Origin of the sequence: Streptomyces sp. NPDC006326, from assembly GCF_040612915.1 — a bacterium.
In the GTDB taxonomy this organism is placed as follows: Bacteria; Actinomycetota; Actinomycetes; order Streptomycetales; family Streptomycetaceae; genus Streptomyces.
In genome coordinates, this window is sequence record NZ_JBEXRC010000006.1 from 55,107 (window position 1) to 170,449 (window position 115,343).

Below are 115,343 nucleotides of genomic sequence, written 5' to 3' on the forward strand. Positions count from 1 at the left end.
CCCAAGAGCGCGCAGCGGATCGCCTTCCACGTCCTGCAGGCGGAGCCCGCCGACGTCCGGCGGCTGGCGCACGCCCTGCTGGAGGTCAAGGACAAGGTCCGGTTCTGTGCCGTGTGCGGGAACGTCGCGCAGGAGGAGCGGTGCGGCATCTGCCGCGACCCGCGCCGCGATCACGCCGTCATCTGCGTCGTCGAGGAGCCGAAGGACGTCGTCGCGATCGAGCGGACCCGCGAGTTCCGCGGCAGGTACCACGTCCTGGGCGGTGCGATCAGCCCGATCGAGGGCGTCGGCCCGGACGACCTGCGCATCCGAGAGCTGCTGGCGCGGCTCGCCGACGGTGAGGTGACCGAGCTGATCCTCGCCACCGACCCGAACCTGGAGGGGGAGGCGACCGCCACGTACCTCGCCCGCATGATCAAGCCCATGGGCCTGAAGGTCACCCGCCTGGCCAGCGGGCTCCCCGTCGGGGGAGATCTGGAGTACGCGGACGAGGTCACGCTCGGGCGGGCCTTTGAAGGAAGGCGACTTCTCGATGTCTGACGCAACGCTGCACGCCCTGAGCCAGGATCCCGACGATTTCGCCGTCCAGATCTCGGACCAGATCGAGTCCTTCATCGTCGCGGTCACCGAGGTGGCCAAGGGCGAGGACCCGGACAGCGCGGTGCCCTTCCTCCTCCTGGAGGTCTCCCAGCTCCTGCTGGCGGGCGGGCGGCTGGGCGCGTACCAGGACGTCCTGCCCGACGAGCGCTACGAGCCCGACCTCGGCCCTGAGCCGGACGTGGACGAGCTGCGCGAGCGGTTCGCGTACATGCTGGACCCGGTCGACGTGTATTCCGAGGTCTTCGACCCCTACGAGCCGCGCAAGACGCCGGTCGCGCACCGGATCTCCGACGACCTCGCCGACGTGGTGGCGGACCTGCGGCACGGCCTGGCGCACTACCGGGCCGGCCGGACCACCGAGGCGCTGTGGTGGTGGCAGTTCTCGTACTTCACCAACTGGGGGCCCACCGCTTCGGCCACCCTGCGCGCCCTCCAGTCCCTGGTCGCCCACGTCCGGCTGGACCAGCCGCTGGAGGCCCTGGACGGCCTGGACACCGACGAGGACCTGGCCGAGGAGGACCTCGCCGAGCAGGCCGGACGGGTGATGGCCGAGGAAATCGGCGCACGGCTGGGTCTGCCGGGGAAATAGGGAACTCCGGCGCTGATCCGAACGTCTCATCATGCGGTACGGAACGGTCGGATCGCGGCCGCTCGTTAGACTGCACCAGCAATGAGACGGACTGAGCGAGGAGCGCACGTGGGCCTTGTCGTGCAGAAGTACGGAGGCTCCTCCGTAGCCGATGCCGAAGGCATCAAGCGCGTCGCCAAGCGGATCGTGGACGCCAAGAAGAACGGCCACCAGGTGGTCGTCGTGGTTTCCGCGATGGGCGACACGACGGACGAGCTGATCGATCTCGCCGAGCAGGTATCCCCGATGCCTGCCGGGCGCGAATTCGACATGCTGCTGACCGCCGGAGAGCGTATCTCCATGGCCCTGCTGGCCATGGCGATCAAAAACCTGGGCCACGAGGCCCAGTCGTTCACCGGCAGCCAGGCAGGCGTCATCACCGACTCGGTCCACAACAAAGCGCGCATCATCGATGTCACGCCGGGCCGGATCCGTACCGCACTGGACGAGGGCAACATCGCCATCGTCGCCGGCTTCCAGGGCGTGTCCGCGGACAGCAAGGACATCACCACCCTCGGGCGCGGTGGTTCCGACACGACGGCCGTGGCGCTGGCCGCCGCGCTCGACGCCGAGGTGTGCGAGATCTACACCGACGTGGACGGCGTCTTCACCGCGGACCCCCGCGTCGTGAAGAAGGCGCGGAAGATCGACTGGATCTCCTCGGAGGACATGCTCGAACTCGCCGCCTCCGGCTCCAAGGTGCTGCTGCACCGCTGCGTCGAATACGCGCGCCGATACAACATCCCGATCCACGTCCGCTCGTCCTTCTCGGGACTGCCGGGCACCTGGGTCAGCAACGAAAAGCCCGAGTCGCAAGGGGACGAGCAGGTGGAGCACGCCATCATCTCCGGAGTCGCCCACGACGTCTCCGAAGCCAAGATCACGGTCGTCGGCGTCCCGGACAAGCCGGGCGAGGCCGCGGCGATCTTCCGCGCCATCGCGGATGCCGAGATCAACATCGACATGATCGTGCAGAACGTGTCCGCGGCCTCCACCGGGCTCACGGACATCTCCTTCACGCTCCCCAAGGCCGAGGGCCACAAGGCCATCGACGCCCTGGAGAAGGCGAAGGGCGCCATCGGCTTCGACTCCCTGCGCTACGACGACCAGATCGGCAAGATCTCCCTGGTCGGCGCCGGCATGAAGACGAACCCGGGCGTCACCGCCTCCTTCTTCCAGGCGCTGTCCGACGCGGGCGTCAACATCGAGCTGATCTCGACCTCCGAGATCCGCATCTCGGTGGTGACCCGCCAGGACGACGTCAACGAGGCCGTCCGCGCCGTGCACACGGCCTTCGGACTGGACTCCGACAGCGACGAAGCCGTCGTCTACGGAGGCACCGGACGATGACCGCGACCCGGTCGACCCCGGCTCCGGCGCTCGCCGTGGTCGGGGCGACCGGAGCAGTCGGTTCGATCCTGCTCCAGATGCTGTCCCAGCGCGCGGACGTCTGGGGCGGCATACGCCTGATCGCCTCCGCGCGCTCGGCCGGCCGCAGGCTGTCGGTGCGCGGCGAAGAGGTCGAGGTGCTCGCCCTCACCGAGGACGCCTTCGACGGCCTCGGCGGCGGCGACGTGGCGCTCTTCCTGACCCCGGCCGAGGTGTCGGCGCGGTGGGCCCCCGCCGTGACGGCCCGCGGGGCCGTCGTCGTCGACCGGTCCGAGGCCTTCCGGGAGGACCCCGAGGTGCCGCTGGTGGTGCCCGAGGTCAACGGGAAGGCGGCCCGGGTGCGGCCGCGCGGCATCGTCGCCGGCCCCGACTGCGTGACCGCCGCGATGATCGCGGCCCTGGGCGCGCTGCACGCCGCGTACGCGCTGGTCGACCTGACCGTCTCCTCGTACGAGGCCGCCAGCGCCGGCGGCCGCTCGGGAACGGAGGCCCTGCGCCGCCAGCTCGCGCTGGTCGCGGGCACCGCGCTGGGAGAGCACACCGGGGACGTGCGGCGGGCCGTGGGCGAGGACACCGGCCCCTTCGCGGCCCCGCTCGCCCTGAACGTGGTGCCGTGGTCCGGGGAGCTGCGCGAGGACGGCTGGTCCTCGCAGGAGCTGGCCGTACGGTCCCAGACGCGCCGGATCCTGGAGCTGGAGGCGCTTTCGGTGGCGGTGACCTGCGTACGGGTGCCGGTGCTGACCGGGCATTCGCTGACCGTACGGGCCCGCTTCGAGTCCGAGGTGGACGCCGGCCGCGCGCGGGAGATCCTGGAGGCCGCGCCCGGCGTGGTCCTCGCGGACGACCCGGCGGCGGGCGAGTTCCCCACCCCCGTGGACGCGGCGGACACGGATCCGGCCTGGGTCGGGCGGATGCGGGCCTCGCTGGACGATCCGCACTCCCTGGAGTTCTTCGTGTGCGCCGACAACCTGCGGCACGGGGCCGCTCTGAACGCCCTCCAGACCGCGGAACTGATCGCTGGTGAATTCGCGTATGTCACTTTGTAGGATCAGTGCTGATCCCTTGATCAAGGTGATGGCCTGACTGCCGCCTGGACGGGCGGGGCAATCAGGAGAAGCGGGTACGCATGAGGGCAAGAGGGATTCTGCTGGTGGGGCTGCCTCGCGCGTACAACCCTGGTGGGGGGACGCGTGTCCAACTGGCGTGGCAGAGGCACTTCTCGACTTCGCCGTCGTACCGGCCCGCAGCACGCCCGCTGCGCCGCGTCGGCGTATCCCGGTGTCCGGCGGCCGCCCGGTGATCGTTCCCCTTCCGCCGGTGGTGCCGCCCGTGCAGCCGGCCGTACCGACCGCCCTGCCGACCCGGGGCGGCCGCGTGCCCGCGCAGCGTGACGGCGCGGAGCCGGAGGCCGCCGCCGCGGCGTCCGCGCCGGCCGTGGTCGCCGGCACCACGGTCGACCACCTCACCGAGACCTACCAGGCCCACTACCGCTCGCTGCTCGGCCTGGCCGCGCTGCTCCTCGACGACACCGCCTCCTGCGAGGACGTGGTCCAGGAGGCGTTCATCCGGGTGCACTCGGCCCGCAACCGGGTCCGCGACCGCGAGAAGACCCTGGCGTACCTGCGCCAGACCGTCGTCAACCTCTCGCGCTCGGCCCTGCGCCGGCGCATCCTCGGCCTCAAGCTGCTGTCGAAGCCGATGCCGGACATGGCCAGCGCCGAGGAAGGCGCCTACGACCAGCTGGAACGGGACGATCTCATCAAGGCGATGCGCGGACTGCAGCGGCGCCAGCGCGAGGTGCTGGTGCTGCGGTACTTCGCGGACATGACCGAGGCCCAGGTCGCCGAGACGCTCGGCGTCTCGCTCGGCTCGGTGAAGGCGTACGGATCGCGGGGCATTGCCGCGCTGCGGGTGGCGATGGAGGCTGCGCAGTCATGACGGACGAAAACATCCCGCCGGGCGGGGACGGCGAGGAGCAGGCGCTGCGCAGCCTGCTGCGCGGGGCCGTCGAGGGCCTGGAGCCCGCCGAGGGCGCGCTGGAGCGGCTGCGGTACGCCGTGCCCGTGCGCAGGACCCGCAAGCGGCGGGCCCTGGTCGGCGCGGCCGTGGGCGTCCTGCTGGCCGGGGCGGCGGTCCCGGCGGCCCTGCACCTGCACCCGGCGGGCGCCGAGGGCGACCCCGGCGAGCACTCGGCGATGGCCGGCCACGAGGAGCCCGGCGCGGCCGTGGGCGGCTCCGGCTCCCACCCGCACCAGAACGGCGCGGGCGCACCGCCGCAGGCCGGCGGCCCGAGCGCCGGGAGCGGCCCGGCCGGCGGCGGCGCCGGCGACCGGCCGGACTCCCGCACGGGCGGACCCCCGGTGGACGGGGCGTCGGCCGCTCCCTCGGCCGGTGCCTCCGCGGGCCTGGGCACCGGCACGCTGCCCCCGGTGGCGGTGCCGGTCGTGCCGGGATGCAGCGGGGAGCAGCTCGGGGTACAGGGCAGCGCGGGCGCACCGGAGCCCGACGGCACGGTGTACGGCAGCTTCAAGGTCACCAACGTCTCCACGCGGGGCTGCGCGGTCCTCGGCCCGGACACCGTGACCGCGGCTTCGGTGACGGCCTCGGCGCCCGGGAAGACCTCCGGGGTCACGGTGGTCGGCCACACCGCGGGGGACCCGGCGGCGGGGCTCCCCGACCCGTCGGCGGAGACGCCGCAGCTGCTCCTCCAGCCGTACACGGCCTACGAGGTCCGCTTCGCCTGGGTGCCCTCGGGGCAGTCCTGCCCGGCGGCCACCCCGTCCCCGTCGGGTGAGCCCCCGTCGGGGGGTTCCTCGCAGGTTTCCGGCCGGGCAGCCGGCCAAGCGGCCACCGGGTCGGGTGAGCCGCAGGGCGGCACGGCCCCGGAGCCCACCGGCGTTGCGGTGTCCCACACCCCGAGCACGGCGCTGCCCGGTGCGCCGGTCACGCAGACCACCATCCCGGCGGCCTGCGGGGGCACGGTCTACCGGACGGGCGTCATTGCGCTGGAGGGGCCGAAGCCGGCGCCGTAGGCGGCTGCGCGGGCTGCGGCCGCGGCCCGGGCAGCAGCCCGGCCTCGGCGTCGCGCAAGGTCTCCAGCTCCCGGCGGTACAGCCGGAACCACATGAACAGCAGGAAGCCGACGAAGACGAACCACTCGCCGGTGTAGCCGAGGTTCTGGAAGGCCTTCAGGTCGAGCCCGGTGTTGCCGGGCGCCTGGGCGGGCACGGGCGTCAGTCCGTCCGCCGGGCTCTGCACCGTCAGCCAGGCGTCGTACAGCCCGTACGGCACCAGGTTGACCAGCGAGGCCGCCCCGATGACCCCGAGCTGCCCGGCCGGCAGGCCGCCCTCGGCGTGCACCCCCTTGGTGGTGGCGCTCTCCGAGGCCTGGAGGGCGCCGGCGACCTCGACCCGTCCCGTCGGCGCGGCGGGCGCCTTCGCCGGGTCCGCCCGGCCCGGCAGCCAGCCCCGGACCACCGGGACGGCCTTGCCGGAGTCGGTCTTCAGCAGGGTCAGGACGTAGAAGCCGGACTTCCCCCCGAGCTGCCGGTCCGGTACCAGGAACTGTTCGGCGTACTCGCCGGAGGCGGAGGCGAGCCGCCCGGAGGTCGTCTTGTCCACCGGGAGCAGCGAATCCAGCGGCTCGGCCGCCCGGTCGGGACGCTCCGAGGCCGCCTCCCGGTGGGTGGCGACGCGGTCCTCGAAGCGGCCGAGCTGCCAGGTGCCCATGAAGAGGCAGACGGGAACGGCGAGCGCGACGAAGACGTTGATCCCCCACCAGCGCGGGGTCAGGAGAAACCGGTGCACCCCACCACGGTACGGGGGGTGCACCGGATCACCGGGGCCGGGGCGGGCGGGAGGCGTTCCCGATCGGGGGGAAGCCTCCCCGGTCAGGCGGGGAGGCGTTGCGGGAGGTGCTTGCGGACGAACTCCAGCTCCATCCGGACCTGCTTGATCCGCTCCTCGACGACGAGCGAGCCGTGCCCCGCGTCGTAGCGGTACACCTCGTGCACCGCGCCGCGGGCCGCCAGCCGCCGGACGTAGTTGTCGATCTGCCGTATGGGGCAGCGCGGGTCGTTGACGCCCGCCGCGATGTGCACGGGAGCCTTCACCGCGTCCACGTAGGTGAGCGGCGAGGACGCCTCGAAGCGCTCCGGGACCTCCTCCGGGGTGCCGCCGAAGAGGGTGCGGTCCAGGGACTTCAGCGCCTCCATCTCGTCGTGGTACGCGGTCACGTAGTCGGCGACCGGTACGGCGGCCAGGCCCACGGCCCAGGCGTCCGGCTGGGTGCCGAGGCCCAGCAGCGCCAGGTAGCCGCCCCAGGAGCCGCCCGAGAGCACCAGCCGGGCCGGGTCGGCGAGCCCGGAGGCCACGGCCCACTCCCGGACCGCCGCGATGTCCTCCAGCTCGATCAGCCCGACGCGGTGCTTGAGGGCGTCCGTCCACTCCCGGCCGTATCCGGTCGAGCCGCGGTAGTTGACCCGGACGACCGCGAAACCGTGGTCGAGCCAGGCCGCCGGAGTCGCGGCGAAGGCGTCGCTGTCGTGCCAGGTGGGCCCGCCGTGGATCTCGAAGATCGTCGGGAAGGGGCCCTCGCCGTGGCCCGCGGGCCGCTGCGCGAGCGCGTGGATCCGCCCGCCGGGGCCCTCCACCCAGACGTCCTCCACCGGCACCGAGCCGGGCGGCCGCAAGCCCGGGGGTTCGAGGACGACCCCGCCCGCGGTCGACCGTACGGCCGAGGGCTCGGCCGCCGAGGACCACTGGTACTCCACGGTCCCGTCGGGCCGGGCCGTCGCACCCGACACCGTCCCGGGCGGCGTGTCCACGCGTACGAGCTCCTGCGCGGCGAGGTCGTAGCGCCAGAGCTCGCTGCGCGCCTCGAAGCTGTGCTCGATGAGCAGCGCGGAGCCGTCCGGGTACCACTCGGCGCCCACGTCGCCGGGCAGGTCGATCGCCAGGTCCTCCTGGGCGCCGGTGGCCACGTCCCACACCATGGGCTCCCAGCGGCCGCGCCGCTGGTGGCCGATCAGCAGCCGGGTGTCCCCGGCGACCGGCGCGAAACCGAGCACCTCCAGGCCCAGCTCCTCGGTGCCGCCGCGGGAGTCGTCCAGCTCGGCGACGGTGCTGCCGTCGAGGGTGAGCACGCGCAGGGCCGCGTGCATGGCGTCGCCGTGCTCGGTGTGCTCGACGGCGATCAGCGTTCCGTCGCGGGAGAGGTCGCCGACGCCCGCCGATTCGCGGTGCCGGTAGACGACCGAGGGCAGCGAGCCGTCCGGGCGCACGACGTGGATGGTCGTGCCCTCCTCGTCGGTGGACCGGCCGACGACGGCCGTGCCGTCCCGGCCGAGGGCCAGGCCCGCCGGATAGGAGGGGTCCAGGCCGGGGGTGGCCGGCTCGTCGGGGCCGCCCGCGAACGGCTGGCGCACCCACACGCCGAACTCGTCGCCGTCGGTGTCGGAGAACCACCAGATCCACTCGCCGTCGGGGGAGAGGGTGCCGTCGGTGGTGCCGTTGGGACGGTCGGTGGCCTGCCGCTGCGTGCCGGTGGCGCGGTCCCAGGCGTAGAGCTCGTACGTCCCCGTCGCGTTCGAGACGAAGAGGCAGCGGTCCGGGGCGTCCTCGGCCCAGTCGGGCAGCCCGACGCGCGGGGCGCGGAAGCGCATTTCCCAGTCGGGCACGGCCGTGTTGTCAGTCATACCCCCATGTAACCCGATTGGCGCTGTCGGATGGTCCTGCGCAGCGGGAGGGGGCAGCGTGGGCCGGGACCCAGCCTGCTGTTTTCCCGTGAGGAGTGATCATGGCGAAGAAGCGCAAGGAGCCGACGCAGGAGAGCCGCGGCTCTGCGGAGTCCCGGACCCCGCAGAAGCCGGCACAGCTGGTCGAGGACGTCCGCGAGGCCCAGATGATGGCCCTCAAGGAAGACAAGATGCGCGAGCAGCGCATGAAGGGCGGGCGCGGCTGACGCGTCCCGGGCTGACGCGTCCCCGGCGGGGGCGGCGCCCCCGTGGGGGCGCCGCCCCCGCGCGCGTCGGCGCCCGGCCGGGGCGACCGCTCCGGCTGTCCGCTCCGGACCGGCTCCGGACCCGCTGCGGACCGCCCCCCGTTCCGGATGCCGTGTCCGGTGAACGGGGGGACAGTGGAGGACGTACGCCCTCCGGAGCGCCCCGAGGAGGCTCGATCATGGCCAAGAAGGCTCGCAGCGGTACGTCCCAGGCCGCCGAGCGTGAGCACGAGCGCGCGAAGAACACGGCGGCCGAGGCCCGCGCCAAGGCCGCGGCCCGGGACGCGCAGACGCTCTCCGCGAAGACGCGGGGCATGCAGCAGAAGGCTCAGGCCAAGCGCGGCTGAGTCGCCCGCCCACCCTGCGGTCCCGGCCGTAGGGTGGCCGGCATGCGGATGATCGTCCGGGGCGCCCGGCTGCTGCACACCGACGGAACCCACGGCATCGACGGAACCCACGGCACCGGTGGAACCCACGGCACCGGTGGGGCCGGCGGGGCCGGAGGCCTCTTCGACGTCGAGGTCGCCGAAGACGGCCGGATCGCGCGGGTGGTCCCGTACGACGACCAGAAGGAACCGCCGGCGACCGGCACGCTCATCGAGGCGCACGGCGGGCTCCTCACCCCTCCATTCGTCGAGCCCCACATCCACCTGGACACGGCCCTGACGGCGGGCGAGCCGCGTCCGAACGCCTCCGGGACGCTCTGGGAGGGCATCGCCTGCTGGAGCGAGCGCAAGCGGACCCTGACGCGCGAGGACGTGATCGCGCGGGCGACGGAGGTGCTGCGCTGGCAGGCGGCGCAGGGCGTGCTGCACGTGCGGACGCACTGCGACGTCACCGACCCCGCGCTCACCGCGCTGGACGCGCTGCTGGAGGTGCGCGACCGCGTGCGCGACTTCATGCACCTGCAGATCGTGGCCTTCCCGCAGGAGGGCATCGTGTCCTTCCCCGGCGGAGAGGTGCTGCTGCGCGAGGCGGTCGCCCGCGGCGCCGACGTGGTGGGCGCGATCCCGCACTTCGAGGACACCCGGGAGGACGGAGTCGCCTCGCTGGGCATCGCCTTCGCGGTGGCCGAGGAGCACGGGCTGCGGGTGGACGCGCACTGCGACGAGATCGACGACGAGCAGTCCCGGTTCGTGGAGGTGCTCGCCACGCTCGCCCTGCGCTCGGGCCTGCGGGAGCGGGCCACCGCCTCGCACACGACGGCGATGGGCTCCTACGGCGGTGCGTACAGCTTCAAACTCCAGCGCCTGCTGGCACGGTCTGGAATCAGCCTGGTCTCCAACCCGTTCGCCAACCTCAACCTCCAGGGCCGCTTCGACGCCTATCCGCGGCGGCGCGGCCTCACCCAGGTCAAGGAGATGCTGGCCGCGGGGGTCAACGTCGCCTTCGGACACGACGACGTGATGGACCCGTGGAACGCCCTGGGCACCGCCAACCCGCTGCAGACCGCGCTCGTCGGTCTGTACGCCGCCCAGCTCACCGGGGCGGACGAGATCCCGGTGGCCTTCTCGATGGTGACCGACCGGGCGGCGCGGGTGCTCGGCCTGTCGGAGGCGGAGTACGGCATCACGCCGGGCGCGCCCGCCTCCTTCGTCCTGCTGCCCGCGAGCTCGCCGCAGGAGGCGATCCGCCGCCAGGTCCGCCCCCGGTACGTCGTCTCGCACGGCACCGTCCTCGCCGAGACCCCGCCGGCCCCGACCCGGCTGTCCTGGCCGGGGGAGGCTCCCCGTGAGGTGGACTTCAACCGCCCGTAGGCTGCGGTGCCATGACGACACGTGGGAACTGGACGCAGGACACGGCGGCGGGCCGGGCGGCCCTGGAGATCGCCTCGGAGTACGCGGACGAGGCGCTGCTGAACCACTCGGTGCGCTCGTACGCCTTCGCCGCCGAGTACGCGGACCGGCAGGGGCTCGCCCATGACGAGGAGCTGTTGTACGTCAGCGCGCTGCTGCACGACCTGGGCCTGACGGCGCCGTTCGACAGCCACACGCTGCCCTTCGAGGAGGCGGGCGGCCACGTGGCCCGCGTGCTCACGGCGGGGCTGGGCTGGCCGGCGCACCGGCGGGCCCGGGCCGAGGAGGTGATCGTGCTGCACATGCGGGACGACGTCACGGCGGCCGACGACGTCGAGAGCCACCTCCTCCAGGTCGGCACCAGCGCGGACGTGTCCGGCCTGCGGGTGGCCGAGTTCGACCCGGCCTTCACCGCCGCCCTGCTGGAGGCGCACCCCCGGCTCGGCTTCGGCGCGGCCTTCCTCGCCCTGGTCGAGGACCAGGCGGCCCGCAAGCCCGACTGCGCGGCGGCCTCGTACGTGGCGGGCGGCGCCGCGACCCGCATCGCGGCGAACCCCCTGGACCACCGCGACGCCGTCCGGCTCCAGCCCGGGCCGTCAAAGGCCCCTCTCGCCGGGCGGCGGAGATAGCCTGCCCGTATGCCGTGGCACTGGGACTGGGACGAGGCCGGCGCACCGCATCCGCTGGCCCGGCGCCGTGCCGGGCGCAGCGAGCAGGAGCCGGACCGGCTGCCCGAGGTGCGGGAGCTGGAGGTGCTCGGCTGGGAGCCCGCGCCCGAGGACCTGCTCTGGGTGTTCCTCCCGTACGTCTGGCCCCCCGAGCACCGCACCTGGGTCCCGGACCGCTCGACCCGCTGGGCGGTGGAGACCCGCCTCGACGGCCACGGCCACGTCACCGGAGTGGAGTGCGCCCCCCTCCCGGAGCCGGACGTCCACCAGCTCGACCGGGAGCCCGAGGAGGTGCTCGCCGCCCTCGGGCTCCCGCCCCGGCCGCCGGGCCGGCTCTGGCTGCTGCGCCCGGTCGGCCCCTTCCCGACGGTCGGGGCGGTGCTCGACCACCTGCGGACGCTGGCGGCCGACCGCGGGGTGCAGGCCGGCGCCGGCAGCGCAGCCTTCCTCGCCCTGGCCGGAGCCGAACTCGCCGCCCTGGCCCGGGACATGGGCTGATCCTCCGGCGGCTTAGGGTGCGTGCATGCATGTGCGTCTGCAGCAGATCGTCGTCGACTGCCGGGAGCCTCGGACCCTGGTGCGGTTCTGGGCCGCCCTGGTGGGCGGTGAGCCCGTCGACCGGGCCCGCGGCTGGTCGCACGTCGACCTGCCGGGACCGGCCCGGCTCGCCTTCCAGCCGGTGCCCGAGGGCCGGGCGGGGAAGAACCGGCTCCACCTGGACCTCGCCGTCGACGACCTCGCGGCGGCCACCGACAAGGCGGTGCCCCTGGGCGCCACCCGGGTCGGCCCCCCGGTCACCGACGACCAGGGCTCCTTCCAGACCATGCGCGACCCGGAGGGCAACGAGTTCTGCCTCGTCACCCCCTGACGAGGCCCACCCCCGTAGGTGTGCGGAGGACAGGCCGGGCGGGGGAGGGGATGCGACGCTGGAGTGAGGGGCCCGCCGGGAGCAAGACCGCGCGGCCGACCCGGAAGGCAGGTGCGTCCCATGCGCACGTCGACCCGTATCGCCGGTGCCCTCACCGGCCTGAGCCTCACCCTCGGTGGTGTGGTCCTCGCCGCTCCCGCGGCCCGGGCGGACATTCCCGCCTGCACACAGATGGCCGAACTGGCCGGTGCCACCGATTCCGGCGCCGTCACAGCGGCCTGCGGCCGTGGCGTGGTCGGGGACCTGCAGGGTTGTGTGACCGGGCTGACCGGGGCCGGAGTGGCGGGCGGCGCCGCGACCGGTGCCTGCCGGGCGGCGGCCCACGAACCGCGTTAGGGGACCGCGGCGCCCGGCCGCGCCTCGCGGGCCCCATGCGGAGCGCCCATGCTGAGAAAAAGGGCGCCGTCGTCTTGAGACCAGTCCTTCCCGAAGGCCGAACGAAGGCGCCTGAGAGGAGGAGGAAGTCATGCGCCTGCGAAGAATCCTGGGCCTCGCCCTGGCCGCGGCAACCCTGGCCGGCATGAGCGCCGTGGGCGCCGTCAGCGCAGGGGCCGCCTCGTCTCCGAACATCTCCAGAGACGACTGCACGGCCGCCGGCGGACAGATCGTTGCACGCCCCTACGCCGGCTACGTCTGCGCGCTGCCTGACGGAACCACGCCGGCGATCACCTGACCGGTCGGTGCACGGCCGGGCAACCAGACCGTCTCGGCCTCGCCCGCCGGCACGCGGCCCACACCCCTCTCCGGGGACCTACGAGACGGCGCCGTGACAGCGGCGCCGTAACCGCACGACCAAGGAGCCGACCGGCTCGGTTCACCCGCCGGTCGGCTCCGCCGTGCTCCTCGACGACCCCGGGACGACTCCGTCGTTCGGCCCATCAAGGGCACCGGCTCCCACGCCGAAAAGGACCAAGCGGAGTCCCCCCACCACGCGTTCCAGTAGCCTCCGCGCCCCAGGCCGCCCCGATGACGGCGGTCCCCTACGCCGGCCGACAGGCCCGGAGGAGATCCCGCATGCGCGTCCGCCTGCCCCTGACCGCCGTCGCCACCGCCGCGCTCCTGCTCGTCACGGTCACCGGCGCGACTCCCGCCGCAGCAGACGGGAACCCCGACGGCACACCACTGGTCAAGGTGTCCCACGGCGACCCGTACGCGAAGTGCACCATCGGAGCGCGGTCCCCCGCCAGCATCGTCTACCCGGGCACCGAGGTCGAGCCGTACGTGTCCGTCGATCCGCGCGACCCCAAGCGCGTGGTCACCGTGTTCCAGCAGGACCGCTGGAACGACGGCGGCGCCCGTGGCCTGGCGGCCGGCTGGACCACCGACGGCCACACCTTCCACCGGAGCACGCTGCCGTTCAGCCTGTGCGCCCCCGGTGGCGCGGACTACGAACGGGCCTCCGACCCCTGGGTGAGCACCGGACCGGACGGCACGGTCTACGCCGGCGGGGAGGGCGTCGACTTCACGAAGAGCACGCGCAGCGCCCTCCTGGCCGTCACGTCCCGCGACGGCGGCCGCACTTGGCAGAACCTCACCACCACGCACGTCGACGAGCAGCCGTTCTTCAACGACAAGCCCTCACTCACCGCCGACCCGATCCGCACGGGCACCGCCTACCAGGTCTGGAACCGCCTCGACAACGACCCGCCCGGCCCCAGCTCCCTCGACGGTCCCGGCTACATCTCCCTCACCCGCGACGGCGGCCGCACCTGGAGCAAGGCCCGGCCGTTCGTCGACACCAGCACCGTGCCCAACACCCAGACCATCGGCCATCTGATCGTCGCCGACCGGGAGACCGGCATCCTGTACGACTTCTTCGACCGGATCACCTACGCCGACGACCTGAGCACCGTCGTCGAAGCCCGCTACGAGGTGGTCACCTCGACCGACGCCGGAGAGACCTGGAGCGCCCCGGTCACCGTGGCCCGTGACACCTCCGTACCGGAGGTCGACCCGAACGACCCCGCCAAACTGCTGCGCGCCGCAGCCACCCTGCCGAGCCCGGCCATTGACCCCGAGACGGGCACGCTGTACATGGCCTACGAGGGCTCGGACTTCTCCGGCGGAAAGTTCGACTCCGTCCAGCTCGTGCGGTCCACCGACGGCGGACGCACCTGGGGGCCCCCGGAGCTGATCAGCCCCGAGGGCGTTCCGGCCTTCTCACCTTCGATCGCGGTCACCGAGCGGGGCACGGTCGCGCTCACCTACTACGACCTGCGCTTCCTCCAGCCTGGCAACACCACCACCCTGCCTACCGCCTACCAACTGGTCACGCTGCAGCACGGAAACCCGAAGCTCCGGACCGAACGACGGATCTCGCGGGTCTTCGACTGGCTGCAGGCGCCGTTCGCCGGGGGCTACTTCCTCGGCGACTACCAAGGCCTGGTGGCAGACGGCAAGGGAGTACGGGCGGTCCTCACCGAGACCCACTCCGGCGAACCGCAGAACCGTACGGACGTGTACACCGGCAGCTTCCGCATCCGCTGACCGAAGCGGACGTAACCCACCCTGTCCAACAGGTCGCGGGAGCGCCCCGCGGCGCGTGGCTGCGAGGCGCCTTGGGGGTTCAGTCGATCTGCTGCCCGTCGTACGTACCGCCCTTGCAGTAGTTGCCCGCGTCATTGATCGCGGGCGTTCCGCCGCCCTGCTTGCACTGAGAAGGAGTGACGTAGGAGGGGGCACTCTGTGCGGTGGCGGCAGTGGCGGTGGCGACGCCTGTGAGGCCGAGTCCGGAGAGGGCTGCCGTGGCGATGACGGCGGCGAGTATTCTTCGCATGCGCATTTGGTTCCCCTTTCACGCATTGCCTCGGTTGGGGACACTAGCCAGTGTGATCTTCACCCATGTGGGTGGCAACTTATGCTGCGCCGTTCGGTGACGGCTCTGTCGGGTACGGCTCGATGACGCGACGCGTCGGACAGCAGGGTGGCCTACCTTGACCTGCGGAGACGCACGCTCGGCAGCGGAGGCCGGCCCGAACGCTGCGGGGTCTGGCGGACCCACACGTTCCGTTTGGCGTCCACAGGAAAAGTGCAGGTCAGAGCGGGCAAGCGATCTCCGGCGGACGTTGCGGACGCTATTTTCCCTCAACTTTCAAGTCTGTGCCCGGGACGGCTTTTAAGGACACCCGGCTCATGGGCCGTAGTTCGCCGCGGCCCCAGGGGCGGCCCGCGCCTCGCGCGGGCACGAGTGCAACTCATACCGCCCTGCCGGGCTCAGAGGGTGAAGAAAAGCCAAGAAGTCCCGCCGGACGATCGCCCTGCCGGCCAGGTGCGTGATCGCCCTCTGGCGGCAGTTCGAAGATCAGGGCTGGGAGACCGGCTCGCCGCCATCGTCCGGCGCGAGGTCACCCAGACACAGAGAGAGCCGGTGCAGATTGCTCTGCACCGGCTCTCACCTGGTCTTACTCTGTCGGGGTGGCGGGATTTGAACCCACGACCTCTTCGTCCCGAACGAAGCGCGCTGCCAAGCTGCGCTACACCCCGATCGCCGCCTTGCAGCGGTTGCTGTCCTGGCGACATCGATTACTTTAGCGGACCCTCGGCCGGAGACGAAATCCGGTTTTCGCGGGGGCGGGGCCCGGGCCGCGCCGGGGGGCTACGGCTTCGGGGTGAGGGTGAGGAGCGTGGCCTCCGGGGGGCAGGCGAAGCGGACCGGGGTGTAGCGGTTCGTACCGCAGCCGGCCGAGACGTGGAGGTAGGAGCGGTGGCCGGCGGCCTCGTGCGTCGAGAGGCCCTTCACCCGCTTCGTGTCCAGGTCGCAGTTGGTGACGAGCGCCCCGTAGAAGGGGATGCACAGCTGGCCGCCGTGGGTGTGCCCGGCCAGGATCAGCGGGTAGCGGTCAGCCGTGAAGGCCTCCAGGACCCGCAGGTACGGGGCGTGCACCACGGCGATCGAGAAGTCGGCGTCCGCCTCCGGTCCGCCGGCCACCCGCTCGTAGCGGTCGCGCTTGATGTGCGGGTCGTCCAGGCCGGTGAAGGCCAGCTCCATGCCGTCGAGCTTCAGCCGCCCCCGCGTGTTGGTGAGGTTGACCCAGCCGGCCGCGTCGAAGGCGTCCCGCATGTCCTCCCACGGGTTGTGCACGGCGCCGACGACCGGCTTGTTGCCGTTCAGCCCGTGCCGGCCCTGGACCTTCTCCACCAGGTAGCGCCCGGGGTTGCGCAGCCGCGGTCCGTAGTAGTCGTTCGAGCCGAAGACGTACACGCCCGGGAAGGACATCAGCGGGCCGAGGGCGTCGAGCACCTCCGGCACCCCCTCCGTGTCGGAGAGGTTGTCGCCGGTGTTCACGACGAAGTCCGGGCGCAGGCCCGCGAGGGACTGCAGCCAGGCGCGCTTCTTGCGCTGGCCGCCGACCATGTGGATGTCGGAGACCTGCAGTATGCGCAGCGGGCGCATCCCGGCGGGCAGCACCGGCACCGTGATCCTGCGCAGCCGGAACGACCGCGCCTCGAAACCGGCGGCATAGGCCACACCAGCGGCCCCCACCGCCGCGATTCCGGCGGTGACCTTCAGGGGTACTCCGTAACGCGCACGCATGGCCCCATCGTCTCAGACCCGGAAAACCAGCGGGCGCCGCCGCCCCCGCACCTGGCAGACTCAGGTCCATGACCACGCTCAAGGCCAAGCTCCAGGAAGACCTCACCACCGCCATCAAGGCGCGCGACGAGCTGCACTCGTCCACGCTGCGACTGACCCTTGCCGCCATCACCAAGGAGGAGGTCGCGGGCAAGGAAGCGCGCACGCTCTCCGACGAGGAAGTCCTCAAGGTGATCGCCAAGGAGGCGAAGAAGCGCCGTGAGGCCGCGGAGGCCTTCGCGCAGGGCGGCCGTGCCGAGCAGGCCGCGCGCGAGACGGCGGAGGGCGAGTTCCTGGACACCTACCTGCCCAAGCAGCTCACCGACGAGGAGCTCGACGCGATCGTCGGACAGGCCGTCGAGGAGGCCAGGGCGGCGGGTGCCGAGGGGCCGCGGGCCATGGGCGCCGTCATGAAGATCGTGAACCCGAAGGTGGCGGGGCTCGCGGAGGGCGGCCGGGTGGCCGCCGCCGTGAAGAAGCGCCTCTCCTAGACCTGGAACCAGGACCGCAGAAGAAGGGGGAGGGCCCGGCCTGACGGCCGGGCCCTCCCCTTTCCTCTTCTTCTACGGAGTCTCGTTCTTCTACGGAGTCTCGGGGCCGCCGATCACGCCCGGCTCCAGGGTGATCCCCGGGAACGGGTTGATGCCGCCCGTGGCGCCGCCCGTGGCTCCGCCGACCGTCTGGCCGCCGGGCTTGCCGTCACGGCCGGGCTTTCCCGGCTTGGTCGGCCGGTTCGGGTTCGGGTTGGGGTTCGGCGGGGTGGGGCGGCCGCCTCCGGCCGGTACCCCTGCGTCCGGGATGCCGACCGTGGCGAAGTTGGGCGCCTCCCGGCCCGCGAGCGCGCCCGTGACCGCCTGCTTCCAGATCGGGCCGGGCAGCCCGCCGCCGTAGACCTTGTCGTAGAACTGGCCGCCGATGGTGATGTTCTCCATCGCCACCTGCTTGGCGCCGCCGGAGCCGACCCAGGTCGCGCCCGCCATGTTCGGGGTGTACCCGACGAACCAGGCGTTGTAGCGGTTGTCGGTGGTGCCGGTCTTGCCCGCGTTCTGCCGGTCGGTCAGGCCCGCGGCGGTACCCGTACCGGAGTCGACCACGCCGAGCAGCAGCGTGTTGACGGTGTCGGCCGTCTTCTCCGACATCACCCGGTCGCACTGGGTCTTCGGCACCCCGAGGGCCTTGCCGTGCGTGTCGGTGATCGACTCGATGGCGATCGGCGTGCAGTAGACACCGCGGTTGGCGAAGGCCGCGTACGCGTTGGCCATGGTCAGCGGGGACATGCCCTCGGTGCCGAGCGCGATGGCCGGGACCTCGGGCAGCTTGGTGCCGTCGGCCGGGATCACCCCGAGCTTGGTGGTCATCTCCGTCACGGGGCAGACACCGGTCTCCGCGATCATCTCCACGAAGTACGTGTTGACCGACTTGGCCATCGCGTCCTTCATGCCGTACGGGCCGATCTCGGACTCCGACTCGTTCTCCACCCGCTCCTTGGCGGTGTTGACCCACGGCTTGTCACCGCAGGTCCGCACCGGGCTCGGGTACTCCATGTCGTGCGGCGACGGGTACGTCTTGGTCGGCGAGACGCCGCGCTCGATGGCCGCGGCGGCGACGAACGGCTTGAAGGTCGAGCCCGTCGGGAAGCCGAAGTTCGAGCCGCCCATCCGCTTGTCCACGGAGAAGTTGATCTGGGTCTCGTTCTTGCCGAAGCCGTACGGCTTGGACTGGCCCATGCCGAGCACCCGGCCGGTGCCGGGCTGCACCAGCGTCACGGCCGTCGCGACCTTGTCGTCCTGGTCGACGTGGTCCTTGATCGACTCGTTGACCGCGTCCTGCGACTGCGGGTCCAGCGTCGTACGGATGGTCAGGCCGCCCTGGTTCCAGACCTTGGCCCGCTCCTCGCGCGTCTTGCCGAACACCGGGTCGGTCAGGAAGGTGTTGCGCACGTAGTCGCAGAAGAAGCCCGCGCCCTTGACCGAGGTGATGCAGCCGTTCCTGGGCCGGGTCACCTTCAGCTGGACGGGCTTCTTCTTCGCCTCGTCCGCCTCCGCCTGCGAGATGTCCTTGATGTCGGCCATCCGCTGGAGGACGACGTTGCGGCGCTTCATCGCCTCCTGGGTGTCGTTCACCGGGTCGAACCGGGTGGGCGACTGCACCACGCCCGCCAGCAGCGCCGACTCCTCCAGGGTCAGGTCCTTGGCCGGCTTGCTGAAGTAGCGCTGGGAGGCGGATTCGATGCCGTACGCCTGCTGGCCGAAGTACGTGATGTTGAGGTAGTTCTCCAGGATCTTCTTCTTCCCGAGCTCCTCCTCGACCTGGATCGAGTACTTCAGCTCGCGGATCTTGCGCCCGAGGCTCTTCTCCTGGGCCTCGCGCACCTTCGTCTCGTCGTCGCCGGCCTCCTCGACGAAGACGTTCTTCACGTACTGCTGGGTGAGCGTCGAGGCGCCCTGGGCCGCGCCGCCCTCCTGGGCATTGCGGTTGACCGCGCGCAGGATGCCCTTGAGGTCGACCGCCCCGTGCTCGTAGAAACGCGAGTCCTCGATCGCGACGATCGCCTTCTGCATGTACGGGGAGATGGCCGTGAGCGGGACCACCTGCCGGTCACGTGAATAGACCGTGGCGATCAAGCCACCCTCGGCGTCCAGAATCGTCGTGCGCTGGCTCAGCGGCGGTGTCTTCAGGTTGGCCGGGATCTCGTCGAATCCCTCGACCGTCCCCTTTGCGGCGAGCCCCAGGGCACCTGCGCCCGGGATCGCGATGCCGGCCAGCACGACTCCGGCGAGAACGGACACCCCGAGGAACTTGGCGGCCTGCTGCGGCCCCGTGAGCCCGGCGCCCGAGCGCTTCTTTCCCATGGAGGGCAGCCTACGTTCTCATTCACCGGACACACGCGAATGCCTTGGCCTAAGCTGTCCCCAACTGTCACAGCAGTGCGGTGCGACATCAACCCCTCGGCTTGTTTTTCACCCTTCCCGAATGGGGTGGACACATGTCCGAATCTCGCCCTTCACTCTGATGGCCCATCGTCCGCACTCTGCCGATTCCACCCGAATCGCCGGAATGGTCGGGCATGTCGCCGGATCACTCCGTCGGGTGATCTGCCGCTTACCCATAGTCCGTTCGGACCATTCAAGATTGGGCCCGTCGGGGGTGTTGCACTGTGCTCGCCTTCCGTAACGTCCTCAACTGGCAGCGGTGAATATGCCGCTTGCCGCCGTGGGGGAGCCTCGATTCGGGAGAGGACGGCGCCGTGATGGGCTGGGTTACCGACTGGAGTGCGCAGGCAGCCTGCCGCACTACCGATCCGGATGAACTGTTCGTTCAAGGAGCGGCACAGAACAGGGCCAAGGCGGTGTGCACCGGATGTCCGGTGCGGACCGAGTGCCTGGCCGACGCGCTCGACAATCGTGTCGAGTTCGGAGTATGGGGCGGAATGACCGAGCGGGAGCGTCGCGCACTGCTGCGCCGGCGTCCCACCGTCACCTCGTGGCGACGGCTGCTCGAAACCGCGCGCACAGAGTACGAGCGCAGTACGGGCATCCTCACCGTGGATGTCGATGCGGAGATCGACGTTCCGTACGAGACGTACGCGGCAGCCGGGTAGACCCACCCGCGGTCCGCGTACGGACACCTCCGCGAGCCGGTCCAACCGGGCGGCCGAGCGGAGGTCCGCGTACGAACGCCTACGCTCCGGCCGGAACCCCGGCCGCGAGTCGCTCTCCGATGGCCCGCAGCCCGGCGAGGTCGTGCACATCGCCGGGCAGGGCGGCCACCTCGGCCACCGCCACCTCGGGGTGCAGCGAGGTGAAGCGGTCACGCGTGCGCCGTTCGCGCGCGATCACCTGCATCCGCTCGGCGTGCAGACGCAGCAGCCCCGCCGTGATCTCGTCCACGTCGGCATCCGTTCCCGGGCCTTCGGCGCTGGGGGAGCCGTCCTGGGAAGTCTGCGCGGCCTCGGCGGCCGGGTCACGAAGTCCAGCTTTCCCGGACTCCTGATCGACAATGCCGCCTTCTTCAAGATTCTCTGCGGCCGCCAACGCCCGCTCGGCGGACAGCTGGTCGGCACCACTGCCGTGGACCCGGTTCAGTACGAGCCCGGCCAGCGGCATCCGCTCCGCGGCCAGCCGCTCCACGAAGTACGCCGCCTCGCGCAGCGCGTCCGGCTCGGGCGCCGCGACCACGAGGAACGCCGTACCCGGAGCCTGCAGCAGCCGGAACGTCGCGTCCGCGCGGGTGCGGAACCCGCCGAACATCGTGTCCATCGCCGCCACGAACGTCTGCACGTCCTTCAGCAGCGAAGCCCCCATCAGCTTGCTCAGCGTGCCGGTCATCAGCGACATGCCGACGTTCAGGAACTTCATCCCCGCCCGGCCGCCCACCTTCGCCGGAGCCATCAGCACCCGGATGAACTTCCCGTCCAGGAAGGACCCCAGCCGCTTCGGCGCATCGAGGAAGTCCAGCGCGGACCGGCTCGGCGGGGTGTCCACGACGATGAGGTCCCAGTCGTCGCGGGCCCGCAGCTGGCCCAGCTTCTCCATCGCCATGTACTCCTGCGTGCCGGCGAAGCCGGCCGACAGCGACTGGTAGAAGGGGTTGGCCAGGATCGCCTGGGCCCGCTCCCCTTCGGCGTGCCCCTCGACGATCTCGTCGAAGGTCCGCTTCATGTCCAGCATCATCGCGTGCAGTTCACCCTCGCCGGACACCCCCGCGACCTTGCGCGGGGTGTTGTCCAGCGAGTCGATCCCCATCGACTGGGCGAGCCGGCGGGCCGGGTCGATGGTGAGCACGACCGCCTTCCGCCCGCGCTCGGCCGCCCGTACGCCCAGTGCCGCGGCCGTGGTGGTCTTGCCGACCCCGCCCGCGCCGCAGCAGACGATGATCCGGGTCGCGGGATCGTCCAGCAGCCGGTCCACGGCCAACAGGGGCGGGGCGTCCATGCCGGTGCCGGTGCCGGTGTCGGTGCCCGGTCCGGTGCCCCGTCCGGTGCCCGGTCCGGTGCCCCGTCCGGTGTCCGGTCCGGCGCCCGGTCCGGTGTCGTTGCCGGTGGCCTCGCTCATACCTCGTCCGCCTGCTTCCGCAGCTCCGCGGCCAGCTCGTACAGGCCGGCCAGATCCATCCCCGCGCCGAGCAGGGGGAGTTCGTACGTCGGCACGTCCATCTCCCGCAGGACGGTGCGCTGCGCGCGCTCCAGCTCCACCCGGCTCGCGTGCTCGGCGGCCTGCGCGAGCAGCGGGTCCACCAGCCGCTCCGCCGGCCCGCCGCGGCGCGCGCCGCCGAGTCCGGCCCGGGACAGGGCCTTGGCGACCTCGGTGCGGTGCTCTCCGGCCGCGGCCCGCAGGGCCTCCTCGTCCAGGTGGTGCGGCCGGACCATGTTCACGACCACCCGCCCCACGGGCAGTTCCGCGGCGCGCAGCTCCTCGATGCCGTCGGCGGTCTCCTGGACGGGCATCTCCTCCAGCAGCGTCACCAGGTGGACGGCGGTCTGCGGGGACTTCAGCACCTTCATGACGGCCTGCGCCTGGTGGTGGATCGGCCCGAACCGGGCGAGGCCCGCCACCTCGTCGTTGACGTTCAGGAAGCGGGTGATCCGGCCGGTCGGCGGCGCGTCCATGACCACGTGGTCGTAGACGGGGCGGCCGGCCTTGTCCGTGCGCCGCACCGCCTCGCACGCCTTGCCGGTCAGCAGCACGTCCCGCAGGCCGGGCGCGATGGTCGTCGCGAAGTCGATCGCGCCGAGCTTCTTGAGGGCGCGGCCGGCCGAGCCGAGCTTGTAGAACATCTGGAGGTAGTCCAGCAGCGCCCGTTCGGCGTCGATGGCGAGGGCGAAGACCTCCCCGCCGCCCGAGGCGACGGCGATCTTCCGCTCCTCGTACGGGAGCGCCTCCGTCCCGAAGAGCTGGGCGATCCCCTGCCTGCCCTCGACCTCCACCAGAAGCGTCCGTCTGCCCTCGCGCGCGAGGGCGAGCGCGAGTGCCGCGGCGACCGTGGTCTTCCCGGTACCGCCCTTGCCGCTGACCACCTGGAGCCTGCTCACAGCGTCTGAGCCTAACCACTCGCCTTCCGGGCCGCGCAGTGCCCCTGCGCGGCAGGCGATACGCTCGCCCCCATGACCAAGAAGTTCGAATATGCGACGGTCCCGCTGCTGGTCCACGCCACCAAGCAGATCCTGGACACCTGGGGCGAGGACGGCTGGGAGCTCGTCCAGGTCGTGCCCGGCCCGAACAACCCCGAGCAGCTCGTGGCCTACCTCAAGCGGGAGAAGGCATGAGCGGCGTCGTCGAGGCGAAGCTCGCCGAGCTCGGCCTGACCCTGCCCGAGGTCGTCCCGCCGCTGGCCGCGTACCAGCCGGCCGTGCGCTCGGGCGCGTACGTGTTCACCGCGGGCCAGCTCCCGATGGTCAAGGGCAGCCTGCCGGTCACCGGCAAGGTCGGCGCGGAGGTCTCGGCGGAGCAGGCCAAGGAGCTGGCCGCCACCTGTGCGCTGAACGCGCTGGCCGCCGTCAAGTCGGTCACCGGTGACCTCGACCGGATCGCGCGCGTCGTGAAGGTCGTCGGCTTCGTGGCCTCGGCCTCCGACTTCACCGGGCAGCCGGGCGTCCTCAACGGCGCCAGCGAGCTGCTGGGCGCGGTCCTGGGCGACAAGGGCGTCCACGCCCGCAGCGCGGTGGGCGTGGCGGTGCTCCCGCTGGACGCCCCGGTCGAGGTCGAAATCCAGGTCGAGCTGACCCCGGACGCCTGACCCCGTACGCCGAGCCGCTCCGCGCGGCCCCGCCCCGTCCGTCCCCGCCCGGTCGCCGCCTTGTGCGGCGGCCGCCGCAGGGGAGCGGGCGGGGCGTTCCCACACGCTCACGGCGGCGGCGCGGGGGCCGGCCAGGGCCAGGGGCTCTCGAACTCCCGGGCGGATGGTCGTAGCATCCCCGCATGCCCAACGGTGAGCAGGGACAGCAGCAGTCGCACGGAGCAACCCCGGCCGGGGGCCAGTGGTACCCGCCCGAATGGCCCGCCCGGATCCGCGCGCTCGCGGAGGGCTCCCTGACCCCGGTGGAACCCCGGCGCGCCGCCACCGTGATGCTGCTGCGCGACACGCCCGACGGCCCGGCCGTGCACATGCTGCGCCGCCGCACCTCGATGGCCTTCGCCGGGGGCGCGTACGCCTACCCCGGCGGCGGCGTCGACCCGCGCGACGAGGACCACCTCGTCGGCTGGGCGGGCCCTGACCAGGAGGCCTGGGCGGCCCGCCTCGGCACCGACCCCCGTACCGCCCAGGCCATCGTCTGCAGCGCCGTACGCGAGACCTTCGAGGAGGCCGGCGTCCTCCTCGCGGGCGAGACCGCCGACACCGTCGTCGGGGACACCACCGGGGACGACTGGGAGGCCGACCGCCTGGCCCTGGTGGCCCGCGAGCTGTCCTTCGCCGAGTTCCTCGACCGCCGCGGCCTGCGGCTCCGCTCCGACCTGCTCGGCGCCTGGGCCCGCTGGATCACTCCGGAGTTCGAGCCCCGCCGCTACGACACCTGGTTCTTCGTCGCGGCCCTCCCGGAGGGGCAGCGCACCCGCAACGCCTCCACCGAGGCGGACCGGACGGTGTGGATCCGCCCGGCGGAGGCGGCCGACGGCTACGACAAGGGCGAGTTGCTGATGATGCCGCCCACCATCTCCACCCTGCGCTCGCTGGAGCCGTACGGGAGGGCCGCCGAGGCCCTCGCCGCGGCCCCGGCGCAGGACCTGACGCCCGTACTCGCCCAGGCGGCGCTGGAGGACGGCGAGCTGGTGCTCAGCTGGCCGGGCCACGACGAGTTCACCAAGCGCGTCCGCCTCGGACTCGGAGGTTCCGCATGACCGACGCCGCCGCACTGCCCGGCCAGCCCCGCGGAATCGTCACTTCCGGGCGCGCCACCGCGCGTGCGTTCAATATCCTCGCCCCCAACCCGTCGGCCATGACCCTGGACGGGACCAACACCTGGCTCCTCTCCGAGCCCGACTCCGAACTCGCCGTCGTCGTCGACCCCGGCCCGCTGGACGAGGCCCACCTGCGCGCCGTGATCGCCACCGCCGAGAAGACGGGCAAGCGGATCGCGCTGACCCTGCTCACGCACGGCCACCCCGACCACGCCGCCGGGGCCGGCCGGTTCGCCGAGCTCACCGGCACCAAGGTCCGCGCCCTGGACCCCGCCCTGCGCCTGGGCGACGAGGGGCTGGCCGCCGGGAACGTGATCCGCACCGGCGGCCTGGAACTGCACGTGGTGGCGACGCCCGGGCACACCGCCGACTCGCTCTCCTTCCACCTGCCGGCCGACCGGGCCGTGCTGACCGGCGACACGATCCTCGGCCGCGGCACCACCGTCGTCGCCCACCCCGACGGGCGTCTCGGCGACTACCTGGACTCCCTGCGGCGGCTGCGCTCGCTGACGGTGGACGACGGCGTGCACACGGTCCTGCCGGGACACGGGCCGGTGCTCGACGACGCGCAGGGTGCGGTGGAGTTCTACCTCGCCCACCGCGCGCACCGCCTCGCCCAGGTCGAGACCGCCGTCGAGGACGGGCACGTCACCCCCGCGGAGGTCGTCGCCCACGTCTATGCGGACGTGGACCGCTCGCTGTGGCCGGCCGCGGAATGGTCCGTACGGGCGCAGCTGGAGTACCTTCAAGATCACGGACTGATCCCGGGGGGCCCCGAATGACCATGCTGTACCTGCTGCTCGCACTGATCGCGACGGCCTCCTGGATCACCTCGACGGTGACCATGCGGGTGAAGGCCCTGGAACGGCGTGCGGAGCGGCTGGAGCGGCGCCTGGGGCTGGTCCTCGACCACTTCGGCATCGAGGAGCCCGAGCCGGCCGGCCTGGACGAGGTCCGGGCGCTCGTGCGCGACGGCCGTCAGGTGGAGGCCATCCGCGTCTACCGCCGGACGACGGGGGCGGACCTGCGCGAGGCGAAGGCGGCGGTCGACGCCCTCTCGGCGTAGGCCTGCCGGATCCTGCCGGATCCTGCCGGCCCGGGTTCAGGTGCGGGGCGGCTTCGTGCCGTGTCTGGCCGTGTACTCGGCGGCGAGCCAGGGGCCGAGGTCCTCGGTGTAGGCGTGCAGCACGGCCGGGTCGGAGACCGGGTCCAGGGCCACGGCGGCCGCGGCCCGCATCTGGGCGGCGCGCTCGGGGTAGTACCGCCCGAAGATCTCCGCGGACTCGGCGAGATCGCTGGTCCAGCCGCCCCAGCGGGGCATCACGAGGGTGAAACCGGTACGGACGAGGTGCCGGGAGAGGTGGCGGCTCAGCTTCCGGTACTCGGCCGGGGTGGCAGCGGCCCGTACGCGCTCGCGCCACCGGGGGAGCAGGACGGCCAGGTCGCCGTTGGTCTCGCGGGCGAGCCGGCTGTCGGGGCGGTAGCGGGGCAGGTGCTCGGCCAGGTCGGCGCCGAGCAGCGGCGTGCAGAGGCAGGCGAGGAACCAGCCCGTGTCGTACCGCTCCTGCTCGCTGAGCAGGGTGCCCCGGCCGTACAGCAGGATGCCGACGCCGTCGATCACGGCGAAGTCCTCGTCGAGCCCGCGGGCCAGCACCTCGGCGGTGTCGCGGTCCTCGTGGGCGGGCGCGTGGTGCAGGGCGAGCAGGAGGTCGAGGTCGGAGCGGCCGGGGCGGGCCGTGCCGCGGGGTACGGAGCCGTAGAGGTACGCACTGTGCAGCCGGGCCCCGTACGCCTCTGCGACCCGCTCCCGGGCGGCGGCCACGACCGCGGCGAACTCCGGCTGGACCGAGCCCAGGGAGCCTTCGCGCTCCAGGTGGCCGGTGGGGTCGAGGAGGGCGGGCCGGAGGGGCCGGGCGGGCCGGAGGGGCCGGGCGGGCCGAAGGGGCCGGGCGGGCTGCATGGGCCCACTCTGCCGTGCCCCCGGCCGGGGCCCAACGGGAATTCCCGGCGGAGCCCCGCGTTCCAGGGCGACCGCTCGTCCTCGGCCCACCACCGGGACGTCCGCACCCGCCCGCCGGGTGACGGCGAACCGCACCGACGGGCGTACGTGTGCGCGGGGCGGGGTCAGCGGGAGCGCTTGGCCAGGCGTTCGACGTCGAGCAGGATCACGGCGCGGGCCTCCAGCCGGAGCCAGCCGCGGCCCGCGAAGTCGGCCAGGGCCTTGTTCACGGTCTCGCGCGAGGCGCCGACCAGCTGGGCCAGCTCCTCCTGCGTGAGGTCGTGGACGACGTGGATGCCCTCCTCCGACTGCACGCCGAACCGGCGCGACAGGTCGAGGAGCGCGCGGGCCACGCGGCCCGGCACGTCGGAGAAGACCAGGTCGGACATCTGGTCGTTGGTCTTGCGCAGGCGGCGGGCCACGGCGCGCAGCAGCGCGGTGGCGACCTCGGGCCGGGCGTTGAGCCACGGCTGCAGGTCGCCGTGGCCGAGACCGAGCAGCTTGACCTCGGTCAGGGCCGTGGCGGTGGCCGTGCGCGGGCCGGGGTCGAAGAGCGACAGCTCACCGATCAGCTCGCCGGGGCCGAGGACGGCCAGCATGTTCTCGCGGCCGTCGGGGGAGGTGCGGTGCAGCTTCACCTTGCCCTCGGTCACGACATACAGCCGGTCGCCGGGGTCGCCCTCGTGGAACAGGGCGTCGCCGCGTGCGAGGGTCACCTCGCCCATGGAGGCGCGGAGCTCCGCGGCCTGCTCGTCATCGAGCGCCGCGAAGAGCGGGGCGCGCCGCAGAACGTCGTCCACGAGTCTCTCTCCTATGTCGACCAGCTCAGGGGACCGTGCTCCCCATTTTGCCGGACGGCTCAAACAGTGCGATCAATCACAAGGATGCCGGACGGACGGCCGTGCTGTGCGGTGTGGGACCAATCGGAGTGGTGTTACCGGAGGTCCGGACGGGTGTCGGCGCCCGGCCTTAGGCTGGCCGGGTGTCCAACAAGCCGGTGAGAGCACAGGCCAAGGGGTCCGCACGAGTGACGGACGCCCCGAATTCAGCTGTGGGCGAACAAGCCCCCCAGAAGGCCCCGCCGAGCCCCCAGGGCAAAGCTTCGGCCAAGAAAACGGAATCCCGTCTGGGCATGGTGCGCCGGGCCCGACGGATCAATCGGGAACTGGCCGAGCTCTATCCGTACGCCCATCCCGAGCTGGACTTCCGGAATCCCTTCGAGCTGCTGGTCGCCACCGTCCTGTCGGCCCAGACCACCGACCTGCGCGTGAACCAGACGACCCCCGCCCTGTTCGCCGCGTACCCCACGCCGGAGGACATGGCCGCGGCCGCGCCCGAGGAGCTGGAGGAGCTCATCCGGCCGACCGGGTTCTTCCGGGCCAAGGCGAAGGCCCTCCTCGGCCTCTCCCAGGCCCTGAGGGACGACTTCGGCGGTGAGGTGCCGGGACGGCTCGCCGATCTGGTGAAGCTGCCCGGAGTGGGCCGCAAGACGGCGAACGTGGTGCTCGGCAATGCGTTCGGTGTCCCGGGGATCACCGTCGACACGCATTTCGCCCGTCTGGTCCGCCGCTGGAAGTGGACCGGGCAGACGGAGCCGGAGAAGATCGAGGCGGAGATCTGCGCGATCTTCCCGAAGAGCGAGTGGACGATGCTCTCGCACCGGGTGATCTTCCACGGCCGCCGCATCTGCCATGCCCGCAAGCCCGCCTGCGGCGCCTGCCCCATCGCCCCGCTCTGCCCGGCGTACGGGGAGGGCGAGACGGACCCGGAGAAGGCGAAGAAGCTGCTCAAGTACGAGAAGGGCGGCCGGCCCGGCCAGCGGCTGAGCCCGCCGCCGGACTACCCGGGCCTGCCGGCCCCGCCGCTGGGCGCGGGGGATCCGGAGGCGACCTGAGCGGGAAGGCGCGCACAGGACCGGGGCCGCGCGCAGGACGCGGGAGCCGCGTGCGCGGGGCCGACGGACGCAAGAGGACGCAGAGGAACGAATCCGGCCCGGGGCGGCGTTGTCCCGGGGTAGGAGCGGTGGCGGAGCACAGGGCCGGACCGGAACCGGGGACGACAGGGAGCAGGGGTGCCTATGACGCGCGGAGCGCGGGACGAGAGCAGCGTGGCCCAGGCGGCCGCCCCGCCGACGCAGGGCGCCGCGCAGCGCTCCGGCCCGCAGGGCGCCGCGCCGCGCACCGGCCGGCCCGCCGCGGACCGCGGCCTTCCCGGGGGCCCCTACGCAGCCGGGGCCGGGGAGCCGCGCGCCCAGGGCGGCGCCGGGCTCGTCCTCGGTACGCAGGGCCTCCCGGGGTGGCTCGACCCGGTCGTCGAAGCCGTCCGTACGGTCCGGCCCACCCAGCTCAGCCGCTTCCTGCCGCCCGAGGACGGCCGGGGCCGCCAGTCGGCCGTGCTCATCCTGTTCGGGGAGGGCCCCCGCGGCCCCGAGCTGCTGCTCATGGAGCGCGCCGGGAGCCTGCGCTCGCATCCGGGGCAGCCCTCCTTCCCCGGCGGCGCGCTCGACCCGGAGGACGGCGATCCGCACACCACGGGGCCGCTGCGCGCCGCCCTGCGGGAGGCCGAGGAGGAGACCGGCCTCGATCCCGCCGGGGTGCAGCTCTTCGGCGTCCTGCCGCGCCTCTACATCCCGGTCAGCGAGTTCGTCGTGACGCCGGTCCTGGGCTGGTGGCGCGAGCCCAGCCCGGTGGGCGCGGTGGATCCGGCCGAGACCGCCCGCGTCTTCACGGTCCCCGTGGCCGATCTCACGGACCCGGCGCACCGCGTGATGGCCGTCCACCCGAGCGGCCACCTGGGCCCCGCATTCACCGTGGAATCGGCCCTGGTCTGGGGTTTTACCGCCGGAGTGATCGACCGGCTGCTGCACTTCGCCGGCTGGGAGCTGCCCTGGGACCGGTCCCGGCAGGTCCCGCTCGACTGGCGCGCATGAGACGGTGGCCCATGTGAACGTGCTGGACATCCTGTTGCTGGTCGCTGCCGTGTGGTTCGCGATCGTCGGTTACCGCCAGGGGTTCGTCGTCGGCATCCTGTCGGTGATCGGCTTCCTCGGCGGTGGCCTCGTCGCCGTGTCGCTGCTCCCGCTGGTCTGGGACCGGGTGACGGACAACGGCACCCAGGTGTCCACCACGCTCGTCGTGATCGCCGTCGTCGTGATCATCGTCTTCGCCTCGATCGGGCAGGCCTTCACCACCCACCTCGGCAACCGCCTCCGGCGCCAGATCACGTGGTCCCCGGCGCGCGCGCTCGACGCGACCGGCGGCGCCCTGGTCAACGTCGTCGCGATGCTTCTGGTGGCGTGGCTGATCGGTTCGGCACTCGCCGGGACGTCGCTGCCCACGCTGGGCAAGGAGGTCCGCAACTCCAAGGTGCTGCTGGGCGTGTCGCGGGTGCTGCCCGCCCAGGCCGACACCTGGTTCTCGGACTTCAGCTCCACCCTCGCGCGCAACGGCTTCCCGCAGGTCTTCAGCCCGTTCTCCAACGAGCCCATCACGGAGGTGCGGGCGCCCGACCCGGCGCTCACCCGCAGCCCCGTCGCCGAGGCGGCCAAGCGCTCGATCGTGAAGGTCGTCGGTACCGCGCCGAGTTGCAGCAAGGTGCTGGAAGGCACCGGTTTCGTGTTCGCGCCCGGCAAGGTGATGACCAACGCCCATGTGGTCGGCGGCGTGGGCGAGCCCACCGTGCAGATCGGCGGCGAGGGCAAGCTCTACGACGGCAAGGTCGTGCTCTACGACTGGGAGCGGGACATCGCGGTCCTGGACGTGCCCAAGCTGAAGGCGCCCGCGCTGGAGTTCACCGACAAGGACGCGGCGAGCAGCAGCGACGCGATCGTCGCCGGCTTCCCGGAGAACGGCGCGTACGACGTCCGCGCGGCGCGCGTGCGCGGCCGGATCAACGCCAACGGCCCTGACATCTACCACCGCGGCACCGTCCGGCGCGACGTCTACTCGCTGTACGCGACGGTCCGCCAGGGCAACTCCGGCGGCCCGCTGCTGACGCCCGACGGCAAGGTGTACGGGGTCGTCTTCGCGAAGTCGCTCGACGACCCCAACACCGGTTACGCGCTGACGGCGGACGAGGTCCGCGACGACGTCCGGATCGGGAAGCTCTCCGACCGGCGGGTGGACAGCCAGGGCTGCGCCCTCTGAACCGCAGTGCCCGTGTATGCCCTACGGCCGCGGCTCCCGCACCGCGTGGACGGCTCTAACTGCGTGGATGGCGCAGCCGTGCCGACACCCAGCGGGCCCTGCGGCGCAGGATGCGAGGAATCCCGAGTCGGGGGTCGTGGCCGTCCCGGCCCGTCCTCCCGTGCGTGCCCGGCGTCGCTGCCGGGCGGCGTTCGCGTGCGGTGTCACCGTAGTCGTGCGTCCAGCCCATACAACGAGCTCTGCCCGGACCCCAAGGTCCGTAACCCCGTCGCGGGCCGCCAATTGGCCTATGCGCCGGGCAATTGAACGACCGTAAGCCTGTCGTACGAAAGACCGTCAGATGGTCAGCGGTCCGGCTCGGGGTCCTTGAGCCAGCTGATCAGCTCGGTCGAGAAGGCCACGGGGTCCTCCTCGTGCGGGAAGTGCCCGAGCCCGTCGAACAGCCGCCAGCGGTACGGGGCTTCGACGTACTCACCCGAACCGGCCGCGCTGCGCGTGCGCATCACGGGGTCGAGCGAGCCGTGCAGATGCAGCGTCGGCACCCGAACCGGCCGCTTCATACGGCGGTTGAACTGGAGCCCGTCCGGCCGTGCCATCGACCGCATCATCCAGCGGTACGGCTCGATCGAGCAGTGCGCGGTGGACGGGATGCACATCGCCCGCCGGTAGACCGCGAGGGCGTCCTGCTCCCCCTCCTCCTGCGGCCGCGGTCCCGACCACTCGCGGATCAGTTCGGCCACGAGCGCCCCGTCGTCGGCGACGAGCTGCCGCTCGGGGATGAACGGCCGCTGGAAACCCCAGATGTGGGAACTCGCCCGGGTCTGCCCGAAGTCCGACAGCATCGCCGAGCGCCAGCGCCGCGGGTGCGGCATCGAGGAGACCACCAGCCGGCGCACCAGCTTCGGCCGCATCACCGCCGCCGTCCAGGCGAGGTACCCGCCCAGGTCGTGTCCCACGAGGGCGGCGTCCGGCTCGCCGAGGGACCGTACGACCCCCGTGATGTCGAGCGCCAGGTTGGCGGGGTCGTAACCGCGCGGGGTGCGGTCGCTGCCGCCCACGCCGCGCAGGTCCATGGCGACGGCCCGGTACCCGGCGTCGGCGAGCGCGACGAGCTGGTGGCGCCACGTCCACCAGAACTGCGGGAAACCGTGCAGCAGGAGCACCAGCGGCCCGTCGCCCAGTTCGGCGACGTGGAACCTGGCTCCGTTGGCCGCGACGTCGCGGTGCACCACCGCCCTCCCGCCGGGCACGTCGATCCTGACCGCCGAGGCGGCGGTGGGCGGAGTGCTGGAATCCGGTGAGGGCGCTGTCATGAGGACGAGCGTGCCACACCCACCGCCTGGTCACTGACCGATCGCGGGTGCGGCTTGACGGTGCCGACGACCGCGGCGGTCCGCTTGACGGAGGCGATGGACTTCTCCGGCGGCTTGACCTTCTTGAACTTCGAGACGGCCAGCAGGCTGAAGATGCCGGCGAGCAGCAGGAACGCTCCGCCCACGATGAGGAAGGACCAGGCGAGGCCGAGCCCGAGGTTGTGGATCCCGTAGGCCGCGGCGAAGCTCAGCACCGGCAGGGAGAAGAGGACGAACACGCCGGCGACGGAGATCGCCGCGCCGCCCATGCCCGCCCGCTTGACGTCCTGGCGGATCTCCGCCTTGGCGAGGGCGATCTCGTCGTGCACCAGGGCGGACATCTCGGCGGTGGCCGAGGCGACCAGCTGGCCGAGTGTGCGCTCGGCTCCCTGCACCCCTTGGTCCACTGCGGTCATCGCTCTCTCCCTCTGTCGTCCGTCGGCGGTATGGTCGCCGACCGTCCCCCGTCGGTCACTGCTTCACTCAGATCATGCCGGACGGTCGGCCCCGTTGCTGGACCCGGCCGCCGATTCGGCCGTCGATTCGAGCACCGCTGCAGCCGCCGCCTCGGCCCGGCGGCGGTGCTCCGCCGCCTTCTCCTCGTAGATCTTCGCCATCCGCAGGTGGTATTCGGGGTTGTCCTGCTCGTAGATGTCGGGGATGCCGTCGCGGTCCTCGTCGCGCTCCTCGGCCTCCGTCAGCGCCCGGTAGGTGCGGTTGCGGAGCTTGAGCATGACGCCCGAGACGACGGCGGCGATGAGCGAGCCCATGAGGACGGCCGCCTTGACCTCGTCGGTGAGGACCGCGTCGCCCGTGAACGCGAGCTCGCCGATCAGCAGCGACACGGTGAAGCCGATGCCGGCGAGCGAGGCGACGGCGAGTACGTCCGGCCAGGCCAGGTCCTCGCTCAGCTCGGCCCGGGTGAAGCGGGCGGCCAGCCAGGTGCCGCCGAAGATGCCCACCGTCTTGCCGACGACCAGGCCGAGGACGACGCCGAGGGTCTCGGGCCGGGTGAAGACCTGTGCGAGGGCTTCGTCGGAGAGGGAGACCCCGGCGGAGAACAGCGCGAAGAGCGGGACGGCCAGACCGGCCGAGAGGGGCCGGACCAGGTGTTCGATGTGCTCGCCGGGGGAGTGCTGCTCGTCCTCCCTGCGGGTGCAGCGCAGCATCAGGCCCATGGCGACGCCGGCGATGGTGGCGTGGACGCCGCTGTTGTACATCAGGCCCCAGATCACCAGGGCGAGCGGCACGTGGACGTACCAGCCGCGCACGCCGCGGCGCAGCAGGAACCAGAACAGGACCAGCCCGACGGCCGCCCCGCCGAGCGCCAGGAAGTCGATCTCGTGCGTGAAGAAGATCGCGATGATCATGATCGCGAAGAGGTCGTCGACGACGGCGAGGGTCAGCAGGAAGGCGCGCAGGGCGGACGGCAGCGAGGTGCCGATCACCGCGAGGACGGCGAGTGCGAAGGCGATGTCGGTGGCGGTCGGGACGGCCCAGCCGCCCAGGGAGCCGCCTGCCGTGCTGTTGACCAGGACGTAGACCAGCGCAGGCACGGCCATGCCGCAGACGGCGGCGATCACGGGCAGGGCGGCCGCCTTGGCGTCGCGCAGATCGCCCGCGACGAGCTCGCGTTTGAGTTCGATACCGGCGACGAAGAAGAAGACGGCGAGCAGGCCGTCGGCCGCCCAGTGCTGGACCGAGAGGTCCAGGCCGAGGGAGGCGGGGCCCAGGTGGAAGGAGCGGATGCGCGCGTAGCTGTCGCTCAGCGCGGGGATGTTCGCCCACAGGAGCGCCGCGATGGCGGCCGCGAGGAGCAGGACGCCGCCGACCGTCTCGGCGCGCAGGGCGTCGGCCACGAACCGGCGCTCGGGCAGGGAGAGCCTGCCGAGGAGCTTGCGGGCCGTGTTGTCGGTGCGGTGGGGCGCGGCCACGAGAGGACACCTCCGGGTGGTTGGACGGCATGGCGAAGCAGTTGCCGACCAGACTTCCCGGCGCACCCTGGGTCACGTTTTTACGATTCTCATACCTTACAGCGGCCCCGGATGGGCGCGGGACGTATCCGGTGATCGTCACTTTAGGCGCGAAAGGGGCATCCGGCGCGGCTCGCGTCGGATGCCCCTTGTGCCCGGTGCTGCTGCTCTCAGTCCTCGCTGGGGGCGGCCGGGAGCTTGCTCTGGATCAGGTCCATGACCGAGGAGTCGGCGAGCGTGGTGACGTCGCCCACCGCGCGGTCCTCCGCCACGTCACGCAGCAGACGCCGCATGATCTTGCCCGAGCGGGTCTTCGGCAGCTCCTGGACGGGCACGATCCGCTTCGGCTTGGCGATCGGGCCGAGCGTGGCGCCCACGTGGTCGCGCAGCTCGGCGACCAGGCCTTCGCTCTCCGATGCGCTCCCGCGCAGGATGACGAAGGCCACGATGGCCTGTCCGGTGGTCTCGTCCTTGGCGCCGACGACGGCCGCCTCGGCGACGGAGGGGTGCGAGACGAGGGCCGACTCGACCTCGGTGGTCGAGATGTTGTGGCCCGACACGAGCATCACGTCGTCGACCCGGCCCAGCAGCCAGATGTCGCCGTCCTCGTCCTTCTTGGCGCCGTCGCCCGCGAAGTACTTGCCCTCGAAGCGCGACCAGTAGGTGTCCACGAAGCGCTGGTCGTCACCCCAGATGGTGCGCAGCATCGCCGGCCACGGCTCGGTGAGGACGAGGTAGCCGCCCCCGCCGTCGGGGACCTCGCGGCCCTCGTCGTCGACGACCGTCGCGCCGATCCCGGGCAGCGCCCGCTGCGCCGAGCCCGGCTTGGCCTCGGTGACGCCGGGCAGCGGCGAGATCATCATCGCGCCGGTCTCGGTCTGCCACCAGGTGTCCACGATCGGGCAGCGGTCGCCGCCGATGTGCTTGCGGTACCAGATCCAGGCCTCGGGGTTGATCGGCTCGCCGACCGAGCCCAGGACGCGCAGGCTCGACAGGTCGAACTTGGCGGGGATGTCGTCGCCCCACTTCATGAACGTGCGGATGGCCGTGGGCGCCGTGTAGAGGATGGTGACGCCGTACTTCTGCACGATCTCCCAGAACCGGCCCTGGTGCGGGGTGTCCGGGGTGCCCTCGTACATCACCTGCGTGGCGCCGTTGGAGAGCGGTCCGTAGACGATGTAGGAGTGTCCGGTCACCCAGCCGATGTCGGCGGTGCACCAGTAGACGTCGCTCTCCGGCTTGAGGTCGAAGACGGCGTGGTGGGTGTACGAGGCCTGCGTGAGGTAGCCGCCGGAGGTGTGCAGGATGCCCTTGGGCTTACCCGTGGTCCCCGAGGTGTAGAGGATGAACAGCGGGTGCTCGGCGTCGAAGGCCTGCGGGGTGTGCTCGGCCGGCTGGCGGTCCACCACCTCGTGCCACCAGACGTCGCGGCCCTCGGTGAAGGCGGTCTCCTGGCCGGTGCGGCGCACCACGAGGACGTGCTCGACCTGCGGGCACTTGGCCACGGCCTCGTCGATGGCGGGCTTGAGGGCCGAGGGCTTGCCGCGGCGGTAGCCGCCGTCGGCGGTGATCACCAGCTTGGCGTCGGCGTCCTGGATGCGCGAGGCCACGGCGTCGGCGGAGAAGCCGCCGAAGACCACGGAGTGCGCGGCGCCCACGCGGGCGCAGGCGAGCATCGCGACGACCGCCTCGGGGATCATCGGCAGGTAGACCGCGACCCGGTCGCCGGCCTGCACACCGAGCTCGGTCAGAGCATTGGCGGCCTTGGAGACCTCGTCCTTGAGCTCGGCGTAGGTGATCGCGCGGCTGTCGCCGGGCTCGCCCTCGAAGTGGAGGGCGACTCGGTCGCCGTTCCCGGCCTCCACGTGCCGGTCCACGCAGTTGTAGGCGACGTTCAGCTTGCCGTCCGCGAACCACTTCGCGAAGGGCGGGTTGGTCCAGTCGAGCGTCTCGGTCGGCTCGGTGGCCCAGGTCAGGCGCCGGGCCTGGGTGGCCCAGAAGCCAAGCCGGTCCGCCTCGGCCTCGCTGTACGCCGCCTGCGTCACATTGGCGGCGGCGGCCAGATCGGCAGGCGGTGCGAACCGCCGCTCCTCCTTGAGCAGATTGGCCAGGCTTTCATTGCTCACGACATCTCCCTTTCCCAGGGTGTCCGTTGTGTCCCCGGGCATAGCTCATCAGTCCAGGGCCCGGGTGACAAGGGTTGGCCGAGAATTGGTTTAGACCTGTAGTGCACCCGGGGCCCACGCGTGAGTGGCCCCCTCCCGCTGCAGGGTGCGGGAAGGGGCCAACCGATTGCACGGATACGGGAGGGTATCGGTTCAGGCGGGCGCCACTCAGGCGTGCCCGCCGACACTGTCAAAAACGCGGCAGTCGAAGAAGTCCTCTCCTGCGGACAGCAGGTACGCCTGCGCCTCGCCCACGTGGAAGTACATCCCGTGCAGTTCGAGGGTGCCCTCGGCGAGCCGGCGGGCCACCGACTCGTGGGCGCGCAGGTGCTCCAGCTGCTGCACCACATTGGTCAGGCACAGCTGCTCCACCGCGTCCGCCGGGAGGCGGCCTGCGATCCGCGCCCAGGCGTGGTGGGGACTGGACATCCGCTCCAGGCTCGGCAGACCGTGCCGCAGCCACCGGCGCAGGGGGGTCATGGGTGCGCCGGGAGCGGAGTTGAGCAGCGCCTGCATGGCACCGCATCCGGAGTGCCCGCACACCGTGATGCTGTCCACCTGGAGCACGTCCACGGCGTACTCGATGGCCGCCGCGACCGAGTCGTCGGAGGCCTCGGCTCCGGGCAGCGGGACCAGATTGCCGACATTGCGGACGGTGAACAGGTCGCCGGGTCCGCTGGCCGTGATCATGCTGGTGACCAGGCGGGAGTCCGCGCAGGTCAGGAACAGCTGCGAGGGCCGCTGCCCCTCGCGGGCGAGCCGCGCGAGCTCGTCCCGCACGTGCGGCGCCGTGTCCCGCTGGAAGGCGCTGATCCCACTGGCCAGTTGGCCGGCGCCGCGGCGGCGGGGCGCGGGCGTCTGCGCCCCGGCGTCGGGGGCCGCGGCCGAGGCCGCGGCCGTACGGTCTTCCGCGCTGCCGGGGTCCCCGGCGGCGGACCGGTGGTCGCAGTGGTTCTTCCACGGGGTCCAGGGGCGGCAGCAGTGGTGGTCCGCGCGCTGGGCCCCGGACCCGTCGAGCCGCTGCGGCCCTAGCCCGGCCCGGTCGGCGGAGCGGCCGGTGATCTCCAGCCGGCCGCCGTGCGCCAGGTGGGAGTCCCGCCAGTCGTGGAGCGTCTCGTACGCCGCGTGGTCCATGAACGAGCCGTCCAGCTCGACCACCACGCGCGCGTCGTGCGGGATGTGGCTGAGTACACGGCTCAGCCGGGGGACCGCGAGGAAGGTCAACTGGCCGCGGGCCCGCACCCGGTGGACTCCGTCCTGCTCCTCCACCGTGATCCTGGTCCGGGCGAGCCGGTGCAGCGCGACCCCCACGGCGACCGCGATGCCGACGGCCACTCCCTCCAGCACACCGCCGAGCACCACCGCCGCGATCGTCGTCGCGTAGACCAGGATCTCGCGGTGCCGGGTGACGGTGCGCAGGTGCGTGGCGCTCACCATCCGCACCCCCACCGCCATCACCAACGCGGCCAGCGCCGCCAGCGGGACCAGTTCCAGGGCCGGGGCGAGCAGCACGGCCGCGAGCAGGATCCAGAGCCCGTGCAGCATGACCGACCGCCGGCCCACGGCCCCGGCCTTGACGTTCGCCACGCTGCGCATGGCCCCGCCCGCGACGGGCAGTCCGCCCAGCGCCCCCGAGATGATGTTCGCCGCCCCCTGGCCGCGCAGCTCCCGGTCCAGGTCGGCGCGGCGCGGGCGGTTGCCCGTACGCCGCTCGGAGGCGATCAGCTTGTCCGTGGCGACCGCCGAAAGCAGGGATTCCACGCTGCCGACCAGGGTGACGGTCAGCACGGCGGCCAGGAGGCCCAGCACCGGCCCCTCGGGCAGCCCGGGCAGGGCGTGGCTGCGCCAGGACGGCAGGTGCACCCGGGGCAGACTGAGCCCGGCCACCGCGGCGAAGGCCGTGGCCACGGCGACGGCGGCGAGCGCGGCCGGCACCTTCCTCAGGGCGGCGCCCACCCGTCCGGGCAGCCGCGGCCAGCCGAGCAGGACCGCCAGCGTCAGCGCACTGACGCCGAGCGCCGCCGGATGCAGCACGGCCAACTGGGCCGGGAGCCCCAGGACATTGGCGACGGCCGAGCTCTGCGGGGTGCCGCCGAGCACGATGTGCAGCTGGGCCAGCGCGATCGTCACGCCGACCCCCGCGAGCATGCCGTGCACGATGGCGGGGCTCACCATGAGCGCGGACCGGGCGGTGCGAAGCGCGGCGAGCCCGACCTGGCAGCAGCCGGCGAGCACGGTGATCGCGCAGGTGGTGCGCCATCCGTAGCGCTGGACCAACTCGGCGGTGACGACGGTGAGTCCGGCGGCGGGGCCGCTCACCTGGAGCGGGGCCCCGCCCAGCCGCCCGGCCACGATCCCGCCGACGGCCGCCGCGACCAGGCCCGCCTGGAGGGGGGCGCCGGTGGCCAGGGCGATGCCGAGGGAGAACGGCAGGGCGATCAGGAAGACGGTCAGGGAGGCGGAGAGGTCCGCCGACAGGCCGTCGGACGCCTGGGGGGACCGCGGGGTTCTGGGGCCTCTCAGGGCGGTGAGGGCCCTGGTGGCAGTGAGGGTCGTGGGGCTGGTGGGGGTGGAACAGGTCGGGGAGGTGGCTGTCATAAGGTCCCGTCTCCTCTGCGGAGGGATGAAGCGGCGGGAGTCTCAACACTCGGTAAATGAAAGGTAATGGCAGGTAAAGGGCTGCGAAAGGAAATGCGGGCAAACGGCTGAGAAATTACCCCTGACGGGTGATTAAGCATTTTGTACGGCTTGTCACACCATCCTCACGGTGGAGCGCATGGGACGTTGCGCGCGGAAGAGCGGAAGGCCCGCGAGGGAGAAGACCCGCGAGGGAACTGCGAGGAGAGGTGGACGGATGATCGCCGCCACGAAGAAGATCGCCGGTGGTCTGGTCGCCACGGCGCTGGTGATGGGCGTCGCCGGGTGCAGTACTTCCGAGCCCGCCGAGCCCCTCCCCGGGGCCCCGGGAGCCAGGAAGGGCGCCAACGCCCCCGGGGCGCCGGCCCCCGACAGGCCCAGCCGGCCCATCGGCGACGGCTCGACCGCGTACACCGGTCCGCAGCCGAACGTACAGACGCCGCAGAGGCTGGAGCCCGGCGAAAAGCCGCCGCAGTTCGTCGTGTTCTCGTGGGACGGGGCCGGCGAGGACAGCCAGAAGCTCTTCTCGCACTTCCGCGAGGTGGGCAAGAAGCACAACGCCCGGATGACCTACTTCCTCAGCGGCGTCTACCTGCTGCCGGAGGAGAAGCGTTCCCTCTATACCGCGCCGCAGCACGAGCCGGGCCGCTCCGACATCGGCTTCGGCGACCTCCAGGGCATCAAGGACACCGCCACCCAGGTCCGCGCCGCCTGGCTGGAGGGCAACGAGATCGGCACCCACTTCAACGGCCACTTCTGCGGCCCCGACGGCGGCGTCGGCACCTGGTCCGTCGAGGAGTGGAAGAGCGAGATCAACCAGGCCAAGTCCTTCGTGAAGAACTGGAAGACGAACGCGGGCCTGAAGGACATGGAGCCGCTCCCCTTCGACTACGACAAGGAGCTCATCGGCGCCCGCACCCCGTGCCTCGAAGGCCAGAAGAACTTCATGCTCGCGGCCAAGGACATGGGCTTCCGCTACGACTCCAGCGGCATCAGCAAGCAGATCTGGCCGAAGAAGACCGACGGACTCTGGGACCTGCCGCTCCAGCTGGTCCCCATGCCGGGCCGCGCCTTCGACACCCTGAGCATGGACTACAACTACATGGTCAACCAGTCCGGGACCACCACCCAGGGCGACCCCTCGCAGCACGAGTACTGGGGCGAGCAGATGCGCGACGGCCTCCTGCAGGCCTTCGACCGGGCCTACAACGGCAACCGCGCGCCGCTGATCATCGGCAACCACTTCGAGTCCTGGAACGGCGGCACCTACATGCGTGCCGTCGAGGAGGTCATCGAGAAGGTCTGCACCAAGAAGGAAGTCCGGTGCGTGCCGTTCCGCGAGCTGGCGGACTGGCTGGACGCCCAGGACCCGAAGGCCCTGGAGTGGCTGCGCACCCTCGATGTCGGCGAGGTGCCGAAGGAGGGCTGGCACAAGCTGCTGACGGCGGGGCCGCCGGCCGCGCCGGCCGCCCCCGCCGAGGTCACGCAGGCTGAGGAGACGGCTGAAGCCGGTTCGGACGAGGACTGACGGAGCCCTCGTGCAGGGGGCTCTCGCGCAACACGAAATCGGGGTCGACCTGGGCAGCCAGGTCGACCCCCGTCTTGGCATTGCCCCAGCTCTCCGCGTTGCGCAGGTGGAAGTGCACCATCTGCTCGGTGTACCGCCGCCAGTCGCGGTACGCGTACGACTCGTCGGCGGCGCTGCGGAGGGACTCCAGGCCGAGCCGGTTGCTCGCCTCCAGCAGCTCGAAGGCCGCCGGCCGGCCCTTCTCCATCGCCCGCACCCAGTCGGAGTGCCCGAAGGTGACGAGCAGGTCCTCGCCGACCTCGTCCTGGAGGAACTCGATGTCGTCGGTGCTCTGCACCTTGTTGCCGACGACCTTCAGCGTGACCCCGAAGTCCCGCGCGTACTCCTTGTACTGGCGGTAGACGGAGACCCCCTTGCGGGTCGGCTCGGCCACCAGGAACGTCACGTCGAAGCGGGTGAACAGGCCCGAGGCGAAGGAGTCCGAGCCCGCGGTCATGTCGACGACGACGTACTCGTCCGGGCCGTCGACGAGGTGGTTCAGGCAGAGTTCCACCGCCCCGACCTTGGAGTGGTAGCAGGCCACGCCGAGGTCCGCCTCGGTGAACGGCCCGGTGGCCATGAGCCGTACGGGCCGCCCGTCGAGCAGCACGGTGCGCGCGCAGGCCTCGTACACGGGGTTGTCCTCGTCCACCCGCAGCAGGCGGGAGCCGGCGCCGGGCGGGGTCGTCTTGATCATCGTGTCGGCGGAGGCGATGCGCGGGTTGGAGCCCCGCAGGTACTCCTTGATCAGGGGCAGGTGGGCGCCGAGGGCGGGCAGGGCGGCCGCCTCCTCCTCGGCGAGTCCGAGCGCGGCGCCCAGATGCTGGTTGATGTCGGCGTCCACCGCGACGACAGGGGCGTCATGGGCGGCGAGGTGACGGATGAAGAGGGAGGACAGGGTCGTCTTGCCGCTGCCGCCCTTTCCCACGAAAGCGATCTTCATGTTCACCAAGCGTAGTCGATCGGTTGCGCTGCGTGCTCCAGGTGAGTGAAGAAGACCACTCCAAGGAGGGGGCGGTGCTATGGCGCCGCAGTGCGTAGGCTCCTTACTTATGAGTAGCGCTTCTGACCCGCTGGCCGCCCTGGGATCGCTCCCGGGTGTCGCCGAGTCCGTGGATTCCGTACGCAAGGCCGTGGACCGCGTCTACGGGCACCGGGTGATGCGCCGGCGCAGCGGGGAGATCACCTCGGAGGCGGCGCTGCGCGGAGCGCGTGCGAGCGCCGCCCTGTCCGGCGCGGACTGGGCACTGGAGGAGGTGCGCCGGCGCACCGACTTCGGCGCGGAGGCGGAGGCGCGCACGGTGGGCGCCGCCCTCCGGCTGACGGCGGAGGCGGGCCAACTGCTGAGCATCTGGCGCCAGTCGCCGCTGCGGGTGCTGGCGCGCCTGCACCTGGTGGCAGCGGGCTCGACCGCCGAGGGCGATGTGGTGGGACGGCCGAGGCTGGCCGGTGAACCGGTGGACGAACCGCTGGTCGACCTGCCGCTGCCGAGTGCGGACGAGGTCGCGGGGCGGCTGGACGGGCTCTCCCGTCTGATCATCTCGGGCGGCTCGGCCCCGGCGCTCGTCACGGCGGCCGTGGTGCACGGCGAGCTGCTGGCGCTTCGGCCCTTCGCCTCGTACAACGGCCTGGTCGCGCGGGTGGCCGAGCGGATCGTGCTGATCAACAGCGGTCTGGACCCGAAGGCGATCTGCCCGGCGGAGGTGGGGCACGCGGAGCAGGGGGCGGAGGCCTACCTGGCGGCCTTCGAGGGCTATGTCTCCGGAACCGGGGACGGGATGGCGGCCTGGATCGCGCACTGCGGGCGGGCGATCGAGCTCGGCGCCCGCGAGTCGACGGCGGTCTGCGAGGCGCTGCAGCGCGGCGCGGCCTGAGTCGTCCGGGCGAGCGTAACCGCCCGTACACAGGGTTGCGGCGACACCGTCTTGCTGTGGTGTCGCCGCTGGCATTCACGCCCAGTTACCAAGCGTCCTCGATGTTGCCCATCAGGTCGGGAACTTTGCCCGTCACCTGGTGCGGCTGGCCCGTAATCGACGGGTCGACGTCGCGTGGGTGCTAAGCGTTCCTGCTTCGGTCCGTGGGCCTTACTGCGTTTTAAAGATGATCCTCTCGGATGTTCTTTGGTCTCGCGGGCCGTGACTCCTTTCTACTCCGCTTGGGGGCGAAGCGGAACCCCTGGCCACTTTTTTTACTTTCCAGCCCAGTTCGGGACGCACCGGACACCTGATATCGCCGCAGGCCGGCCCCGGGATCGCGGAATCCGCGGGGCGGTGGCGGCGGGCCGGGCGGGCCGAATGGGTGGGGTGGGCGGGTCGTGCGGGGCCGGTGTGACGCTGGCCGGCGTAGGGCCCGTGTGGAGGTCAGGCCGTGGCTGCGGCGGCCAGGGCGCTGGCCCGGCGGCGGCTGGCGTACCAGACCAGCCCGGCGGTGGCGGCGGCCGCGCCCACCGCGGCCGCTGCGACCAGCGCCGGCCGCGCCGGCATGGACAGCCCGGGCAGCCGCTGCTTCAGGCGGACCGGCCGGTTGAACACCAGTACGGGCCACTCCCGGGCCACGGCCTCCCGCCGCAGGGCCCGGTCCGGGTTGACCGCGTGGGGATTGCCCACCGCCTCCAGCATGGGGATGTCGGTGACCGAGTCGCTGTAGGCGTAGCAGCGCGAGAGGTCGTACCCCTCGGACTCGGCAAGCTCCCGCACGGCCTCGGCCTTGGTGGGCCCGTACGCGTAGTACTCGACCTCACCCGTGAAGCAGCCGTCCTCGCCGATGACCATGCGCGTGGCGACGACCCGGTCCGCGCCGAGCATCTCCCCGATGGGCTCGACCACTTCCGCCCCGGAGGTGGACACGATCACCACGTCCCGGCCCGCCGTGTGGTGGGCCTCGATGAGGGAGGCCGCCTCGTCGTAGATGAGGGGGTCGATCAGGTCGTGCAGGGTCTCGGCGACGATCTCGCGCACCTGCTGGACGTTCCATCCCTTGCAGAGGGCGGACAGGTACTCCCGCATCCGCTCCATCTGGTCGTGGTCGGCTCCGCCGACCAGGTAGATGAACTGGGTATAGGCGGTGCGCAGCACGGCGCGGCGGTTGATCAGACCGCCCTGGTAGAAGGACTTGCTGAACGTCAGAGTGCTTGACTTCGCAATGACCGTCTTGTCCAGGTCGAAGAAGGCTGCGGTGCGGGGCGACGAGTGCGGCAAGGGCTGGATTTCCACGCCCCGAGCATATGCGCCCACCATTCGGCGTAAGGTGTGGCGCGTGGGTTTGCCTGAGGAGGCTCTCGGGTACACCATGGAAGTCACGGATCGTTCGCGACCGTGCTAACCCGGTCTGGCTCCTCCCCCCCCGAGTCGGACCGTGGGGACGACCCCCGCTCTCCCCCCCGGCGGGGGTCGTCGCATGTCCGGACGCGGTTCGCGTCCCTGCCTTCGGCCCCAAGTGACCATCCCTGCAGCCCTCCTTCTCCGGTGGGCCTGCGTGGCGAAGGCCCTCACCCCTTCAGACTCGTCACGGTGCGTAGTGGTTCCGGTGCGCTATGGAACTCACCTGCCGGGGTGACGGAGTTATTCACAACGCTCCCGTTGTCCACAGTTTTCGAGCAAGATCCACTTCTTTTTCCGGATCGCTGCACGGTGATTCCGGCCGCGAAGTCCGCGGCGCCGGGATTTGCAGTGAGAAGGGGGCGGAGATCGTGGCTGGATCGAAGTCGTGTGAAGCATCGGACCTCGTCACGGCGGGCGCAATCAGGCCAGCGAGCCGTGTGCGGGCCGAGGGCGGCGCGGCCGTCGGCGGCGGCGCGGGGGCCGGGAGCGGTGCGGGCGCCACGGGCGGTCGACCGCTGATCATCACCGAGGATCCGCTGCTGCTCGACGATCTGCTGCGGCTGTGCGCCGCCGCGGGCGCGGAGCCGCATGTGGAGCATGCGGTCCCCGAGCCCGGCGCGGTCGGGAGTGGCGGAGGCGGTGGCGGTGGCGGCGATGGACGGGGCGGATGGGGTGAGGGCGGTGCCGCGGGCGCGGAGCGGGAGCGCGGGGGCATCGGGTGGGAGAGCGCCCCGCTCGTCCTGGTGGGTGACGATGCCGCCCGCCGGGTGCGCGGGGCCCCGCGCCGCGACGGGGTGTTCCTCGTCGGCCGGGACCTCGACGACCCCCTCGTATGGCAGCGGGCGGTGGAGATCGGGGCCGAGGAGGTGCTGCGGCTCCCCGATGCCGAGAGCCGGCTCGTCGACCGGATCGCCGATGTGGTGGAGGGAGCGGGAAGGCCGGCCCTGGCCGTCGGGGTGATCGGCGGCAGCGGCGGGGCCGGGGCCTCCACCCTGGCCTGCGCTCTCGCCCTGCGGGCCGCCCGGGCGGGCGAGCGGACCATCCTCATCGACGGGGATCCGCTCGGCGGCGGCATGGACGTGCTGCTCGGGGGCGAGAGCGCCGAAGGGCTGCGCTGGCCCGACTTCGCCGGCTCGCGGGGCCGGGTCGGCGCCGGGGCGCTGGAGGAATCGCTGCCCGAACTCCATGCGCTGCGGGTGCTCAGCTGGGACCGCGGTGAGCGCGTGGTGGTGCCGCCCGCTGCGATGCGCTCGGTGGTGGCCGCCGCGCGGCGCCGGGGCGGGGTCGTCGTGGTGGACCTGCCGCGGCGGGTGGACGAAGCCGTGGCCGAGGCGCTGGCCCAGCTGGACCTGGTGCTGCTGGTGGTGCCGGGCGAGCTGCGTGCGGTGGCTGCGGCGGGCCGGGTCGCGGCGGGTGTACGGATGGTGGCCCGGGACGTGCGCGTCGTCGTACGGGGGCGCTGCCCGGGCGGGCTCGACGCCGAGGCGGTGGCCGGGCTGCTGGGGGTTCCGCTGGCCGGTGAGGTGCCGGTCGAGGTGGGGCTCCCGGGGCGGGTCGCCGAGGGGGAACCGCCGGGTGCGCAGGGGCGGGGTGCGCTGGCCCGGTTCTGCGACGGCTTCTGGCGGCGGGCGCTCGGTCCCGCCCCGGGGGTGGCGGCATGAGCGCGGTGCTGCTGGACGCGGTGCGCCGGCGGCTGGCCGAGAGCGGGGCGGAACCGACCCCGGCCCGGGTGGCGGCGGCCCTGCGCGCTCAGGGCCGACTGCTGGGCGATGCGGAAGTGCTGGGCGCGGCCGCCGAGTTGCGGTCCGAACTGGTCGGTGCCGGCCCGCTGGAACCGCTCCTCGCCGACCAGGAGGTCACCGATGTGCTGGTGGCCGCCCCGGACCGGGTGTGGGTGGACCGCGGTGGCGGGCTGGAGCTGACCGGCGTGACCTTCGCCGATGCCGGGGCCGTGCGGCGGCTCGCCCAGCGGCTGGCCGCCGTCGCGGGCCGGCGGCTGGATGACGCCCGGCCCTGGGTGGACGCCCGGATGCCGGACGGCACCCGGCTGCATGCCGTGCTGCCGCCCGTCGCCGTCGGCTCGGCCTGCCTCTCGCTCCGGGTGGTGCGGCCGAGGGCGTTCACGCTGGAGGAGCTGGTCGAGGCGGGGACGCTGCCGCCGGGCGGGCAGCGGCTGCTCCGGGAGATGGTCGAGGCCCGGTTGTCCTTCCTCGTCTCCGGAGGGACCGGCACCGGCAAGACCACCCTGCTCAGCGCCCTGCTCGGCCTGGTCGGTCCCGGGGAGCGGATCGTCCTGGCCGAGGACTCGGCCGAGCTGCGGCCGGACCATCCCCACGTGGTGCGGCTGGAGACCCGTCCCGCCAATCAGGAGGGGGCCGGCCTGGTCACCCTTGCGGACCTGGTGCGGCAGGCGCTGCGGATGCGCCCGGACCGGCTCGTCGTGGGTGAGGTCCGGGGCGCGGAGGTGGCGGATCTGCTGGCCGCCCTCAACACCGGCCACGAGGGGGGCTGCGGCACGGTCCATGCGAATGCCGCCGCTCATGTGCCGGCCCGGCTGGAGGCGCTCGGGACGGTGGCCGGGCTCGATCGGGCCGCCCTGCACAGCCAGGTGGCGGCCGCCCTGACCCTGGTGATCCACCTGGTCCGGGACCGGGCCGGGCGGCGCCGGGTGGCGGAGCTCCATGTGCTGGAGCGGGATGCCGCCGGGCTGGTGGTGACCGTACCGGCGCTGCGGTGGGCGGCCCGGGGGTTCGTCCGGGAGCAGGGCTGGGAGCGGCTGCGGCCGCTGCTGGGAGGTGCCCGATGAGCGGCGTGCCGGTGATGCCGGTGTCCCTGTTCGCCGGTGTGCTCTGTGCCGGTACGGCGGCCTGGGTCCTGGCCGGGGGCGACCGGGTGTCGCGGCGGGCCCGGGTGGTGCTGGCCGGGGGTGGTGCCGTGGTGCCGCGCGGGCCGGTGCGCCGGGAGCGGCTGGTGATCGCGGTGCGGGTGCGGGCCGCCCGGTGGCGGGAGTGGGGCTGCCTCGGGGTCGGGCTCGCAGTGGGCCTGCTCGGGCGGTCGTTGATCCCGCTGGTGGTGGGGGCCGCGGCGGTGCCCCTGGTGCGGCGGTGGCTGCGGGTCCGCGGCCGGGAGCAGGAGCGTGCGGCGCGGGCCGCACAGGTGATCGCCTTGTGCGGGGCGGCGGTGGGTGAGCTGCGGGCGGGCGCGCAGCCCGGGCAGGCGCTGACCGCGGCGATACGGCGCACGGTGGCAGGCCCCGGCGGACCGGGGGCGGCGGAAGCGGCGGTGCTGGCCGCGGCGGCGTTCGGCGGGGACGTGCCGGAGGCGCTGCGGACGGCGTCGGCCGAGCCGGGCGCGGAGGGGCTGGCCGGCATGGCCGCCTGCTGGCGGATCTCGGTGGACGGCGGCGCGGGGCTCGCGGCCGGGCTGGACCGGCTGGAAGGGGCCTTGCGGGCCGAGCGGGACCGCCAGGAGTCGCTGCGGGCCCAGTTGGCGGGCGCGAGGTCGACGACGGTGGTGCTCGCCCTGCTGCCGCTGGTCGGGCTGCTGATCGGCACCGGGCTGGGAGCGGATCCGCTGCGGGTGCTGCTGCACAGCCCGGTCGGGTGGGCCTGCCTGGTGGCGGGCGGGGTGCTGGAGGCGCTGGGGCTGCTGTGGTGCCGGCGGATCGTCCGGGCGGGGGAGCGGTGATGGAGGAGATGGTGATCCACAGGCTGGGGACAGTGTTGTGCCTCGCGGTGGCGGGCCTGTGCGCGGCCCGGGCGGTGGCGGCGCGGATCCGGCGCCGGGCGGCCCGGCGCAGGTTCGCCGGGCTGCTGGCCGCCGAACCGGCACGGCGCGGGCCGGCGTTCGGGCCGGGAGTCCGGCGGGTGGTGACGGCATGGGCGGCGCCGCTGGGGTCCCTGGCGGCGGCCTGGGTGCTGGTCGGAGGGCTCCCCGGGGTGCTGGCCGGCGGTGCAGTGGCCTTCGGCGTGTGGCGGTGGCTGCGCCGCGAGCGCCCGCCGGCTGCGGTGGACCCGCGTGAGGCGGAGCGTCAGCTGCCGTTCGCCGCCGATCTGTTGGCGGCCTGTCTGGCGGCGGGAGCGGCGCCCGGGGAGGCCGCCGAGGTGGTGGGCGAGTCGCTGGGCGGGCCGGTGGGCGAGCGGCTGGCGCTGGCCGGGGCGGAGCTGCGGCTCGGCGGCGAACCGGGGGCGGCGTGGGGGAGGTTGGCCGGGATACCGGGGGCGCGGCCGCTCGCCGAATGCCTGGAGCGGGCCGCCCGGACCGGGGCTCCGGCCGCGGAGCCGGTCTCCCGCCTGGCGACCGCCCTGCGGGAGGACCGGTCCCGGCAGGCGGGCGCCCGGGCGCAGCGGGCGGCGGTCCTCGTCACCGCGCCGGTGGGGCTGTGTTTCCTGCCCGCATTCCTGGCGGTGGGAGTGGCTCCCGTGGTGATCGGAATGGCCTCCGGCCTTCTCTCCGGCACCTGAGCGGGCCTTGGAGCACCGCTGAACTCACATCCATGAATCACAACTGAGATCACGTCAAAAAAAAGATCAACGGGAGGTCGTCATGAGGATCATCTGGTTTCGGCTGCGGTCGGCGCTGAGCGGCCGGACGCGCGATGCGGGGATGTCCACTTCGGAATACGCCATGGGCACGATCGCGGCCTGTGCATTCGCTGCCGTTCTGTACAAGGTGGTGACGAGTGAAGTGGTCTCCACGGCCCTTCAGTCGACCATCGGGAAGGCGCTCGATGTGCCGTTCTGAGGGAAATGGGAGGGCCGGGGGCGACCGTGGATATGTGACGGCGGAAGCCGCTCTGGTGATTCCCGCACTGGTGCTGTTCGCGACGCTGCTGGTGTGGGCGCTGATGGCGGCGGCCGCGCAGATCCGGTGTGTGGACGCGGCGCGGGCGGGCGCCCGGGCGGCGGCCCGCTCGGAGACGGCGGAGGGGGCGGTGGCGGCGGCCCGCGCCGCCGCCCCGCCGGGGGCCCGGGTGGGGCTGGAGCGGGAGGGCGACCTGTGGCGGGTGCGGGTGACGGCGCCCGCGCCCGGCCCGGGCGCGCTGCCCGTACGGCTCGGCGCGCAGGCGGTGGCGCTGGCCGAGGACAGCGTGGGGCCGCCGCCATGAGCCGGGACCGGGGCTCGGCCACCGTGTGGGCTGCGTTGGTGGCGACGGTCCTGGGCGCGGTGTTCGGCGGCGTGCTGCTGCTCGGCCAGGCCGTGGTGGCCCGCCACCGTGCGGCGGCGGGGGCCGACCTGGCGGCCCTCGCGGCGGCGGCCACCTGGGCCCACGGCCCGGAGCAGGCCTGTGCCGCGGCCCGGAGAGTGGCCGGAGCCCAGGGCGCGGCCCTGGCGGCCTGCACCCTCCACGGCGAGGTGGCCGCGGTGTCGGCCCGCCCCGCCACCGGCCCCTTCCACCCGACGATCACCGCCCGGGCAGGCCCACCCCTCCGGCCGGCCCCCGCGGCGAAGCACCCGCCGCCCGAGCCGGAGCCGGCCCCGCCGCCCGGGCCGGAGCCACCCGCGGCCCCGGCCCCGGCGCCCCGCACCGAGTGGTCGGGCCGTTAGGCCGGCCCGACGCCCGGATGGCACCGCCGGGGGTGTTGTCACCCGTTCGGAGTAACGGGGTCGGTCCAATCCTCGGGCGGTGGTGGAGCGGCCCGGTCGGGGAGGGCGGGGTGGGGTCACGAGGCGTCTGGTGCGGGTCCCTGGGGCGGGGGTGGGGCCTCGGAGAGGAGGCGGGTGAGGAGGCGGATGGCGCCGCGCTTGTGGAGGGGGTCGTTGCCGTTGCCGCACTTGGGGGACTGGATGCAGGAGGGGCAGCCGGCCTCGCACTCGCAGGAGGCGATGGCATCGCGGGTGGCCGTCAGCCAGGCGTGGGCGGTGTGGAAGGCGCGCTCCGCGAAGCCCGCGCCGCCGGGGTGGCCGTCGTACACGAAGACCGTCGGAAGGAGGGTGTCCGGGTGGAGCGGGATGGAGACCCCGCCGATGTCCCAGCGGTCGCAGGTGGCGAACAGCGGGAGCAGGCCGATGGAGGCGTGCTCGGCGGCGTGCAGGGCGCCGCCGAGGATCTCCGGGTTGATCCGGGCCTCGTCGAGCTGGTCCTCGGTGACCGTCCACCACACGGCCCGGGTGCGCAGGGTGCGGGGCGGCAGGTCCAGCTTGGCCTCGCCGAGCACCTCGCCGGTGATCAGTTTGCGGCGCAGGTAGGAGACGACCTGGTTGGTGACCTCCACGGAGCCGTAGCAGAGCCGGGCGTCGCCCCAGGGGACCTCGGTCTCCGTCTCCAGGATGGCGATGGAGGTGGTGTCGCGGGCGGTGGTGGAGAAGGGCGGGTCGGCCTCCTCGACCAGTGCCACCGAATCCTCCAGGTCCAGCCGCTGCACGAGGTAGGTGCGGCCCTGGTGGAGGTGGACGGCCCCGTCGTGGACGGCGGTGTGGGCCGCGGACTCGTCGACCGTGCCCAGCAGGCGGCCCGTCGAGGCCTCCACGATCTGCACCGGCCGGCCGCCCTCCCCCCGGATGTCCGTCAGGTCCGAGGCGCGCTCCCGGCGGGTCCAGTGCCAGGCCGTCGCCCGGCGCCGCAGCAGCTTCGCCGCCTCCAGCTGGGGGAGGAGGCCTTCGGCCGCCGGGCCGAAGAGGGTGAGGTCGGCCTCGGTCAGCGGGAGCTCGGCCGCGGCCGCGCACAGGTGGGGGGCCAGGACGTACGGGTTGTCCGGGTCCAGGACCGTGGCCTCCACCGGTCGGCGGAACAGGGCGTCGGGATGGTGGACCAGGTAGGTGTCCAGCGGGTCGTCGCGGGCGATCAGCACCGCCAGGGCGCCCTGCCCGGCCCGCCCGGCCCGGCCCGCCTGCTGCCACAGGGAGGCCCGGGTGCCCGGGTAGCCGGTGATCAGCACGGCGTCCAGGCCCGAGACGTCCACACCCAGCTCCAGGGCGGTGGTGGCGGCCAGCCCCAGCAGGTCCCCGGAGTGCAGGGCGCGCTCCAGGGCCCGGCGTTCCTCGGGCAGGTAGCCGCCGCGGTAGGCCGCGACACGCCCGGGCAGGGACCGGTCCACCTCGGCGAGCCGCTCCTGGGTGATCACCGAGATCAGCTCCGCGCCGCGCCGGGAGCGGACGAAGGCGACCGTACGGACGCCCTGGGCGACCAGGTCGGTCAGCAGGTCGGCGGTCTCGGCGGTGGCGGTGCGCCGCACCGGGGCGCCCTTCTCGCCCCGCAGGTCGGTCAGCGGCGGCTCCCACAGGGCGAAGACCACCTCGCCGCGCGGGGAGGCGTCGTCGGCGACCTCGGTGACCGGCACCCCGGTCAGCCGGGAGGCGGCGGCCGCCGGGTCGCTCGCCGTGGCGGAGGCCAGCAGGAACACCGGGTCGGCGCCGTAGCGGGCGCACAGCCGGCGCAGCCGCCGCAGGACCTGGGCCACGTGGGAGCCGAATACGCCCCGGTAGGTGTGGCACTCGTCGATCACCACGTAGCGCAGCGTGCGCAGGAAGGAGGACCAGCGTGCGTGGCCGGGCAGGATCCCCCGGTGCAGCATGTCGGGGTTGGTGAGCACGTAGTTCGCGTACTGGCGCACCCATTCGCGTTCTTCGACCGGCGTGTCGCCGTCGTAGACGGCCGGCCGGACGGCGTTGCCCAGCGGGGCGGCGAGTCCCCGTACGGCCCGCCACTGGTCGGCCGCCAGGGCCTTGGTGGGGGCCAGGTAGAGGGCGGTCGCGCCCCGCCCGTTCGGGGCCTCGGCGCCGTCCGCCAGGGCCGACAGCACGGGGACCAGGTACGCCAGCGATTTGCCCGAGGCGGTGCCGGTGGCGACGACCACCGACGCGCCGTCCAGGGCGTGCTCGGCGGCCGCGGCCTGGTGCTCCCACGGATGGGCGATGCCCGCGGCCTGGACGGCCGCTACGACATCCGTTCGGATGCGGTCGGGCCACACTGCATGACGACCCTCCCGAGGGGGCAAGTGCTCCGTATGAGTGATGCGCGCAGCTCGCGAAGGCCCCCGTGACAGGCGGTCCAGAACCGTGCCGGGAGTGGGTCGGGGGTCCGCAGGGGCCGTGGGCCGACCGGGGCGGTGAGTATTGGCCATTGGAACTGAGTGTGTCACCGGCGTGCGGGACAATGGTCCGAAGGCGTCGTGCGCGCCTGCCGGTAAGTGATTGAATGCCATCGCGGCAGCCAATCCCTCCCTTGCCTCCGGGCCGGGGAGGCCCCTGGGGGGCGCCGCTCGATAGCAAGGTGCTGGAGGATCCGTGGACCTGTCCCTGTCGACTCGCACTGTCGGCGACCGCACGGTCGTGGAGGTCGGTGGCGAGATTGATGTGTATACCGCGCCCAAGCTGCGCGAGCAGTTGGTCGAGTTGGTGAACGACGGCAGCTACCACCTGGTCGTCGACATGGAGCGAGTGGACTTCCTCGACTCCACCGGGCTTGGTGTGCTCGTGGGAGGTCTCAAGCGCGTTCGGGCGCACGAGGGCTCGCTGCGTCTGGTGTGCAACCAGGAGCGCATCCTGAAGATCTTCCGCATCACCGGTCTGACCAAGGTGTTCCCGATCCACACGACGGTGGAAGACGCCGTCGCGGCCACCGACTGACGGCTCCTTGCCCGGGGTGCCGTCCGGCGCCCCGGGGGAGCCGAAGAGGAGCGGGGGCACGGACCGTAGCGGTTCGCGCCCCTGCAAGGCACGCCCGTAGTCCGAGGGGGACGCGCATGGCCATCGTTGAACTGCGCTTCAGCGCCCAGCCCGAACACGTCCGTACGGCCCGCCTGGTCGCGGCCGCCGTGGCGCGGCGGGCCGGGGTGGACGAAGCCGTGCTCGACGAGGTCCGCCTCGCCGTGGGCGAGGCCTGTTCGCGCGCCGTCGGACTGCACCTCAGCAACCGGCTGACCGAGCCTGTCCGGGTCGTCCTGACCGAGGAGGAGAAGGTGTTCTCCATCGAGGTCGGGGACGGGGTCCCCGGCCCGGCCGGCGGGCCGGCCGCCGCCATGCCCGGCCTGGACGCCGCCCTGGACCCGGACGTGGACAGCGAGGACGAGATGGGCCTCGCCGTCATCAGCGGCCTCGTCGACGACGTCGAGGTCACCTCGGGCGAGGCGGGCGGGACGATCCGGATGAGCTGGCCCGTTTCCAGGTCGTCCGAAGCCGCAGCGGATGCCGCAGCCGAATCCGGAGCCCCGTAGCCCAGCCTCCCCGCGACCGTGCGAGAACGGCCGGTGGGACAACACGGGAAACGGATCATCAGATCTTATTCGAGGCCCTGCTGAGCAGGGCCTTTTTCATGCCCTGACGGTATTTTCTAGATCAATGACCACCCGTCAATGCCTTTGCCCCATTACCTCTTTCGAGGGTAATGGAGTGACGGGATCTATTGCTGAGGAGCAAGAGAAGGCCAATTCCGTTTCCCGCGTACTGTTTTGATCCGAGTCCGCTCCCTACAATCCGTCCACATCTTGAGCTCATCACGTCAAGGAGGACGAATGACGGGGCTCTTCACCCCTATCGCGCCGGATCGCACCACTGATCTGGCAGCCGCAGTACTCACCGATGACAATCGGCTCATCGTGATGGTGATCGCGGCCGTGGCACTCGCCGCACTTGTCGTCGCGCAGATCCTGGTCCGCCAGGTCCTCGGCGCCGACGAGGGAACCGACAGCATGAAGAAGATCGCGGCAGCCGTCCAGGAAGGCGCCAACGCCTACCTGGGCCGGCAGTTGCGCACGCTCGGCGTCTTCGCCGTCGTCGTGTTCTTCCTGCTGTTCCTGCTTCCCGCCGACGACTGGACCCAGCGGGCGGGACGTTCCGCCTTCTTCCTCGTGGGCGCCCTCTTCTCGGCGGTCACCGGCTACATCGGCATGCGCCTCGCGGTCCGCGCCAACGTCCGCGTCGCCGCCGCCGCACGCGAGGCCACCCCCGCCGAGGGCGAGCCCGCCAAGGACCTCACCGACGTCGCCCACAAGGCCATGCGGATCGCCTTCCGCACCGGCGGCGTCGTCGGCATGTTCACCGTCGGCCTCGGCCTCCTCGGCGCCTCCTGCGTCGTCCTGGTCTACGCCGCGGACGCCCCCAAGGTCCTGGAGGGCTTCGGCCTCGGCGCCGCCCTGATCGCCATGTTCATGCGTGTCGGGGGCGGCATCTTCACCAAGGCCGCCGACGTCGGCGCCGACCTGGTCGGCAAGGTCGAACAGGGCATTCCGGAGGACGATCCGCGCAATGCCGCGACCATCGCCGACAACGTGGGCGACAACGTCGGCGACTGCGCCGGTATGGCGGCCGACCTCTTCGAGTCCTACGCCGTCACCCTCGTGGCCGCACTGATCCTCGGCAAGGCCGCCTTCGGCGACCTGGGCCTCGCCTTCCCGCTGATCGTCCCCGCCATCGGCGTCATCACCGCCATGATCGGCATCTTCGCGGTCTCCCCCCGCCGCTCGGACCGCAGCGGGATGACCGCCATCAACCGCGGCTTCTTCATCTCCGCCGTGATCTCCCTGGTGCTGGTCGGGATCGCCGTCTTCACCTACCTGCCGTCCAGCTACAAGGACCTCGTCGGCGTCGACAACCCCGCGATCACCAGCCACTCCGGTGACCCGCGCGTCCTCGCCCTCGTCGCCGTCGCGATCGGCATCCTGCTCGCGGCCCTGATCCAGCAGCTGACCGGCTACTTCACCGAGACCAACCGCCGTCCCGTCCGGGACATCGGCAAGTCCTCGCTGACCGGCGCCGCCACCGTCGTCCTCGCCGGCATCTCCGTCGGCCTGGAGTCCGCCGTCTACACGGCGCTGCTCATCGGCCTCGGCGTGTACGGGGCGTTCCTGCTCGGCGGCACCTCGATCATGCTCGCGCTGTTCGCGGTGGCCCTGGCCGGGACCGGCCTGCTCACCACGGTCGGCGTCATCGTCGCCATGGACACCTTCGGGCCCGTCTCCGACAACGCGCAGGGCATCGCCGAGATGTCCGGCGACGTCGAGGGCGCGGGCGCTCAGGTGCTGACCGACCTGGACGCCGTCGGCAACACCACCAAGGCCATCACCAAGGGCATCGCCATCGCCACGGCCGTGCTCGCCGCGGCCGCGCTGTTCGGCTCGTACAACGACGCCATCGCCAACGCGGTGAAGGAGGTCGGTGCCAAGGCCGGGGAGATGAACCTCAGCCTGGACATCGCCCAGCCCAACAACCTGGTCGGCCTGATCCTGGGCGCGGCCGTGGTGTTCCTGTTCTCGGGGCTGGCCATCAACGCGGTGTCGCGGTCCGCGGGCTCGGTGGTCTACGAGGTGCGCCGCCAGTTCCGCGAGCACCCCGGGATCATGGACTACTCCGAGAAGCCCGAGTACGGCCGCGTCGTGGACATCTGCACCAAGGACGCGCTGCGCGAGCTCGCCACGCCCGGCCTGCTCGCCGTCCTCACCCCGATCGCGGTGGGCTTCACCCTCGGCGTCGGCGCGCTCGGCTCCTTCCTCGCGGGCGCCATCGGCACCGGCACCCTGATGGCGGTCTTCCTCGCCAACTCGGGCGGCGCCTGGGACAACGCGAAGAAGCTCGTGGAGGACGGCCACCACGGCGGCAAGGGCAGCGAGGCCCACGCCGCGACCGTCATCGGCGACACCGTCGGCGACCCGTTCAAGGACACCGCCGGTCCCGCGATCAACCCGCTGCTCAAGGTCATGAACCTGGTGGCCCTGCTGATCGCCCCTGCGGTCGTGCAGTTCAGCTACGGCGCCGACACGAGCGCGACCGTACGGGCCGTCGTCGCGGCCATCGCCATCGCCGTCATCATCGGCGCGGTGTACGTCTCCAAGCGCCGCGGCATCGCCGTCGGCGAGGACACCGACGGCGACGCCGCGGCGCCCGCCGAGCGGGTGGCACAGTCGAGCGACCCCGCGGTGGTCTCCTGATCCGAGGGGCCACTCGGACGTACGACCGAACGGCGGACAGGCGGCGCGGACTGACGCGCCGTCTGTCCGCCTTTCTGCGTGCGGTGATGACGGGCGTGTATCTTCCGGGCCGAGAGCCTTCGAAGGGACCAATCCGGTGAACAAGAAGCTTGCGGCCGCGGTGTCCGGCGGTGCGGTACTGATGCTCGTGCTGTCCGGCTGCGGCGGCGACGACGGGGACGAGAAGGCCAACGGCTGGGCCAAGAAGGTCTGCGACCAGTGGTCGCCCGAGCTGAAGAAGATCGAAACCGCCAACGCCGACATCAAGCGCGTGGCGACCGAGAGCAGCAAGCCCGACGAGGTCAAGACGACCGACTCCGCGGCGTTCCAGCAGATCTCGGACGCCTACAAGTCCATGGCCTCCGCCCTCAGCTCGGCCGGGGAACCGCCGGTCAAGGACGGCAAGGCCACCGCGGAGGCCGCCGCCACGGGCTTCAACACCTCCTCCAAGGGCTACGCCGACCTGAAGACGAAGATGGACGCCCTCGACCCCGCGGACCAGGGCAAGTTCGCCGCGGGCCTGAAGGAGGTCGCGGGCGGGATCGACGAGGCCTCCAAGGGAGCCGTCGAGGCCCGCGCCCGCCTCAAGACCGGCGGCCTGGACAAGGCCCTGAACAGCCAGAAGGGCTGCCAGGTCAGCGCGCCGTCGCCGACGAAGTAGCCGGCGCCCGCCGTCCCCGGGGCGGCGCGGGGCGCCCCGCCGGGGCGGCCGGATGCCGTGCGCGCCGGCCGGCCGCGCAGCAGCCGGGTCGCGCATCCGGGGTCGGCACGCGCCGGCCCGGAGCGCGGCGCACCGATTGCCTGCGGCAGCCGACACAATGGACGGGTGAGTACCAGCAGCCTTCCCCTGCCCGACCGCGCCGCCGAGCTGCGCACCGCCCTGCTCGCCGCCGGCTTCACCGCCGACGGGCTGCTCGACCTGCTCGGCGCCCCCGCCTACGCCGCGCTGGCGCGCAGTGAGACGGTCCCCGCCCTGCGCGCCACCCGCGGGCCCGGCGACGGCCCGCTCGCGAGCCTGGTCCGGCTGTTCCTGCTCCAGCAGCCGGAGCCGTACGTACGCGCCGCGGCCGCCCTGCCCGTGGAGGCCGCGGTGGCCGACGGCTGGCTGCGCCGGGAGGGCGACGAGGTGCACGCCACCGTCGACGTGCGCCCGTACGGAGGCCCCGACGGCGAGGACTGGTTCATCGTCTCCGACCTCGGCTGCGCCGTCGGCGGGGCCGGCGGGATCGGCAGCCGCGAGGAGGGCGTCGTCCTCGGCGTCGGCGGCGCCTCCACCACCCTGGCCGGCATCACCGTCCGCATCCCCGTCGCCAGCGCCCTCGACCTCGGCACCGGATCCGGCATCCAGGCCCTGCACGCCGCCCAGCACGCCACCCGGGTCACCGCCACCGACGTCAACCCGAGGGCCCTCGACTTCACCCGTCTGACCCTGGCGCTGTCGGGTGCCCCGGAGGCCGAGCTGCTCACCGGGTCGCTGTTCGAGCCGGTCGGCGGGGCGACGTACGACCTGATCGTGTCCAATCCGCCGTTCGTGATCTCGCCCGGCGCCCGGCTGACGTACCGGGACGGCGGCATGGGCGGCGACGACCTGTGCCGGACCCTGGTCCAGGAGGCCGGCGCGCACCTGAACCCGGGCGGGTACGCACAGTTCCTCGGCAACTGGCAGCACGTGGAGGGCGAGGACTGGCACGACCGGGTCCGCTCCTGGGTGCCGCGCGGCTGCGATGCGTGGATCGTGCAGCGTGACGTGCAGGACGTCACCCAGTACGCGGAGCTGTGGCTGCGCGACGCGGGAGACCACCGCACCGAGCCCGCCGAGTACGCGCGGCGCTACGAGGACTGGCTGGACGAGTTCGAGGCCCGCAAGACCAAGGCGGTCGGCTTCGGCTGGATCACCCTGCGCCGCAGCGATGCGCAGGAGCCGTCGATCGTGGTCGAGGAATGGCCCCACTCGGTGGAGCAGCCGCTCGGCGACGCGGTCCTGGCGCACTTCGCCCGCCAGGACTACCTGCGCGAGCACGATGACGCGTCCCTGCTGGAGGACCGCTTCGTGCTGGCCGCGGAAGTGGTGCAGGAGCAGGTCGGGGCGCCCGGGGCCGAGGACCCGGAGCACGTGGTGCTCCGGCAGAACCGCGGGATGCGGCGCGCCACCAAGGTGGACACGGTCGGGGCCGGATTCGCCGGAGTGTGCGACGGCTCACTCACCGCGGGCCGGATCCTGGACGCGATCGCGCAGCTGGTGCAGGAGGACCCGGTCGTCCTGCGGGACCGGACGCCCGAGGCGATCCGCGTCCTCGTCGAGCAGGGGTTCCTGGAGCCGGTCGACCGCCGTGACCCCGTGAGGTAACCCGGGGTTCGCCCGGTGTTCCCCGAGGGCCGGCAGTCTCCCCTGCGGGGGGAGCCAGGCGGATCCGGGGGGATCCGCAGGGTCCCGTGAGCGGCCCGGGGCAGGGGGGAAACGGCAGGAAAGGCGGTCGGCGGAGGTTCTCCGCGGCCGTGTTCCTGCTGTTCAGGGCTGCACTGACGGTCCGGACGGGGGCGCGTGCGCTTTCGCCGCGCGCCGATGGTGGTGGGCGTGCGCCCCGTCCCGGCCGTGCCGCGGAGCCGCCCGCCCGCGCTGCGCGCCGGGGCGGGGCCTGCCGGACTCCGGGATCGGTTGTCCCGGCCGGCCACGGTCACCCGGGTCACATCCGGCCGTAGATCATCGTCGGAAACAGGACGTCAGACGGGGTGCGGGAGCGCGGCCAGACGGCCCTCGGCCCACTCGGCCCGGTGACCGGGCGCGCTCCGGCGCGGTATCCGGGCGGCAGAAATGGCACTTGTCGGGTTACCGTTCGAGTGGCCGTTGCGGGCTTGTGCCGTTTGACACGGGGGCGGGTTGTACCGTCACACTCCGCAGCGTCGCCGTACTGCGACCGAGTGCCGACCGGAGAGAAGAGCCAAGTTGTCCCCGACTAGCGAGACCGCAAAGGGCGGCCGCCGACTCGTCATCGTCGAGTCCCCTGCCAAGGCGAAGACGATCAAGGGCTACCTCGGCCCGGGATACGTCGTCGAGGCGAGCGTCGGGCACATTCGCGACCTCCCGAACGGCGCCGCCGAGGTCCCCGACAAGTACACGGGCGAGGTCCGGCGCCTCGGTGTGGACGTCGAGCACGACTTCCAGCCGATCTATGTCGTGAACGCGGACAAGAAGGCGCAGGTCAGGAAGCTCAAGGAGCTGCTGGCCGAGTCCGACGAACTCTTCCTCGCCACCGATGAGGACCGCGAGGGCGAAGCCATCGCGTGGCACCTCCAGGAAGTCCTCAAGCCCAAGGTCCCCGTCCACCGGATGGTCTTCCACGAGATCACCAAGGACGCGATCCGCGACGCCGTCGCCAACCCGCGCGAGCTGAACCAGCGCATGGTCGACGCCCAGGAGACCCGCCGCATCCTCGACCGCCTCTACGGCTACGAGGTCTCGCCGGTCCTGTGGAAGAAGGTCATGCCGCGCCTGTCGGCCGGCCGCGTCCAGTCGGTGGCCACCCGCCTCGTCGTCGAGCGCGAGCGCGAGCGCATCGCCTTCCGCAGCGCCGAGTACTGGGACCTGACCGGCACCTTCTCCACCGGCCGCGCCGGTGACCCCAGCGACCCGTCGTCGCTGGTCGCCCGCCTGAACACGGTCGACGGCAAGCGCATCGCGCAGGGCCGCGACTTCGGTGCGAACGGGCAGCTCAAGAGCGAGGTGCTGCACCTCGACGAGGCGAACGCGCGAGCACTCGCCGCCGCGCTGGAGGGCGCTTCGTTCGCCGTCCGGTCGGTCGAGTCCAAGCCGTACCGCCGCTCCCCGTACGCCCCGTTCCGTACGACCACGCTCCAGCAGGAGGCCTCGCGCAAGCTGGGCTTCGGGGCGAAGGCGACGATGCAGGTCGCGCAGAAGCTGTACGAGAACGGCTTCATCACCTACATGCGCACCGACTCCACCACGCTCTCCGAGACGGCCGTGGCCGCGGCGCGGGCACAGGTCACGCAGCTGTACGGGGCCGACTACCTGCCGGAGAAGCCGCGCGTCTACGCGGGCAAGGTCAAGAACGCGCAGGAGGCGCACGAGGCGATCCGCCCCTCGGGTGATCGTTTCCGCACGCCCGCCGAGACGGGCCTGACCGGCGACCAGTTCCGCCTGTACGAGCTGATCTGGAAGCGGACCGTCGCCTCCCAGATGAAGGACGCGGTCGGCAACTCGGTCACCGTCAAGATCGGCGGCCGGGCGTCGGACGGCCGGGACGCCGAGTTCACCGCCTCCGGCAAGACGATCACCTTCCACGGCTTCATGAAGGCGTACGTCGAGGGCGCGGACGACCCGAACGCCGAGCTCGACGACCGTGAGAAGCGGCTGCCGCAGGTCGCGGAGGGCGACGCGCTCAGCGCCGAGGAGATCACGGCCGACGGCCACTCGACCAAGCCGCCGGCCCGCTACACCGAGGCCTCGCTGGTCAAGGAGCTGGAGGAGCGGGAGATCGGCCGCCCGTCGACGTACGCGTCGATCATCGGCACGATCCTGGACCGCGGGTACGTCTTCAAGAAGGGCACGGCCCTCGTGCCGTCCTTCCTGTCGTTCGCCGTGGTGAACCTGCTGGAGACGCACTTCGGCCGGCTCGTCGACTACGACTTCACCGCGAAGATGGAGGACGACCTCGACCGCATCGCACGCGGCGAGGCCCAGGCCGTGCCGTGGCTGAAGCGGTTCTACTTCGGCTCGGAGGACGCCTCGGCGGTCGTGCCGGCCGACGGCGACCACCTCGGCGGCCTGAAGGAGCTGGTCACGGACCTGGGCGCGATCGACGCCCGCGAGATCTCCTCCTTCCCGGTCGGCGAGGGCATCGTCCTGCGGGTGGGCCGCTACGGCCCGTACGTCGAGCGCGGCGAGAAGGACGCGGAGGGCCACCAGCGGGCGGACGTCCCGGACGACCTGGCGCCGGACGAGCTGACCGTCGAGTACGCGGAAGAGCTGTTCGCGAAGCCGAGCGGGGAATTCGAGCTGGGCAAGGACCCGGTGAGCGGGAACCAGATCGTCGCGAAGGACGGCCGCTACGGGCCGTACGTGACCGAGATCCTCCCGGAGGGCACCCCGAAGACGGGCAAGAACGCGGTGAAGCCGCGGACGGCCTCGCTCTTCAAGTCGATGTCGCTCGACACGGTCACCCTCGACGACGCGCTCAAGCTGATGTCCCTGCCGCGGGTGGTGGGCACGGACGCCGAAGGCGTGGAGATCACCGCCCAGAACGGCCGCTACGGCCCGTACCTGAAGAAGGGCACGGACTCGCGGTCGCTGGAGACCGAGGACCAGCTGTTCTCCATCACCCTGGAGGAGGCCCTCGCGATCTACGCGCAGCCCAAGCAGCGCGGGCGGGCCGCGGCCAAGCCGCCGCTGAAGGAGCTGGGCACGGACCCGGTCAGCGAGCGGCCGGTCGTCGTCAAGGACGGCCGCTTCGGCCCGTACGTGACGGACGGCGAGACGAACGCGACGCTGCGGCGGGACGACGACGTCGAGACGATCACGCCCGAGCGGGGCTACGAGCTGCTGGCCGAGAAGCGGGCGAAGGGCCCGGCGAAGAAGACCGCGAAGAAGGCCCCGGCCAAGAAGGCGACGGCCAAGAAGGCCCCGGCGAAGAAGGCGACGGCGACGAAGACCGCTGCCGCCAAGAAGACGACCGCGGCGAAGACGACGACGGCCAAGAAGACCGCCGCCAAGAAGACCGTGGCGAAGAAGACGGCCGCCGCGGCTGCGACCGCCGAGGCGGAGTCGGACGAGTAGTCCGGTCCGCGGGTCCGCCGGTCGGCCCGACGTGGCCAGGGCCCCCTGCGCACTGCGCAGGGGGCCCTGGCGTTCCCGGGGAGCCGCCCGCCGCCCCGCAGGCCAGAGGTGCGGGCGGGGTCACACCCGGGGTTGTCCACAGGCTTCCGCGGGCGCCAGGCGCAGCGGATAGGCTGGGCGGATGACGCGAGCCGAGCAGCCAACGGTCGTGACCGCCCCCGAGAACCCCACCTACGACGAAGCCCTCGCCGCGGACTCCCGCGAGCGGGCGGTGCGCGCCCTGTTGCGCACCCCCAGGCTGCGCCGTCTGTGGAGCGCCCAGCTGGTGAGCGGCATCGGTGATGCCCTCGCCCTGCTGGTGCTGGTCCTGCTGGCCTTCCAGGCGGCGGTCTCCGAGGAGACCTTCGGCAGCGGCTACCAGGGCTGGGCCCTGACCGTCGCCGCCGTCTTCGGGGTGCGGATCCTGTCCACGCTGCTGTTCGGCGCGGTCCTGCTCGGCCCGCTCGCGGGGCTGACCGCCCCCGGCGGCGCCCTCGACCGCCGCTGGACGATGGTCGCCGCCGACGGCGTCCGGCTCGGCCTCTTCGTCGTGGCCCCGCTGTGGCTCGACTGGATCCCGGCGCACGCACTCACCGCGCTGCTCGCCACCGTCTTCGTGTCCGGCGGCGCCGAGCGGCTGTGGAGCCTGGCCAAGGACAGCGCCGCTCCCGCCCTGCTGCCCGTGCCGCCGCCCGAGGGGGCGACCGTACGCCCGCTGCCCGACCACCTCGACGCCCTGCGCCGGCTGACGCTGCGCACGTCCTTCGCGGCGATGCCCGTGGCCGCCGCCGTGCTGCTCGCCGCGACCCTCGTCGGCAAGGCCCTCGGCCTCGGGGTGGAGTGGTTCGCCGGGAACCAGGCCGCCCTCGGCTCGTACGTGGCCTCCGGCCTGTTCGCGGCGTCCGTCTCGCTGCTGCTGCCGCTGACGCTGCCCGAGACGAAGACCCCGCGCCCGCGGTCCCCGCTGGAGGGCCTGCGTCCCCCCAAGGCCGGGGACCGGCCCGACAAGGGCCGTACGGGGGCCGTTCCGCTGCTCGTGCTGGCCTGTGCCGCGGTGGCAGCGGCCGTGTCCTGCGCCGCGGCCGTGGCCGTCCTGCACGCCTTCGACCTGGGTGGCGGCCCGGCTTCCTTCGCCCTGATCGTCCTGGCCCTGCTGGGCGGCACGGCGCTCGGCATCCGCGCCGCCCAGGCCGGGAAGGTGCTCCCCGGCTTCTCCCGGCGCCGGCTGCTGGCCCTGGCCATAGCGGTGAGCGGGCTCGCGCTGCTGCTGACCGGGCTGGTGCCCGACACGGCGACGGTGGTCTTCCTGTCGCTGCTCGCCGGCCTCGCCGCGGGTGTCGCCGCCAACACCGGGCACACGCTGCTGGACCAGGAGACCGAGGAGTTCCGCCGCGGCCGCGTCACCGAGCACCTGCAGGCCGTCGTCCGGGTGGCCGTGGCCGTCGGAGCCGTCCTCGCGCCCGTCCTGGCCGCCGCGATCGGCCCCCACCGGCTGGCCGCCGGGGGCCTCGTCTTCGCGCACGGCGGCGGCGCCTTCACACTGATGCTGGTCGGCGCCCTGCTGCTGCCCGTCGCCGTGATCGTGCTCACCAAGGCCGACGACCGCAGCGGCGTCCCGCTGCGCCGCGACCTGCGCGAGGCGCTGCGCGGCGGCGAACCGGTGCAGGCGCCCTCCGCCGCAGGCTTCTTCATCGCCCTGGAGGGCGGCGACGGCGCCGGCAAGTCCACGCAGGTCGAGGCGCTGGCCCAGTGGATACGGGGCAAGGGCCACGAGGTGGTGGTGACCCGGGAGCCGGGCGCCACCCCGGTCGGCAAGCGGCTGCGCTCCATCCTGCTCGACGTCTCCTCGGCCGGGCTGTCGAACCGTGCCGAGGCGCTGCTGTACGCCGCCGACCGGGCGGAGCACGTGGACACCGTCGTCCGGCCCGCCCTGGAACGCGGCGCGGTCGTCATCTCCGACCGGTACATCGACTCCTCGGTGGCCTACCAGGGCGCGGGCCGCGACCTGTCGCCGACCGAGATCGCGCGGATCTCCCGCTGGGCCACCGACGGGCTCGTCCCCCACCTGACCGTGCTGCTCGACGTGTCGCCGGAGGCGGCGCGGGAGCGGTTCACGGAGGCCCCGGACCGGCTGGAGTCGGAGCCGGCGGAGTTCCACCAGCGGGTGCGGGCCGGGTTCCTGACGCTCGCCGCCGCCGATCCCGGGCGCTACCTGGTGGTGGACGCCGGCCAGGACCCGGAGTCGGTGACCACCGTCGTACGCCACCGCCTGGACCGGATGCTCCCGCTCTCGGAGGCCGAGCGGGCCGCCCAGGCCGAAGCCCGGCGCCTCGCGGAGGAGGAGGCCCGGCGCAAGGCCGAGGAAGAGGCGGCGCGCAGGGCGGAGGAGGAGCGGCAGCGGGCCGAGGAGGAGGCCCGCCGGGCCCGCGAGGCCGAGGAGGCCCGGATCAAGGCGGAGGCCGAGGCCGCCCGCAAGGCGCAGGAGGAGCGTCAGCGCGCCGAGGAGGAGGCCCGGGCCCGGGCCGAGGCCGAGCGGCTGCGCGCGGAGGCCGAGGAGAAGGCCCGCGCGGCGGAGCAGGAGCGACTGCGCAGGCAGGCGGAGGAAGAGGCCCGGCTGCGGGCCGAGGCCGAGGAGCGGCGGCTGGAGAAGCAGCGGCGCGCCGAAGAGGCCCTGCTGAAGGCCGAGGAGGCCCGCAGGCAGGCGGAGGCCGCGGCGGCCGCGGCGGCGGCCCGGGCGGATGCGGCCGCGGCGGCGGCCCCGGCTGCGCAGCAGGCGTACGAGCCCCCGGCCGCGCACGCCTCCCCGGCTGCGCCCAAGGTCGACATGACCAAGGAGCCGTATCCGGACGACGCGGTGACGGTCGAGACTCCGCTGGTCAAGCGGGTCGTCCAGCCGGATGACGTGACCCAGACGGTCCCGGTGCCGAAGACCGACCCGGCGGCGGAGACCTCGGTGCTCCCGGCCGTCCCGGCCGATGAGACCGCGGTCCTGCCCCCCGTACGCCCGTCCCGCGAGGACGCGCCGGCCGCCCCGACGGCCCGGACGGCGTACGGCGAGGCCGCGTACGGTCAGGCCGTGCGCCCCACGGCCCCGCATTCGCAGGAGAGCCCCGCCGACCGGGTGCCGCCGGGCATCTTCCGCGACCCGGGCAACGAGGCGACCCGCGAGCTGCCCGCCCTCGGCGAGGACGGCCGCCCGCGCCGGGCGCGCCCCGACTGGGCCGAGGAGACCCCGCTGGACGACCTGCCGACGCTGGCGGACGAACTGCTGGGCCCGCACCGGGACGAGGACGAGGACGGCGAGGGCGGTTCCCGCCGCCGCCGCTGACGGGGATCGGCTGACGGGGATTGTCAGTGGCGCGCGCCACACTGGGGCACGCAGCGATACGACGGACGGCCAGAGGAAGACGGCCGGTGGAAGGCGGTGGGCGCGATGCCCGTGTGGGACGACCTGGTGGGGCAGGAGCGGGTGCAGGCGCAGCTGGCCGCCGCCGCCCGTGACGCCGACGCCCTGGTCACCGCCGTCGAGGCCGGGGGCGCGCCGCCCTCCGCGTCCAAGATGACCCACGCCTGGCTGTTCACCGGCCCGCCCGGATCTGGCCGGGCCACCGCCGCCCGGGCCTTCGCCGCGGCCCTGCAGTGCACCAGCCCCGACCGGGCCCTCGGCGGGGAGCCCGGCTGCGGGTTCTGCGACGGCTGCCACACCACCGTGGTCGGCACGCACGCGGACGTGGAGTTCGTCCGGACGGACCTGCTGTCCATCGGTGTGAAGGAGACCCGCGACCTGGTCCGCCGGGCGCAGCTCTCCCCGGCCGTGGGCCGCTGGCAGGTCATCGTCCTGGAGGACGCCGACCGGCTGACCGAGGGCGCGGGCAATGTGCTCCTGAAGGCCGTGGAGGAGCCCGCCCCCCGGACGGTGTGGCTGCTGTGCGCGCCCTCCCTGGAGGACGTGCTGCCCACCATCCGCTCCCGCTGCCGCCACCTGACCCTGCGCACCCCGCCCGTCGCCGCCGTCGCCGACGTACTGGTCCGGCGCGACGGCATCGAGCCCGCCGTCGCCGCGGCCGCCGCCCGCGCCACCCAGGGGCACATCGGCCGGGCCCGCCGGCTCGCGCAGGACGAAGCCGCCCGGACCCGTCGGGCCGCGGTGCTGAAGCTTCCGCTCCGGATCGACGACGTGGGCGGCTGCCTCAAGGCGGCGCAGGAGCTGGTCGACGCCGCCGCCGAGGATGCCAAGCAGGTGGCGGAGGAGGTCGACGCGAAGGAGACCGAGGAGCTGCGGGCGGCGCTGGGGGCCGGAGCCGGCACCGGCGGCCGGATGCCGCGCGGCACGGCGGGGGTCATGAAGGAGCTGGAGGACCGGCAGAAGCGCCGCCGCACCCGCACCCAGCGCGACACCCTCGACCTCGCCCTGACCGACCTCACCGGTTTCTACCGGGACGTGCTGGCCCTCCAGCTGGGCTCGTCCCTGGCCATCGCCAACGAGGAGATACGGCCGGACCTCGACCGGATCGCCCGCGCCGGCGGCCCCGAGCGTACGCTGCGCCGCATCGAGGCGATCATCGCCTGCCGGGAGGCCCTCGACCGCAATGTGGCCCCCCTCCTCGCGGTCGAGGCGATGACGATGGCGCTGCGGGCCGGCTGAGTCCGCGCGCTGCGCGCCGGCTGACCGGGCCGAGCGGGGCTGAGCGGGGCTGAGCGGGGCTGAGCGGGGCTGAGCGGGGCCGGAGGATCCCGGCGACCCCTGTCGTCCCGGTTGACCCTTCACCCGTACGGGCGGTCCCGCCACGGCGGGACGCGCGCTGCGGAGCCCCGCCGCAGCCGCACCGGGTCGGCGGCAGGACGGGCGCGGCCGCCGTGCGCCCCCGCGCGGGGGCCGACCGGGCGGGCTCGGGCGTCCCCGGGCCCGGTCGCCGGTCAGGACGTAGGCTCCTGGAATGGACACCAGGCGCGTGCTGCGCACCACCGGAACCGTGATCGCAGCCGCCGGACTGCTGCTCTCCGGATGCACTTCGGGCGGTTCGGGAGGGCCGTCGGCCGCTGCGTCCTCCTCCGCGGACGCGGCGCGGTCGGCCGAGCCGACCGCCGTCCCGGAAGCCCTGCGTCCGTACTACGAGCAGAAGCTGAGCTGGCGCGACTGCGGTGTCCCCGGCTTCCAGTGCGCGACGATGAAGGCCCCGCTGGACTACGCCCACCCCGAGTCCGGCCAGGACGTCGACATCGCGGTCGCCCGCCGCAAGGCCACCGGCCCCGGGAAGCGGCTCGGCTCGCTCGTGGTCAACCCGGGCGGCCCGGGCGGCTCCGGCATCGGGTACCTCCAGTCGTACGCGGGCATCGCCTACCCGGCGCCCGTCCGCGCCCAGTACGACATGGTCTCCTTCGACCCGCGCGGGGTGGACCGCAGCAGCCCGGTCGAGTGCCTGACGGGCCCGGCGATGGACCAGTACACGCAGGTCGACCAGACCCCGGACGACGCGGCGGAGCGGGCGCGGCTGGTGTCCTCGTTCAAGGACTTCGCAGCCGGCTGCCAGTCCCGCTCCAAGCGCGTCCTGCCGCACGTCTCCACGGTCGACGCCGCCCGCGACATGGACATCCTGCGCGCGGTGCTGGGCGACGAGAAGCTGTCGTACGTGGGGGCCTCGTACGGCACCTTCCTGGGGGCGACGTACGCGGACCTCTTCCCCGGCCGGGTGGGCCGTCTGGTCCTGGACGGCGCCATGGACCCCTCCCGCTCGGCCGTCGAACTGAACCGGGACCAGACGGCGGGCTTCGAGACGGCCTTCCGCTCCTTCGCCAAGGACTGCGTGAAGCAGCCGGACTGCCCGCTCGGCAAGGGCGGCCCGGACGCGGTGGCGACCCGGCTGAAGGAGTTCTTCCGCAAGCTCGACGCCCATCCCGTGCCCAGCGGCGACCCGGAGCGCCCGCTCGGCGAGGCCCTGGCCACGACCGGGGTGATCGCGGCGCTGTACGACGAGACGGCCTGGCCACAGCTGCGCGAGGCCCTGGCCGCGGCGATGGACGGCGACGGCTCCGGGCTCCTCGCGCTCGCCGACAGCTACTACGAGCGCGAGCCGGACGGCCGGTACGCGAACCTCATGTACGCGAATGCCGCCGTCAACTGTCTCGACCAGCCCCCCGCCTTCACCGGCCCGGAGGCGGTCGACGCCGCCCTGCCGTCCTTCGAGAAGGCCTCCCCGGTCTTCGGCGCCGGCCTGGCCTGGGCCTCGCTGAACTGCACGTACTGGCCGGTCAAGGCCACGGGCAGGGCCCACCCGCTGACCGCGAAGGGCGCCCCGCCGATCGTGGTGGTCGGCACGCTGCGCGACCCGGCGACCCCGTACAAGTGGGCGCAGGCCCTGGCGGGCCAGCTCGACTCGGGCGTCCTCCTCACGTACGACGGCGACGGCCACACGGCGTACGGCCGCGGCAGCGACTGCATCGACACGGCGATCAACACCTACCTCCTGGAGGGCACGGCCCCGCAGAACGGCAAGAAGTGCTCCTAGCCCGCCAGGCCGGGCCATCCGGCACCATTGCGCCCGATATGCCCCACCTCCACGGAACCCGGTTCGGGGCATCCCGTTCGAGCCTGTAGACTTGGCGCCGCTGCTGATGAGCACTCCCTCCCAAGGGAATACTTGTCGGACCAGCGGTGCCGCCTTAGCTCAGTTGGCCAGAGCAACGCACTCGTAATGCGTAGGTCTCGGGTTCGAATCCCGAAGGCGGCTCAGATTAACCCCAGGACTCACTCGCCGTGACCTGGGGTTTTTTCATTTCCTTTACCCATGCCGGCATGCGGCGGCCGAGGTCCGGAATCCCGTGCGTGAGCGCTGCGTGAGCGGAGCTGCCGTCAGCCCTTGCGCGCGGCCTTCTTGGCCTTGCCCTTCTTCTTCCCCTTGGCCTTCGTCTTCTCGGCTCGCTTGGCCTTCTCGGCGGCCTTACGGGCCTTGTCCTCCTCGGACTTGCGCTGGAGGGGGACCAGCTTGGCCGTGGCCTCGGAGGCGCTCTTGCCGACGTGGGGGAGCACGCTCTGGTAGATGTCGCGCGTGATCCGGGTGTCGCTGTGCCCGAGGGTGTCGGACACGATCTTGATGTCGATGTCGGCGGCTAGCATGAGGGTGGCCGCTCCGTGCCGGAGGTCGTGCAGCCGGATCGGCGGCAGCCCGGAGGCCGCGACGAGCCGCTCGAAGAGGTCGGTCACCTTGCCCGGGTGCAGCCAGGAGCCGTCCTCTTGTGTGAAGACAAGCCCGGTGTTCACCCAGGCCGAGCCCCACTCTGCGCGGTCGGTTTCCTGCTGTTTGCGGTGCCGCTCCAGGACGCCGACGGTGTCGTCATCGAGCGCGACCACACGGAAGCCACTGTCGGTCTTCGGCTCGGAAGCCTCGACCTCCCAGCCATCCTGGACGAGCTGCCCCGTCACGGTGAGGGAGTGCCGGTCGAGGTTGGTCTCCGACCAGGGCTGCCCGCACGCCTCACCACGCCGCAGGCCGCGGAAGGCGATCAGGTGCCACATCGCGTACAGCCGGTCCGCCGCGACGAAGTCGAGGAAGGCGCCAGTCTGTTCCGGCGTCCATACCATGACCGGAGAGGGCTTCTCCCCGGTCTGCTCCCACTTGGCGACCCGCTCGTCCGTCCACACGAGCGCCTTCGGCTTGCGCACCGGATCGATCTCGACGTGGGCCGCCGGGTTGAACGTGATGATCTGCTGCCCGATCGCGTCGTTCAGGGACGCGCGGAGCGTCGCCTTAACGTGTTGGCGCGTCGATGGACCTGTCACCCGGCGGAAGGCCGGCATCGCGTCGAGCGCCGTCTTCAGCGCCTTCCGGCGAGCACGGTTCTCGGCCCCTTTCCACGGAATGGTCGCCAACTTCTCTACGGCGGCCCGTCGCTGGGCGTTCTGCTCCAGGACCTCGGCGTTGCCGTCGGCGATGGCCGTGAACATCTCGCTCAGGTGGCTGACGCGCAGCCGGTCGAGGCGCCGGTGCCCGATGTGCGGCTTGAGGTGCACGCGGATGTCGGTCTCGTACCGGCTGATGCCCGACTTCCGGATCCGCTTGCCCGCGAGCCACCGGTCCAGCCACTCCGCGACGGTCAGGCTGCCGACGAGGTCCTAGCCGGCCTTGAGTCGCCTTCGGGTCTCCTCCACGTCGGGCAGGGGCAGCTTCTCGCTGCTGACCTCGGCCAGCATTTCGGCGAGCAGCTGGATGCCTTCGGGGTCGTCGGCCTTGGCGAGCCCGAGCAGGGCGCGTACGTGGTCGAGGTCGGCTTGGGCCGCCTTGGCGTTGGTGTACCCGCCACGGACGAACGACCGCCGGCTGCCGTCCTCGCGAGGCGGCAGCTCCTGGCGTATGGAGTAGGTGCAGTGGTTCCTGCTGTTGCGCTTGGGGCAGGAAGTGCCGAGTTGTTTGCCGGTCTTGGGGTCGCGGCAGGAGCAACGGCGGTAGGTGGAGCCCTTCAATCGCTGTCTCTTTCGTAGCCTTCCGCGGGGTCGACGTCGGCGAGTTTGTCCGGCAGGTCGGGGAGGGGCTCGCCGTCTGCGTAGATCGAACTGCGTACTTGGCAGAGCTCGTCCTTTGCCCGCGCGGCGCGTTCGGCGAAGTCGGCTTGGGTGCGCAGGGCTTTCGCCCGCGCGGTGTCATCGATCGCTCTCTCGGCCGCCCACCGCTGCCGCTCTTCGCCCTGGACGGCGAAGAGGGCCCTCTCCAGTGCTGTGGCGTGGGCGATGGAGCATGCGGTGGTCGGCCTGGTAGTTCTCGTTCAGGCCTGCGAACCAGCGCATCGCCTTCGCGGTGTCGACCGGGTACGTGAGCGGGAGCTGCTGGACCTCCTCCACGTAGCCGACGGGGTAGATCAGGCGGAGCGGGTGGGTGTACAGGGCCTCGGCCAGCACCATGACCTCGACGAGCGGCAGGACGGCGCGGCGGTCGGACTCCATGTTGGCGATGACGTTGCGCGGGATCGGGAAGCCGATCTGTTCGCAGCGCTCAGCCAGATCTTGGGCGCTCCATCTACCTTCTCCTGGCAGAGATCCTGGAAACGGTCCATCGCAGCACGCTGCCCGACTTTGCCCGGCACCGCGTTTTCGGTCCGCTCGGTATGCACGCCACCCACTTCAAGACGGACCCTCGCCAGGTAATCCCCGGAGCCGCATTCGCCTACCAGGCCACCCACCACGGCTGGCGGCACACAGAAGTGCCGGTCACCCTGCCCGGCCCCGGGACCCTGTGGACCACCGTCGGCGACCTCGACCGCTGGCTCACCCACCTCCACCAGCACTGGCAGCACCCCCACCAACTCCCCTGGCAGGAAGCTGTCGGCTACGGGCCCAGCGACCACCAGCCCTACCTCTACGGCCCGGGGCTCTACGCCGACGCTCGCCCCGGCCGCCATGCCGTCTTCCATTACGGTCACGAACAAGGCTTCTCCGCGGCTGCCCACGTGGAGGCGCCGGGGCTACGCGTGATCGCCCTGTCCAACAACGCCGGGCTCTCGGCCGACCGCGTCACCGCCGCCATCCTCCGGAACCTCCACCAGCAGCCGACGCTGGCCACGAAGGAGGCCCTCGTCCGTGCAGCAGCCCGGGAGCAAACCCCAAGCACTGCCGTACAAGATCAGCCCACACCCGACGACCTCGGCCAGCACACAGAGCTCGGCACCTTCACCTGCGACCAGGCCCCCGGCAACCTTCGCCTCACCCGCAGAGCCGACACTCTCCACCTGTGGCGCCGAGGGACATGCGACCGGCTCACCCCCACGGGTTCGGGCATCTACGCAGGCAACGGCTACACCCTCACCGTGCCCGGCGGCACGGGCCAGGTTGACCGCTTCACCCTCGATCTCGACCGCGCCCCCGGACTCACGTACATCCGCCAGTAGCCACCGCCGGAAGGTGCCATCTGGACTGCCTACCCACAACCGGTAGAGACGCGAACCGAACTGGAGACTCCTGATGCTCAACCACCTGGTGATTCCAGGGATCGCGGCGTACGCCCATGAAGGTCTGCCCACGCCCGCCCAAACCGATGACTCGAACACGTGGGTCGACGGTGTCTGCTGGCTGTACTGCGGCCAACGTCGGACACGGTCTCATGGATAGGGCCGGCGGGCGTCGCTGGCATGCAGGCCCCCATGTTCGCCTGCAGCCCGTGCATCTCCGAACTCAACGAGCGGGTATGGCAGTCCATCCGTCTCCGAGACGAATCTCACCGGAGCAACACCCATACACGAAGCGAGGTGGACGAGTATCCCAGCCCCCGCAGAGGCCGCCACCGAGCCCGCACCAGTCCCCAGCGCACACAGACCAAACACCCGCCCGAATAGCGATGGCGGAGGATGATGGTCGAGCGATAGCCGACCGGGGGAGTGCCGTGAACCTGCTGCCGACCGCCACCAGCACGGATGTCCAGGAGCAGCAGCCGCACGTCGCCGTGCTCCCGGTCGGCTCTTTCGAGCAGCACGGCCGGTACCTCCCGCTGATCACCGACACGGCGATCGCCTGCATCATCAGCCAGGAGGTCGCCGACGCCTATCCGGTCCATCTGCTCCCGCCCATCACCATGTCGTGCAGTCACGAGCACGCCGCCTTCCCCGGCACGGTCAGCATCAGCGCGAAGACCCTCTACGCCGTGATCGACGACATCCGCGCGTCCCTCGCCCATTCCGGCATCCACAAGCTGGTGATCGTCAACGGCCACGGCGGAAACTACGTCCTGTCCAATATCGTCCAGGAAGCCAACGTCGACGGGCCTGCGGTCTCCCTCTTCCCGCTCGGAGCAGACTGGGACCGAGCCCGCGACCACGCCGACCTCGTCTCCGACCGTCACGCCGACATGCACGCCGGCGAGATCGAGACGTCCATCCTTCTTCACGCGGCGCCCGAGCTGGTGCGGGACGGGTTCGCCGATGCCGACCACGACGGCGGCAACCGTCCTTTCCTACTGGTCCAGGGCATGAGCGCGTACACCGAAACCGGTGTGATCGGCTTCCCCTCCCACGCGACCGCGGCCAAGGGCAAGGCCGTACTGGCCAGCCTGGCCCACAGCTTCGCGGGCCACCTGGAGATCCTCGGCCCCAGTGACTGAAGCCAGCCAACACCTGTAATCGAAGGGTCCCGCTTTGACTCCTGCGCCACAGAGCTTCCCAGTCGGCTCGATCGTCCTGCACCTGGGGAACCGCCCAATGTCACTGGTCACGCGGCCGACGGCAACGTCGAGATACGAATGCTCAGCACTGGAAGCGAGCTGTCCGTCCCTCCGGACAGGCTGACCTCCCTGACGCCGCCTGCTGCCGCGCGGCCACCACTCTCGCGGGCTGGCCTGTTCGCCGGCGCCGGACTCATAGCCGTCATCGCGTTGGCATTCCTTCTCGACTCCGGCGGCAACGACCCGGACGAGGCCGCTTCGGCGAATCCACACGTGTCGGCGGTACCTCCAGCACTGAGCAGCCCCTCGGCCGTCTCACCAACGACTGCGGCGACACCACAGGCCGATGACACACCCACCCCACGCGTGGCCCCCAGCTACGGTGCCGGAGTCCCCGCATGGGTGAAGGGCGTCCAGGACGTTGAGGCGGCCTACATCCTGCCCGGCAACCCTGATGAAGAAGACCCAGCCGACCGCAGGGACTCGGTCGTGATCAAGTACACCAGCGGCGACGTCGGCCAGCGCTGCATGGCCATGCGGGCACTGGCCGGGACCGAGCACGGTGTCATCGCCTACCCCCCGACCGGGATGGCGGTGGACTCGAACGACTGCCTTAGCGTGAAGCTCGGCGCACCCTTAGTAACCACGCTTCCGTAGCCTCAGCTCTGATCTCATTCGGCCCCGTCCGGGACCGTCCGGCCGAGGCCACGCACCAGCGTCGGCCCGCCGATGCCGCCCGCCGGCTGGGTACCGTCGCGGACAGTTTAGAGTCCGATCCGTGAGCGAGAACGAGCACGAAGCGAAGATGGCCCACCCCCGCATGGCAGCTGGCGCTCTCTTTTTCGACGAAGAAGATCGAGTCCTCCTCGTCGAGCCGTCCTACAAGGACTACCGCGACATCCCCGGGGGCTACATGGAGGAGGGGGAGTCGCCCGGCAGGCATGTGTGCGTGAGGTCCAGGAGGAACTTGGCATCGCACCGCACATCGGCCGCCTCCTCGTCGTCGACTGGGCACCGAACCCAGGAGAGGGAGACAAGGTTCTCTACCTCTTCGATGGCGGTCGCCTGAGCGCGGAAGACCGCCGCCAGCTCGTCCTGCAAGCGGACGAGCTCCGCGGCTACGACTTCCACGAGGCCGACCAGGTGCCGGCCCTCACCATCCCCCGCCTCGCGCGCCGAATCGGCGCTGGGATTGACGCACGCGCGAAGGGCCTGACCTCCTACCTCGAACACGGGAAGGCGCCGGAGACCGGGGCGGCCTACTTCGCCTGAGCCGTCAGCGCTGCCTCCACCCGTTCGGGCGTCGCCGAATTTTCCACGATGTCCGACGGATGAGCCGCCCCACCAGACTGACAGCCCCCTTAGCAGCTGCTGATCTCACAACCCGCTCTCTGACGCCCTTAGCTCCTCTGCTGGGCGTCGACGTGATGCCGCAGTGCACGAGCGGATCCACCGGCAAAGCCCCTCAGTGTCCTGGCTGTCAGCGGCTGAAATTCGCACTACCCCAGGTCAATCAGCCCACACCTCGATTAGCATCGCGTCGTGGGCAGGCGCATGCCAGGTGCATAGACTGCCAACGTGGAGGGGGCAATCTCCTGGTTTCGCGGTGTCTTTCCTGTCAACCTCAAGGCAGCCGCCCAGTGGGAGAGCCCGTAACGGGGAAGCGGGCGGGAACCATCCATGACGTACGACATCGCGGCTCCCGAACCCGCGGGCATGGTGGCTTCGCTCAGCTCACTGGGTTACTCACTACCGGCTGCAATCGCAGACCTCGTGGACAACAGCATCTCGGTGAACGCCCGCAACATAGACGTCGAGTTCACCTGGGCAGGACAGGAGTCGTGGATTGCCGTCGTCGACGACGGTTGGGGCATGTCCGTCGACGAACTAGTCACTGCGATGACCGTGGCGGCTCGCGGTCCGGCGACACCACGTTCCTCCACTGACCTCGGTCGCTTCGGTGTCGGACTGAAGTCTGCTTCGTTCTCCCAGGCACGCCAGCTCACCGTATCCACCGCCACCGCTGGGGAGTGGCACACCCGCACGTGGGACCTCGACATTGTGGAGCGGTTCGGCGAATGGCGACTACTCCACGGGGCCGACGACGCCACCACAGGCGTGCTCGACAAAGTCCGTGGTACCACCGATCACGGCACCGTCGTGCTCTGGCGACGGCTCAACGGGTACTGCGGCGAGGACGTCAGCGAGGACGACGAGCACACCCAGAAGCAGTTCTACGCAGAGGCTGCCCGCACTGAGTCGCACCTCGGGATGGTCTTCGCCCGCTTCCTCACCGGAAGCCGACGTCGAAACCTTCGAGTCTCCGGGACAGTGGTGGAACCCTGGGATCCGTTCATGAGCAACCACCCCTCAGTGCAACGGCTCCCCACCGAGGAACTGCTGATCGGTAACCGTCCCGTGCGGGTCGAAGCGTTCATCCTCCCCAGCGCCCAACGGCTCACCCCGGAGGAATACGCCAGAGCCGCGGGACCACAAGGCTGGCTCGACCAGCAGGGGTTCTACGTCTACCGTCGAAACCGCCTCATCCTGGCAGGTGACTGGCTGGGGCAACGTGGGATGCGCCGCGAGGAAAAGTACAATCTGGCTCGCATCGCCATCGATATCCCAGCTGAGACGGACGCTGAATGGGGCGTCGACGTGAGGAAGTCGAGCGTCGTCCCGCCTGTCGGACTCCGCCCGCACCTGAACCGCATCGCGCGGCAGGCACGGACAAGAGCCGCGGACGTGCTGCGGCACCGAGGCCAGGTTGCTGCTCGTACGCACGGTGATCCTCTGTCATACGCCTGGACCGTACGTCGACCTGACGGCAAGATCACCTGCAGGATCAACCGTAGTCACCCACTCGTTCAGGCGGCGATGAGACCAGGCGGCAACAGCGCAGTCGACGTACGTGCGTTGATCAGCCTCCTTGAGGAGACGGTGCCGGTTGCTGCCCTCCGAGTGATGCACGAGACGGACACCAGCGACGACCCCGAGCCGTTCGGCGGGCCTGGGCCGGCCGACGAGGCCGCCTCCGAGGTCGCGCAGCGCATCTACGAGTCTTTGGTGTCCGGGGGACGCTCGCCGGCCGCCGCTCGAGACAGGTTGCGGACGATGCCACCTTTCGATCAACTACACGGATTCTGGAGCAAGTAGACCCACTGTCAGTTGTCGTCGCTACGCTCCTCGAAACCGCCCTAGTCCAGCTGGAGGCCCCAAATGACAGTCGTGCCCGACGATCCCATGGCCAAGGCCAAGCGCCTGGTTCTCGGATTTCTGCCACAGGACCGTCAGCCGAAGGCGGACGAGGTGCAGAACGCGGTCAACGCCATCTTCGGGATGCTGGCTGCACAGGGTGAATCCCTGGACCGGGAGCAGCTGGCCAAGGAGATCGAGGCCATGACCGCTGTGTTCCAGGAAAGGTCCTCGGGCCTAGCGGACTCGAAGGGGCACGAGCCGTGGCTGCCGGAGGCGAAGAACGACCGCGACTGGGACTTCTGGGAACGCTACCGGCGCTACCTAGAGGACGTGGTGAACCTTCCACCGTGGGTCGTGAGGCGGCTGGACCAGAGCTCCGACGACGTGCTGAGCCAGCTGGAGGACCCTCGCCGCCCCGGTCGATGGAGCCGTAAGGGTCTCGTGATCGGCCAAGTGCAGTCGGGCAAGACCGGCCAGTACATCGGGCTTGCCGCCAAGGCCGTGGACGCCGGCTACCGGCTTGTCGTGGTGCTCGCCGGCATCCACGACGACCTCCGCAGTCAGACGCAGCTGCGGATCGACGAGGGACTCCTGGGTTTCGACACCCAGCACTACAGGCGGTCCAACGAGGTTGGCAAGTCCCGACTCATCGGTGCGGGCCGGATGCCCCTCGCAAAGAAGCTCGACATCGCCTCGCCGACGAACAGCACCGCGAAGGGGGACTTCAGCAAGAAGACGGCTTCCCACACCAACTTCCCTCTCGGTAGCTTCCCCGTGGTGCTCGTCGTCAAGAAGCACTGGAAACTTCTCGAGTACGTGCGCAACTGGGTGATCGACGTCCACGGGACCGAGGACGAGAGCGGCAGGAAGATCGTGAAGGATCTCCCCCTGCTCGTCATCGATGACGAGGCTGACAACGCCTCGATCGACACGACCAAGGACGACGACGCGGACCCGACAAAGACCAACGCGGCGATCCGTGATCTCATCAACGTCTTCGACCAGTCCGCGTATGTCGGGTACACGGCCACACCATTCGCCAACATCTACATAAACCCGGATGCGAGCAACGAGAAGGTCGGCGAGGACCTCTTCCCGGCGAGCTTCATCCGCAGCCTTCCGTCGCCCTCGAACTATCTGGGGCCGGAGCGGGTTTTCGGTCTTCAGGTCGATGACGATGACGAGGAGGACACCCCGCCGCTGCCGCTTGTGCGTCATGTGAAGGACGCCGAGAGTTGGCTGCCCGCGAAGCACAGGTCGGGTCACGTTCCACGCACCGAGCTGCCTGAGTCCCTGCGCGAGGCGATCTCCTCGTTCGTGCTTGCATGTGCGGCTCGTCGGGCCAGGGGGCAGTCGAAGGTGCACAACTCGATGTTGGTACACGTCACCCGCTTCACATCGGTGCAGGGTGTCGTGCGGGACCAGGTCGACGACCACCTCCGTCTCCTCGTTGACACGCTCCGGGACCGGTATGGCAAGGGACCTGCGCTTCGCAAGGAGCTCCAAGAGCTCTGGGAACGGGACTTCGTACCCACCACGGGACAGTTCCCGACCGACGAGGCTGAGCGCCTCACGTGGGATCAGGTTTCCGCGGAACTCCTGGACTCCATCCGGAAGATCCAGGTCAAGGCGGTAAACGGCACCTCCAAGGACGCACTCGACTACTACGAGAACCGCAGGAGCGGTCTCTCGGTGATCGCTGTCGGAGGGCAGAAGCTCTCGCGTGGTCTCACTCTGGAAGGGCTGACGGTCAGCTACTACCTCCGGTGGTCGAAGTCATACGACGCCCTTCTCCAGATGGGGCGGTGGTTCGGGTACCGACCGAAGCACGAGGACCTCTGCCGTCTGTACACAACCCCCGAGCTTCAGGGTGCCTACGAGGAGGTCACAGCCGCCACCGACGAACTGCGACGGGAGGTTGAGGAAATGGCCACACTTGGCCTCGAGCCGACGGCATTCGGGCTGAAGGTGCGATCCTCGTCGCTGGGACTGACGGTGACCACACCCAACAAGATGCGCAAGGGCACGAAGATCCTCCTCAGCTACTCCGGCGAAGGGCCGGAGACCGTGATCTTCAAACTCGCTGACCGGACCGTCGCTCACAACTTCAAGATCCTTGAGGACTTCGTCCGACGACTCGACAGCACCACCAAGGCCAAGTCCACGGCTAAGGGCGACAACCTGCAGTGGGATGGTGTCTCCCCCGAGTTGATCTCCGACTTCCTCTCCGACTACGAGACCGACCCCATGGCGCAGCGTGTCCGGCCGAGGCTCATCGCGAAGTACGTCGAACAGTGTGCAAAGGTGGGCGAGCTGGCCAACTGGACGGTTGTTCTGGTCAACAGCACGACGTCGAAGTCGCCCGAGGTGATCGCCGGACACACTGTCGGCTGCGTGACCCGCGCACCGCTCAAGGACGACTTCGAGGGCGAGGGCAGGTACACGATCCGTCGCGTCATCAGCCCGCAGGACGAGCTGCTCGGCCTCGACTCGGTCCAGGAGGAAAGGGCACGCGAAGCCGCACGGAAGGCTGCGGAGAAGGCAGAGAAGGCGGAGCCCCCTCAGAATCCGTCGGGCAAGTACATCCGACGGCAGCGCCGCCCCGACCAGGGCTTGCTGCTGCTCTACCCCATCAAGCCGGTCACCTCCGCCGGCGTCGCGTCGACGACGCCTCTCGTGGGTTTCCAAGTGAGCTTCCCCCACTCGAAGCATCAGTCCAAGACCGAATACGTCGCCAATTCCGTCTGGCTCCAAGAGGACATCTACTCCATCGTCGAGGAGGACGAGGCGTGACCGTCACTGAGGACGCGTGGTACGAGCTGGAGAGCCCCCAGGAATCCCCGGGACGGTCGAGTCTCCGTCTGCACCCGGAGTCACCACTCGACATCTTCCTCTCCGTCTCCCATCCCAGTCGGCAGCGCATGCTTGTGCTGAGGACTGACGCTCGCGCGGCGGACCCGGTCGTACGGTCGGTGGGCCGTCTCCCGCGAGCCGCCGGGATCGAGATGAACCTCAGCGCCGTGTCCCGCCTTGAGTACGAGCTCCAAGTGATCCTTACCGCGAGCGAACTCCGTGAGGTCTTCAACCCCCTTGTGGCTGACGTCGCCGAGACTGCCAGAGCTGCTTCGGCGGCCCCCGAGGCGCTGGCAGCCGCCGTGGAGAGGTTCGGAAGGTGGCAGGACCTTCTGCGTACCGTCAGTCGGGACGGGCTCAGTGCCGAGGCACGACGCGGTCTTCACGGCGAGCTCTTGGTACTGGACAGTGTGCTGTTGGCCTCGCTGTCCCAGCTCGATGCCGTTGAGGCGTGGACCGGCCCCACGGGGAGCAACCAGGACTTCCAGCTGCCCAAGGTGGCGATCGAGACAAAGGCCAGCATCGCGAAGCGCCCCCGTAGCATCCGCATCGCGAGCGAACGACAGCTGGACGACACCGGCACCCCCGCCCTGCTCCTCGCCTTCGCACAGCTCGACGAGCGACGAGGCGGATCAGGAGAGAGCCTGAACCGGAGGGTGGACGAGATACGGCAGCAGCTCACGAGCTCTGCCGCCCGTGCTCGGTTCGATGGTCTCCTCATCCAGGCCGGCTACCTCCCCGCGCACCGCGACCTGTACGAGGAGCCCCGATACACCCTTCGAGACCTGTGTTTCTGGCATGTACGGGGAGATTTTCCCAGGCTGGTCGAGTCGCGCCTTCCCGAAGGTGTCGGCGACTGCGCCTACCACGTGAGCACCTCAGGCTTGGAGGTCTACCGGGCTACAGCCACCGAGGTGGCAGCACTCGTCGGAGGGTCCCATGGCTGAACTCGACCTGATCGAGTTCTCACGCAGTCTTGTCGCGGACGTGCAGGCGACCGCCGACGCTGAGGCGACCACCACTCCGGAGGCGTTCACCCGCCGGGTCTTCGAGGACCTGGAGCAGGGCGGCGTCGTGTCCAACACCTTCACCGCGTACCACAAGGCCCACGGCCATGAGGTGCACGGTTACGGCATCGGCGAGTCGGGGGAGTCCCTGGACCTGTTTGTAACAGACTTCCAGCTTGCACCGCTGGAGAGCAAGCTCACCAAGGCACAGACAGAGACCGCGTTCCGGCGACTGCTGACCTTCGTGCAAAGGTGTCGCGACGGGCTGCAGCAGCACATCGACGAGTCATTCGACGTGTACGACATGTGCGCTGCCGTCGAGAAGGCCCTCACCGACGTGCGGCGAATCAGGCTGTTTCTGCTCAGTAATCGTGTCGGCACCTCGACCGAGGTCCCGGCCGCGCACTTTGACGGCCTCCCGGTGACTCATGAGGTGTGGGATCTCGCGCGACTGCATCGTCACGCTACGTCGGGAACGCTCGGCGAACCCATCGCGGTGGCATTCGACCCGCCCTTGGCCTGTGTGTCCGCTCCCAGCTCGGAGGAGGGCCACTCAGTGGTCTTGGCGGTCGTTCCCGGGCAGATGCTCGCTGAGCTGTACTCCGAGTACGGGACCAGGCTTCTCGAGCTCAACGTCCGTTCCTTCCTCCAAGCCCGTGGGGCGGTCAACCGGGGTATCCGGGACACACTGTTGCACGCGCCAGGTCGGTTCCTCGCCTACAACAACGGGATCACGGCGACGGCGTCGCAGGTCGACTTCGTGACGGGCCCGAACGGTGAGCCGACCCACGTCTCCGGCGTGCACGGACTCCAGATCGTGAACGGTGGCCAGACAACAGCTTCGCTCCACTACGCACAGAGCCGTGACAAGGCCGACCTGTCCCAGGTCCGGGTCCAGATGAAGCTGACAGAGGTGTCTCCCGACCGGCTCGCGGAGATCGTCCCGAGGATCTCGGAGTACTCCAACACACAGAACCGTGTGACGAGGGTCGACTTCAGCTCCAACCACGACTACCACGTGGAGTTCCAGCGCATCACCCGATCTCTTTGGGCCCCTGCGACGGATGGCAGCGGGCAGGAAACCCACTGGTTCTACGAACGGGCACGGGGCCAGTACACGGACGAGCTGGCGAAGGCCCGAACGCCGGCCAGACGGCGTCAGTTCCAGAAGCTGAACCCGCCGAAGAAGAAGTTCAAGAAGGAGGACCTCGCCAAGTTCGTCCACTCATGGCATCAGATGCCGTACCTGGTCAGTCGAGCGGCGCAGAAGAACTTTGTCGAGTTCATGCTCCGCCTCGAGGAGGCGCCACCCCGCGTCGACGTCCAGTACTGCCAACGGGTGATCGCGATGGCCATCCTGTTCAAGTCCGTGGATCACATTGCCGCCATCCACGGAGCGGGCAGTCACAAGAGTCTGATCACCACCTACACCGTGGCCCGCCTGTCCCGGGCAACGGACCGCCGGATCGACCTCGACCGGATCTGGCGGGAGCAGGGTGTCTCCGCAGCGCTGGAGGCCGCGATCCACGACCTGTGTCCGCGCGTCATACGAGCGGTGACCAACCCTCTGGAGGGGACCCACGTAGGCGAGTGGGCCAAGAAGGTGACGTGCTGGGACGCGGTGTCGAGAGTCCGCTGGGACGCGCCTGCTGCCCTGGAGGCGGAGCTGCTGGACCATCCCCTGGACGAAGCCGCGCTCGCGGGCGGCACGGGTGCTGACGAGGGAGCTGGCGAGGAGGTGGCTCTTGTCCCCGCGGAGGAGTGGTACGCGATCGAGCGGTGGGCCAAGGAGACCCGCAACCTCGAACCCTGGCAGCGTCAGCTGGCCCAGTTTGTCGGGCGTCGACTCGAACTGGAGCAGGAGGTTCCTGAGACGCAGGCAGTTCAGGCTCTACACGTTCGTAGCGAGGCGCTGCGGCTGGGGTTCAACCCCGGCCCATAGCCAGGGGTGCGAGTTGGCAGGGGACCCACCAGCTCGTCAGAGCATCCCCTTCTCGATCAGGTCGCGAATCGCGTCCTCGGCCCGACAAAGGGCGATCCCTCCATCCCATTGCTGAACGTGACATGTTCGCCACCCGGTTCCATGTAGGCCTCCGCGAGCAGGCCCAAGGCAGCTCGACGCGGCTCTGGTCATCGCCGTGGAGTTCGACTGGTCCCGGGAGCGTGAGGAGAGTGTGGCACTCTCCCTCTCGGAAGGGTGTCGACAGGCTGGGGCTGTGATCATGGCCAGAGGAGGCAGGACTCCGGATCGGCAGTGGGTCACCACTGCCGAAGGGGAACATCTTCGCGGTCGACGAGTACGGGACACGAAGCCCGAGGTCGCTCTCAGGAAGGCAGTGCACCGGCTGGGACTCAGGTTCCGTCTTCAGCGGAGGGTGGCGCCGAGGTGCACGGCCGATTTCGTGCCTCCCAGACATCACGTTGCGGTCTTCGTCGATGGCTGCTTCTGGCACGGGTGTCCCGACCACAGTCCCAAGGAGTTCAGAGGACCTAACGCTGCCCTCTGGCAGGAGAAGATCGAGATCAACAGGGAGCGGGACAGACGCAACACAGCGCAGGCCACGGCCGCCGGGTGGACCGCGGTTCGGATCTGGGAGTGCGAGATCCGTCGCGACGTTCAGGGAGCCGCACGGCGGGTCGCGGAGACTGCGGACTCGAACAGTGCGTGGCGACCTCGCTGATCGGCTACTCCTGAGTAATGGCCAGAGTCAGCAAGTCGTCGGAGAGCTTGTCCCGGCTGGCACAGTGAGCGACTAGCGGGCATTCGGAGCACACGGGCTGCTCCTCCCTGCAGAGGTCCGTACCGATGAGCCGAATCGCTCCCATACGCAGAGGTGCGTCCTCGCCCGCGCCCACGAGCTTGACCAGGTTGACGCGGCCCTCGCTGAGGCGGTTCGCATGATCTGTTTCGATACCGTTCACCCGAGCCGCGACCCGCAACGTGCTCTGGCCGACCAGCATGAGGTCCTCTCCGATCATCAGTCGGTAGAGGGCCGCCTCGGCCGGCTTCATGGCTAGCTTGGCGGGCACGTCGAACCGCTTTTTCCACTGCCAGTCATAGGGCTTGTCCACCAGTGGGGCCAAGCGGTTCACACGGGACCGGACGGGCGCCGTAGGCGCTGCGTCAACCAGTTTCTTGAACAGTGCCGCGGTAAGTGTCTTCGACCGTCTGACAGGGGCCATAAATTCCGCCATCGCCGCTGGCTTGATCTTCGCACCGGAGACTATGGCCACGACTGCGGCGTGAAGCGGTACCGGATCCTCGCTGGGAAGCTGGTACCAGTCCCCGCCGAGCAGCCGTTGCTTCGCCCAATCCGTGAGACCACTCCTGACCTCCCGCCAATGGGGCCGGAGGCCGGCAGCCTCGGCAGCGGCGTCGCCATCCGGCCTCAACGCCTCCGCGGCGGCCTCTCCCAGCAGGGGGGGTACCGCGTTCCCGATCTGCCGGAAGGCGTCACTCCGGGTGCCAGCGAAGCGGAAGTGGTCCGGAAACGTCTGTACGCGTGCGGCCTCCCGCACGGTGAGAGTCCGCAGCTGCTCCGGGTGGATGTACCAGTAGCCGTCCTTGGCGATGTGGGCAGTGATCGTACGGCTGAGTTCTGCCCAGGCCAGCTTCTTGTACTTGTCCGTGTACTTGTCCGCGCTGTACCGCTGGAATTCCTTCTCGTCGTCGGCCAGCTTCTCCTGGAGATCCGAGTACTTGGTGTTGGACTCCATGACCTCGAAGATCCGGTAGTCGTCCGTCCGAACCCTTCGTGTCATGTGGTCCCAGATCAGCCCGCGGTCTGCCTTTTCGCGCATCTTCTGGGCGAACGGGGACAAATTGCGAGGCTTCTGATACTTCAGCTTCCGCTCTCCGACCCGTTCCGTGGGAACGACCTCCAGCGCAGGCAGGTCGCCGATGGCATCGCGGAGGGTGGTGCGCTCCGGGTCGGGCTGCCGCCAGGTGAAGTCGTCGACGTCTTTCCTGGCCAGGAGGATGAGGCGCTTCCGGTGCTGCGGTACGCCGTAGTGCCACGCGTCAACGAGCCGTACCTGCGTCGCGTAGCCGAGCTCCTCCAGCTCCTCCTCGATCGTCCGGATGACGAAGAAGTCATCGTGGAGCCCCATGTCGGGGACGTTCTCCATGAGGACTGCTCGCGGATTGATCCGCTTGACCATGTCCAGGTAGGCGCTCCACAGCTCCTTGCGGCGGTCTTCTGGGTCGCGGCCATGATGCTTGACGAGGTCACGGATCTTGTTTCGCCCGGCCCTGCTGAACGGCTGGCAGGGAGGGCCTCCCGCCACAAGGTCGATCTTGGCGGGCTTGAGGATCTCCTCAAGCCTGTCCCGCTCGGCGGGGTCGCCCAGGTCTATCTTCAGACTCAGGCCTGGGAAGTTGGCCCTGTGAGTCTCCAGCGCGCGCTCGTCGAAGTCCACGGCCGCCGCAGTGGTCCATCCCGCCAGCTCGATACCAGCGCTTAGGCCGCCGGCGCCGGAGAACAGGTCTACGGCCAGCCGCTTCCCCTTACCGAAGCCTTCCAGCCAGTCCTGGAACCCCTCCGGGGTGCAACTGTTCCTGTTCGGATTCAGCTTGAGGTAGTCACTGCGTTCAAGAGGTACGCCATAGTGCCCCTTTTTCACAGCACAACCCTTCGTACGCATGACATGAACGAGCACCAGGAGATCACAGACGCGCTGGTGGAAGCAAGGATTCCGCCGAGGTGAGCAGCGGGAAAACCTGCTGATCATCTGCCGTGGTTCCCCAGGCATCGCGGCCGTCTGGGGCCCTCTCGGCCCCAGATCCGAGCCGGCGCTCTGGTGGACTCTGAGACGACCAATCCTAGACGACCGATAGCTCGTGATCCCCATCGGTTCAATGGGAGGCTCTCAGGGGGGTGGCACCAAACAGACCCGGCTTCGGCTGCCCGTCCGACATGATGGCCGCATGATCCCCGAGTTCGATGTAGAGATCGGTTACGACTACGACCTGGCCGATCTTCGCGCTGACCTAACGGCCGAGAAGGTAGCCGCTGGCTTCGTCGAGCACCACGACTACGAATGCCTCGGCTTGCCCGGCTGGGAAGAAGTCGCGGAGTGCCTCAGCAGGGAGGCCGAGATCCTGGAGGAGGGGGCTCGTTCAAGCGCTCCAGGCGGCATCGAGGAGATCGTCGCCGCAGTTCAGGAAGCGGATGACGTGGGGTTCGCCGAGTTCATGTCCGACTTCCGCTGGAACGACGTCGGCGTGGCCGGAGTGAGTCTCGCGCTGAGCGCAGCCCGGACCGCCACCTTCTACTCGTGCTCCAGCGGCCTCGGCAAGCACCATGCCAGGTATCCGATGGTGGGCGTCGTCCCTGACGTAGAGCGCGCAAAGCTAATCGTGGCACTTGCGAGGTCCACAGGCTGTGGAGTTGGCCAGCAGGGGGGTCGCTGGTACCTGTACGCCAGGTCAGTGACCGCTCTCCATGCACTGGGCCAGTCGATCCTGGAACGTCGAGAAGCCTTTGACGCTCTGCCGACACCCGCATGGGCCGAAGGGCTCGAAGAGGAGCTTGAGCGCATCAGCCACTACTGAGAGTTGAACGCTCTGGCGCCCACTCGACGGCCAACCGTTTCCCTTCGAACGTGGCCCGGCGAAGAGTCGCCGATCCGCTAGCCATCCCAGACGGAGACTCCTGATACGAGGGGGACATGAATCAACTCGAACTGCGCGGCGTAGAACATCAGCTTCGCGAGGCACTGCAAGACACCGCCCTGAGCTGGGTGCTCGACGACGTCGACGCGGCGATCGCCGCAGGAGTACCTGAGGAGAAGATCCTCCGTCGCCGCCCGCAGCGCCGCGGTGATGACTCCCACACCGCGAGCCCAGCCGCGGCAGCGGCACGATACGAAGTCGTGGATCGCAGCGCGCTTGGCTTCGTCGAGTACGAGGCATCGCGCAAGCGAGGGACGCTGGTCATCGCCACGCGAGCGATGACCGATGAAGAGCGTGTCCAGCTCCTTCTGGATGCGGTAAGGCGGGTGCTCGTTGAGCTGCCCGAGATGGAAGTGGAGGTGCTGAAGACGCTCCGGACCGAGTCCGAGGGCGACGCTGGCAGCCGAAGCACCGCTGGGGCGGTCGCGTTCGAGCCGGACGAAAGCGCCCGATCACGCCGTAGTCGAACGGAGTTCCAGGCAGATCGAATGCCTGTGGAGCGACGTGCGCATGTCAGTCAACTCCTGGCCGACGCAACGAGGGATGTGCGTAGTTGAACACGGTCGATCACCTGGTCAGTGAGATCAAGAGCCTTCTGGCTACCGGGGCGGTGTCGTACGACTCCGCCTCTAAGCCGTCCGATGTCTACGAAGGCTTCATCTTCTCCCTGATCGTCGCCACTGCGAGTCGGCATGGCGCCACTGTCACCTACGAAGACGTGTACGGGGCGAAGGCCAGTGACCTTGTCTTCCGCACGGGGCCTGGTCATCTGTACAGCAACAGCCAGCCCTTCACTCACGCCGTGATCGAGTTCGACGGTGCTCCCGCCCTTGAAGTGCACCTCGGTGTGTATGTGACCGGTGCGTCGGGTGTTCTGCACGAGTGTGACGTGCTGGTGCTGCCGGCCGAGGAAGCTGCCCTGAGCCGGGCACAGGGCATCGCGCCACGAGGAAGTCAGTGCGTGCTCATCGTCGAGTGCAAGTACTACGTCTCCAACCTCGGCATCGGTCTCGCGCGGAACTTCGAGGGACTGCGCGCCGATATCCGCACCCAGAACGAGCTCTTCGTCTCCAACACCAGGTCATCGAGCATCGTGCGGTACCTCGATGCCCGGAAGAGAGGCTTCGAACCGGATGTCGTGCCCAACTCACCACAGGCAGGCTATCTCCAGGCGGAGATCAGGAAGACCTTCAAGAGCTACCTGAGCAAGCACGCACCCTCAACGGTGATCTGATACTCGGCAGCACCAAGGATTCCGTGTGAGCGGATACGGCGGCCGTTAGCTCAGGTACCGGCGGGAGCCGGCTGCGGGGCGGTCTGCCCGCTGAGGCCTTGAGGCTCCCCCAGGCCATCTGGGGCCACCCATCGACCAGGGGGATCGCTGTCGTCGTGTGCCGCGACGGGGGATGGACGATCGACTCGTAGTAAGGATGACGCGGTCCGTGACCTGTTGGAGAAGGGCCCACTGTAGGCCGACGGCTGAGTCAGTCATGCGCCAATGCGTGAGCGCTGCGTGAGCGGACTGGGTGGGCCAGTGTGGATTGGGTGGCACGTGGGTTGCCAGGCGTAGGTCTCTGACCTGGGGAAACGGGATTCTGCGGCATCGTTCGGCATCAGTTGGGATGATCTTGTGGGCCTCGTAATGCGTAGGTCTCGGGTTCGAATCCCGAAGGCGGCTCCATCGAAGCCCCGGCTCGGATCTTTCCGAGTCGGGGCTTCTTGGTTCATCCGATCGTGGCGCTCGGCCCGGGGCGGGTGTGGGGGCTGTCGGTCTCGGTTCTGGTCTCGGTCGTGGTCTGGATCTTGGTCGGCTCGGCCTCCGGCGGGGTCGGAGGGGGCGGTGGCCTTCGCGAGCCGGTGTGGCCGTGCCCGGGGTCATGCGGCGCACCGGGGTCCGGGCGCGGCCGGCCAGGGCCCCGGCGGTGCGTGCGGTCGGTCTTGTGTGGCGTGCCCTCATGGCCGTTCCCCGGGGGTCTCCGGACAAGCTGTTCTCGTTCAACTCGGCGCAGGGTCCGTGCAGGTGACGCCCTGTTTGACCCCGCCGGGGGGCCGGTCCCGGGCTGCGGAAGGATGGGGGTCCGTCCCGACAGGCGGACGGTCCCCGCCCCGCTGCGCGGCGGGTGCCGGACCGACGTACCAGGCGTCACCAGGAGGCATCACCCCGTGGAAAAGACCACCCCCCGTCCCGCGTTCCGCACCCGACGCGAACAACTCCGCAACGGCGGCCGGGGATCCCTGATCGGGACGGCCTTCGGTGTGATGTGGTTCGCGCTCGGGCAGTCCGCCGTCGGGGGGTCGGCGCGGCCGGCCGTGCTGGTGGTGGGGCTGGTCCCGCTCGCCGCGAGCATCGGCGGTGTCATCCACCTCTTCCGTGCGGCCTCGCGCACTCCCGCCGGGCAGCAGGGTGCTCCGGTGGCGCCGGGCGGTGACGGTCCGCGGTTCATGACCGTGGTGATCATCGAGGCCATCGTCCTCGGGGTCGGCAACAACTACGTGCGCACCGGCCTGGACCGTCCCGAACTCATGCTGTCCTGGTCGGCGTTGGTGGTGGGGGCGCACTTCTTCCCGTTGGCCCGCACCCTGCGTGCCCCGATGCTGCGGGTGGTGGGCGGCCTGATGATCGCCACCGTTCCCGTCGCGGCCCTGGCCTCGCTGGTGCCGGGGGCCACGGACGCCGTGTGGCAAGCCGTCCCGGGCCTCGGCTGCGCGGCCGTGCTGTGGGCGGGAGCCGCGTACACGGCCGTACGCGCGGGCCGTACGGCGCAGGACGCGGCGTAGCGACCACCGCCCCCCCGACCGGGCGGTGACGCTGCGCGACCGGGCGGGGCACCCGTCCCGGCTCGCCCGCCGGACGGAGCCGGGCTAGCTTGGGAAGGCTGGACCCAAGTGGCGTGTGGCAGGAGGTCGGCATGACGACACGCTTGCGCAGAGCTGCGGTGGGGGTGGCCGCGGCGGGTTTGCTGGTAGCGCCCCTCGGGGCGGGGACGGGGTACGCCTTGGATGAGCCGACGCCGCCCGGGGCCTCGGCCCCGGCCACGGCCACGGCGAAACCCTCGGCCCCGGACTCCGCTCACGACTCCGAGTTCCCACAGCTCACGCCCGAGGTGGCACGGAAACTGGACGACGCCGTCCGGAAGGTGATGACCGATGCCAAGGTGCCCGGGGTGATGGTGTCCCTGTCGGCGCCCGGCAAGGGCGAGTACGTGCGGACCTTCGGCGTCGCCGACAAGTCCACCGGGGCGCCCATGGCCACCGACATGTACGTGCGGATCGGCAGCGAGACCAAGACCTTCACCGTGACCGCCATGCTGGAGCTGGTGGACGACGGGAAGCTCGGGCTGGACGACCCGATCGGCAAGTACGTACAAGGCGTCCCCAACGGGGACCGGATCACCCTGCGTCAGCTGGCCGAGATGCGGAGCGGGCTGTTCAGCTACTCCGAGGACGAGGGCTTCTACAAGGCCCTCACGACCGATCCCCGGCGGCCGTTCACCCCGCAGGAGCTGCTCGCGTACGCCTTCAAGCACCCGGTCATGTTCGAGCCGGGCGCCAAGTTCTTCTACTGCAACACGAACCTGATCCTGCTGGGACTGGTCGTGGAGAAGGTGAGCGGCCAGAAGCTGGCCGACTTCATCCACGAGGAAGTGGTGAAGCCCGCCGGGCTGACGCACACCCTCTTCCCGGCCGGCGCGGAATTCCCAGAACCGCACCCGCAGGGCTACACCAACCAGACCGCGTCCGGGAAGATCGAGACCTCGACGGACTGGAACCCCTCCTGGGGCTGGGCTGCCGGAGCGATGATCTCCGACCTCGGTGACCTGCGAAAGTGGGCCAAAGTCCTGGCCACCGGCGAGCTGCTCAAGCCCGCCACCCAGGCCGAGCGGCTGAAGGTCCTGCCGGCGGCCGACACGCCCGACACCGGTTACGGCCTCGGCATCTTCAAGGACAACGGGTGGATCGGCCACAACGGCTCCCTGCCGGGCTACGAGTCGCTGACCATCTACCTGCCCGAATCCCAGGCCACGCTGGTGGTGCTGCTCAACACCGACATCCTCTCCGAGGGTTCGGAGCCCAGCACGCTGTTCGGCGAGGCCATCACCAGGACCGTCACCCCCGACCACGTCTTCAGCCTCCCCGCCCAGCCCGTCACCAAGCACTGAGGACCCACCACCGCCCGAGCCGGGCCGCCGCCGCCGTGAAGAGCGTGCGGCGGCCCGCGCACAATGGAGGCCGCACGGGGCGGAGGAGGAGACGTACATGGAGAACACACGGAGCACGGAGAGCGCGGAGAGCGCCGAGAGCCGGGCGGCCGACGGTGTCGTGGTGCGCACCGCGACGAAGGACGACGTCGACACAGCGGCGGCGCTGTTCCGCGGATACCTGGACTTCTACGAGGTGACCGTCCGGGACCCCGATCTGCCCCGCGCCTTCCTGGCGGAGCGGATCGCCCGCGACGAGTCGCTGGTACTGCTGGCCGACCTGCCCGGGGGCGAAGCCGGCACCGTCGGATTCGCCCAGGTCTACCGCACCTTCGCCTCGTTGGCCCTGCGGCCCGTGTGGGTCCTCAGCGACCTGTACGTCGCCCCGCCCGGCCGCCGCAGCGGCGCCGGCCGGGCGCTGCTGCGCGAGGTGCTGCGCCGCGCGAAGGAGGCGGGGGTGGCCGGCGTACAGCTGGAGACCGCGTACGACAACCACGTCGCGCAGGGGCTCTACGAGGCGGAGGGCTTCGAGCGCGAGGAGTTCCACATCTATTTCCACGGACTCCGGGGGCTCCAGGGGCTCTGACGGGACCGGGCACCGCGGCGGTGAAACATTTCTGCACCGCCATCGCGTCAAGGGGGTGAGAAGGACGCGAGGGGGAGGGTGCATGCGGCAGGGGCGCAGGGACGGGTTCCGTGAGTTCGCCGAAGGCAGGTCGGGGCCGCTGTACCGGTCGGCCTGCCTGCTGGCGAGCGGGGACACCCACCTCGCGGAGGACCTGGTGCAGGAGACCCTGGGCCGGATGTACCTGCTGTGGGGCAGGGTCGCCCGGATCGACAATCCGGCCGCCTACGCGCAGACGGTCCTCGTACGGAGCTTCCTCACGCACCGGCGCCGCCGCTCGGCCCGCGAGCGCCCGGTCGGCGAGTTCCCCGAGCCCGCAGCGGCGGCGGCCCGCGGCTCGGATCCCGAACTGCGCCTCACGCTTCTGGACGCGCTGGGGCGGCTGGCCCCCAAGGACCGGGCGGTGCTGGTGCTGCGGTTCTGGGAGGACCGCAGCATCGAGGAGACCGCCGACGCGATGAACGCCAGCCCGGCGGCCGTACGGACCCGCACCACGCGGGCCCTGTCCCGGATGCGGGAGCAACTGGGCGGCTCACTGGCCGAGTTCAGCTCCCGCTGATGCCCCCGGCCCGCCCGCGCGTGGCCTCTCTCCCTTGACTGCTCGCCCTTACCTACTCGGTGGAAGGTCTGGTTCCCCATGCCCTTTGAAGATGACCTCGGCGAAGCCCTGCACCGCGCCGGGGACGGTTTCACCCCCGACCGGCGGGCGCTCGTGGACGCCGGTGAGCAGCGCGGACGCCGGCTGGTGGCCCGCCGCCGGGCCGCGGTGATCGGCGGATCGGTGGTGGCCCTGGCCGTGATCGGCGCGGGCGGGGCCTACACCGGCGGCCTGCTCGACGGCGCGGGCGGCTCCGGCTCGGCCAGGGTGGCCGCAGCGCCCCCGCTCCCCACCGCCCCGCCGGAAGGCGAGCCCGTCGGCACCGGGGCGGTCTCCGCCGAGCAGCTGATCGGCGTACTCGCTCAACTGCTGCCGGGCGGCAGCCTCTCGGAGGCAGAGGCCCGCGGCACCGGCGAGCCCGTGCCCCCGATGGTGTCCGCGGTCTACGACGACGGCCGGGGCAAGGCGGCCGTCGGCGTCGGCCTCTCCCGCGTGGACACGAACGACAAGAGCACCGGGAAGGCGGTGAACTGCCCCGAAAAGAACGTCGCCGACTTCGACGACTGCACCGTCCGGATGCTCGCCGACGGCTCGCAGTTCATGGTCCTCCAGGGCTACGAGTACCCCGACCGCCGCGCGCCCACCAAGCTGTGGCGGGGCACGCTGGTCACCCCGCAGGGCTACAAGGTCGACGTGCAGGAGTGGAACGCGCCGGCCGAGAAGGGCAAGCCCGTCTCCCGCACCGACCCGCCGCTCGGGCCGGAGCAGTTGCAGGCGCTGGCGACGTCCCCGCTGTGGCGCCCGGCCCTGGCCGACCTGCGGGCGCCCCAACCGGTGCCCCGTCAGAGCCTCGTACCGTCCGCGGTGGCGGACGCCGGCGCGGTCCTGCAGTCCCTGCTGCCGGGCGACGGGATCACGGTCGTGAGCAAGGGCGGTCAGCAGGACTACGGGTACGTCGTGCTCGACGACGGCAAGGGCGCGTCCCTCGTCGAGGCCAATGTCCAGCTGGACATGGGCCGTGCGCTCGCCGGCCGTTTCAACGGGCCCGGCGTCACCGTCCTGCCCGACGGCACCAAGGTCGTCGTGGAGAAGAAGTCCGGCGAGAAGGGCGGCAAGGGCGTGGTGTGGTGGATGGTGGACGTACTGCGCCCGGACGGCCGGCGGGTGGCGGTCTCCGCCTTCAACACCGGCAACCAGAGCAAGCCGGCGACCCGGGACGAGCCCGTCCTGACGACGGAGCAGCTCCAGAAGATCGCGCTCGACCCGAAGTGGCAGGGCTGAGCGGCTACTTGGCATCCGCGTAACACTCGACGACCGCGGTCGTGAACGGGAACCGGACCGGGGTGTCGCCGAAGGCGATCCGGCCGGCCCGGTCACCGGCGGCCCGGATCGCCTCCGCGACGGCCCCGGCCTCCTCGGCCGGGCAGTGCACGATCACCTCGTCGTGCTGGAAGAAGACCAGCTCGGCCCGCAGCCCGGCGGCGGCGATGGCCTGGCGCAGGGCCGCGAGCAGCAGCAGCGCCCAGTCGGCGGCGCTGCCCTGGACGACGAAGTTGCGGGTGAACCGGCCGCGGGCCCGGGTGTTGGTGGAGGCGTAGCTCGGCGTCCAGGCGTCCTCGCGGTCCTGGGGGATGCCCGCCTCACCGTCCTCGGCGGCGCCGGCCGGCGGCGGGCAGGTGCGGCCCAGCCAGGTCCGGACGAGGCGGCCCTCCTCGCCCGCCTTGGCCGCGTCGTCCACGTACGCCACGGCGCGGGGGAAGCGGCGCCGCAGCGCGGCCAGGTTCTTCAGGCCGTCCCCGGAGGTCTGGCCGTACACCGCGCCGAGGACGGCGATCTTGGCCATGTCCCGGTCGCCGGAGAAGCCCTGGCGGGAGATGGCGGTGTAGAGGTCCTCGGGGCGCCCGGCCACCTCCATGAAGGCCGGGTCCCGGGAGATCGCGGCCAGGACGCGCGGCTCCATCTGGTCGGCGTCGGCGACGACGAGCCGCCAGCCGGGGTCGGCGATGACGGCCCGGCGGATCACCTTGGGGATCTGGAGGGCGCCGCCGCCGTTGGTCACCCAGCGGCCGGTGAGGGTGCCGGCGGGGACGAACTCGGGGCGGAAGCGGCCGTCGCGGACCCAGTCCTGGAGCCAGCCCCAGCCGTGGGCGGTGTAGATCCGGTACAGCTTCTTGTACGTGAGGAGGGGCTCCACGGCGGGGTGGTCCAGCTCCCGGATCTCCCACCGGCGGGTGGACTTCAGCCGGATCCCGGCCTCGGCGAAGGCCTTGACGACGTCGGCGGGCAGCTCGGGGCGTACGCGCCGGCCGAAGGCGGCGGAGATCTCGTCGGCCAGCTCGGCGAGCCGGCGGGGCTCGCCGCCGCCGGCGTAGCGCTCGCCGAGGAGCTCGGTGAGCAGGGCGCGGTGGACGTCGGCCCGCCAGGGCAGGCCGGCGCGGTTCATCTCGGCGGCGACGAGGAACGCGGCGGACTCGGCGGCGACGAGCAGGCGCATGCGGTCGGGGTGGGCGGTGGCGGCGAGGCGCCGGGCCTGGTCCTCGTGGACGGCGATGAGCGCGCCCAGGGGCAGGGGCGCGGCGGGCCGGGCCTCGAAGAGGGAGCTCTGCGCGGTGGGCGCGGTGGGCGCGGTGGCGCGCTGCGGGGGGTCGGGGGGCACGGGCGCGCCGGTGAGCCGGGCCCAGGCGGCCGCTGCGGAGCGGGGCTCGTCGGAGCGGCCCTCGTGGGCGAGGAGGAGGAGCTCGGTGTTCTCGATGTCGTGGCACCGCTCGACGCGGAGCCCTGCGGTGAGCAGGCGCGGGTACACGGCGGCGGTGGACCGCCAGACCCACCGGGTCCCCGCGGGCGCGGCCCGCACCGCTTCGGCGGGATCCCGCACGCCGAGGGCGGGACCGCCGGTGAGGGGGGCGGCCTGCCAGTGGCCGTCGCCGTCCTCGGTGAGGGCCCAGCGGGGGGTGGGGTCGCTCATGCATGCGAGTCTCCCACCCCCCTCGGACAACCCGGCCTGGCCGCGCCCGGGTCCGGCCCGGGCCCCGCGCCTCAATCGCCGGCGAGGCTGGATCTGGCGGGCCCGGACCGGGCGTGTCCGCGGCTTTGCCGGGTCGTGTGCGGGTGCGGCGCCGTTGCCGGGGGCCGGCCCCCCGCGCCTCAAACGCCGGCGAGGCTGAATTTGCCGGGCCCGGACCCGCAGGATTTGTGGCTCTGCCGGAGCGTTGCGCGGGTGCGGCGCCGCTGCCGGGGGCCAGCCCCCGGACCCCCGCGCCTCAAACGCCGGCGAGGCTGGATTAGCCGGGCCCCTGCGCCTCAATCGCCGGCGGGCCTGGATTAGCCAGGCCCCCGCGCCGTAAACGCCGGCGGGGCTGATGTTGGCGGGCCCGTGCCTCCACGTGAGGGAGATCTGCGGGCGGGGTGGGGACACTGCGGTGGTGAGTCGAGGATGAGCGGTCACCGCCGAGTCCGTTCGCGATCCCGCCAGGATCCGCGAGCCGAGACGAACTTCCGGAGTGGCCCCGCCCCGCCACGGGCCGGTCCCGTTCAGCGGCACTCCCGGGCCCGTGGTCCCGCCGTCGCTGTCACCGCGCCTCCCGCCCCGCCCCGCCACGGGCCGGTCCCGTTCAGCGACACCCCCGGGCCCGTGGTCCGGCCGTCGCCGCCCCCGCCCCCGCCTCCGCAGCGAATGCGTCTCGGCAGCGCCGCCCCGCCTCCCCCCCGCCCCGGACAGAGGCTCCGCCGGGCGTGTCAAGCTGAGGGGGTGAGAGAGATCGTCGGGCGGGCCTGTGAGGTCGCCCTTTACGTGGCGGACGACAGCGGCCTGGACAGCGGGGCCTCCTTGCTCGTCGCCGAGCCCGGCCGGTGGGGGGACGTCGGGCGGGAGCTGCTCGTGCGCGGGGAGGCGTACGTACGGCAGGCCTGGGAGCGGGGCTGGCAGCCCGCCGACGTGCTCCGGCTCGTCCGCCGCGACCTCGACGACCGGCACGTGCGGATCACCCGCGACCTCGTCGCCGCCGAGGCCCGCCGCTACGCCCGCCTCCCCGAGCGCTGGACCGACGCCGAGGTCTGGTGGGGCGAGGACGCCCAGTACGGGGACCGCCTCGCGCAGCGGGAGAGGGCCGACCGGTTCAGCCTGGCCACGGCCCTGCTGGAGGTGTTCCGGCTGCTGATACGGCTGCCCTCCATCGAGCCGGTGGCCCCCGCCCCAGGGGACCCGGCCGCCGGCACCCTCCCCGAGCACGCCCACATCGAGCCCCGCATGCTCGCCCGGATCCGCGCCCTGCTCGCCAAGGCCGAGGCCACCACCTTCCCCGAGGAGGCGGAGGCCCTCAGCGCCAAGGCCCAGGAGCTGATGGCCCGGCACACCGTCGACGAGGCCCTGCTCGCGGCCCGCGGCGAGCGCCCGGCCCAGGTGCCCGGAGCCTGCCGGATCGGGGTCGAGCCGCCGTACGAGGAGGCCAAGGCGGTGCTGCTCGACGCCGTGGCCGGCGCCAACCGCTGCCGGGCCGTGTGGAACGGCGGCTTCGGCTTCTCGACGGTGGTCGGCTTCGAGAGCGACCTGGAGGCCGTCGAACTGCTCTACACCTCCCTCCTCGTGCAGGGCACGGCCGCCATGACCCGGGCCGAGGCGGCCCAGCGCTCCGGCGGGCGCAAGCGGACCAAGACGTTCCGGCAGTCCTTCCTGCTCGCCTACGCCAGCCGCCTCGGCCAGCGCCTCGCCGAGACCGCCGAACACACGGCGACCGAGGCCCCCGACCACCTGCCGGCCCTGGTTGCCCGCGACGTGGCCGTGACCGCCCGGGCGGACGAGATGTTCCCCCGGACCACCACCACCCGCCTGCGCGGCGCTTCCGACCACGCGGGCTGGACCGACGGCACCGCCGCCGCCGACCGCGCGCACATGGGCGGACCCCGCCACCCCCTGCCCGGCTCGGCACCCTGAACGAGCCCGCAGCTGACCTGTGATCAGCTCGGCACTGCGCGTGCACGTGCATCTGCCCATGCAGCTGCCAATGAACACAGCTATGATCCGGTGCAGTTGACATCTGCACTATCGGGGGCTTCCTGTGGACCACGCGTACAACGGGATGGCAGCTGCAGAACTCGACGGAGTGACCTGGCAGAAGAGCAGACACAGCAACTCACAAGGTTCCTGTGTGGAGTTCGCGAAACTGCCGGGCGGTGCCGTCGCCGTGCGCAACTCGCGCTTCCCGGACGGACCGGCGCTCGTCTACACGCCGGCCGAGATCGAAGCGCTGCTGCTGGGTGTCAAGGACGGCGAGTTCGACCACCTCATCGCCTGAGGAACAGCGCACTGATCCAGCCGTTCACGTGCACTGGCCGGGACCGATCGCAGTGATCGGTCCCGGCCAGTCGTGTCGTGTTCCCGCCGGTCGTGCGCCGGGCGCCCGCGCTCCTAGTCGGGGAGCATGAACAGCGCCCACACCACCTTGCCGGTCAGCCGTCCCGCGAGCGGGTGCCAGCCCCAGCTGTCACTGTAGGAGTCCACGAGGAACAGCCCGCGCCCCGATTCCAGGTCGCAGTTCTCCTCTGTGTGCTCCGGTGTGAACGACCCGCCCGGGCGGTCCTCGCTCGGGTCCCGTACCGCGCACACCAGCCGGGTGGTCCACCGCATCAGGTGCAGGCGCACCGCCGCCTCCGGCTCGCCGGCCGCGGCGGCGCGGGGGCGCGTGTCCTCGGGCAGGGCGTGCCGCAGCGCGTTGGTGACGAGTTCGGAGACCACCAGGGCCACGTCGTCGAAGCGCTCGTCCAGACCCCACTGGGACAGCGTCGACCGGGTGAAGGAGCGCGCCCCGCGCACCGCCTCGAAGCGGGCGGGCAGGGCGCAGGAAGCGGACCCGGAGACAGCCGTGGGGTCGACCGGGGGAAGCCCCTGCCGTAACGGCTCGAGCATGGTCGATCCATTCGTCCCCATGCGAGGCACTCCCGGGATTCGAAAGAACTGCGGGGCACGCAGGTGCGCGGCACCATCGTTCCGAATGCCGAAGCCGGATGCAAGGGCAGATGCACGTGCACGCGCCGGACCTGTCCCCTCCCGTGATGGTTCTTGCTCATTTCTTCCTACGCATACTTACGGACTTCTTTTGCGGCGCCCCGGATTCCGTTACAGAACGAGTACGGGCCGATGCGTTTTGGTGGCAGACTTCGGCACCTGGGGTACGGGGGTCCCAGCGACGCACACCACCGCGCAGACCACGCGCAGACATTGCGATGGGGAGGGCAGGACTAGTGACCGCAGAAGCCAGCGGTTCCGTGGTGCGCCGCATCCTCCTGGGCTCGCAGCTCAGGCGACTCCGAGAATCCCGCGGCATCACCCGTGAGGCGGCCGGCTACTCGATCCGCGCATCCGAATCGAAGATCAGCCGCTTGGAGTTGGGAAGGGTGAGCTTCAAGGCCAGAGACGTAGAGGACCTCCTGACGCTCTACGGGGTCACCGACGGCGCCGAGCGCGAGTCCCTGCTGGGGCTGGTGCGCGAGGCCAACGCGGCGGGCTGGTGGCACAGTTACGGCGACGTGCTGCCCGGATGGTTCCAGACGTACATCGGTCTGGAGGGGGCGGCCTCGCTCATCCGGATCTACGAAGTCCAGTTCGTGCACGGCCTCCTGCAGACCGAGGCCTACGCCCAGGCCGTGGTCAGCCGCGGCATGCCCGGAGCCTCCAAGGCCGAGATCGACCGCCGCGTCGCGCTGCGCCTGGAGCGCCAGAAGGTCCTGGTCTCCGAGAACGCCCCGGTCTTCCACGCCGTCCTGGACGAGGCCGCCCTGCGCCGCCCCTACGGCGACCGCGACGTCATGCGCGGCCAGCTGGAGCACCTCATCGAGGTCTCCCAGCGCCCCAACGTGCAGCTCCAGGTGATGCCCTTCTCCTTCGGCGGCCACGCGGGCGAGAGCGGAGCCTTCACCCTGCTGCGCTTCCCCGAGTCGGACCTCCAGGACATCGTCTATCTGGAACAGCTCACCAGCGCCCTTTACCTGGACAAGGACGAGGAAGTGGGGCAGTACGAAAGGGCCATGGAGCGGCTCCAGGCCGACTGCCCGGATCCCGACCGGACCCGGGATCTTCTCCGCGGCCTCCTCCAACTGTCTTGATTCGCACGTAGTATGACGTCTGATCAGTGCATGATGACCGATCGGTCTCCGGTGCAGCGCACGGGTGCGCGCTCGCAGTAAGGGATGGCATGTCCATATTCACCGACGTGGCCCACCAGTACATAGACGGCGAATGGCTGGCCGGCACCGGTTCGTGGGACATCATCGACGTCAACCCGTACAACGGGGAGAAGCTCGCGGCCATCACCGTGGCCACCGTCGAGCAGGTCGACCAGGCCTACCGCGGCGCCGAGCGCGCCCAGAGAGACTGGGCGGCCACCAGCCCCTATGCCAGACGCGCGGTCCTGGAGCGCGCCCTGCGGGTGACCGAGCAGCGCGAGAAGGAGATCATCGAGGCGATGATCGACGAGCTCGGCGGGACCCGTCCCAAGGCCGAGTACGAGGTGTACCTCGCCAAGGAGTTCCTGCGCGAGTCGATCCAGCTGGCGATCCGGCCCGAGGGCCGGATCGTGGCCTCGCCCGTCGAGGGCAAGGAGAACCGGATCCAGCGCCTCCCGGTCGGTGTCGTCACCGTGATCAGCCCCTTCAACTTCCCCTTCCTGGTCACCCTGAAGTCGGTCGCCCCGGCCCTCGCGCTGGGCAACGCCGTGGTGATCAAGCCGAACCAGAACGCGCCCGTGGTCGGCGGCGGGGTCATCGCCAAGATCTTCGAAGAGGCGGGCCTGCCGGCCGGACTCCTCAACGTGCTGGTCACCGACATAGCCGAGATAGGCGACGCGCTCCTGACGCACCCCGTCCCCAAGGTCATCTCCTTCGCCGGCTCCGACCGGGTCGGCCGGCACGTCGGCGCCGTGGCCGCCCGCCACTTCAAGCGCACGGTCCTGGAGCTCAGCGGCAACAGCGCCCTCGTCGTCCTCGACGACGCCGACGTCGACTACGCGGTGGACGCCGCGGTGTTCAGCCGCTTCGTCTACCAGGGCCAGGTCTGCATGGCCGCCAACCGCATCCTGGTCGACGCCGCCGTCGCCGAGGAGTTCACCGAAAAGTTCACCGCACGCGTGCGGGGCCTGAAGACCGGCGACCCGCGCGAGGCCGACACCCACATCGGCCCGCTGATCAACTCCTTCCAGGCCGACGCCCTGACCGCCCTCGTCGACCAGGCCGTGGCGGACGGGGCCCGGGCCCTGGTCCACGGGTCTACGCGCGGCAACCTGGTCGAACCGAGCGTGCTGACCGGCATCCCCGAGGACTCCCCCCTGCTCGGCCAGGAGATCTTCGGCCCGGTGGCGCTGCTGGTGGTCTTCGACGGCGAGGAGGAGGCCGTACGGCTGGCCAACGCGACCCCGTACGGGCTCAGCGGAGCCGTCCACACCCGGGACGTCGAGCGCGGCGTGCGCTTCGCCCAGCGGATCGAGACCGGCATGATCCACGTCAACGACTCCACCATCGGGGACGAGCCGCTGGCCGCCTTCGGCGGGGAGAAGGCGTCGGGACTGGGCCGGCTGGGCGGAGAGGCGACCGTCGAGGCCTTCACCACCCAGAAGTGGATCTCGGTCCAGCACGGCCGTTCCACCTTCCCCTTCTGACCCTCCCGCCCCTCACCCCTAGACTCGTCCGGGACAGCGGCAGGCAGCGTTCCGGGGGAGACCTGAGTTGAGCAACATTCCGGAGACGGGGCGCACGCCCCGGGTCCAGAACCGCCTCGTCATCATCCAGGTGGTCGTCTTCTCGCTGCTGCTCACCCTCGGCGGCCGCCTCTGGTACCTCCAGATACGCAACGGCCAGGAGTACACGGACGAGGCGAAGAACAACCACGTCCAGCAGGTGGTCCAGCCCGCCGTCCGCGGTTCGATCCTGGACGCCCGCGGGGTCCCGCTCGCCGACAACGAGACCCGCATGGTCGTCTCGGCCAGCCGCACCGACCTCACGAAGATGAAGGACCGGGGCAAGGACGTCCTGACCCGGCTCGCCGGGGTCCTCGGCCTCGACCCCGCCGACGTGGTCAACAGCGTCCGCCTGTGCGACGCCAAGACCCCCAAGCCCTGCTGGAACGGCTCCCCGTACCAGCCGATCCCCATCACCGACGAGGCGACGACCGACCAGGTGCTGGAGATAAGGGAGCACGCCGAGCAGTTCCCGGGCATCACCGCCGAGCCGACCGCCCTGCGCCGCTACGCCGGGCCCGACGGGGCCAACACCTCGCAGGTGCTCGGCTACCTCTCGCCGGTCACCGACGCGGAGATCACCAAGGCCAAGAAGACCGACTCCCCGTACCTGCGCTCCGACCAGGTGGGCCGCTCGGGCCTGGAGCGCACCTACGACAAGGAGCTGCGCGGCAAGGCGGGCATCACCCGCTACGAGGTGGACAACCTCGGGCGGGTCATCGGGCAGGCCCAGGCCGACAAGCCCACGCCCGGCGCGAACATCGTGACCTCGATCGACTCGCGCGTACAGGCGGTGGCCGAGCGCGAGCTCAACAACGCGATGGTCGAGGCCCGCAAGACCTACGACAAGAACACGCACAAGAACTACGAGGCCGACTCCGGCGCGGTCGTCGTCATGGAGGCCAAGACCGGCCGGATCGTCGCCATGGCCTCCAACCCGACCTACGACCCGAACGCATGGGTCGGCGGGATCTCCGCCAAGGACTACGCCTCCCTCACCGACAAGGACTCCAACTACCCGCTGCTCAACCGCGCGATCCAGGGCCAGGCCGCCCCTGGCTCCATCTTCAAGGTCGTCTCGTCCACGGCCGCGGTCAACGCCGGCTACCCCTTCAACGGCCGGTACGGCTGCCCCAGCTCCTACTCGGTCGGCAGCCAGACCTTCACCAACTTCGAGTCCCAGGGCTACGGCGACATCACCATCGGCCGCGCCCTGGAGGTCTCCTGCGACACCGTGTACTACGCGATCGCCGACAAGGAGTGGAAGAAGGACGGCGGGATCAACCCGAAGAAGGAGCCGAGCGACTGGTTCTTCAAGACGGCCCACCAGTTCGGCCTCGGCAAGCCCACCGGCATCGACCTCCCCAACGAGGTGACCGGGCGCGTCCCCGACCGCCAGTGGAAGAAGGACTTCTTCGAGGCGAACAAGGCCGCCTGGTGCCGCGACGGCAAGAAGGACGGCAGCTTCGCCGAGAAGATCGCCTACGAGAACTGCCGCCAGGGCAACCAGCTGCGCGAGGGCGACGCGATCAACTACTCCATCGGGCAGGGCGACACCCTCGTCACCCCGATCCAGATGGCCTCGGTCTACGCGGCCATCGCCAACGGCGGCATGATGCACCAGCCGAGCATCGGCAAGGCGGTCGTCAGCGCCGACGGCACCTCGGTGAAGGAGATCGCGCCGAAGGAGCAGGGGCGGCTGCCGATGGATCAGGAGCTGCGCGACGACATCGACGGCGCGCTCGCCTCGGTGGCCACGACGGGCAGCGCCGCATGGCGGTTCGGCGGCTGGCCGCAGAAGCAGATCCCCATGCACGCGAAGACGGGTACCGCGGAGGTCCAGGGCAAGCAGACCACCTCGTGGTTCGCCTCGTACACCGAGGACTACGCGATCGTGATGACGATCTCCCAGGGCGGTACGGGCTCGGGTGCCTCCGGCCCGGCGGTCCGCAAGATCTACGAGGCGATGTACGGGCTGGACGAGAAGGGGAACCAGGACCTGACCAAGGCGCTGCTGCCCAAGCCCCAGACGGCCCTGCCGGCGATCCGGCCGGACGGGGTCGCCAACTGAGGCGGGACCGGAAAGGCGTTTAGGACAGGATCTGACCGCAAGGCTCCGTAACGTGGTTCTCGTCAGCAGGAAGACCCACGGAAAAGGCGGTTGGTCATGGCTCACCTCTCCGAAGAGATCCCGGGCGACGAGCGCGGCACGCTCCTGCTCTTCGTCGAATCCCAGCGCACGGCGATCCGCGAAGCGCTGGCCGGACTGACCGAGGAGCAGGCGGCGAGCCGTCCCAGCGCCAGCGAGCTGTCGCTGTCGGGCCTGGTCAAGCACGTGGCGGAGGTCGAGCTGGCCTGGCTGCGCATGGCGCAGCAGCGGCCCAACGAGATCCAGCGCACCGCCGAGACCTGGGGCGAGGCCTTCCGTCTCGTCGACGACGAGAGCGTTCCGTCCGTCCAGGCCTTCTGGGAGGGGGTCACGGCAGAGCTGACGGCCTTCGTCCGGGAGCTGCCCAGCCTCGACGAGACCTTCCCGCTGCCGCCGGCGCCCTGGTTCCCCGAGAACACCAAGGTCTCGATGCGTTGGATGCTGCTGCACCTGGTGGAGGAGTTCGCGCGGCACGCGGGCCACGCGGACGTCATCCGGGAGTCCCTGGACGGCACCAAGGCCATGGGCTAGCCACCGGCCTCCGGCGAAGGACTTGCACCTCACGTGGCGTGAGGACCCAGAGTGAAGGGCGTACCGAACAGAGGAGCGGAAACGATGGGCTACTCCGTGGGACAGGTCGCCGGATTCGCCGGGGTCACGGTGCGCACCCTGCACCACTACGACGAGATCGGCCTGCTCTCCCCGAGCAACCGCAGCACCGCAGGTCACCGGCGTTACGACGACGCCGACCTCGACCGGCTGCAGCGGATCCTGTTCTACCGGGAGCTCGGCTTCCCGCTCGAAGAGGTCGCGGTCCTGCTGGACGATCCGGACACGAACCCGAGGGAGCACCTGCGCCGGCAGCATGCCCTCCTGTCCGACCGGATCGCCCGGCTCCAGCAGATGGCCGAGGCCGTGGAGCACGCCATGGAGGCACAGAAGATGGGCATCGATCTCACGCCCGAGGAGAAGTTCGAGGTCTTCGGGGACTTCGACCCGGACCAGTACGCGGACGAGGCGTACCGGCGGTGGGGCGACACGGACGCGTACAAGGAGTCCGCGCGGCGGACGGCGGGCTACACGAAGGAGGACTGGAAGCGCTTCCAGGACGAGGCGGACGGCATCAACCGCCGGTTCGTCGCGCTGATGGAGGCCGGTGTGGCCGCGGAATCCGGCGAGGCCATGGACCTGGCCGAGGAGCACCGCGGCTGGATCGACCGCACCTGCTACTCGTGCTCGCACGAGATGCACACCTGCCTGGGTGAGATGTACGTCGCGGACGAGCGGTTCACGGCCTACTACGACGCGCTGCGGCCCGGCCTGGCGGTGTTCGTGCGGGACGCGATCCTCGCGAACGCGGTCCGCGCGGCCGCCTAGCGGGGCCCCGCACGCCCTGCGCCGGTGAAACGGCCCTCTCCCGGTACCTGGAACCGGGCGGGGGCCGTATGCGTTGATAATTGAGACCGCCCTCTCGTCCGCCGCACCGCCGACATCCGCGGACGCCCCCCGATCCAGGAGAGCCCGGAACTCGTGTACACCCTTGCGCTCGCCCCTGAGTGGCTGTCCCCGGACTATCTGATCTCGCACTACGGCCTGATCGGCATCCTGGTCATCGTCTTCGCCGAGTCGGGGCTCTTCGCCTTCCTGCCCGGCGACTCGCTGCTGTTCACGGCGGGCCTGCTGGTCGCCAACGGCGAGTACATCAAGCAGCCGCTGTGGCTGGTGTGCACCCTGATCGCGGCCGCCGCGGTCATCGGCGACCAGGTCGGTTACATGATCGGCAAGTTCTTCGGGCCGAAGATCTTCAACCGGCCGAAGTCCAAGCTCTTCAAGCGGGAGAACCTGGACAAGGCGCACGAGTTCATGGACAAGCACGGCCCCAAGGCCATCGTGCTCGCCCGTTTCGTGCCGATCGTCCGGACCTTCGCCCCGATGGTCGCGGGCGCCGGCTCCATGAAGTACCGCACCTTCCTGACGTACAACGTCATCGGTGGCATCGGCTGGGGTGCGGGGCTCACGGTCGCGGGCTACTGGCTCGGCCAGATCACCTTCATCAAGGAGAACGTCGAGGCGATCCTCGTCCTGATCGTCCTCCTCTCCCTCATCCCCGTGATCTTCGAGGTGCTGAGGGCCCGCAAGGAGGGCAGGGCCGCCGCGGCCGACGGCCCGCCGGTGGGTGAGCGCCGTCGCCACGCCAAGCGCTGAGGGCCTCGCGCAGGAGCAGGATGCGGCCCGCGCCCCGGGACTCCGCCGGAGTCCCGGGGCGTACGTGTCTCAGAAGCCGCGGGTCCGCTTCGCCGCTCGGCGCTTGGCGGCGCTCGCGGCCCCCGGGATCCGCATGAACAGCCGCGAGGTCTCCGAACCGAGGTTGACGCCGATCGCGATGGCGAGCGCGATGGCGGCGGCGTTGGTCAGCGAGCCCAGGCCCCGGTTGAGCTGGTTCTCGGCGATGAGCAGCAGTCCGTAGTACGTCGCCGAGCCGGGCAGCAGCGGCCCGATGGCGGCGGTCACGTACGGCAGGGCGGACGCGAAGCGGTAGCGGGAGAAGAGCTGCCCGAACAGGCCGACCAGTCCGGCGGCGACGGCCGTGGAGGGGACGGGCGGGATGCCGCCGGCGTAGTGGAGGGCCCCGAAGGTCACCCAGGCGACCCCGCCGTTCAGTGTGACGATCCATACGGTGGAACGTTCCTGCTGGAGCAGGATCGCGAACGTGAACACCAGGACCATCGAGGCCGCGATCTGGATCAGCGGCCGCTGGGTGATCTGGATGGCCTCCTCCGGCTTGGGCGCGGCGCCCAGCTGGAGCCCGAGGTACAGCACGGCCAGGACGCCCATGATGATGCCGATGAAGAGGTACATGACCTCCAGCAGCCGGGCCGAGGCGGTGATGTAGAAGCCGGTCAGGCCGTCCTGCACGGCGGCGACCAGGGCCCGCCCGGGCAGCAGCGCGAAAAGTCCGCCGGTGATCACCGCGGAGGCGAGCACGTCGATGTCGGCCAGCTTCAGGGCCACGCCGATCGCGGCGGGCGGCATCGCCGCGACGACGAACTGGTAGAACTCCGGCAGCCCGCGCCCGGCGCAGAGCCAGGCGAGCCGGTCGCCGAGCATCGCCCCGATCGCGGCCGCGAAGAAGACGACCACGCCACCGCCGACCAGCGTGGAGGCGGCCCCCGCGAGCAGCCCGGCGGCGGCCGTCAGCACCCAGGTGGGGTACGGGTGGCGGTTGCGGCGGATCTCCGCGAGGCGCCGGTAGGCCTCCTCCAGGGAGATGTCGATCTCGGGGGCGCTGATGTCGTCCACCAGCCGGAAGACGGCCGCCAGGCGCGTGTAGTCCGTACCGCGGCGCCGCACGGTCCGGCTCGCGGAGACCGGGTCGTCCACCAGGGAGGGCTGGTGGGTGATCGACAGCAGGGTGAAGGTGACGGTGGGCTCGCAGCGGTCCAGCCCGTACGAGTGGGCCACCGCGAACATCGCGGCCTCCACGTCCTCGGCGCCCTCGCCGCCCGCCAGCAGCAGCTCGCCGATGCGCAGGGTCAGGTCGAGCACACGGCCGACGGCGGGCCCGGACTCGCTGTGCCGGTGCACGGGCTCGGGGACGGGTCGGACGTCGACCGGCATGCGCAGCATGGTGCGCATGCGGTCCTGCCAGGGGGACTCGGTCATGCGTGAGACGGGGAACCCGTGGGCGGGGGTGTAGGCGGCCGGGGCGTGCTGGGCGCTGTAGGTGGCCGGCGGGGCGAAGGCCGAGCCCTCGGGTGCGGGAGGCGGCGGCTCGAAGCCGCCGGGCGCGGCGAACTCCGAGGTCGGCTGGTCGTCCTCCGGGGCCTCCGGCTCCATTCCGGGCGGCGGGGTGAAGGCGCTGTGCGCCTCGTCCGATGCCGGCTTCCGGTCCTCAGATCCCCCGGCTCCGTCGCCCTCCGCCACACGCCCTCCAGTCCCGTCCGGCCCGGACACCAGTATGCGGAACCGTTTCCTCCCCGGCGAAACGGCCGACTCCGCCCGCACCGGCGGCCCTGCGGGACCGCAAGGGCCCGGGAACGGCGACGGGCGGCACCCCCGCGAAGGGGCGCCGCCCGGGCTGTCCCAGGGGCGGCGGGAGGTCCCGCTCACCCGTGGGCAGCGGTGACTCAGTGGCCGCCCTGCGCCTCAAGGCGCTTGTACGAGGCCTCGATCTCGGCCTCGGCCTCGGCGCGGCCCACCCAGTTGGCGCCCTCGACCGACTTGCCCGGCTCCAGGTCCTTGTAGACCTCGAAGAAGTGCTGGATCTCCAGGCGGTCGAACTCCGACACGTGGTGGATGTCGCGCAGGTGCTCCACGCGCGGGTCGGACGCCGGCACGCACAGCAGCTTGTCGTCGCCGCCCGCCTCGTCCGTCATGCGGAACATGCCGATCGCGCGGCACTTGATCAGGCAGCCCGGGAAGGTCGGCTCGTCCAGGATGACCAGCGCGTCCAGCGGGTCGCCGTCCTCGCCGAGGGTGTTCTCGACGAAGCCGTAGTCGGCCGGGTAGCTGGTGGAGGTGAACAGGCGACGGTCCAGACGGATCCGGCCGGTCTCGTGGTCCACCTCGTACTTGTTCCGCGAACCCTTGGGGATCTCGATGGTGACGTCGAACTCCACGTCCTGCTCCTCCATGCTCATTGCTTCGAGACTGCGTTGATTCACCTGCGTGCGCGTCCGTCCCTGCCCTGCCCGGGTGGGGTGCCATGCTCGCGGCAAGACGCAGTGGTTAAGTGTCCCTCACGCATGTGTGTGATCGCGAAAGGGGCTGGTCCGAGGTGCCATTGGTCAAGACGTGGCAGCTCATCGCGGGGTCGGCCGTTGCGGGCCTCGCCCTGTCGGTGGCAGCGGTGGCCGCCGCCGGTCCTTGGGACTCCGGCCAGCGTAAGGCCGAGCGGGACAGGGCCGCCTCCTGGAGCCTCACGGGTGGCGCAGATCACGGCACCGGGCCGCTCCCGCAGGCCGCGCCCAGCGCCCCCGGGGTCCTCGGCGGGATCGGCCCCGACGCCCCCCGCAAGGCCGCCGCGGCCGATTCCGGCACGCTCGCGCAGACCCTGGCCCCGCTGCTGTCCGACCCCTCGCTGGGCACCCTGCGGACCGCCTCGGTGATCGACACCGCCACCGGCCAGGTGCTGTACGAGTCCGGCTCGCACGAGCCGATGACCCCGGCCTCCACCACCAAGATCGCCACCGCGGCCGCCGCCCTCACCGCGCTCGGCCCCGAGCACCGGATCCGCACCGTCGTCGCCCCGGGCGCCGGCCCCGGCCAGATCGTCCTGGTCGGCGGCGGCGACCCCTCCCTCACCGCCCGCAAGAAGAGCCCGGCCGGGTCCGGGGGCAGCCTGCTCGCGCTGGCCGCCGACACCGCCCAGGCCCTCAAGGCCGCCGGGACCGACACGGTGGCCCTCGGCTACGACGACTCCCTCTACACCGGCCCCGCCCGCCACCCGATCGGCATCAACCCGAACATCGCGCCGGTCAGCGCCCTGACGGCCGACGAAGGCCGCCTCGACGACTCCACCTCCGGACCGGCCGACCGGGTCGAGGACCCCGCCCTGGAGGCCGCCCGCGCCTTCGCCGCCCTCCTCGGGGAACGCGGCATCAAGGTCGGCGGCGAACCCGTACCGGCCCGGCCCGCCGCCGGGGCCCCGCCGCTCGCCACCACCCTCTCCGCCCCGCTCTCGGCCCTGGTGGAGCGGATGCTGACCAACAGCGACAACGACATCGCCGAGGCGCTGGCCCGGCAGACGGCCCTCGCCTCGGGGCAGCCCGCCGGATTCGAGGGCGCCGAGAAGGCCGTCGGCGACCGCCTCGCCTCCCTCGGCATCGACGTCTCCGGGTCCCGCTTCGCCGACGGCAGCGGCCTGAGCCGCGCGGACCGGATCAACACCGGCCTGCTGGCCGCCCTGCTGGCCAAGGCCGCCGACCCGCAGCGGCCGGAGCTGCGGCCGGTGCTCACCGGGCTGCCCGTCGCCGGTTTCACCGGGACCCTGCGCGGCCGCAACGCCGGCACCTCCCCGGCCGCCGGCCTGGTCCGCGCCAAGACGGGCACCCTGACCGGGGTGAACTCACTCGCCGGGACGGTGGTCGACCCCTCCGGACGACTGCTCGCCTTCGCGTTCCTGACGGCGAACGCCCCCGACGGGGCCGCCGCGGAGAAGGGCCTCGACAAGCTGGCCGCCGCCGTGGCGCGCGCTTCGTAGATTCGCAGGGGATCCGCACCGGCCCCGGTCCACGTACGGTTGACGCATGACGAGCATCGGTGGTGCCGAGATGGTCGACTGGAACCTCGCGGTGGCGACCGCGACCCGGCTGGTCCGGCCGGGCCCGGAGGTGAGCCGGGAAGAGGCCCGGGCCGTGGTGGCGGAACTGCGCAGGCATGCCAGGACCTCCGAGCGCCACGTCCGCGAGTTCACGCGGATGATGCCCGAGGGCGTCTCCGTCCCCGACACCCCCGTCCTGGTCGTCGACCGGGCGGGCTGGGTGAAGGCCAATGTCGCCGGCTTCCGGGAGCTCCTCGGACCCCTGCTCGGCAGGATGCAGGACCGCCGGTCGAACACCCCGGGCGGCGCCGTCCTGGGCGCGGTCGGCGGCAAGGTCACCGGCGTCGAGCTGGGCATGCTGCTGAGCTTCCTGGCCTCCCGCGTCCTCGGCCAGTACGAGACCTTCGCGCCGGCCGGCGGCGACCTGCCGGGCTCCGCCGCGGGCGGCGGCCGGCTGCTGCTCGTCGCCCCCAACATCGTGCAGGTCGAGCGCGAGCTGGACGTGCGCCCGCACGACTTCCGGCTCTGGGTCTGCCTGCACGAGGAGACGCACCGTACGCAGTTCAGCGCCGTCCCGTGGCTGCGCGACCACCTCGAAGGGGAGATCCAGACCTTCCTCGGCGCCACCGAGATGGACCCGGCGACCATTCTGGAGCGGCTGCGCGAAGCCGCCCAGTCCTTCGTCGTGGGCCGCCCCGAAGGCGAGCACGGTGACGAGGGCCGCTCCCTGGTGGACCTCGTCCAGACCCCCGAGCAGCGCGAGGTGCTCGGCCGGCTCACCGCCGTCATGTCCCTCCTGGAGGGCCACGCCGACTTCGTCATGGACGGGGTCGGCCCCGAGGTGGTGCCCTCCGTCACCGAGATCCGCGAGAAGTTCCAGCAGCGCCGGGCCAGCGGCGCCGGCCGCCTGGACGCCGCCCTGCGCAAGCTGCTGGGCCTGGACGCCAAGCTGCGCCAGTACCGCGACGGCGAGCGCTTCGTCCGCGCCGTCGTCGGACAGGTCGGCATGGACGGCTTCAACCGGGTGTGGACCTCCCCGAACACGCTGCCGACGAAGGCCGAGATCGCCGCCCCGGCCGACTGGGTGGCCCGCGTCCACCGCAAGGGGAGCGAACAGAGCGAAGGGGAGTGACTCAGGGGGCGTAAACATGTCTCACTGGGGGAAGCAGCGTCACCCGTCCGAGGGACCGTGAGGCGTGGAACGCCGTGCGATGCTCAGGGAACCGCTCGGTTCTGTCACCATCGACGCACTCTGAGTGACAACTCCCTCCCGCGGGGGCTCCCGCGCGGGAGGGCAACCGGCACACCCCGAGCACCACACCCCAACGCCTTCGAGGCATCCGACTCCACCGAAGGGCACCGGACATGGGTCCCCATCCTGCGGTCGCGGCGATACGCCTGGCGGTCCGCCGCGTACTCCACGACGTCCTCACCGATCTCACCGAGCAGACCACGGACGGCGCGCCGCCGCTCGTGCTCGTCGCCTGCTCCGGCGGCGCCGACTCCATGGCGCTCGCCTCCGCACTCGCCTTCGAGGCCCCCAAGCTCGGCATCCGGGCCGGCGGGGTCACCGTCGACCACGGCCTGCAGGCCGGCTCCGACCTGCGCGCCGCCGAGGTCGTCACCCGCATGACCGCACTCCGCCTGGACCCGGTGGAGTCCGTCGCCGTGCGCGTCGGCCGCGACGGCGGACCCGAGGCCGCCGCCCGGGACGCCCGTTACGCCGCCCTGGACGAGGCCGCCGACCGGCTGGGCGCCGCGGCCGTGCTGCTCGGCCACACCCGGGACGATCAAGCCGAAACCGTCCTGCTGGGTCTCGCGCGCGGTTCCGGCATCCGCTCGCTCTCCGGCATGGCGGAAGTGTCGGGCGGCCCCGGCCGCTCCCACCGCTACCGCAGGCCCTTCCTGCAGATCGACCGGCAGACCGCCCGCAAGGCCTGCATGGTCCAGTCGCTGCCCGTCTGGGACGACCCGCACAACATCGACCCCGCCTACACCCGCTCCCGGCTGCGCCACGAGGGACTGCCCGCCCTTGAGAAGGCGCTCGGCAAGGGGGTCGTCGAGGCCCTGGCCCGTACCGCCCAGCTCTCCCGCGACGACGCCGACGCCCTGGACGCCTGGGCCGCCGAGGCCGAGGCCGGCGTACGGGACGCGGACGGCCGGCTGGAGTGCGCCAAGCTGTACGCCCTGCCCCCGGCCGTCCGCCGCCGCGTGCTGCGCAGGGCCGTGGTCGCGGCCGGTTCCCCCGCAGGCTCCCTCTTCGCCCGCCACATCGAGGAAGTCGACCGGCTCATCACCGGATGGCGGGGTCAGGGCGCCATCAACCTGCCCGGACGGGTCGAGGCCCGGCGGCAGGGTGGCAGACTTGTCATCCGGCAGGGCTGATTGGTGCTGAGACACGGCTGAGTCCTCCGGGGCACCCCCCGGAGCCCCGGCCGACAACGAAAGTGATGCGGGTGGACGAGAAGGACATGGGCAACGACCTCCAGTCGGTGCTCATCACCAAGGAAGAGATCGACGCGAAGCTGGCCGAGCTGGCCGCGAAGATCGACGCGGAGTACGCGGGCAAGGACCTGCTCATCGTCGGTGTCCTCAAGGGCGCGGTGATGGTGATGGCGGACCTGGCGCGCGCCTTGTCCACCCCGCTCACCATGGACTGGATGGCGGTGTCCTCGTACGGCGCCGGTACGCAGTCCTCCGGCGTGGTCCGGATCCTCAAGGACCTCGACACCGACATCAAGGACAAGCACGTCCTGATCGTCGAGGACATCATCGACTCGGGCCTGACCCTGTCCTGGCTGCTGTCGAACCTGGGCTCCCGCCAGCCGGCCTCCCTGGAGGTCGTCACGCTGCTGCGCAAGCCCGAGGCCGCCAAGGTCGCGATCGACGTGAAGTGGGTCGGCTTCGACATCCCGAACGAGTTCGTCGTGGGCTACGGCCTCGACTACGCGGAGAAGTACCGCAACCTGCCGTTCGTCGGCACCCTCGCGCCCCACGTCTACGGCGGCTGACACCCCTGGTGTACGAGGGCCCCGGCCGGGGCCCTCGACGGGGAACCCTGGGGCGATCCCCGCCGTTGGAGCAGGGGAAAGCAGTTCTGTCAGCCGTCCCACGAGGCCGCGGGTGACAATACAGGGGTACATTCCGAAGAACAGTCTTTACTCACAGCAGCATTTACCTACGGGCAGGAGGGACGGGGCGCCCGGCGCCCCGTATGGATGGACGTGAAGCGATACTTCCGTGGGCCGGTCATGTGGATCGTGCTGGCCGTCCTCGCCGTGGTCGTGTTGATGAATGTCGTCGGCTCCAGCGGCGGCTACAAGACGGTGGACACCAGCGAGGTCATCAAGGCGATCAACAGTGGCCAGGTGCAGAGCGCCGAGCTCACCACCGGCGACAGTCAGATGATCAAGGTCGAGCTGAAGAAGGACCAGAAGCTCACCGACAACTCCGGCTCGAAGTTCCAGGCCAACTACATCGGGGACCAGGGCGTCCAGCTCGCCCAGAACCTCCAGACCAAGTACGAAGCCGGCCAGATCCCGGACGGCTACAAGGTCGCGCCGGACAAGACCAGCCCGTTCCTGAGCGTGCTGCTCTCGCTCCTGCCCTTCGTCCTCATCGTCGTCGTCTTCCTGTTCCTGATGAACCAGATGCAGGGCGGCGGCTCCCGGGTGATGAACTTCGGGAAGTCCAAGGCCAAGCTCATCACCAAGGACACCCCGAAGACGACGTTCGCCGATGTCGCGGGCTCGGACGAGGCCGTCGAGGAGCTCCACGAGATCAAGGAGTTCCTCCAGGAGCCGGCGAAGTTCCAGGCCGTCGGCGCCAAGATCCCCAAGGGCGTCCTGCTCTACGGTCCTCCCGGCACGGGCAAGACCCTGCTGGCGCGCGCCGTCGCCGGCGAGGCCGGCGTCCCCTTCTACTCGATCTCCGGTTCCGACTTCGTCGAGATGTTCGTCGGTGTCGGCGCCTCGCGCGTCCGCGACCTGTTCGAGCAGGCCAAGGCCAACGCGCCGGCGATCGTGTTCGTCGACGAGATCGACGCCGTCGGCCGGCACCGCGGTGCGGGCCTCGGCGGCGGCCACGACGAGCGCGAGCAGACCCTGAACCAGCTGCTCGTCGAGATGGACGGCTTCGACGTGAAGGGCGGCGTCATCCTGATCGCCGCCACGAACCGCCCGGACATCCTCGACCCGGCGCTGCTGCGCCCGGGCCGCTTCGACCGGCAGATCGCCGTCGACCGTCCGGACATGCAGGGCCGTCTGGAGATCCTCAAGGTCCACCAGAAGGGCAAGCCGGTCGCTCCGGACGTCGACCTCTCGGCCGTCGCCCGCCGCACCCCCGGCTTCACCGGTGCCGATCTGTCCAACGTGCTGAACGAGGCGGCCCTGCTGACCGCCCGCTCGGACCGGAAGCTGATCGACAACCACATGCTGGACGAGGCGATCGACCGCGTCGTGGCGGGCCCGCAGAAGCGGACCCGGATCATGTCGGACCGCGAGAAGAAGATCACCGCCTACCACGAGGGCGGCCACGCCCTGGTCGCGGCGGCGTCCCCGAACTCCGACCCGGTCCACAAGATCACGATCCTGTCCCGCGGCCGGGCCCTGGGCTACACCATGGTCCTGCCCGACGAGGACAAGTACTCGACCACGCGCAACGAGATGCTCGACCAGTTGGCCTACATGCTGGGCGGGCGCGCGGCCGAGGAGCTGGTCTTCCACGACCCGACCACCGGTGCGGCGAACGACATCGAGAAGGCCACGGCGACGGCCCGCGCGATGGTGACCCAGTACGGCATGACCGAGCGGCTGGGCGCGATCAAGTTCGGCGGCGACAACACCGAGCCGTTCCTCGGCCGTGAGATGTCGCACCCGCGCGACTACTCGGAAGAGGTCGCGGCGCTGGTCGACGAAGAGGTCAAGAAGCTCATCGAGACCGCGCACAACGAGGCCTGGGAGATCCTGGTCGAGAACCGCGACGTGCTCGACAACCTGGTCCTCGCCCTCCTGGAGAAGGAGACGCTGGGCAAGGAGGAGATCGCCGAGATCTTCTCGACGATCGTGAAGCGCCCGGCCCGCCCGGCGTGGACCGGTTCCGCCCACCGCACCCCGTCGACCCGTCCGCCGGTGCTCTCGCCCAAGGAGCTCCAGCTGACGAACGCGGCGAACGGCACGTCGGCGGCGAGCGCGCCGGTCGTGTCGGTGGAGAAGGAGCCCTCCCCGGAGGACCGCGCCGAGTAGCCGGTGCCGGACCCGTCCCGGAATGGATGCCGCGCCCCCCAGGTTCTAGCCTGTGGGGGCGCGGCACTTTCATGTGCCCGCATGCGCCAGTGCACACAGGAACGAGGAAAAGATGACGGACCCAGTGACCCTGTCCGGCGACGAGGGCACGATCGGCGAGTTCGACGAGAAGCGCGCCGAGGCGGCGGTCCGCGAACTCCTGATCGCAGTCGGCGAGGACCCGGACCGGGAGGGCCTCCTGGAGACCCCGGCCCGTGTGGCGCGTGCCTACCGCGAGATCCTGGCGGGCCTGTGGCAGAAGCCCGAGGACGTCCTGACGACGGTGTTCGACCTGGGACACGATGAGCTGGTCCTGGTGAAGGACATCGAGATCGTGTCCCTGTGCGAACACCACCTCCTGCCCTTCCACGGTGTCGCCCACGTCGGCTACGTCCCGGCCGAGAGCGGCAAGATCACCGGCCTGTCGAAGCTGGCCCGTCTCGTGGACGTGTTCGCGCGGCGGCCGCAGGTGCAGGAACGTCTCACGACGCAGATAGCCGACTCCCTCATGGCGATCTTGGAGGCTCGCGGAGCCATCGTCGTGATCGAGGCCGAGCACATGTGCATGTCGGTCCGCGGAATCCGCAAGCCGGGTGCCAAGACCACCACCTCCGCGGTGCGCGGCCAGCTGCGTGACCCTGCGACCCGCAGCGAGGCCATGAGCCTCATCCTCGCTCGATAGGCAGGTCGTCGGCGCGACCCGCTTCGGTCCCCTCTGTGACCTCACAGAGGGGACCGCTGTGTGCGGGCCGGCTGGTGGACGTGTCGCCTCAGCAGCAGCCAGACCCGCGGTGGGACCCGCCCGGGCGGTGGCCCGGACGCCGCGTGATCAAACCGTGGCCTGTGCACCCCCGGTCAGGCTTATGACATGTCCGTGCCGATCGGTACGCTGATCGGGCTTTCGAACTTGTTCAATCAGCAACGGAATTGGGGGGCCGGTGCGCAGTCGCCGACTCGTTGTCTCAGCTGCCGCTCTCGCGGTCGGCGTGGGTTTCCTCCCGGGCGCGGCGCAGGCCGCCGGCCCGGCCACGCCCGGGGTGTCTGCACCGCCCCCGGAGGCCGCTCCCGAGGAGTCGGCCGCCGCGGAGAGCGGAACCTTCCGCAGCCCGGGCGAGAAGACGGTCCGTACGGTCCTGCCCTCCGGTGCGGCCAAGGACGGATCGGCGCAGGCCTCCGCCACCACGTCGAACCTCGAACTCGGCATGTGGGCCGACATCAGGACCGCACGCAGCCTTTCCTTCGGCGTCAACCTCTACCAGGGCGCGCCGGTCCCCCACGAGGTCACCGTCGCCTGGGGCGACGGCACGACGCACACGGCCACCGTCACCGGCGGTGAGGTCCTGCGCGACGTCAGGCACACCTACCCCCGGCCCGGCGACTACACCATCACCGTGACCGCGACGGACAGCGTGAACCACGTCCAGGCCGTCAACCAGCTCCAGTTCTCGACAGCGGGCTCCTTCTTCGTGCCGCACGCCCCCACCCGGCTGCTCGACACCCGAGCCGGCGTCGGCGCGGCGAAGGCCAAGGTCGGTGCGTACACGCCGATCAGGTTGAAGATCGCGGGCAGTGCGAAGGCGCCGGCCGGGGTCGCCGCGGTGGTCCTCAACGTCACGGTCACCAACACAACCGCCGCCGGGCACGTCAGTGTCTACCCCTCGGGCAGGAAGCGGCCCGAGAGCTCGAACCTGAACTACGGCACCGGCCAGACCGTCCCGAACCAGGTGATCGTTCCGGTCGGCAAGGACGGGTACGTCGAGCTGTACAACGGCGGCTGGAACGCGGTGGACCTGATCGCGGACGTGACCGGCTACTTCGACCGTACGGCCGCCGACGGCTACACCTCGCTGAACCCGGTCCGCTTCGTCGACACGCGCGAAGGCCTCGGCGCGGCGCGCGGTCAGGTAGCCGGACAGGGCACCTTCGGGGTCCAGATCACCGGCAGGAGCGGCATCCCTGCAGGCGCGACCGCCGTGGCGCTCAACGTGACCGTCACCAACCCGAAGGAGGCAGGCCACCTGACCGTCTTCCCGAGTGGTCAGGCGGCCCCGTCCACCTCCAGCCTGAACTTCACCCCCGGTCAGACGGTCGCCAACTCCGTCATCGTCCCCGTCGGCACTGACGGGAAGATCAACGTCCGCAACGGCGCCTGGGCCGGAACGGACGTCATCGTCGATGTCGTCGGCTACTACGGCGCCGGCAGCAAGGCGGCCTTCACCAGCACGACGCCCGGCATCTGGGAGGGCGCACCGTGGCGGCTGAT

96 protein-coding genes, 2 tRNA genes and 4 pseudogenes (2 of these 102 cut by a window edge) are annotated in these 115,343 nt (G+C 71.3%); 77 read left to right on the plus strand and 25 right to left on the minus strand.

The features are described from left to right. The 6 genes from recR to ABZ128_RS06880 all read left to right on the plus strand — a co-directional run. Positions 1-540, plus strand: partial view of a recombination mediator RecR gene (gene recR / locus ABZ128_RS06855; protein WP_356846491.1) — the 3' portion only. It extends 60 nt beyond the left edge of the window; 540 of the gene's 600 nt are visible here — the last part of the coding sequence; its start codon lies beyond the left edge, outside the window; it ends in the stop codon at positions 538-540. Next, positions 533-1,189, plus strand: a complete 657-nt coding sequence (locus ABZ128_RS06860) for a DUF5063 domain-containing protein (RefSeq protein WP_356846493.1) — start codon at positions 533-535, stop codon at positions 1,187-1,189. The genes recR and ABZ128_RS06860 overlap by 8 nt, the downstream gene beginning before the upstream one ends. A 108-nt stretch (positions 1,190-1,297) precedes the next feature. Next, positions 1,298-2,578 carry an aspartate kinase gene (locus ABZ128_RS06865; RefSeq protein ID WP_356846495.1) on the plus strand — a complete coding sequence of 427 codons (1,281 nt, stop codon included), beginning with the start codon at positions 1,298-1,300 and terminating at the stop codon, positions 2,576-2,578. Further along, on the plus strand, positions 2,575-3,663 hold the full coding sequence (locus ABZ128_RS06870) for an aspartate-semialdehyde dehydrogenase (protein WP_356846496.1): 1,089 nt from the start codon (positions 2,575-2,577) through the stop codon (positions 3,661-3,663). The genes ABZ128_RS06865 and ABZ128_RS06870 overlap by 4 nt, the downstream gene beginning before the upstream one ends. A gap of 157 nt (positions 3,664-3,820) precedes the next feature. Further along, complete coding sequence (locus ABZ128_RS06875) at positions 3,821-4,555, plus strand: SigE family RNA polymerase sigma factor (RefSeq protein ID WP_356846498.1); 735 nt, start codon at positions 3,821-3,823, stop codon at positions 4,553-4,555. Then, positions 4,552-5,649, plus strand: a complete 1,098-nt coding sequence (locus tag ABZ128_RS06880; protein WP_356846500.1) for a hypothetical protein — start codon at positions 4,552-4,554, stop codon at positions 5,647-5,649. Before ABZ128_RS06875 ends, ABZ128_RS06880 begins: the two co-directional genes overlap by 4 nt. Here the strand turns inward: ABZ128_RS06880 and ABZ128_RS06885 are convergent. Together ABZ128_RS06885 and ABZ128_RS06890 are read right to left on the minus strand one after the other, a co-directional pair. Next, entirely contained in the window at positions 5,615-6,424 is an 810-nt protein-coding gene (locus tag ABZ128_RS06885; protein WP_356846501.1) for an SURF1 family protein, read from the minus strand. The genes ABZ128_RS06880 and ABZ128_RS06885 overlap by 35 nt on opposite strands. 83 nt (positions 6,425-6,507) lie before the next feature. Further along, entirely contained in the window at positions 6,508-8,313 is a 1,806-nt protein-coding gene (locus ABZ128_RS06890) for a prolyl oligopeptidase family serine peptidase (RefSeq protein ID WP_356846502.1), read from the minus strand. 101 nt (positions 8,314-8,414) lie between these two features. Here ABZ128_RS06890 and ABZ128_RS06895 point away from each other — a divergent pair, with 101 nt between their 5' ends. The 9 genes from ABZ128_RS06895 to ABZ128_RS06935 all read left to right on the plus strand — a co-directional run bounded on the left by ABZ128_RS06895 (position 8,415) and on the right by ABZ128_RS06935 (position 14,497). After that, complete coding sequence (locus ABZ128_RS06895) at positions 8,415-8,579, plus strand: hypothetical protein (RefSeq protein ID WP_356846503.1); 165 nt, start codon at positions 8,415-8,417, stop codon at positions 8,577-8,579. 218 nt (positions 8,580-8,797) lie between these two features. Further along, positions 8,798-8,965: a hypothetical protein gene (locus ABZ128_RS06900; protein ID WP_356846504.1), complete on the plus strand. Its 168-nt coding sequence runs from the start codon at positions 8,798-8,800 to the stop codon at positions 8,963-8,965. Positions 8,966-9,007: 42 nt separating this feature from the next. Beyond that, a complete protein-coding gene (codA, locus tag ABZ128_RS06905; RefSeq protein ID WP_356846505.1) occupies positions 9,008-10,375 on the plus strand; it encodes a cytosine deaminase in 1,368 nt (455 codons plus the stop codon). 11 nt (positions 10,376-10,386) lie between these two features. Continuing rightward, complete coding sequence (locus tag ABZ128_RS06910; protein WP_356846506.1) at positions 10,387-11,043, plus strand: HD domain-containing protein; 657 nt, start codon at positions 10,387-10,389, stop codon at positions 11,041-11,043. A gap of 9 nt (positions 11,044-11,052) precedes the next feature. Beyond that, entirely contained in the window at positions 11,053-11,580 is a 528-nt protein-coding gene (locus ABZ128_RS06915) for a DUF5956 family protein (protein ID WP_356846507.1), read from the plus strand. Positions 11,581-11,605: 25 nt separating this feature from the next. Then, complete coding sequence (locus tag ABZ128_RS06920; protein WP_356846508.1) at positions 11,606-11,950, plus strand: VOC family protein; 345 nt, start codon at positions 11,606-11,608, stop codon at positions 11,948-11,950. A 120-nt stretch (positions 11,951-12,070) separates the two neighbouring features. After that, positions 12,071-12,346 carry a hypothetical protein gene (locus ABZ128_RS06925; RefSeq protein ID WP_356846509.1) on the plus strand — a complete coding sequence of 92 codons (276 nt, stop codon included), beginning with the start codon at positions 12,071-12,073 and terminating at the stop codon, positions 12,344-12,346. A 130-nt stretch (positions 12,347-12,476) separates the two neighbouring features. Next, positions 12,477-12,683, plus strand: a complete 207-nt coding sequence (locus ABZ128_RS06930; protein WP_356846510.1) for a hypothetical protein — start codon at positions 12,477-12,479, stop codon at positions 12,681-12,683. A gap of 341 nt (positions 12,684-13,024) precedes the next feature. Further along, a complete protein-coding gene (locus tag ABZ128_RS06935; RefSeq protein ID WP_356846511.1) occupies positions 13,025-14,497 on the plus strand; it encodes a sialidase family protein in 1,473 nt (490 codons plus the stop codon). A 79-nt stretch (positions 14,498-14,576) separates the two neighbouring features. On the opposite strand, the gene ABZ128_RS06940 is transcribed toward ABZ128_RS06935, so the two are convergent. Beyond that, positions 14,577-14,792 (minus strand): hypothetical protein, encoded by a 216-nt coding sequence (locus tag ABZ128_RS06940; protein WP_356846512.1) that lies wholly within the window; start codon positions 14,790-14,792, stop codon positions 14,577-14,579. A 445-nt stretch (positions 14,793-15,237) separates the two neighbouring features. Between ABZ128_RS06940 and ABZ128_RS06945 the strand changes: the two are divergent. Next, positions 15,238-15,338, plus strand: a pseudogene (locus ABZ128_RS06945) (site-specific integrase); the annotation flags it as partial. Between the two features lie 81 nt (positions 15,339-15,419). Here the strand turns inward: ABZ128_RS06945 and ABZ128_RS06950 are convergent. Both ABZ128_RS06950 and ABZ128_RS06955 read right to left on the minus strand, forming a co-directional pair. Continuing rightward, positions 15,420-15,493: transfer RNA gene (locus ABZ128_RS06950), tRNA-Pro, on the minus strand. A gap of 112 nt (positions 15,494-15,605) precedes the next feature. Further along, positions 15,606-16,544: a metallophosphoesterase gene (locus ABZ128_RS06955; protein ID WP_356846513.1), complete on the minus strand. Its 939-nt coding sequence runs from the start codon at positions 16,542-16,544 to the stop codon at positions 15,606-15,608. Between the two features lie 68 nt (positions 16,545-16,612). On the opposite strand from ABZ128_RS06955, the gene ABZ128_RS06960 reads away from it, so the two are divergent. Next, positions 16,613-17,074 carry a GatB/YqeY domain-containing protein gene (locus ABZ128_RS06960; protein ID WP_356846514.1) on the plus strand — a complete coding sequence of 154 codons (462 nt, stop codon included), beginning with the start codon at positions 16,613-16,615 and terminating at the stop codon, positions 17,072-17,074. Between the two features lie 90 nt (positions 17,075-17,164). Here ABZ128_RS06960 and ABZ128_RS06965 read toward each other — a convergent pair whose 3' ends face one another. Next, the gene (locus ABZ128_RS06965) at positions 17,165-19,435 is read right to left on the minus strand and encodes a transglycosylase domain-containing protein (RefSeq protein ID WP_356846516.1); all 2,271 of its coding nucleotides are present in this window, start codon (positions 19,433-19,435) and stop codon (positions 17,165-17,167) included. Between the two features lie 398 nt (positions 19,436-19,833). On the opposite strand from ABZ128_RS06965, the gene ABZ128_RS06970 reads away from it, so the two are divergent. Further along, positions 19,834-20,184 (plus strand): WhiB family transcriptional regulator, encoded by a 351-nt coding sequence (locus tag ABZ128_RS06970; protein WP_030299276.1) that lies wholly within the window; start codon positions 19,834-19,836, stop codon positions 20,182-20,184. Between the two features lie 79 nt (positions 20,185-20,263). On the opposite strand, the gene ABZ128_RS06975 is transcribed toward ABZ128_RS06970, so the two are convergent. Together ABZ128_RS06975 and ABZ128_RS06980 are read right to left on the minus strand one after the other, a co-directional pair. Further along, positions 20,264-21,517 (minus strand): ArsA family ATPase, encoded by a 1,254-nt coding sequence (locus tag ABZ128_RS06975; RefSeq protein ID WP_356846693.1) that lies wholly within the window; start codon positions 21,515-21,517, stop codon positions 20,264-20,266. A gap of 116 nt (positions 21,518-21,633) precedes the next feature. Then, positions 21,634-22,614, minus strand: coding sequence for an ArsA-related P-loop ATPase (locus ABZ128_RS06980; protein ID WP_356846518.1), 981 nt, complete (start codon positions 22,612-22,614; stop codon positions 21,634-21,636). Positions 22,615-22,686: 72 nt separating this feature from the next. On the opposite strand from ABZ128_RS06980, the gene ABZ128_RS06985 reads away from it, so the two are divergent. The 5 genes from ABZ128_RS06985 (at position 22,687) to ABZ128_RS07005 (ending at position 25,544) form a co-directional block, all read left to right on the plus strand. Further along, the gene (locus ABZ128_RS06985) at positions 22,687-22,848 is read left to right on the plus strand and encodes a DUF4177 domain-containing protein (protein ID WP_007264966.1); all 162 of its coding nucleotides are present in this window, start codon (positions 22,687-22,689) and stop codon (positions 22,846-22,848) included. Next, positions 22,845-23,318, plus strand: coding sequence for a RidA family protein (locus ABZ128_RS06990; RefSeq protein ID WP_356846519.1), 474 nt, complete (start codon positions 22,845-22,847; stop codon positions 23,316-23,318). Before ABZ128_RS06985 ends, ABZ128_RS06990 begins: the two co-directional genes overlap by 4 nt. 182 nt (positions 23,319-23,500) lie before the next feature. Continuing rightward, entirely contained in the window at positions 23,501-24,418 is a 918-nt protein-coding gene (locus tag ABZ128_RS06995) for an NUDIX hydrolase (protein WP_356846520.1), read from the plus strand. Further along, on the plus strand, positions 24,415-25,260 hold the full coding sequence (locus ABZ128_RS07000) for an MBL fold metallo-hydrolase (RefSeq protein WP_356846521.1): 846 nt from the start codon (positions 24,415-24,417) through the stop codon (positions 25,258-25,260). The genes ABZ128_RS06995 and ABZ128_RS07000 overlap by 4 nt, the downstream gene beginning before the upstream one ends. Continuing rightward, positions 25,257-25,544, plus strand: a complete 288-nt coding sequence (locus ABZ128_RS07005) for a hypothetical protein (protein WP_356846523.1) — start codon at positions 25,257-25,259, stop codon at positions 25,542-25,544. Before ABZ128_RS07000 ends, ABZ128_RS07005 begins: the two co-directional genes overlap by 4 nt. A gap of 36 nt (positions 25,545-25,580) precedes the next feature. Here the strand turns inward: ABZ128_RS07005 and ABZ128_RS07010 are convergent, their stop codons facing one another. Together ABZ128_RS07010 and ABZ128_RS07015 are read right to left on the minus strand one after the other, a co-directional pair. Continuing rightward, the gene (locus tag ABZ128_RS07010) at positions 25,581-26,438 is read right to left on the minus strand and encodes a nucleotidyltransferase domain-containing protein (RefSeq protein WP_356846524.1); all 858 of its coding nucleotides are present in this window, start codon (positions 26,436-26,438) and stop codon (positions 25,581-25,583) included. Between the two features lie 164 nt (positions 26,439-26,602). After that, positions 26,603-27,277, minus strand: coding sequence for a Crp/Fnr family transcriptional regulator (locus ABZ128_RS07015; RefSeq protein ID WP_003981529.1), 675 nt, complete (start codon positions 27,275-27,277; stop codon positions 26,603-26,605). A 332-nt stretch (positions 27,278-27,609) separates the two neighbouring features. Here ABZ128_RS07015 and nth point away from each other — a divergent pair, with 332 nt between their 5' ends. The 3 genes from nth to ABZ128_RS07030 all read left to right on the plus strand — a co-directional run bounded on the left by nth (position 27,610) and on the right by ABZ128_RS07030 (position 30,622). After that, entirely contained in the window at positions 27,610-28,371 is a 762-nt protein-coding gene (gene nth, locus ABZ128_RS07020) for an endonuclease III (RefSeq protein WP_356846526.1), read from the plus strand. Between the two features lie 183 nt (positions 28,372-28,554). Beyond that, positions 28,555-29,406, plus strand: coding sequence for a CoA pyrophosphatase (locus tag ABZ128_RS07025; protein WP_356846527.1), 852 nt, complete (start codon positions 28,555-28,557; stop codon positions 29,404-29,406). A gap of 13 nt (positions 29,407-29,419) precedes the next feature. Beyond that, a complete protein-coding gene (locus tag ABZ128_RS07030; protein WP_356846528.1) occupies positions 29,420-30,622 on the plus strand; it encodes a MarP family serine protease in 1,203 nt (400 codons plus the stop codon). A gap of 344 nt (positions 30,623-30,966) precedes the next feature. Here the strand turns inward: ABZ128_RS07030 and ABZ128_RS07035 are convergent, their stop codons facing one another. The 5 genes from ABZ128_RS07035 to ABZ128_RS07055 form a co-directional block, all read right to left on the minus strand. Next, the gene (locus ABZ128_RS07035) at positions 30,967-31,935 is read right to left on the minus strand and encodes an alpha/beta hydrolase (protein WP_356846530.1); all 969 of its coding nucleotides are present in this window, start codon (positions 31,933-31,935) and stop codon (positions 30,967-30,969) included. Further along, entirely contained in the window at positions 31,932-32,390 is a 459-nt protein-coding gene (locus tag ABZ128_RS07040) for a phage holin family protein (RefSeq protein ID WP_356846531.1), read from the minus strand. The genes ABZ128_RS07035 and ABZ128_RS07040 overlap by 4 nt, the downstream gene beginning before the upstream one ends. Positions 32,391-32,462: 72 nt before the next feature. Continuing rightward, entirely contained in the window at positions 32,463-33,908 is a 1,446-nt protein-coding gene (nhaA, locus tag ABZ128_RS07045) for a Na+/H+ antiporter NhaA (RefSeq protein WP_356846532.1), read from the minus strand. A 209-nt stretch (positions 33,909-34,117) separates the two neighbouring features. Further along, positions 34,118-36,115 (minus strand): acetate--CoA ligase, encoded by a 1,998-nt coding sequence (gene acs, locus ABZ128_RS07050; protein ID WP_356846534.1) that lies wholly within the window; start codon positions 36,113-36,115, stop codon positions 34,118-34,120. Between the two features lie 165 nt (positions 36,116-36,280). Beyond that, positions 36,281-38,710 carry a SulP family inorganic anion transporter gene (locus ABZ128_RS07055; protein ID WP_356846535.1) on the minus strand — a complete coding sequence of 810 codons (2,430 nt, stop codon included), beginning with the start codon at positions 38,708-38,710 and terminating at the stop codon, positions 36,281-36,283. Positions 38,711-38,966: 256 nt separating this feature from the next. Between ABZ128_RS07055 and ABZ128_RS07060 the strand changes: the two genes are divergently transcribed. Continuing rightward, on the plus strand, positions 38,967-40,277 hold the full coding sequence (locus ABZ128_RS07060) for a hypothetical protein (protein WP_356846536.1): 1,311 nt from the start codon (positions 38,967-38,969) through the stop codon (positions 40,275-40,277). On the opposite strand, the gene ABZ128_RS07065 is transcribed toward ABZ128_RS07060, so the two are convergent. Further along, on the minus strand, positions 40,231-41,259 hold the full coding sequence (locus tag ABZ128_RS07065) for an ATP-binding protein (RefSeq protein ID WP_356846537.1): 1,029 nt from the start codon (positions 41,257-41,259) through the stop codon (positions 40,231-40,233). The genes ABZ128_RS07060 and ABZ128_RS07065 overlap by 47 nt on opposite strands. 109 nt (positions 41,260-41,368) lie before the next feature. Here ABZ128_RS07065 and ABZ128_RS07070 point away from each other — a divergent pair, with 109 nt between their 5' ends. Continuing rightward, positions 41,369-42,190: an oxidoreductase gene (locus tag ABZ128_RS07070; RefSeq protein ID WP_356846539.1), complete on the plus strand. Its 822-nt coding sequence runs from the start codon at positions 41,369-41,371 to the stop codon at positions 42,188-42,190. A 486-nt stretch (positions 42,191-42,676) separates the two neighbouring features. Here ABZ128_RS07070 and ABZ128_RS07075 read toward each other — a convergent pair whose 3' ends face one another. Next, entirely contained in the window at positions 42,677-43,513 is an 837-nt protein-coding gene (locus ABZ128_RS07075) for an HAD-IB family hydrolase (RefSeq protein WP_356846695.1), read from the minus strand. Between the two features lie 638 nt (positions 43,514-44,151). Here ABZ128_RS07075 and ssd point away from each other — a divergent pair. From ssd to ABZ128_RS07110, 7 genes are all read left to right on the plus strand, one after another. Next, on the plus strand, positions 44,152-45,297 hold the full coding sequence (gene ssd / locus ABZ128_RS07080) for a septum site-determining protein Ssd (protein WP_356846696.1): 1,146 nt from the start codon (positions 44,152-44,154) through the stop codon (positions 45,295-45,297). Continuing rightward, positions 45,294-46,442 carry a TadA family conjugal transfer-associated ATPase gene (locus ABZ128_RS07085; protein WP_356846541.1) on the plus strand — a complete coding sequence of 383 codons (1,149 nt, stop codon included), beginning with the start codon at positions 45,294-45,296 and terminating at the stop codon, positions 46,440-46,442. Before ssd ends, ABZ128_RS07085 begins: the two co-directional genes overlap by 4 nt. Then, positions 46,439-47,323, plus strand: a complete 885-nt coding sequence (locus ABZ128_RS07090; protein WP_356846543.1) for a type II secretion system F family protein — start codon at positions 46,439-46,441, stop codon at positions 47,321-47,323. The genes ABZ128_RS07085 and ABZ128_RS07090 overlap by 4 nt, the downstream gene beginning before the upstream one ends. Next, a complete protein-coding gene (locus tag ABZ128_RS07095) occupies positions 47,323-48,099 on the plus strand; it encodes a type II secretion system F family protein (protein ID WP_356846544.1) in 777 nt (258 codons plus the stop codon). Before ABZ128_RS07090 ends, ABZ128_RS07095 begins: the two co-directional genes overlap by 1 nt. A gap of 82 nt (positions 48,100-48,181) precedes the next feature. Continuing rightward, positions 48,182-48,379, plus strand: coding sequence for a DUF4244 domain-containing protein (locus ABZ128_RS07100; protein ID WP_356846546.1), 198 nt, complete (start codon positions 48,182-48,184; stop codon positions 48,377-48,379). Beyond that, positions 48,366-48,743, plus strand: a complete 378-nt coding sequence (locus ABZ128_RS07105) for a TadE family type IV pilus minor pilin (RefSeq protein WP_356846547.1) — start codon at positions 48,366-48,368, stop codon at positions 48,741-48,743. The genes ABZ128_RS07100 and ABZ128_RS07105 overlap by 14 nt, the downstream gene beginning before the upstream one ends. Continuing rightward, positions 48,740-49,183 carry an Rv3654c family TadE-like protein gene (locus tag ABZ128_RS07110; RefSeq protein WP_356846549.1) on the plus strand — a complete coding sequence of 148 codons (444 nt, stop codon included), beginning with the start codon at positions 48,740-48,742 and terminating at the stop codon, positions 49,181-49,183. Before ABZ128_RS07105 ends, ABZ128_RS07110 begins: the two co-directional genes overlap by 4 nt. A 116-nt stretch (positions 49,184-49,299) precedes the next feature. Here ABZ128_RS07110 and ABZ128_RS07115 read toward each other — a convergent pair whose 3' ends face one another. Next, positions 49,300-51,780: a DEAD/DEAH box helicase gene (locus ABZ128_RS07115; RefSeq protein ID WP_356846551.1), complete on the minus strand. Its 2,481-nt coding sequence runs from the start codon at positions 51,778-51,780 to the stop codon at positions 49,300-49,302. A gap of 82 nt (positions 51,781-51,862) precedes the next feature. Between ABZ128_RS07115 and bldG the strand changes: the two genes are divergently transcribed. The 10 genes from bldG (at position 51,863) to ABZ128_RS07165 (ending at position 68,097) form a co-directional block, all read left to right on the plus strand. Further along, positions 51,863-52,204: an anti-sigma factor antagonist BldG gene (gene bldG / locus ABZ128_RS07120; protein ID WP_030152678.1), complete on the plus strand. Its 342-nt coding sequence runs from the start codon at positions 51,863-51,865 to the stop codon at positions 52,202-52,204. A gap of 116 nt (positions 52,205-52,320) precedes the next feature. Further along, complete coding sequence (locus ABZ128_RS07125) at positions 52,321-52,791, plus strand: ATP-binding protein (RefSeq protein ID WP_356846553.1); 471 nt, start codon at positions 52,321-52,323, stop codon at positions 52,789-52,791. Between the two features lie 297 nt (positions 52,792-53,088). After that, positions 53,089-55,500, plus strand: coding sequence for a sodium-translocating pyrophosphatase (locus ABZ128_RS07130; RefSeq protein WP_356846555.1), 2,412 nt, complete (start codon positions 53,089-53,091; stop codon positions 55,498-55,500). 136 nt (positions 55,501-55,636) lie between these two features. Continuing rightward, complete coding sequence (locus ABZ128_RS07135) at positions 55,637-56,200, plus strand: small secreted protein (protein ID WP_356846556.1); 564 nt, start codon at positions 55,637-55,639, stop codon at positions 56,198-56,200. A 165-nt stretch (positions 56,201-56,365) separates the two neighbouring features. Next, the gene (locus tag ABZ128_RS07140; protein WP_356846557.1) at positions 56,366-57,886 is read left to right on the plus strand and encodes a class I SAM-dependent methyltransferase; all 1,521 of its coding nucleotides are present in this window, start codon (positions 56,366-56,368) and stop codon (positions 57,884-57,886) included. Between the two features lie 597 nt (positions 57,887-58,483). Next, positions 58,484-61,330: a type I DNA topoisomerase gene (topA, locus tag ABZ128_RS07145; protein ID WP_356846558.1), complete on the plus strand. Its 2,847-nt coding sequence runs from the start codon at positions 58,484-58,486 to the stop codon at positions 61,328-61,330. Between the two features lie 181 nt (positions 61,331-61,511). Then, complete coding sequence (gene tmk, locus ABZ128_RS07150) at positions 61,512-64,697, plus strand: dTMP kinase (protein ID WP_356846559.1); 3,186 nt, start codon at positions 61,512-61,514, stop codon at positions 64,695-64,697. Positions 64,698-64,802: 105 nt separating this feature from the next. After that, positions 64,803-66,014, plus strand: a complete 1,212-nt coding sequence (locus ABZ128_RS07155) for a DNA polymerase III subunit delta' (protein WP_356846560.1) — start codon at positions 64,803-64,805, stop codon at positions 66,012-66,014. 292 nt (positions 66,015-66,306) lie between these two features. Then, positions 66,307-67,875, plus strand: coding sequence for an alpha/beta hydrolase (locus ABZ128_RS07160; RefSeq protein ID WP_356846561.1), 1,569 nt, complete (start codon positions 66,307-66,309; stop codon positions 67,873-67,875). A 148-nt stretch (positions 67,876-68,023) separates the two neighbouring features. Next, a tRNA-Thr gene (locus tag ABZ128_RS07165) sits at positions 68,024-68,097 on the plus strand. 122 nt (positions 68,098-68,219) lie between these two features. Here the strand turns inward: ABZ128_RS07165 and ABZ128_RS07170 are convergent. Continuing rightward, positions 68,220-69,827, minus strand: a pseudogene (locus ABZ128_RS07170) (tyrosine-type recombinase/integrase). A gap of 177 nt (positions 69,828-70,004) precedes the next feature. Next, positions 70,005-70,304 carry a hypothetical protein gene (locus ABZ128_RS07175; RefSeq protein WP_356846562.1) on the minus strand — a complete coding sequence of 100 codons (300 nt, stop codon included), beginning with the start codon at positions 70,302-70,304 and terminating at the stop codon, positions 70,005-70,007. A 119-nt stretch (positions 70,305-70,423) separates the two neighbouring features. On the opposite strand from ABZ128_RS07175, the gene ABZ128_RS07180 reads away from it, so the two are divergent. From ABZ128_RS07180 to ABZ128_RS07220, 9 genes and pseudogenes are all read left to right on the plus strand, one after another. Beyond that, complete coding sequence (locus tag ABZ128_RS07180) at positions 70,424-71,245, plus strand: serine hydrolase (RefSeq protein WP_356846697.1); 822 nt, start codon at positions 70,424-70,426, stop codon at positions 71,243-71,245. Positions 71,246-71,691: 446 nt separating this feature from the next. Then, positions 71,692-72,450 (plus strand): creatininase family protein, encoded by a 759-nt coding sequence (locus ABZ128_RS07185; protein WP_356846564.1) that lies wholly within the window; start codon positions 71,692-71,694, stop codon positions 72,448-72,450. A 549-nt stretch (positions 72,451-72,999) separates the two neighbouring features. Then, on the plus strand, positions 73,000-73,167 hold the full coding sequence (locus ABZ128_RS07190) for a hypothetical protein (protein ID WP_356846565.1): 168 nt from the start codon (positions 73,000-73,002) through the stop codon (positions 73,165-73,167). Positions 73,168-73,330: 163 nt separating this feature from the next. Beyond that, positions 73,331-73,782: pseudogene (locus tag ABZ128_RS07195) on the plus strand (NUDIX hydrolase). A 408-nt stretch (positions 73,783-74,190) separates the two neighbouring features. Further along, positions 74,191-75,666: an ATP-binding protein gene (locus ABZ128_RS07200; RefSeq protein ID WP_356846566.1), complete on the plus strand. Its 1,476-nt coding sequence runs from the start codon at positions 74,191-74,193 to the stop codon at positions 75,664-75,666. Between the two features lie 63 nt (positions 75,667-75,729). Continuing rightward, the gene (locus tag ABZ128_RS07205) at positions 75,730-78,501 is read left to right on the plus strand and encodes a Z1 domain-containing protein (protein WP_356846568.1); all 2,772 of its coding nucleotides are present in this window, start codon (positions 75,730-75,732) and stop codon (positions 78,499-78,501) included. After that, positions 78,498-79,508 (plus strand): PD-(D/E)XK motif protein, encoded by a 1,011-nt coding sequence (locus tag ABZ128_RS07210; RefSeq protein WP_356846569.1) that lies wholly within the window; start codon positions 78,498-78,500, stop codon positions 79,506-79,508. Before ABZ128_RS07205 ends, ABZ128_RS07210 begins: the two co-directional genes overlap by 4 nt. After that, on the plus strand, positions 79,501-81,510 hold the full coding sequence (locus ABZ128_RS07215; RefSeq protein WP_356846570.1) for an AIPR family protein: 2,010 nt from the start codon (positions 79,501-79,503) through the stop codon (positions 81,508-81,510). Before ABZ128_RS07210 ends, ABZ128_RS07215 begins: the two co-directional genes overlap by 8 nt. A 280-nt stretch (positions 81,511-81,790) precedes the next feature. Further along, positions 81,791-82,249, plus strand: coding sequence for a very short patch repair endonuclease (locus ABZ128_RS07220; RefSeq protein ID WP_356846699.1), 459 nt, complete (start codon positions 81,791-81,793; stop codon positions 82,247-82,249). A 4-nt stretch (positions 82,250-82,253) separates the two neighbouring features. Here the strand turns inward: ABZ128_RS07220 and ABZ128_RS07225 are convergent, their stop codons facing one another. Further along, positions 82,254-84,191 carry a DNA cytosine methyltransferase gene (locus ABZ128_RS07225; RefSeq protein ID WP_356846572.1) on the minus strand — a complete coding sequence of 646 codons (1,938 nt, stop codon included), beginning with the start codon at positions 84,189-84,191 and terminating at the stop codon, positions 82,254-82,256. Between the two features lie 304 nt (positions 84,192-84,495). Here ABZ128_RS07225 and ABZ128_RS07230 point away from each other — a divergent pair, with 304 nt between their 5' ends. The 8 genes from ABZ128_RS07230 to ABZ128_RS07265 all read left to right on the plus strand — a co-directional run bounded on the left by ABZ128_RS07230 (position 84,496) and on the right by ABZ128_RS07265 (position 91,945). After that, a complete protein-coding gene (locus ABZ128_RS07230; RefSeq protein WP_356846573.1) occupies positions 84,496-85,122 on the plus strand; it encodes a hypothetical protein in 627 nt (208 codons plus the stop codon). A gap of 116 nt (positions 85,123-85,238) precedes the next feature. Beyond that, complete coding sequence (locus ABZ128_RS07235) at positions 85,239-85,799, plus strand: hypothetical protein (RefSeq protein ID WP_356846575.1); 561 nt, start codon at positions 85,239-85,241, stop codon at positions 85,797-85,799. Next, positions 85,796-86,476, plus strand: coding sequence for a hypothetical protein (locus ABZ128_RS07240; protein WP_356846576.1), 681 nt, complete (start codon positions 85,796-85,798; stop codon positions 86,474-86,476). The genes ABZ128_RS07235 and ABZ128_RS07240 overlap by 4 nt, the downstream gene beginning before the upstream one ends. A 929-nt stretch (positions 86,477-87,405) precedes the next feature. Continuing rightward, a complete protein-coding gene (locus ABZ128_RS07245) occupies positions 87,406-88,020 on the plus strand; it encodes a hypothetical protein (protein ID WP_356846578.1) in 615 nt (204 codons plus the stop codon). A 131-nt stretch (positions 88,021-88,151) separates the two neighbouring features. Then, complete coding sequence (locus ABZ128_RS07250; RefSeq protein WP_356846580.1) at positions 88,152-89,402, plus strand: serine hydrolase domain-containing protein; 1,251 nt, start codon at positions 88,152-88,154, stop codon at positions 89,400-89,402. Between the two features lie 97 nt (positions 89,403-89,499). Next, a complete protein-coding gene (locus tag ABZ128_RS07255) occupies positions 89,500-90,027 on the plus strand; it encodes a GNAT family N-acetyltransferase (protein WP_356846582.1) in 528 nt (175 codons plus the stop codon). Between the two features lie 82 nt (positions 90,028-90,109). Then, on the plus strand, positions 90,110-90,625 hold the full coding sequence (locus ABZ128_RS07260; RefSeq protein WP_356846583.1) for a SigE family RNA polymerase sigma factor: 516 nt from the start codon (positions 90,110-90,112) through the stop codon (positions 90,623-90,625). Positions 90,626-90,703: 78 nt separating this feature from the next. Continuing rightward, entirely contained in the window at positions 90,704-91,945 is a 1,242-nt protein-coding gene (locus tag ABZ128_RS07265; RefSeq protein ID WP_356846584.1) for a hypothetical protein, read from the plus strand. A 4-nt stretch (positions 91,946-91,949) separates the two neighbouring features. Here ABZ128_RS07265 and ABZ128_RS07270 read toward each other — a convergent pair whose 3' ends face one another. Continuing rightward, positions 91,950-93,629: a bifunctional 3'-5' exonuclease/DNA polymerase gene (locus tag ABZ128_RS07270; RefSeq protein ID WP_356846585.1), complete on the minus strand. Its 1,680-nt coding sequence runs from the start codon at positions 93,627-93,629 to the stop codon at positions 91,950-91,952. Between the two features lie 783 nt (positions 93,630-94,412). Here ABZ128_RS07270 and ABZ128_RS07275 point away from each other — a divergent pair. Continuing rightward, positions 94,413-95,594: a DUF2786 domain-containing protein gene (locus ABZ128_RS07275; protein WP_356846586.1), complete on the plus strand. Its 1,182-nt coding sequence runs from the start codon at positions 94,413-94,415 to the stop codon at positions 95,592-95,594. Between the two features lie 145 nt (positions 95,595-95,739). Continuing rightward, positions 95,740-95,955, plus strand: a complete 216-nt coding sequence (locus ABZ128_RS07280) for a DUF397 domain-containing protein (protein ID WP_051696354.1) — start codon at positions 95,740-95,742, stop codon at positions 95,953-95,955. A gap of 113 nt (positions 95,956-96,068) precedes the next feature. Here the strand turns inward: ABZ128_RS07280 and ABZ128_RS07285 are convergent, their stop codons facing one another. Continuing rightward, the gene (locus tag ABZ128_RS07285; RefSeq protein WP_356846587.1) at positions 96,069-96,566 is read right to left on the minus strand and encodes an ATP-binding protein; all 498 of its coding nucleotides are present in this window, start codon (positions 96,564-96,566) and stop codon (positions 96,069-96,071) included. 317 nt (positions 96,567-96,883) lie between these two features. Between ABZ128_RS07285 and ABZ128_RS07290 the strand changes: the two genes are divergently transcribed. The 6 genes and pseudogenes from ABZ128_RS07290 to ABZ128_RS07315 form a co-directional block, all read left to right on the plus strand. Further along, positions 96,884-97,762, plus strand: a complete 879-nt coding sequence (locus tag ABZ128_RS07290; RefSeq protein ID WP_356846588.1) for a helix-turn-helix transcriptional regulator — start codon at positions 96,884-96,886, stop codon at positions 97,760-97,762. An 89-nt stretch (positions 97,763-97,851) separates the two neighbouring features. Next, complete coding sequence (locus ABZ128_RS07295) at positions 97,852-99,309, plus strand: aldehyde dehydrogenase family protein (protein WP_356846590.1); 1,458 nt, start codon at positions 97,852-97,854, stop codon at positions 99,307-99,309. 67 nt (positions 99,310-99,376) lie between these two features. Next, positions 99,377-101,458 (plus strand): penicillin-binding protein 2, encoded by a 2,082-nt coding sequence (mrdA, locus tag ABZ128_RS07300; RefSeq protein ID WP_356846592.1) that lies wholly within the window; start codon positions 99,377-99,379, stop codon positions 101,456-101,458. Positions 101,459-101,554: 96 nt separating this feature from the next. Continuing rightward, positions 101,555-102,067 carry a DinB family protein gene (locus ABZ128_RS07305; RefSeq protein WP_356846593.1) on the plus strand — a complete coding sequence of 171 codons (513 nt, stop codon included), beginning with the start codon at positions 101,555-101,557 and terminating at the stop codon, positions 102,065-102,067. A gap of 84 nt (positions 102,068-102,151) precedes the next feature. After that, a complete protein-coding gene (locus ABZ128_RS07310) occupies positions 102,152-102,913 on the plus strand; it encodes a MerR family transcriptional regulator (RefSeq protein WP_356846594.1) in 762 nt (253 codons plus the stop codon). Positions 102,914-103,066: 153 nt separating this feature from the next. After that, positions 103,067-103,705, plus strand: a pseudogene (locus tag ABZ128_RS07315) (VTT domain-containing protein); the annotation flags it as partial. Between the two features lie 105 nt (positions 103,706-103,810). Here the strand turns inward: ABZ128_RS07315 and ABZ128_RS07320 are convergent. Together ABZ128_RS07320 and ABZ128_RS07325 are read right to left on the minus strand one after the other, a co-directional pair. Further along, a complete protein-coding gene (locus ABZ128_RS07320; protein WP_356846596.1) occupies positions 103,811-105,460 on the minus strand; it encodes a threonine/serine exporter family protein in 1,650 nt (549 codons plus the stop codon). 203 nt (positions 105,461-105,663) lie between these two features. Further along, positions 105,664-106,155, minus strand: a complete 492-nt coding sequence (locus ABZ128_RS07325) for an inorganic diphosphatase (protein ID WP_356846701.1) — start codon at positions 106,153-106,155, stop codon at positions 105,664-105,666. Positions 106,156-106,313: 158 nt separating this feature from the next. Here ABZ128_RS07325 and dacB point away from each other — a divergent pair, with 158 nt between their 5' ends. From dacB to ABZ128_RS07360, 7 genes are all read left to right on the plus strand, one after another. After that, the gene (gene dacB, locus ABZ128_RS07330) at positions 106,314-107,738 is read left to right on the plus strand and encodes a D-alanyl-D-alanine carboxypeptidase/D-alanyl-D-alanine-endopeptidase (RefSeq protein ID WP_356846598.1); all 1,425 of its coding nucleotides are present in this window, start codon (positions 106,314-106,316) and stop codon (positions 107,736-107,738) included. A 46-nt stretch (positions 107,739-107,784) separates the two neighbouring features. Continuing rightward, positions 107,785-108,930 carry a zinc-dependent metalloprotease gene (locus tag ABZ128_RS07335; protein ID WP_356846600.1) on the plus strand — a complete coding sequence of 382 codons (1,146 nt, stop codon included), beginning with the start codon at positions 107,785-107,787 and terminating at the stop codon, positions 108,928-108,930. 233 nt (positions 108,931-109,163) lie between these two features. Further along, entirely contained in the window at positions 109,164-110,183 is a 1,020-nt protein-coding gene (tilS, locus tag ABZ128_RS07340) for a tRNA lysidine(34) synthetase TilS (protein WP_356846602.1), read from the plus strand. 65 nt (positions 110,184-110,248) lie between these two features. After that, positions 110,249-110,809, plus strand: a complete 561-nt coding sequence (gene hpt / locus ABZ128_RS07345) for a hypoxanthine phosphoribosyltransferase (protein WP_030010907.1) — start codon at positions 110,249-110,251, stop codon at positions 110,807-110,809. A 207-nt stretch (positions 110,810-111,016) separates the two neighbouring features. Continuing rightward, positions 111,017-113,041: an ATP-dependent zinc metalloprotease FtsH gene (gene ftsH, locus ABZ128_RS07350; RefSeq protein ID WP_356846604.1), complete on the plus strand. Its 2,025-nt coding sequence runs from the start codon at positions 111,017-111,019 to the stop codon at positions 113,039-113,041. Between the two features lie 112 nt (positions 113,042-113,153). After that, positions 113,154-113,762 (plus strand): GTP cyclohydrolase I FolE, encoded by a 609-nt coding sequence (gene folE / locus ABZ128_RS07355; protein WP_356846606.1) that lies wholly within the window; start codon positions 113,154-113,156, stop codon positions 113,760-113,762. Positions 113,763-114,117: 355 nt separating this feature from the next. Next, positions 114,118-115,343, plus strand: partial view of a PKD domain-containing protein gene (locus tag ABZ128_RS07360; protein WP_356846608.1) — the 5' portion only. Its footprint extends 373 nt past the window's final position; only the first 1,226 of its 1,599 coding nucleotides appear in the window; it begins with the start codon at positions 114,118-114,120; the stop codon falls past the right edge of the window.

Coding starts and splice junctions, on each gene's coding strand:
- ABZ128_RS07115 (WP_356846551.1), bottom strand. CDS start 51,780: ATGGCATTCAATCACTTACCGGCAGGCGCGCACGACGCCTTCGGACCA.
- ABZ128_RS06870 (WP_356846496.1), top strand. CDS start 2,575: ATGACCGCGACCCGGTCGACCCCGGCTCCGGCGCTCGCCGTGGTCGGG.
- ABZ128_RS07220 (WP_356846699.1), top strand. CDS start 81,791: ATGGCCAGAGGAGGCAGGACTCCGGATCGGCAGTGGGTCACCACTGCC.
- ABZ128_RS07100 (WP_356846546.1), top strand. CDS start 48,182: ATGAGGATCATCTGGTTTCGGCTGCGGTCGGCGCTGAGCGGCCGGACG.
- ABZ128_RS07260 (WP_356846583.1), top strand. CDS start 90,110: ATGCGGCAGGGGCGCAGGGACGGGTTCCGTGAGTTCGCCGAAGGCAGG.
- ABZ128_RS07005 (WP_356846523.1), top strand. CDS start 25,257: ATGACCATGCTGTACCTGCTGCTCGCACTGATCGCGACGGCCTCCTGG.
- hpt (WP_030010907.1), top strand. CDS start 110,249: ATGCGGGTGGACGAGAAGGACATGGGCAACGACCTCCAGTCGGTGCTC.
- acs (WP_356846534.1), bottom strand. CDS start 36,115: ATGCCCGGGGACACAACGGACACCCTGGGAAAGGGAGATGTCGTGAGC.
- ABZ128_RS07040 (WP_356846531.1), bottom strand. CDS start 32,390: ATGACCGCAGTGGACCAAGGGGTGCAGGGAGCCGAGCGCACACTCGGC.
- tmk (WP_356846559.1), top strand. CDS start 61,512: ATGACGCGAGCCGAGCAGCCAACGGTCGTGACCGCCCCCGAGAACCCC.
- ABZ128_RS07070 (WP_356846539.1), top strand. CDS start 41,369: ATGAGTAGCGCTTCTGACCCGCTGGCCGCCCTGGGATCGCTCCCGGGT.
- ABZ128_RS07250 (WP_356846580.1), top strand. CDS start 88,152: ATGACGACACGCTTGCGCAGAGCTGCGGTGGGGGTGGCCGCGGCGGGT.
- ABZ128_RS07255 (WP_356846582.1), top strand. CDS start 89,500: ATGGAGAACACACGGAGCACGGAGAGCGCGGAGAGCGCCGAGAGCCGG.
- ABZ128_RS07105 (WP_356846547.1), top strand. CDS start 48,366: ATGTGCCGTTCTGAGGGAAATGGGAGGGCCGGGGGCGACCGTGGATAT.
- ABZ128_RS07035 (WP_356846530.1), bottom strand. CDS start 31,935: ATGACAGCGCCCTCACCGGATTCCAGCACTCCGCCCACCGCCGCCTCG.
- ABZ128_RS07095 (WP_356846544.1), top strand. CDS start 47,323: ATGGAGGAGATGGTGATCCACAGGCTGGGGACAGTGTTGTGCCTCGCG.
- ABZ128_RS07125 (WP_356846553.1), top strand. CDS start 52,321: ATGGCCATCGTTGAACTGCGCTTCAGCGCCCAGCCCGAACACGTCCGT.
- ABZ128_RS07285 (WP_356846587.1), bottom strand. CDS start 96,566: ATGCTCGAGCCGTTACGGCAGGGGCTTCCCCCGGTCGACCCCACGGCT.
- ABZ128_RS06910 (WP_356846506.1), top strand. CDS start 10,387: ATGACGACACGTGGGAACTGGACGCAGGACACGGCGGCGGGCCGGGCG.
- tilS (WP_356846602.1), top strand. CDS start 109,164: ATGGGTCCCCATCCTGCGGTCGCGGCGATACGCCTGGCGGTCCGCCGC.
- ABZ128_RS07230 (WP_356846573.1), top strand. CDS start 84,496: ATGATCCCCGAGTTCGATGTAGAGATCGGTTACGACTACGACCTGGCC.
- ABZ128_RS07335 (WP_356846600.1), top strand. CDS start 107,785: ATGACGAGCATCGGTGGTGCCGAGATGGTCGACTGGAACCTCGCGGTG.
- ABZ128_RS07000 (WP_356846521.1), top strand. CDS start 24,415: ATGACCGACGCCGCCGCACTGCCCGGCCAGCCCCGCGGAATCGTCACT.
- ABZ128_RS06925 (WP_356846509.1), top strand. CDS start 12,071: ATGCGCACGTCGACCCGTATCGCCGGTGCCCTCACCGGCCTGAGCCTC.
- ABZ128_RS07310 (WP_356846594.1), top strand. CDS start 102,152: ATGGGCTACTCCGTGGGACAGGTCGCCGGATTCGCCGGGGTCACGGTG.
- ABZ128_RS07160 (WP_356846561.1), top strand. CDS start 66,307: ATGGACACCAGGCGCGTGCTGCGCACCACCGGAACCGTGATCGCAGCC.
- ABZ128_RS07060 (WP_356846536.1), top strand. CDS start 38,967: ATGATCGCCGCCACGAAGAAGATCGCCGGTGGTCTGGTCGCCACGGCG.
- ABZ128_RS06895 (WP_356846503.1), top strand. CDS start 8,415: ATGGCGAAGAAGCGCAAGGAGCCGACGCAGGAGAGCCGCGGCTCTGCG.
- ABZ128_RS06995 (WP_356846520.1), top strand. CDS start 23,501: ATGCCCAACGGTGAGCAGGGACAGCAGCAGTCGCACGGAGCAACCCCG.
- ABZ128_RS06900 (WP_356846504.1), top strand. CDS start 8,798: ATGGCCAAGAAGGCTCGCAGCGGTACGTCCCAGGCCGCCGAGCGTGAG.
- ABZ128_RS06890 (WP_356846502.1), bottom strand. CDS start 8,313: ATGACTGACAACACGGCCGTGCCCGACTGGGAAATGCGCTTCCGCGCC.
- ABZ128_RS07175 (WP_356846562.1), bottom strand. CDS start 70,304: ATGGAGTCCGACCGCCGCGCCGTCCTGCCGCTCGTCGAGGTCATGGTG.
- ABZ128_RS07290 (WP_356846588.1), top strand. CDS start 96,884: ATGGGGAGGGCAGGACTAGTGACCGCAGAAGCCAGCGGTTCCGTGGTG.
- folE (WP_356846606.1), top strand. CDS start 113,154: ATGACGGACCCAGTGACCCTGTCCGGCGACGAGGGCACGATCGGCGAG.
- ABZ128_RS07235 (WP_356846575.1), top strand. CDS start 85,239: ATGAATCAACTCGAACTGCGCGGCGTAGAACATCAGCTTCGCGAGGCA.
- ABZ128_RS07010 (WP_356846524.1), bottom strand. CDS start 26,438: ATGCAGCCCGCCCGGCCCCTTCGGCCCGCCCGGCCCCTCCGGCCCGCC.
- ABZ128_RS06965 (WP_356846516.1), bottom strand. CDS start 19,435: ATGGGAAAGAAGCGCTCGGGCGCCGGGCTCACGGGGCCGCAGCAGGCC.
- ABZ128_RS06920 (WP_356846508.1), top strand. CDS start 11,606: ATGCATGTGCGTCTGCAGCAGATCGTCGTCGACTGCCGGGAGCCTCGG.
- nth (WP_356846526.1), top strand. CDS start 27,610: ATGGTGCGCCGGGCCCGACGGATCAATCGGGAACTGGCCGAGCTCTAT.
- ABZ128_RS06940 (WP_356846512.1), bottom strand. CDS start 14,792: ATGCGCATGCGAAGAATACTCGCCGCCGTCATCGCCACGGCAGCCCTC.
- ABZ128_RS07055 (WP_356846535.1), bottom strand. CDS start 38,710: ATGACAGCCACCTCCCCGACCTGTTCCACCCCCACCAGCCCCACGACC.
- ABZ128_RS06930 (WP_356846510.1), top strand. CDS start 12,477: ATGCGCCTGCGAAGAATCCTGGGCCTCGCCCTGGCCGCGGCAACCCTG.
- ABZ128_RS07215 (WP_356846570.1), top strand. CDS start 79,501: ATGGCTGAACTCGACCTGATCGAGTTCTCACGCAGTCTTGTCGCGGAC.
- ABZ128_RS06970 (WP_030299276.1), top strand. CDS start 19,834: ATGGGCTGGGTTACCGACTGGAGTGCGCAGGCAGCCTGCCGCACTACC.
- ftsH (WP_356846604.1), top strand. CDS start 111,017: ATGGACGTGAAGCGATACTTCCGTGGGCCGGTCATGTGGATCGTGCTG.
- ABZ128_RS07305 (WP_356846593.1), top strand. CDS start 101,555: ATGGCTCACCTCTCCGAAGAGATCCCGGGCGACGAGCGCGGCACGCTC.
- ABZ128_RS07265 (WP_356846584.1), top strand. CDS start 90,704: ATGCCCTTTGAAGATGACCTCGGCGAAGCCCTGCACCGCGCCGGGGAC.
- ABZ128_RS07065 (WP_356846537.1), bottom strand. CDS start 41,259: ATGAAGATCGCTTTCGTGGGAAAGGGCGGCAGCGGCAAGACGACCCTG.
- ABZ128_RS07205 (WP_356846568.1), top strand. CDS start 75,730: ATGACAGTCGTGCCCGACGATCCCATGGCCAAGGCCAAGCGCCTGGTT.
- ABZ128_RS07155 (WP_356846560.1), top strand. CDS start 64,803: ATGCCCGTGTGGGACGACCTGGTGGGGCAGGAGCGGGTGCAGGCGCAG.
- ABZ128_RS06915 (WP_356846507.1), top strand. CDS start 11,053: ATGCCGTGGCACTGGGACTGGGACGAGGCCGGCGCACCGCATCCGCTG.
- ABZ128_RS07085 (WP_356846541.1), top strand. CDS start 45,294: ATGAGCGCGGTGCTGCTGGACGCGGTGCGCCGGCGGCTGGCCGAGAGC.
- ABZ128_RS06985 (WP_007264966.1), top strand. CDS start 22,687: ATGACCAAGAAGTTCGAATATGCGACGGTCCCGCTGCTGGTCCACGCC.
- ABZ128_RS07280 (WP_051696354.1), top strand. CDS start 95,740: ATGGCAGCTGCAGAACTCGACGGAGTGACCTGGCAGAAGAGCAGACAC.
- ABZ128_RS06975 (WP_356846693.1), bottom strand. CDS start 21,517: ATGGACGCCCCGCCCCTGTTGGCCGTGGACCGGCTGCTGGACGATCCC.
- ABZ128_RS07025 (WP_356846527.1), top strand. CDS start 28,555: ATGACGCGCGGAGCGCGGGACGAGAGCAGCGTGGCCCAGGCGGCCGCC.
- ABZ128_RS07130 (WP_356846555.1), top strand. CDS start 53,089: ATGACGGGGCTCTTCACCCCTATCGCGCCGGATCGCACCACTGATCTG.
- ABZ128_RS06860 (WP_356846493.1), top strand. CDS start 533: ATGTCTGACGCAACGCTGCACGCCCTGAGCCAGGATCCCGACGATTTC.
- ABZ128_RS06935 (WP_356846511.1), top strand. CDS start 13,025: ATGCGCGTCCGCCTGCCCCTGACCGCCGTCGCCACCGCCGCGCTCCTG.
- ABZ128_RS07185 (WP_356846564.1), top strand. CDS start 71,692: ATGGCGGAGGATGATGGTCGAGCGATAGCCGACCGGGGGAGTGCCGTG.
- ABZ128_RS07270 (WP_356846585.1), bottom strand. CDS start 93,629: ATGAGCGACCCCACCCCCCGCTGGGCCCTCACCGAGGACGGCGACGGC.
- ABZ128_RS07110 (WP_356846549.1), top strand. CDS start 48,740: ATGAGCCGGGACCGGGGCTCGGCCACCGTGTGGGCTGCGTTGGTGGCG.
- codA (WP_356846505.1), top strand. CDS start 9,008: ATGCGGATGATCGTCCGGGGCGCCCGGCTGCTGCACACCGACGGAACC.
- ABZ128_RS06880 (WP_356846500.1), top strand. CDS start 4,552: ATGACGGACGAAAACATCCCGCCGGGCGGGGACGGCGAGGAGCAGGCG.
- ABZ128_RS06960 (WP_356846514.1), top strand. CDS start 16,613: ATGACCACGCTCAAGGCCAAGCTCCAGGAAGACCTCACCACCGCCATC.
- ABZ128_RS06990 (WP_356846519.1), top strand. CDS start 22,845: ATGAGCGGCGTCGTCGAGGCGAAGCTCGCCGAGCTCGGCCTGACCCTG.
- ABZ128_RS07090 (WP_356846543.1), top strand. CDS start 46,439: ATGAGCGGCGTGCCGGTGATGCCGGTGTCCCTGTTCGCCGGTGTGCTC.
- ABZ128_RS07200 (WP_356846566.1), top strand. CDS start 74,191: ATGACGTACGACATCGCGGCTCCCGAACCCGCGGGCATGGTGGCTTCG.
- ABZ128_RS06955 (WP_356846513.1), bottom strand. CDS start 16,544: ATGCGTGCGCGTTACGGAGTACCCCTGAAGGTCACCGCCGGAATCGCG.
- ABZ128_RS07295 (WP_356846590.1), top strand. CDS start 97,852: ATGTCCATATTCACCGACGTGGCCCACCAGTACATAGACGGCGAATGG.